This is a genomic window from Sphingobacterium corticibacterium, assembly GCF_004208525.1.
In the GTDB taxonomy this organism is placed as follows: Bacteria; Bacteroidota; Bacteroidia; order Sphingobacteriales; family Sphingobacteriaceae; genus Sphingobacterium; species Sphingobacterium corticibacterium.
Genome location: NZ_SGIT01000001.1, coordinates 576,713 through 692,055 on the forward strand (window position 1 = coordinate 576,713; position 115,343 = coordinate 692,055).

Here is a 115,343-nt window from a genome sequence, read left to right on the forward strand (position 1 = left end):
AGAAAGACGGGATGGTAGCTCGTCTATACAGGTAAACTATAGGCAGGAGATGGCAACTTTTACAGTACCTTTTGTAGATAAGGCTTCCATCGAAAATGTGCTAATTTGCTTAACCACGCTGTTGTTTTTAGGTTATTCTTTAGATGCGATTGTGCATAAGCTAGGCAGACTACGTCCGTTGGAGATGCGCTTGCAACTAAAAACGGGACGAAATAATTGCTCCATTATCGACGATACGTATTCAAATGATTTGGCGTCTTTACAAATCGCTTTAGATTTTTTGCACCAGCAGCAGCAACATAAGAAGAAGACACTTATTCTGTCTGATATGGAAGGGCTGAATGAAAAGCTACAAATGAAGCTTCTTTCTATCTTGCGGCAGCAAAATCTTACCCGAATAATTGTAGTGGGCAAAACCTTGAAATATTTACAAGATAAATTGCAGATACCACTTTTATTTTTTGCTTCCACGGAGGAGTTGGTTCGGAATCTGCATGAGATCTCGTTAGAGAATGAATCTATTCTCATTAAAGGAAGCAGACGGTATCATTTGGAGGACGTCAGCAAGCTGTTGGTTGCTAAATCGCATGAAACAGTCTTGGAGATCAATCTTAGCGCGTTGGAACACAATCTAAAGGTTTATCGGTCGATATTGCCATCGAATGTCAAGCTGATGGTTATGGTCAAGGCTTTTTCGTATGGGAGCGGAAGTTATGAGGTGGCAAACCTCTTACAATTCAATAAAGTAGATTACTTGACCGTTGCATTTGCAGATGAAGGCGTTGAACTACGACAACATGGCATAGACTTACCAATTATGGTATTGAGTCCGGATGAGCAAGTGTTTGAAAGTCTGCTAACTTCTAACCTAGAACCGGAGATATACAGCTTTCGGATTTTAAAAGCTTTAATCACATTTCTACGTATGCGCAAGAAGAAAGCTCTTCCTATCCATATCAAAATTGATACGGGCATGCATCGTTTGGGCTTTTTGCCTGATGAAATGGAAGAGTTGGTAACGTTGTTGGCTGCTGCGCCGGAAGTAAAAGTGAAAACCATATTTTCACATTTGGTCGCAGCGGGTAATGAACAACACGCTGATTTTACCAAACAGCAGATTGCTTTATTTTCAGCAAGTGTGGATAGATTGGAAGCGAGGTTGGGATATAAAGTCGTCCGCCATATTGCAAATACCGCTGGTATTGTTAATTGGCCTTCTGCTTATATGGACATGGTGCGTTTGGGAATAGGGCTCTACGGGGTCGATATGGATGAAAAAATGGTATTGGAAAAAGTCAGTGAATTGAAAACCACCATCACGCAAATTAAAGAATTGCCGGCGGGAGAGACCGTTGGATATGATAGAAAGGGAGTGCTGCACAAACCCAGCCGTATTGCCACAGTAAAAATAGGGTACGCCGATGGCTACAGTAGACGCTTCGGTGGCGGTGTGGGCGAGATGTCTATTAACGGACAAAAGGTACGGACAGTGGGTTCGATTTGTATGGATATGTGTATGCTTGATGTTACGGATATTGTGGCACATGAATTGGATGAAGTGGTTGTGTTTCCCGACTTGATGGAGGCGGCCAGACGTATTGATACGATACCTTATGAGTTGTTGGTAAATATTTCAGCTAGGGTAAAAAGGGTGTATTTTTACGGCTGATTAGGATTAATAAACAAAATAATGAAGAAAGTTTCTCAAAAAATATTATACTATTTAATCAAAGGCACATTGGTGGTTCTACCTGTTGCAGGCGCGATCTTTTTGATTGTGTGGGTGGTTGCATCGTTAGATAATGCTTTAAATCTGACAACTCATTTTTTGGAGGATGAGCAAGGATATCCGCTCTATATTCCCGGTATAGGAATTCTGACAGTGCTTATTATTCTTATCCTGGTGGGCGTGATCTTTACCACCTTTGTTACGGAACCAATACGTGCTTGGCTGAAACGTACTATCGATAAAATCCCGTTGTTTAATACACTTTATTCTTCTATAAAAGACTTTACGGAAGCTTTTGTAGGAGATGCCAAGAAGTTTAATGAGCCGGTATTGGTATTGGTCAACGAAACGGGACTGAAAAAAATCGGTTTTCTAACACAGCGTGATCTACAGAAAATTGGGCTACCCGATGAAGTAATCGTCTATTTTCCATATTCCTATTCGGTTGCTGGACAAGTTGTTTTTGTAAAAGCATCAAATGTACAGCGTTTAGAAATGAGTGCCACCGATGCCATGAAATTAGTAGTTTCTGGGGGTGTAAGTGGAATCGATTAGCAATTATTTTGTTTTTTTTCGTAAATACTTATAAAGTTCCACTTGCGAACGGTGCGGCGGTTTGTTATTCTGTACGTAGGTATTATCGAGTTTATTATTTAAGACCCGAGCCTTTACATTATCTTTTAACTGTATCTCCAGCATCTCTATAAGTTCCTGTTTAATTTTCTTATTGGTGATTTGTACTGCAGCTTCTACACGAAAGTCTAAGTTCCTTGGCATCCAGTCGGCAGAAGAAATATACACCTGTTCTTTGCCCGCTGCATAAAAATATATTACGCGGGCATGTTCCAGATATTCATCGACAATACTGATGGCATGGATGGGTGTCGTAAATTTCTTTTGATTAACGGCGCAATAAATCCCACGGACAATCATTTCAATTTTAACGCCTTCCGCAGCAGCCTCATATATTTTTTTAATAAGCTGCTTATCGCTTAAAGAATTTATTTTGATGATAATGCGGCTTTTATTTCCGGCACGGGCCTCTGCGATCTCTTTGTCGATAAGTGCAAGAAATGTGCTTCGCATATTAGTAGGACATACAAGTAGATTCTTACAAGATTTGAAACTTTGCGATAAATCTCCCTTATATTTCTTTAGTCCGGTAAAAACTCGGTTTATATCTGCCATGACTGTTCTATTGCTGGTCATCAAGCAGTAATCGCCATAGATCTTCGCTGTTTTTTCATTGAAATTCCCGGTACTTACAAAGCCATATTGGACAGTTTTGGTGTTTAGTCTTTTTTTGATAATACAAAGTTTAGCATGAACTTTTTTATCTGGAATTCCCAATAGTACTTTTATGCCTTCCATTTCAAATCGTTCTTTCCAAATAATATTGTGTTCCTCATCGAAACGTGCACGAAGCTCTAGCATTACGGTTACGTCCTTGCCATTTCTCGCTGCGTTGATAAGTGCATTGGCTACTTTGGAGTTTTCTGCCATACGATAGATAGTAATGTGTATAGAACGTACATCGGGATCCATAGCTGCTTCGCGTAGCAGATCAATGATGGGGTGAAAAGTGTGATAAGGAAAAGAGAGCAGCACATCCTTTTTGACAACGACATCACTGATGCGCTGCCTTCCGGCGAAGTCAGGATGGATGAACGAACTACGCTCTTTTGTAGGTTTTTCCGATTTAAAAATCTTCGGAAAATCCATGAAATGTTTGAAATTATGGATTTTCTGTCCGGGAATAATACTATCTTTTTTAGATAGATTCAGCTTTTTGATTAGAAAGGCTACAAGCGAAGAATCCATATCCTTGTCAAAGATAAAGCGGGTCGGTTTTCCTTTTCGACGGTTTTTAATACCCTTTTCAATTTTTTCTACCAGTGTCGTATTGATGTCGTTATCGAGATCAAATTCTGCATCTCTGGTAATTTTGAAAGCATGTGCCTTAAAGGAATCAAATCCGAAATAGGAAAAAATATAAGGTATATTATATTTGATGACATCTTCTAACAATATGACATGTTTCTCTCCTTTCGGTGAGGGCAATAGCAAGAAACGACCATTGCGCCGTGTTGGGTTTTCAATAATGGCATAACGCGTTTCATATTCCCAATCTTTTTTACACATGGCGATGCCCAAGTACAAGCTTTTGTCCCGTAAATAGGGCATAGCACGTGCCTCATCCAGCATCAAAGGAATAACGTTTGATTCTACTTCTTCTTCATAGTAAAACTTCACAAATTCTTGTTGTTCCTCGTTCAGCTCTTCGTTGGTTTTTATAAAAATTTTTTCCTTCGCCATTTCAGCTTGTACTTTAAGCCAAATGCGATCGAACTGCTGTTGCTGTTGGATGACGAGTTCATTTAATTGGTCTAAGATGATTTGCGGTTTTTCAAAGAAAATTTCTTTTGCGTCTTTCTCATTAAATGCCAACGCCCTTTTTAATCCCGCGACTCTTACTCTAAAAAACTCATCCAAATTGTTGGAGAAAATACCCAAAAACTTAATACGTTCGGAAAGACGTACGCTTTCATCAGCAGCTTCCTGCAATACCCGATCATTAAAACTCAACCAACTGATATCGCGGGGAATAAACCTATTTATCATTTTCTTTTTCTTAGCCACTATTTGAATGCTTTAAATATACCTCCCTAATGTGTCTTAAATATAACGAAAATATGAAGAAGATGTTAGCTGAAGATGTCGTCTAAACAGATCACGAAAGAAAAATACAAATTTTTATTAAAAATAAGCATTTGAATATCAGTCTGATAAATATGTGTATATAATACAATAAGCTGAAAATCAGTTTTTTAATTTGTTTTGCTTGCGTAGCTTTGCACCGTGAAATTTGTTACCAAACTGAACAACTACATACTATGGCATTTAAAACATTAGGTCAATTTATTATTGAAAAGCAAGCTGATTTTCCTTATGCAAAAGGTGAACTTTCCCGATTGTTGCGAGACATCGGTATCGCAGCGAAGATTATTAATAGGGAGGTTAACAAAGCTGGGCTAGTGGATATTTTAGGCGAAAATGGTCATCACAATGTGCAGGGCGAAGCACAGAAAAAATTGGATGTATATGCCGATGAACAGTTTATTGAGGCATTGACTCGCGGTGGAGAATGCTGTTATATCGCTTCCGAAGAACATGAAGAATGTATCGAGGTATCGTTAAAAAACTTGACAAATAAAGGTAAGTACATGGTGTGTATGGATCCATTAGATGGATCTGCAAACATTGATTTGAATGTCTCTGTTGGATCTATCTTTTCCATTTATCGAAGAAAGGTACTTGATGCACCGGTGTCTGAAGAGGAAATACTGCAATATGGTTATGATCAAGTTGCTGCGGGGTATGTGATTTACGGTTCTTCTACGATGTTGGTTTATACAACAGGAAAAGGGGTAAATGGCTTTACATTGGATCCATCTATTGGAGAGTTCTGTTTATCGCACCCGGACATGCAAGTTCCTGTAGATGGAAATTCTTATTCGGTGAATGAAGGGAATTACTTGAAATTTCCGCAATACATCAAAGATTATATCAAATATTGTCAGGCAGAGGATAGCGCAACTTCAAGACCTTACACTTCCCGTTATATAGGATCGATGGTCGCTGATATTCACCGTACGCTGATTATGGGAGGGGTGTTTTTATATCCCGAGACTTCCAGTTACCCCCATGGTAAATTACGGCTGCTTTACGAATGTAACCCCATGGCTTTTATTATAGAGCAAGCGGGAGGAAAAGCTGTCTCCGGTAAAGAAAGAGTTTTGGGTATTAAACCAACGCATTTGCATCAACGGACCCCGATTGTTATCGGAAGTAAAAATATGGTAGATAAGGTGCTCAGTTTTGTGGAGAAAACTCAGGATAGTGCGGAGGCCTGAGGCAAGGTAGTTACTTTTTGCGGATGACGATCTGCATATTGCAAGACAATATGTTGCATATAAAAATTGCTGACGCATTTGTCGGTGTAAGAAACGACGTCTTCCACTTGGGACCATTGTTGGATAAACTCTATAAATCCGAAAGCGTAGAGTTTATCCTCTTTAAAATAAACATAGCTGTTTTCCGTTTCGTTCCGCCCTTGATCGATAAGAAGAAAGGAACGTTTTCGGTTGTCCAGTTGTTGAAATACGCCAGCGATCGTTTGATTGTGCTCCTCTCGAGAAGGGAGTACCCCTGCTGGTATTTTTCGATCCTCGCGTGTCTCCGTAGAAGGAGAGTAAAATGTGCACAGTGTAGGGGCTAAGTTAAATTCTTCCAATAGATTGGCGAGAAACAAATTTGCTTCTTGTGCTGTTTCAAAATAACGGATACTGTTTGTATGGGTAGTTGCTTTGCTTACCGCTAGTCTGACGTAGCCTCTTATATCTTCATAATGGATAAGTGCAAATTTTGGTTCGTAGCGTTTCAATGCCTGGTTATGAATAGGCCAATGCTTTTTAATCAGTTGACATTCCATAAGCAGGGCCATTAGTTCGGTACCCGACTCTTCAAAATCTATCGTCGCAATATCGTTTATAAATTGCTGTCTTCGTAGACTCGTATTAACACCTCCGAAGTGGCTTAGCACACGTTTTCGTATGTTGATAGCTTTTCCTACATAAATGATCTTTCCTTTTTTATTCCGGAAAATATATATCCCCGTGGTTTCCGGTAATCTCTGGAATTGTGCGAAGGAAAGATGGGTTGGTAAGCGATGTTCGATGTTCTTTTGCAAGCTCTCCTGCAAATATTGATTTTCATCGTGTGCAAGTAATTGGGAAAAGAGCTCGACAGTAGCTTCAGCATCGCCCATGGCCCGATGTCGTGCAGCAATATGGATGCCGCGCACTTTGCAGATATCTCCTAAGCTGTAGGAACGGTGGCCAGGAAATATCTTTCTGGAAAGCCGTACGGTACAGAGTTTTGATGCTTGCCACTCATAGCCTGCTTGCCGCAATTCTTTCACAAGAAATGAGTAGTCGAAATTTACATTATGAGCAACAAAAACTTTACCTTGTAAAAGATGATATATATCTTCTGCAATTTCGTCGAAAATAGGTGCTTCTTCCACCATATCGGGTGTGATACCTGTCAGGGTCTGGATCGCAAACGGAATCGGAGATTGCGGATTTACAAGGCTTTGATACCGTTCGATAACTTTCTTCCCGTTGTGTATCAAAATGGCCACTTCCGTAATACGACTCCCTCCAGCGTGACTCCCCGTGGTTTCAATATCGACTATAGCAAAGTGTTTTTGTTTATTCACGTTGCAATATTACTAATTTAGTTAGTAATATTAAAGGCTTTGTTTATAGTTTTTAGATCGTTGCATCAGCCCCGCAGTTCCGTCCTCCTCCCTGGATGCCTGCTTCGCGGTCGGCAAGCCGCAGGATGACAGAAAGAGCGACATCAAGACTTTTAGATGCTTGCCATCAAATCACGAATAGCGACAGAAGCAATGGCACCTCCAAATGCAGCCGGTAAATAGGACATGGTTCCATAAGCGGATTTCTTGAAATTACTACCATCCGTATACAATAAGGATTTCTTATCGGGAAGCTCCGTAGAAAAGGCTACCTTAACACCATCACGAATACCATGTTTACGAAGTTTCTTTCGGATGTGTTGGGCAAGTTTACAGTTGTATGATTTGCTAATATCGGCGATACGGATTTTCGTAGGATCGACTTTTCCACCTGCACCCATCGAACTAACAAAAGGAATTTTTGCTTCCAACGCCTGTCTGATGAAAAAGAGTTTTGGCGTAATGCTATCAATTGCCTCCACGCAATAATCGGGATTCGATGCTAAAAGGGCAGGGATTTTTTCGGGTATGATAAAATCTTGAATAACGTGAAGATCCAACTCGGGATTAATAGCTAATAAACGATCTTTCATGATTTGTGCTTTGGCTTCGCCGTGATTGGTAGCAAGCGCTGGCAATTGTCTATTTCGGTTAGATGGATCTACGGTATCACCATCGATGATAGTCATTTTACCTACACCTGCGCGGCATATGAATTCCGCAGCAAACGAACCCACACCCCCTAAACCAAGAACCATTACATGTGAACTTGCTAGTTTTTCTAATGCCTCACGGCCTGTTAATGCTTCTGTTCTTGATAACCAAGATAAATCTTTCATTTAAATAAATTGTTTCCCTCACTACCTTATCGGATAGTTGAATATATGCGTAAAGTTTTGATACAGCTGTTCTTTCAAGACTTGCATCTCTATTTTTCGAACGCGGCAAAAATAAGCATAAATATCAATGATATTAACAGATTTATCATCCGTTTCCAATAAAATTTTGTCTAGTGGTACTTCTTGAATGAGGTTATCCTTGTTACCGGAGAGGAGGGCGGCTCCCAAGCTAAGGAAATAGCCGGAATGTAGAATTTGGGTAGCCAATTCCATTTTTTTTTCGAATCCGTGAAAGATAACCGGAACCTGTACATTTTCTTCTTGTAATATACGCAGACATTCCTGATATGCCCGAACACAGTGGATAATCAGGGGCTTTCGAATGCTATTGGCATAGCCGATTTGTTTTCGAAAAGTCACTTCTTGCAAAGCCCAGTCTGTATCGCAAAGTTTATCAAGTCCACACTCGCCTATGGCTAAAACTTGTTTCTTTTTTCCATATTGATGAAGCGCATCCAGTTGTGCTGTGATATTTTGTTCGATGTACCAAGGATGTATACCAAGCGAGCAGGGATGTGGAAAGAGGTAATTCTTGGATATGATGACGTTAGGAATAGGGAATATCTGTGCAGTGGGCGCAAGTGTACAGTGGGTATGTATGTTGATGTAAGGCGAAGACATGCCTAAAGATACAAATTTTACTCTACCAAATTCGCGTTCAAGGTTTTAAGAATAGCAGAAGCTTTCAAGAGGCATTCTTGGTATTCCTTTTCCGGATCCGCATCGATGGTTATCGCACCACCCGTGTGGAAAGATAGGTATTCCTTTGTACTATTGTAAAGCAAAGAACGTATCACGACGTTAAAATCAAAATTGCCCGCAGGGTCAAAATAACCTACCGAACCGGCATATATACCCCGTTTGCTGTTTTCGTAGCGATCGCATAATTTCATGGCGCTGATTTTTGGTGCACCGGTCATCGAACCAGCAGGGAAAGTGTTGCGGATAACTTCTATATCTGATATGTCAGTTCTCTTCTGACAAGTGATGGTGGAGACTAGCTGATGCACTTGTTTAAACGTTTGGACTTCCAGTTGTCTTTCTGCTTTTACCGTTCCTTCTTGTGCGCTACGTGTTAGATCGTTGCGAACCAAATCCACGATCATCACATTTTCCGCGATTTCCTTCGGACTATTTTTCAACGTGGCGATGATCTCGCGGTCGTCTTCTGTCGATTTTCCGCGTGGTGCAGTGCCTTTAATCGGTTGAGAAATCAAGGTATTTCCGCGTTTTGCCAAGAAACGTTCCGGTGATGCGGATAAGATATACTTATCCTTGATTTTGAAAAAACAAGAAAAGGGAGTAGGCGAAATTTGATTTAATTTTTGATATACCGTTAACGGAGACAACGTAACATGCGTTGTATAAAATTCCTGACAAAGGTTGACCTCATAAATATCCCCCTGACGGATATGTTTCAGCAACTGCCGGAATACCTCTAGGTAAGCTTTTTTCGACATCCGCTTTTGAAACTGGATAGGTTCAGTTTCGATTCTTTCTTCGTTAGCGATGTAATCGTAAGCTAAGATATCACGATATACTTTTTCCGGATAAAGAGCTTCAATTTTTACCTGCTTGTATTTAAAGTCTAAAATAATGCTCGGAATAAAAAAATAAGCTTCTGGAAATGCTAATTGGTTGGGAAAAGAGGTAGTTAAATCCTCAATTTCATTTTTAAGGTCGTAACTAAAAAAGCCAGGCATCCACGTATCGGAATGCTTGGCTCTAAATTTTTCCAACGTATGGAATATATCTGTTTGCGTGCTAACAAAACTGTCTACGGCTTTTACGGCAAGTAAATTGCCGATTTGCGCATATTCATCACTATAGCCATTGGATTGGAAGAAACAAACCTCATCAAATTGTTGCGCCCATTGAAGCGCCTTTCTTTCGAATTGCTGCGTGTCAACCTGAAATACGGCTGTAGCCATTGTATATTTATATTACAGTTCGATTGTCTGAACACGATCGGGGCCTACAGATAAATATTTAATAGGCACTTCCAATGCTTTTTCCAGATAAGCGATGTAATTTTTTAACGCCGTGGGAATTTCGTCTTTTGAACGAATACCCGTAATATCTTGATTCCAGCCTGCTATTTCTTCCAAGACGGGTTCTGCTTGGTTGGTGATAATTTCATAAGGCATGTAATCGATGGTTTCGCCGTTGTGTTTGTAATGTGTACAAACATTGATTTTTTCAAATGTGTCCAACACATCCGCTTTCATCATGATTAATTCGGTTACGCCATTTAACATAATGGCATATTTCAAGGCTGGAATATCAATCCAACCTGTCCGACGAGAGCGTCCGGTGGTCGCTCCAAATTCATGACCTATCTGGCGTAGTTTTTCTCCCGTTTCATCATCCAACTCCGTTGGAAATGGTCCGCCCCCCACACGAGTAGCATATGCTTTGAAGATACCATATACAGCGCCAATCTTATTTGGGGCAATACCGAGGCCAGTGCAAGCGCCAGCGGTGGTGGTATTGGATGACGTAACAAAAGGATAAGAACCAAAATCTACATCCAATAGTGTACCTTGCGCACCCTCTGCTAGTACTGTTTTTCCTTCTTTCAGGTAGTTATTGACTAGGTGTTCAGCATCGACATGTGGAATCGTTTTGATAAAATCAATGGCGCTCATAAAAGCCGCTTCTTTTTCAGAGAAATCAGGGATCTCTCCGTAGTGGGAAAGGATCTCCAAATGTTTTGCTTTTAATTTTTCATAACGCTCTTGAAAATCAGGAAGTGTGGTATCACCCACGCGCAAACCGTTTCTTCCGGTTTTGTCCATATACGTTGGACCAATTCCTTTAAGGGTAGAGCCAATTTTACCAGCACCCATTTTTGATTCAGAGGCGGCGTCCAGCAATTGGTGAGTAGGTAGAATTAAATGTGCTTTACGCGCTAGAACCAATGTGCCTTTACCCACAGGATCAAATCCCGAGGTGCGCAGATTGTCTAACTCGCGTTTTAAGATAATAGGGTCGATAACGACGCCACCACCAATAAGGTTGAGTGTACCTTCATTAAAAATACCAGATGGTATGGTATTCAAGACAAATTTCTTGTTATCAAACTCTAATGTATGTCCAGCATTAGGGCCACCTTGAAAGCGGGCGATTAAATCATATTTCGGACAGAATACGTCCACGATTTTTCCTTTTCCTTCATCGCCCCATTGTAGGCCCAAAAGCACATCAACTTGCATAATATTGAAATATGGATATTAAAATTTAAATGATACGTTTAGAAAAAACAGGACACACCTGTCTTTTCTGAACAAAGGTAATACAATAATTGGCGATTACCACATTAATTTGAAATTACCGGGCTTCTTCCTTTTTTCGGTGTAGTTTCGGCGTTTTCTGTATCTTTTTTCTGGCAGTCTTCACAAACGCCATATAGGTTAAGAGAGTGGTGCTTGATGTCAAACTTCAACAGATCGCCCATTAAACTTTGGATTTGATTAATACGGGGATCACAAAACTCTACCACTTTATTACATTCGATGCAGATAACATGATCGTGTTGTTTAAAACCGTAGGATTTTTCAAATTGAGCCATGTTGCGGCCAAACTGATGTTTGGTTACCAGATCACAGGATACTAACAGTTCTAATGTATTATATACAGTAGCACGGCTTACCCGGTATTTTTTGTTCTTCATGTGGATATAAAGTGATTCCACATCAAAATGGTCGTCACGCGAGTAAATCTCTTCCAAAATAGCATAGCGCTCAGGCGTTTTTCTCAGATTCTTATTTTCTAAGTAAGCTTCGAAGATTTTTTTTACCGTTTGATAGTTTTCGCCTTTATTCATGTTAAATAGTTATTTCTCCTGCAAATTTACCAATTTCATTTTTAAAAAACGATGGTTTAATGGGGAAGTGTACGCTTTGGATTAATTATCTGCTTCATAGCGTGTTATACCCGTTATCCCGCTGATTTGCTTCAGGGTTTTCATGAGGTCTTCCAATTGTTCAATATGATTTACAAATACCATAATGTTTCCCTCGAAAATTCCTTCGTTACTGGTAATGGACAGTGAACGTATGTTGACGTTATATTCCCGCGAGATTACATTGGTGATCTTGTTAATAAGCCCAACGTCATCAATCCCTACAATACGCAGCCCGGTAAGAAAAGCTACATTTGGTTGAGAAGAAGCCCACTTTGCTTTCAATATTCGATAGCCATAACTCGCCATCAGCTTGGAGGCATTGGGACAGCTGGTGCGGTGTATTTTTATACCGTCATTCACCGTTAAAAAACCGAATATATCATCACCTGGAATGGGATTGCAACATGGTGCTAACGTATAATCAACCTGCTGGTAATCGTCACCAATAAGAATGGTGTCAACCTCTTTTTTATTGATTTTCTCAACTAAGCCAGAAACATGTGAACTAAAATGGCTTTGACCGGGTGTATTTGTTTTCTCACTGTCTGCATAGTCACGTAGATTTTTTATATCAATAACACCTTTAGCGACGTTGTAAAAAAGCTCTTGGGAGCTGGGGTATTTAAAATAGTTGGCTATTTTATTAATATTGTCTGTATTGTACGTGATTTTTAGTGATTTCAACTTACGTTCTAAAATCTCCTTGCCATCTTCTGCTACACGTCTTTTTTCTTCTTTTAACGAAGAACGTATTTTTGATTTTGCTTTCGCTGTAACAACAAAATTAAGCCAATCCTCTTTCGGAGTTTGCTTACTGGAGGTAATAATTTCGACTTGATCGCCGTTCTGCAGTGGATGACTAAGCGGAACCAACTTGTGGTTGACCTTAGCGCCTATACAGGTTGCGCCAATATCTGAATGGATTTCAAATGCGAAATCTAATGCTGTGGCGCCATTAGGTAATTGGACTAATGTGCCTTTGGGCGTGAAAATGAATATCTCGTCTGAGAACAGATTCATTTTGAAGTCGTCCACGAAATCCATTGCATTTTGCTCTGGGCTGCTTAATAGGTTTCGAACCTTTTGTATCCACTGGTCTAATCCGCTGTCCGAGTTCGATTCCTTGTATTTCCAATGGGCGGCAAAACCTTTCTCGGCAATTTCGTTCATACGCTTTGTACGGATCTGTACTTCTACCCATTGACCCCGAGGCCCCATCACGGTAGTGTGTAGGGATTCATAACCATTTCCTTTGGGCGAAGAAACCCAATCCCGTAAGCGGTCGGGGTTAGGACGATATAAATCCGTGACGATAGAATATACTTTCCAACACTCTGTTTTTTCTCGTTCTGTAGGGGTGTCAATGATAATCCGGATGGCAAATAAATCATACACCTCTTCAAACGGAATAGATTTTTTACGCATCTTATTCCAAATGGAATAAATGGATTTCGGACGCCCGAATACTTGTGCCTTGATGCCCTGCTCTTCGAGTATTGTCTTCACCGGTTCAATAAAATCGGCAACAAACTTTTCACGTTCTGCTTTTTTCTCGTTCAGTTTTCGTGCGATGAATTTGTAAGTATCAGGGTCGGTATACTTCATGGAAAGGTCTTCCAGTTCTGATTTTATAGCATAGAGACCTAAACGGTGTGCCAAGGGCGCGTATAGATAACTCGTTTCAGAAGCAATTTTCAATTGCTTATGTCGCGCCATAAATTCCATCGTGCGCATATTGTGTAGACGATCCGCAAGTTTGATCAGGATAACACGCACATCATCAGCTAGGGTGAGCAACATTTTGCGGAAGTTTTCCGCTTGCATGGAACTGTTCGGATCGAAAATACCCGATATTTTAGTAAGCCCGTCGATAATGCGGGCTACCTTTTTGCCGAATTGTGCCTCGATCTCCTGTAAGGTGATAGCGGTATCTTCCACGACGTCGTGCAACAATGCACATACGATAGAAGTCGTTCCTAAACCAATTTCTTCTGCGGCTATCTGTGCAACCGCTATCGGGTGGTATATGTACGGCTCGCCTGATTTACGGCGCATATCTTTATGGCTTTCTAACGCAAGGTCAAATGCTCTTCGGATTTCTTGTTTATCCCCTCGTTGCAAAGTAGGTTTGCAGGCTCTAAGTAATGCGCGGTACCTTTTCCTAATCTCCTTGTTTTCTGCCTCTATATCAATCTCGAATTCTTCCATATATACTCACCGAAAAAAGTTGCTTTTATATTTTTTTGTTCGTAATTTTATTATGGTTTTTCCACTTGTGTGGAAACAGGGGAAAAACAATATATAAATATAGCAAATTTTTTACATAGTTGGAAATACATTAACATTTTTTAGGAGGTGATGAAGCGATCTTTTGTATGGGGTTTATTTTTGGTTTTCCTGATGCCATTTGGGGGCAAAGGGCAAGCTTTACAAGTCCCCCATTACGGAGAAGGAGAAGGGGAAATGTTGGAGCATTATACGACTACGCGTTTGGAAACAGGGGAGGTTGTGCCTTGGTTTCCGATTAAAGATGTTATCATTACGGCAAGGCGTACATTTAAGACTGAAGAAGATCGGTTGAACTACCTTCGTTTGGAACGCAATGTGTTGCGGGTATTGCCTTACGCAATTTATGCACAGAAGCGCTATGAGCAACTAGACCGTGATATTGCACTTGCATCTTCCAAGCGAGAAGAAAAGCGTTTGATAAAGGCCTGTGAAGATGAAATCAAAGAGAAATTCAGAACGGAAATAAAGAATCTAAGCATTTCGCAGGGGGCGATATTAATCAAATTAGTACAACGCCAAACCGGAAACAGTAGTTATGAACTTGTGCGAGAGATGAAAGGAGGGCTTTCCGCTTTCTTCTATCAATCGGTAGCCAAAGTATTCGGTCATAACCTCAAATCGGTGTATGATCCGGAAGAAGACTATGAAATAGAAAATATTATCCGAGGGTATGAGCGTGTGCGCCCGATAAAGAATTTGTATAATTACTAAACGTAAAGGAAAGGAGAGTGATGCAAACGGTTTATGATTTTCACGGTTTACAGTTTAACGGAGAAAAAAAATCGTTGCAAGATTATTCCGGCAAAGTGCTGTTGATTGTAAATACAGCTAGCAAGTGCTTCTTTACCAAACAATTTAAGTCGCTTGAAAAACTATATCAGCAATACAAAGACCGTGGTTTTGAAATTTTGGCTTTTCCATCCAATGATTTTCGTGGACAGGAGCCGATGACAGGTTTACAGCTGGAAACATTTTGTCGCATACAGCAACAGGTTACTTTTCCTGTGTTTAAACGTATACATGTGATTGGTGAATATTGTGATCCGTTATTTAAGTTTTTGTCTGACAAAAATCTAAATGGACGCATAAACGTGAAGCCTGTGTGGAATTTTCACAAATATCTGATCAACAAGGAAGGAGAAGTGGTAGACTACTTCTATAGTTTGACAAGCCCTCAGGCAAAGAGATTGGTCACGAAAATTGAAAAATTGATAACGGCATAAAGCTTTTTTGATCTCTACTGCTCATTTGCCAAATTTTCGTGAAATGCCTACTTTTGGAGCAAACAGAAACATACTATGAAGTTGGATTTAATGGTAATGACCGTTCATCCCGATGACGCTGAATTAGGTGCGGGCGGAACGATTGCAAAATACGTTGCTGCAGGTAAAAAAGTGGGTATTATAGATTTGACACAAGGCGAATTGGGAACGCGCGGTACCGCGGAAACCCGACAACAGGAAGCAACGAGAGCTGCGGATATTCTGGGCGTACAAGTTCGTGAAAACCTCGGCCTGCGTGATGGCTTCTTCACCAATGATGAAGAAAGTCAACTTGTTATTATCCGTGCAATCCGTAAATATCAACCCGAAATTGTCATAACAAATGCATTAGATGACCGTCATCCCGATCATGGAAGGGCAAGCAAACTGGTGAATGACGCACTTTTTTTAAGTGGACTCCGCCGAATCGAAACTGTTGATGAGGGGCAGATACAAGAGGCTTTTCGTCCACGACTTCAGTTGCAAGTGATTCAAGATAAATATATCCAACCCGATATTATACTAGATATTACAGACTTTTGGGAAAAGAAAGAGCAGTCTGTTTTAGCTTATGCCACACAATTTAATGTGTCGTCGGATGACGATGAACCAAAGACGTATATTTCGAATCCGGCTTTTATGGAGTCTACCCGCGGTAGAGCCGCAGAATTGGGACGGAACATTCAGGTTAAATATGCGGAAGGATTCACTGCTCGCAAACTCTTGGGCGTGCAGGATATCTTTCAACTTTTATAGGGCATGGCGGTTAAGTTAAATAAGGTACATCATATTGCCATTATCTGTAGCGATTATGCGCGTAGTCTGTCTTTTTATCGTGATATTTTAGGCTTGGAATTGCAACGAGAGATCTATCGTGCCGAACGTAATTCCTATAAAGCAGATTTAGCACTAAACAACCAGTATATCGTCGAACTATTTTCATTCTCCTCACCACCCGAACGCCCGTCGTATCCGGAAGCAGCCGGACTACGACATTTGGCCTTTGAAGTATTGGATATGGATGGAACTATTCGTGCGTTGGAGGAACACGAAATAGCGTATGAACCTATCCGCATAGATGAAACTACTGAAAAGAAATTTATTTTCATTGCCGATCCAGATGGATTACCGATTGAGTTCTACGAGAAGTAGAGGGTACACATAAAAAATGTACCTTTGCAGTATGTCAACAGGATTAGTTTCGCAAGATACGATTGTGGCTCTAGCGACTTCGCCGGGAGTAAATGGAGCTATTGCGGTTATTCGTTTGTCTGGTTCACAAGCGATCACGATTACCAACGCGGTGTTCAAAGGAAAAGATCTACTAAATCAACACACGCATACGATTCATTTCGGTACCATACGAGATGGGGAAGAGATAATTGATGAGGTATTGATCTCCCTTTTTAAAGGGCCGCATTCCTATACGAAAGAAGATGTCGTCGAAATTTCTACCCATAATTCAAAATATATTATTGAGCGACTAATTGCGCTGCTGATAAAAAAGGGCGCAAGGGCCGCACAAGCGGGAGAGTTTACACTGCGCGCATTTTTAAATGGTGGTATGGATCTCTCACAGGCAGAGGCCGTAGCAGACTTGATCGCTTCGGAAAATAAAGCCTCTCATGAAATCGCCATGAACCAAATGCGAGGCGGAATCAGTAATAAGCTGCAGGAAATGCGTGAGCAGTTAATTAATTTTACGGCACTCTTAGAGCTCGAACTGGATTTTGGCGAAGAGGATGTAGAATTTGCAGATCGGGCGCAATTTGAGGCACTGGTACAGGAGCTAAAGGTGCATATCGCAAAGCTTATTCAATCGTTTGCCTACGGAAATGCCATAAAACATGGTGTTCCCGTTGCTATCATCGGAAAACCCAACGCGGGGAAATCAACATTACTCAATACATTACTTGACGAGGAACGTGCTATTGTTAGCGATATAGCCGGGACTACCCGAGATACTATAGAAGAGTCTATTAACCTAGATGGGATTACTTTTCGTTTTATTGACACGGCAGGATTGCGGGAAACTACGGATACCATTGAGGCTATCGGCATAACGAAAGCGAAAGAAAAGGTTCGGCAGGCAAAGGTGTTATTGTATTTATATGATGATAAAGATAGCACGGCGGATGAGGTCATTGCACAGGTGAAGGAACTTTATTATGACGGTCTTATTGTGATTTTAGTTCGGAATAAAATTGATCTGCAAGGAGGGTATCATTCGAACGAAATGGATACAGCTATTACAGATGTGTTATTTACTAATTATAGCGATTCACTTGTAGCTATATCTGCTAAGGATAGCGAAAGTGTGGAAAGATTGAAAGAAGTGCTGTTGGACAAAATTAGGGGAATGGCAGTAGAAGACCAACAAATTATCACCAACACCCGCCATGTGGAAGCTTTAAAGCAGGCGTTGGAGGCACTTGGACAGGTGGAAGAGGGCTTAGGTATCTTGCTCCCGGGTGATTTGCTTGCCCACCACGTACGGACTGCCTTACGTCATATCTCCAGTATCACGGGAGATATTGATGTCGACCGTGATATTTTGGGGACAATTTTCGGGAAGTTCTGTATTGGGAAGTAGTTGCGTTTGTGTTGCTGCAGAATAACAAAAAATCCTGAAGCGGGGAGCTCCAGGATTTTAAACTAACCAATTATTAACCTAAATTATGAATACAGCATAATACACAATGTTTGTGCCAAAATTGATGGTATTATATGTTTTTTATATCGTTAATAACGATTAATTGTGAAAACACCTGTTTCTGATGGCATTTCCTCTTCGTCAAGGACGATCACACTACCTCCGTAGCTGAATACCATGCGCACCAATTCATTAATGACGTCTGTCTGTTGTCCATCTTTTTGTACGATTATACGTTCATCTACATCAATATGACCCTCGATGGATTTACCATTCTCGATGCAAAGTACCTCTACTTTGCCATCAATTACATCTCTGGTCACATCACCTATATCCAAACTACTTAAGTTTTCGGGTATAGCAAGTTGGTAACGCTCGAGAAGTTCTTTTTTTCGTTTTTCGAGTATTTTATTGAATACATCCTGTATTTTTTCTAAAAGAGCTGTTTTGCTTAAAGATTGCGGGTTAATTTGCAGGTGAATAGGCGAGAAATTATGGTGTTTACTGATCCGCATAAAATGGCTATGGTGCTCCGGCAAAGCAGCCAACACTAATGGTACATCTTGAGGGATAGGGTAATGTTCTAGAATAGCTTGATCAATTTTTCTGAAAAATCGATCCATATCGATATCTTCCTCCTGGCTTTTCTCCATATATCCATGTAATCCGGCTCCTTGTACAACAGATGCATGTAAATGATTATCCGTAAGTTCCTCACCCAGTGCCTCCTTCATGGTCGTAGGTACGTTATCTTCTATATCCAACTTTTGAAGTTGGTATTTGTCACCTCGATAAAGTTGTACATCATCCAAAGCTAATGCAAGGAGATAATAAGATTGGTTTTCATGATACAGCTTAAACAAAGGTTTTACACAAAATGAATCAGCCACACAGGTTATCTCCTGCACTTTTTCGGGTAAACGTAATATCTGTGTGTCTTCCAAAGATACAAAGATCGCAAGACCCTCATCATTGTGATCCCAAAACGTTTTATCGTTGATAAGCTTTTCTAACGGCTGAATAAGTTTTTCATGCTCGTGGAGACCATTGTTCTGGATATACTGTAAAGTCTTTTTATAAAGATTCTTAAAAGTTATAGGATCCGTCGCATTTGCGGGATGTACCCGGTGGGTGGGCATGTAAATGGAGATACAGGGTGTATCCTGGATCGCCGTCAACTCTTTCAGTAATTTCAAATCGATTGTCTGCATAATAGATGTTTTTAATGAATGCATTGATACTCGTTTTTATATTCGCATAGCCTATATATAGAACAGTCTAAGTAAAGAGATGTTTAGAAAAGTTTAGGATAAGCACAAAACAAAAGATACTGGAGCGGAGAGCCCCAGTATCTTTTAACTAACTAACCAATTATAAACCTAAATTATGAAGTACTTGTATAACGGTTTATTTTGTACATTATTATGTCATTGGTATAATTTTAACCAATTAATCATAGATAATCTGTTTGTATTATTTAAGTTTGCCTTTAGGAAAATTAGGATGTGCTTTAATTTCCTCTATTTGTAAAATATGTCTATCAGAATGTGTGGTGATAAACAGCAAATTTTGATATCCGTCCACCGGACCAGCCGGTCCTTGGCTGATATGATTGCGTAATGCATTAATATCTGCATTTTTGATATAATTGATAATCTCTTTTCTCCCATTTTCGAAGGCAACCAAAGCTTCGCTCATATTTTTGTATTTCCCGGTAGGTTTGAGTATTTCAGGAGCTTGATATTTTTCACTTCTGTTGGTGATACTGTTTACAATTTCTTCATCGGTATAGCTTGGTTTTTGTGATGTTTTGGACGAATCAGATTTTGAAGTTTCTTGTTTGAACATGCCAAAAATCATCGGTTCCGATAAAACGATATGTTCCACACATTGGTTAATGGACCATTGATCTTCTGTCGGGCTAAAATTTAGTTGTTCATCTGTAAGACCGGCTACGCTTTTTTTTAAATGAGCGGCTGTTTGTTCGTAATGTGCCAGCAGTTTTTGAATATTACCACTACTATCTTGTTCAGTGATGTGCTTAACAACAGGGATACGTTGTGTGGATATAACATTTAACTGTTTATCATGTGCGATTACTGTTGAACTTTCTATACATAGGGCTGTTAAAAGTGGAACCGCCCAAACAAAATGTATTATGTGTTTTTTCATACGAGATACCTTTTATGTTAACATTATTTTTTTGATGCTTCAGCTGTTTTTTGTTATGCAATATGATGACTTTTTCGACCAGGACACTTGACATAGGGCAAGATTTTTGGAAAAAGCGTAAAATACGTGTATTTAAGCTATCGGAAGTGTATAAATACCTAAATTAACATTAAAGGCAACTATCAGAGAATATATATTGTTCAACAAGTGGTTTAAAAGTATAATACCAGGTTTATAATTAAATTATACAGCTATGAAAAGAATCATTTTTTTTACATTTATGGTTGGATTGCTAGGCACGGGATGTGGTGGCAATCGAAATGAAAACACCGACTCGATGGACGATAGAGGCACTATGGAAGAACCAGGATATAGAGACGGAACATTACCTCGAGATACAACACTCAGAGATACTACGGATTCCGTATTGCATCCTACGCCTCCTCCGGTTACACCTTAATTTTGTGGTTAAGACAATATAGAAACTTAATTTATCGGGCCAGCTGCATTACTTCCATCCTCACATATCCAGGAAGTTTATAGGCCTCAAACTTTATGATGACGCTTATGTTGATTTAATAAAGGGATAGATATGGTAAAGCTGGAAGACTATAAAAAGAAAAGGAATTTTAGGCAAACACAGGAACCAAAAGGTAGTAATAAGCGAAATAGTGATCGTACAAGAAAGTTGCGGTTTGTCGTACAACGACATCACGCTTCTCGTTTACATTATGATTTTCGGTTGGAACTGGATGGTGTTTTGAAAAGTTGGGCGGTTCCTAAAGGACCTTCATTGTATCCTAAAGATAAGCGGTTAGCTATGCAAGTCGAAGATCATCCCATAGATTACGCCTCTTTCGAGGGTATTATTCCAAAAGGTAATTATGGCGCAGGCGTGGTCACTATTTTTGACTCAGGATACTATGAATTTACGGAAGCAAAGAATACAAAAGAGTTTTTGCAGGACTTGGAGAAAGGTTCTCTCAAATTTAAATTACATGGTCATATTCTCCGTGGTGAATTTGCGTTAGTGCGGATCAAAGGGCAGGAGGATAATGCTTGGCTGCTTATAAAACATAAAGATCGATATGCATGGGAAGAACCCTACAATAGCGAGGATAATGTGCAACAAGAGATTAAGCAAGCTGGTGTAGACTTTAAAAAGGATAAGAAGGGGCGTGCTCCAAAAAAGCTTCCCAAAGCTAGCCAAAAAGAAGAAACGGAAGAATTACCGAAACCGATGCTGGCAAAATTGACGGAACATCTCCCGGAAGGAGCGGAATGGAGGTACGAAAAAAAATATGATGGGTTTCGTATTTTGGCTATACGTGACAAAGAAGGCGTCCAACTTTATTCCCGTAACGGGAAAGATATGAATGCTTTGTTTCCTTCCTTGGTAGAGGAATTATCGTCTGTAGACAAATATGTTTGGCTCGACGGGGAGCTTGTCATCGAGGATAAACGAGGGAAAACACATTTCCAATTGATAGCTAGTGGCGAACCCATTCCGAGCAACCTTACATTACGTTATTATGTTTTTGATATACTTCGTTTAGAAAACGAGTATGTTACAGATTATGCGCTTAAAGAACGGGAAGAATTATTGGCTTTGTTGTTCCGTCGGATAAAGAAATCTAAAATTGTTCAGTTAACGCAGATTCTGCCAGGCACAGCTCAGCAAGTTAAAGTAAAAGCCGAAGAGCAACAATGGGAAGGAATTATTGCAAAAGATGTAAATAGCACCTACTTGCAAGGTAAACGAAGTGGTTTCTGGACAAAATTTAAGTTACGAAATACCCAGGAAGCCATTATATGCGGTTATACCTCTCCCCAAGGAAGCCGTTCATTTTTTGGAGCTTTGGTGTTAGGCTATTATCGGGATGGAGAGCTTGTATATATAGGTAACTGTGGTACGGGATTCAATACAAAGAGCCTGAAAGATATATATACTACTATGCATAAGCATGAGAACGGGTATAAACCTTTTAAGGAGGAAGTTACTATCGCGAAAGAGAAAGAAGTTACTTGGTTGCGGCCGCTGATGGTATGCGAGGTATACTATAGCGAGTGGACAACAGATGGTCGTTTGCGCCATCCCGTATTCAAAGGGTTGCGACAAGATAAAGATGCGGAAGAAATTGAAAAGGAGAGTCCTATGAAAAATGAAAAGAATGAAGATTTGATAACGATTGGTCGTAAAAAGGTTCAATTGACCAATTTAAACAAAGTGTATTGGCCAAAAGAGCGTTATATAAAAGGGCAGATGATAGCTTACTATGAACAAATGTCCGATTATATACTTCCGTTTATCAAGAATAAACCGATTTCTATGCACCGCTTTCCAAATGGGATCGCTGCGGAAGGTTTTTTTCAAAAAGATGTGGATACGGACAATATTCCTAGTTGGATAAAAACCGTTCCGATTCATTCAGAAAGCACGGGAAAAGAAACAGACTATATCGTCTGTAACGATAAAGCCACCCTTCTTTATATCGCAAATTTAGGTTCTATTGAGGTTAACCCTTGGCTCTCTACCTATCAAAAGCCGGAGTACCCAGACTTTGCTGTGCTGGATTTAGATCCCAACGGAGCCGATTTTCAAGAGCTTATACGGGTGGCGACGACGGCTTACGAAACTTTTGAGGAACTGAAAGTTCCGGCTTTTTTGAAAACTTCTGGAGCTACGGGATTCCATATTTACGTCTATTTAAAAAAGAAATACACGTACGACGTTGCGAGGGATTTTATTGAGTTAATAGCTCAAATGGTTCAAGAAAGACATCCTGATACGACAAGCCTAGTGCGAGATCCAAAAAAAAGAAAGGGGATGATTTATTTAGATTTTTTGCAGAACAGGCGCGGGCAGACCATTGCAGCACCTTATTCTTTACGTCCCAAAGAAGGAGCGACCGTCAGTGCACCTTTGCGATGGGACGAACTAACGCCTAAACTGCGTATTGCCGATTACAATATCAAGACGATGTTAAAACGAGTAAATGAGGTAGACGATCCTTGGGTATCTTTGTGGGATCGTGCGGTGAATATAAAACAGGTGCTCGCTAAACTTTAGGCTAAACTTGCCTTTAATTTATTCAATAAATCAGTTGATTTCGTATTCTCCACTTTCATCTTACGAATAGAAGTATGTTTCCCTTTAGCTTTTTGTTTGATAATTTTTAGCAATTCGCTTGTATACTGATTTTTATATTTTGATATATCAAAAGATTGGCTATGCTGTTTGATCAATTGAAGAGCCATATCCATTTCTTCTTTTTTTAATCGGGTATTCCCTGGCAAGCTTAATTCATCCGTCGATCGGATTTCTTCCTCAAACCTAATTTTATTAAGTAATAACATATTCTCATATGGTTTCACGATGGCAAGATGTTCTACATTGCGCATGACGAAAGAGCCTAATCCCGCTGTCTTACTTTTTTCAAGAGCTTTAAGGAGAAGCTGATAGGCTTTCGTTCCTCCTTTTTGAGGTTCTAGATAATAGGGTGTATCAAAATAAATACTATCTATTTCATCCATCTTGACAAAAGAATGCAGGTTGATCATTTTGTTCTTCTCAGGGCTGGCTTCTTCGAAGTCTGAATCTTCGAGAATAACGTATTTATCTTTGAGCAGATAGCCTTTAACGATATTATCCCACTTCACTTCTTTGCCGGTGCTCTCGTTGACGCGTTTGTATTTGATGTTTGATTTATCTTTTCTATCTAACATATCTAAATCTAACGAGCTGCTCTGCACAGCACTATATATTTTAACGGGGATATTAACCAACCCGAATCCTATTGCTCCAGTCCAAATAGCTCTCATAATATTTCGTTTTTATTTCTATTAGTAAGAACAATGCTTTATTAAAAAGGTTCGCTTTTAAGTTTGCACGCTTTTCTGTCGGTGGTAGGTAGCAGATTTGTCTTCGGTTACGTCCCGATGATATAACAAAGTTAAGTCGAGTCCATTGATAAAACAACGAATTTTGAAGAACAGGTCGGAGACAATAATAAAACTTGAAATTGAAATTTGTATTTTAGATGAATATAAATAACAGTGCCATGAAAATTTTTATACATCTCAAGATATTTACCGTGGTTTTCTTGACAATGATTTCGAACTATTCGATATATGGGCAAACAAACGATACCTGGACGGTTTTTTATAATCAAGATTCCACCTTAGTAGGTTACAAAGATAAATCTGGTGTCGTTAAGATAGAACCAAAATTTGCCGGTTTTGTCACAGCTATCAAATTTTGCGATATAATAGCTGGTTCAGAACGCGACAAAGAAAAATGGACAAGCTATTATTTAAATAAAAAAGGTGGAGAATTCGGTAGGGATAGTATTTACATTTTTGATAATGTAGCAGATTGTGAAAATGAAGGGTTTATACGGTTTAGGGATAGAAAATCGGATAAAGTGGGATTGTTTGATAAAAATGGAGAAATCGTGGTACCTGCTATATACAATGACTTAACAAAAGTTAGGAATGGAATGCTGGTCGGATTGAAAGGAGCGAAAAAGAAATATGTTCGTGAGAACGAGCCGCCAGCAGATAATTATTATACTTGGGTCGGAGGGGTAGAAGTGTTACTCGATACCTTAAATAAAGTATTAGCAGAAAATTTTCCGAACGACAATAAACTTGATTTTTATTCTGTTGAAAGGACATCAACACCATCGGAAGATAAATCGAAAAAGAGCTTTCCAGCCAGCGACGGGAAATATGTAACCTTTATTGATTTTAAGAAAGAGTTTAAAACATGGTTGATCGATGACTTGCTGTCCGACTTTACGAGAGGGCAGTTGTTACATGTCGTACACGATACAATCGTATGGGAGTCCAAAGAAGGATGGGCAAGAAGTGAAAAACAGGAATTTGTAGACAACAATTTCCAATTATTAAAACAGATACTTTCGGAAATTAACGAATCCAGTACCAACTATTCCATTTTCTTGAATGGGTTGAACCCATTTATATATGAAGGGGCAGAATTTGATAAATATTTCAACAATTGCCGTGAGGCAAAAGAATGGCAATATCCGGTATTGAGCGTGGTTATTTCATACGATTATGGAACGGCAGATATATCGCAAAACCATTTTGATTTTTTACGTACGGAGAATGGATATAAATTAATTTCCGTTACGATTAGAAATGCAGAAATCAAGGAATAATAATTATGTTTTAGGTGTTCGCAATGACCAGAACAAGCCCCAGATAAAAGCGCCTAAGCCGACCGCGAAACTTTGTAGTAAAGTGCCTCCATGTTCGATCCATAGCTTGGCGAGCCAAGGACCAATAAGTTGCGAACCGGCATAGATAGCAATTAGCGCCGCAGACAGTCTCGGGCCTTGATGCGGTTGGAAATATCTTGCCAGACGCTGTGTACACATTACAGATCCCAAAAATCCACTGCCTACTAAAATTGCACATGCTATGATACCTACACCTGATGGGGTTAACAATACCATAGCTACACCTAATGCTTGGAGGATGTACGTGTAGATAAGGCTGAGTCGATCTCCATATCGATGCCCCATCCAATTCCATATCGGGATAAATACCAGACACGATGTGGAGGTGATGATCCAAACATTTCTTATCCATATACTATCCGTGGGCATGGTGTCATGAGCCAAGGTTGGTAAAAAAGTCATGGGTAGGATATAACCCAAACCTGCACCGATATAAGAAAGAAACAGTGGGGTACTACGTCGATCGAAAAGTCTGTTGCTATAGGGTGTTTTACTATTTGTACTCCCGTATTCGGGGCGTTGTACGCTAATTTTTACAAACTGTATCGTACTGTAAAGAGCTAATATCACAGAGACCACAGCAACAGGAATCCAACGTTGAGCTGATTGTAAAAAAGAAGCGGTGGAATCTACCAGCAGTCCTCCAGCTAATAATCCGCCTGCTACACCAAAATATACTAAGCCGCTTAGTTGCGGTTTATTATTCATGATGAACCACTCTAATAGCAATGCGGGTGCTAAAACGAATGTAATTCCATTTGTTACGCCGTTTAAAAGTCGCCATAACAATAGTAGATCAAATTGTGGGGTAAAGCATTGTGCTATGGTAATAAGGACATTTCCAACAAGGCCAATGAGCAGATATCTCTTGATAAACTTGAGGCCAGAGTAGCGAACAGCTAATAAGGCTCCTATTAGATATCCCAAATAGTTGATTGTTGCCAAATCTGCACCTTGTGTGATCGTCAACATATTGTCGCTGATAAAATATGGCAATAAGGGGGTGAAAGAAAATCTACCCAATGCATGGACTACGGTAAGGGTCGCAATGCCTGCCAGCAAATAACGGAGAGCCTCCTTTTTAACTGAATTTTCTGTTGTAGAAACCACTGATGTATACTAATTAACGACATTTTTATTTTGCCGCCGCAAGATAATAAATAGATTGAAAAGCATATTACACAAAAATGTTTCCTATGTCGTGGAGGTGGATTTTCTTTGATTTGAAAAACAATTTTCGTAGAGATTTATTCTTTTATTATACAAAGAAGAGTAGATATATTATGGCGATCATCGGAGAAATTATCAAGCGCGTAATTGACGTGAATGGATTGATTAATAAGGATTCGACACCTTGGGAAGCCCAGAAGCAAGTTCTATTGGATTTGCTGGATGTCGCGAAAAATACAGCTTTTGGAAGAAATTATAATTTTAGCGAGATACTTGCCGATCCAGATGTCGTTAAACAATTCCAACGCACAGTTCCAATATTCGACTATGACAAGCTACAGGCGGCGTGGTGGCATTATCTACATGAAGGGCATCAGAATGTGACATGGCCGGGAGGACAACGCTATTTTGCCATGAGCAGTGGGACTACCAGCAATAGTAAGGCTATTCCCGTGACAGATGACATGTTGAATTCCATCAAAAAGGCAGGAATACAACAGATATTAAGCTTGAAGAATTTTGATCTTCCAAGCGATTTTTTTGAAAAAGATATCATGATGTTAGGCAGTAGCACGAAGCTTGTGGAGCACAATGGGTTTTTGGAAGGCGAAATCAGCGGTATATCGGCTGCTAATCTGCCTGTATGGTTTCGGAGATTCTACAAGCCTGGTAAAAAAATAGCGGATAGCAAAGATTGGGACGAGCGTCTGCATAAGATAGTGCGCGCGGCAAAGAAATGGGATATCGGAAGCATGACTGGTATCCCCTCGTGGTCGGAAATTTTGATTAAAGAAATCATCCATCAGAATAAGGCGGATACGATACATGACATTTGGCCTAACCTACAAGTATACAGCACCGGCGGGGTGGCTTTCGGTCCTTACCGTAAGAGCTTTGAAAAGCTATTTGCAAAGCCCATGATTTATATAGACACCTATTTGGCGTCAGAAGGTTATTTGGCAACCCAGAAGCGACCAGACACCGACTCCATGGCACTCATTACCAACAATGGTATTTTCTTTGAGTTTGTTCCTTTCACGTCTGATAATATGGATGAGGAAGGATGTGTAAAACAACATGCGCCCACGTTAACGATTCAAGACGTGGAAGAGGATGTCGAATATGTATTATTAATTTCTACTGTAGCAGGTGCTTGGCGTTATATGATAGGAGACACGGTTGTTGTCACAGATAAAGAGCGTGCAGAAATTATTATCAGCGGACGTACAAAACATTTTCTCAATGTGGTTGGTGAACAGCTGTCCGTGCATCAAATGAACCAGGCAATTCAAAAATTGCAAAAGCAGTTTGGCTTAGAAATCCGAGAGTTTACCGTTGCCTCTATTCGCAGGAGTGAACACTATATCAATAAATGGTATCTTGGAGCAGATCAAGCATATCCGGTCTCTATGGAAATTACGGAGGCATTCGATGCGGCATTGCAAGAAAACAATAAAAATTATACCGTCGCGAGGCGCCAGACACTAGACGGCATAGAAGTGGAAATTATACCAATAACGCACTTTCATCAGTGGAGTGAACGTTATAAAAAGTTAGGTGGGCAGACCAAAATACCACGTGTTATGAATGCGGAAGATTTTAAAGCATTCGAGGCTTTCATAAGGGAATTGTGATAATCTATAATCAGTTAATTATCTTTTCCTTGTGTGCTTTGAGCTAATGCAGTTTCATCGGCTAAAAGTTCCTCTTTTTCCGGTTGCGTTTTCTTTTCCATTTCGGATACCAATTCTACTATATCATCTGGCGAAAGATAGAGACGGGCAATCTTTTCTTTATAACGGGAGGATAATTCACTGTGACCAAGGATAAATTTCTTGGTAGACAAAATATAGGAAGCCATGCCCCGGTTGACGGCAAACGTATCTGCTACGCGTTCAGCTTTGCGTATATACCGTTTGGATAACCAATACAACAGCCCAAATCTCGCTACCCCCCACATTGTTCGCTGTTCGTAGTCCATGATATGACCTAGTTCATGTCCCAGCCATCCAATCAGTACGTCTTCCGGTAAATGGTGAATGGGCTCGATACTATGTGTAAGTTTAAATACAGGGTTAATTAAAATAGCATACGTACGTTTATTGCGGGATTGGAGTAATGTACCTACTACGGGGCGTGCCGCCATCACCGATTTTTTAAGTTTTTGGCTAAATATAAACCGGATGTGTGTATGCGCTAATTCTGGATAGTGTGATAGCGCCGCGAGCACCAATTGCTCAATAACTTTGGGGATTTCCTTGTTTTTAGAAAATGCCCGTAACTGTCCATTTATCTTTGTTTCGGTATCGGTATAAATGCCCATAAGCTTTTTATCATAGTAACAAAGAGCGGCCGAAATTGTTGTCGATAAAATGATGGTATAAAAAAAGGAGCTTAAAGCTCCTTTCTTAGTCTTGCCACCGGAATATTCATCGCTTCCCGGTATTTAGCCACGGTGCGTCTGGCAATTGTATACCCTTTTTCTTTTAAGATTTCTGTTAATTTTTCATCTGCCAATGGTTTGCGCTTATCCTCGTTGGCAATGCATTCCTCTAATATTTTCTTTACTTCTTTATTGGAAACCTCCTCGCCCGAATCGGTTTGGATCGCTTCCGAAAAGAAAGATTTCAGCAGAAAAGTGCCAAATTCAGTCTGTACATATTTGGAATTGGCAACCCGTGATACAGTTGAAATATCCATTTCAATCTTGTCTGCTATATCTTTTAATATCATAGGTTTAAGTAGTCGCTCGTCGCCTGTTAGAAAATAATCGTATTGATATTCCATAATAGCATTCATGGTCTTCAATAACGTCTGTTGTCGCTGCTTAATAGCGTCTATAAACCATTTGGCAGAATCCAGTTTTTGTTTGACAAATTGTACGGCCTCTTTCATTTTTTTATCCGTCTTTTCTGCTTTTTCATAGTGCTCAAACATCTCTTGGTAAGAACGGGATACACGTAACTCTGGGGCATTTCTTCCATTGAGTGTCAGATGGAGTATACCGTCGTTGTTCGTGATATGGAAATCCGGAATGATATGGAGTTGTTTACCTGCTGAAGCACCGGAATCTCCAGGTTTTGGGTTTAATTTGAGAATCTCGTTGATGATATCCTTAAGTTCTTCTGAATTTACCCCCAATTGCTTTTCTATCTTGTCGTAATGTTTTTTGGTGAATTCATCAAGATAATTTTCAACAACTTTAATGGCTTGATTAATAATCGGATTATTTTGATCTTTCTTACGTAATTGTATAAGTAAACATTCCTGTAAATCACGTGCTCCGATACCAGCCGGTTCAAAATCTTGAATCACTTTTAATATAGATTCTACTTCGGTTTCTTCGGCTATCACATTTTGCGAAAAAGCAAGATCATCAATCAGCGAAAGGATGGGGCGTCTTAAATAGCCATCATCGTCCAGACTACCAATAATTTGTTGTCCAACAAGATAATCTTTATCTGATAAAGCAAGTAGATCCAATTGGTTTTGTAATGATTCGAAAAACGAATCTTGGACAGCTATCGGAATCTCTTTTCTGTCTTCATCATCGTCACTTCCATAATTGGTCGAATAATCGTTGTAATCATCTTCTTGGATATATTCATCTACACTAAATTCTTCATCGAAATCGCTTTCTTTGTTTTCGAAATTCTCGTCCGGATCATGATCTGGGTATTCCTCAACGGGATCATTCATATTCGTTAAGCTTCCATCCTCCAACGCAGGGTTTTCCTCTAATTCCTCTTTGATACGAGCATCCAGAGAAACTGTGGGCACCTGTAGCAGTTTGATAAACTGAATTTGTTGCGGAGAGAGTTTCTGTAATAATTTTTGCTGTAATGTCTGTTTTAACATGCTCTATGCTTCTTTGCATGGTAAAAATACTTAAATAAATCAGAAAACTAAAGTATACAATAACGGGTTGATCTAAAATAGGTATAATTATTGATAGCGCGTTTGGTATCGATATGGGATTTACGTCTATACTTTAAATGTTAAAATACGTTAATTTCAAAAGCGAGAATCTGTTTTTTTATCTTGTGTAGCTGTTTTTAGAAAAACAATTTCCATATTTACCGTATGTTTAAAAGGGTTAAAAGCAAAGTCGTCCGCTATTTTTTGATAGTGGTTTATAGCCTTATTCTAGTGGTATGTGCTGTGCAGTTAAACTTCTTATGGCTGTTTGGGTATTCGCCAACCAAAAAAGACATTGTTCTGCCTACGCTCCATATTTCGTCAGAACTATACACCGCGGATTCCGTATTGATAGGACGGTATTTTGAGGAGGATAGAGATCCTGTGGACTATGATAGCATTTCAGAAAACATATTAAACGCTCTTGTTGCTACGGAAGACGTTCGTTTTTATAAGCATAATGGAGTAGATTTTATTGGTTTGTTTTCCAGTGCTGTATCCACCTTAAGAGGCGATAAGCGAGGTGGAAGTACCATTACACAACAGCTTGCCAAGAACCTATACCGAACACGATATAATCAATCTCAGGGTTTACTCGGCCACATTCCAGGCTTGCGTATGGGCGTGACGAAATTTAAAGAATGGATGACCGCTTATAAACTGGAAAGCAAATACGAAAAAAACGAGATTATTACCATGTATCTAAATACCGTATCGTTTAGTAATAATGCTTATGGTATTAAATCTGCTTCATTACGCTATTTCAATAAGCAGCCTAATGCACTATCTGCTGCCGAATCGGCTGTGTTGATCGGAATGTTAAAGGGAACAACACTCTATAACCCGATCCGTAATCCGGATAAATCAATAGAACGCAGAAATATTGTATTGAGACAGATGCAGAAAGAGGGGTATATCAGCAAAGAGCAATATCAATCATTTTCCAAAGAACCATTAGATCTGAACGTCAATAATCCTGAACGAGGAGGTACGAATGATTCTTATCTGCGGACAGCTGTCGAAAAATGGCTTGAAAAGTGGAGTGAGGAAAAGGGGATTGATATTTATACAGCTGGTTTAAAAATTTATACAACCATCGATTCTCGTATGCAGCAATTGGCCGAGGAAACAATCGTTAAGCAAATGAAGGGGTTGCAAGAGCGATTAGATAATACTTGGCGAAATGAGGAACCGTGGCGAGATAAGAGCGGGGCAATAATTCCTGGTTTTTTAGAAGACAAAGCGCGAAAGTTACCGATCTTTGCCGCATTGATGGAGCAACATAAGGGAGACGAAGAAAAGGTATTTCAACTTTTGCAAGAACCCAAAAAAATGAAAATTTTTACTTGGGAAGGAGATGAGGAAGTCGAAATGTCGACGATGGACTCTTTGAAACATTACGTGAGTATGTTGAATACCGGGATGATGGCCATGGATCCTTACAACGGCAAGATTAAGGTATGGATAGGGGGAATCAACCATCGTTATTATAAATTCGATCACGTAAATCAGGCAAAGCGACAAGCGGGATCTACTTTTAAGCCTTTTGTTTACTTAACAGCGTTGGAAAATGGTATGGAGCCGTGTGATAAATATGAAGATAAGCCTGTGCGATTAGATTTTGTAAATAAACAGGGTGAAAAAGAGGTTTGGGAACCTAAAAATGCGGATTGGAGTTTTTCTTATCGTAACATGTCGCTTCGTTGGGCAATGGCTCGTTCTTTAAATACGATAACGGCGCAGATAACACGGGATGTGGGCTGGGATAAAATTGTGGAAACCGCGCATCGCTGTGGAATTGAGAGCCATTTGGAATCCGTGCCTTCTGTAGGGTTAGGCTCGAACGATGTATCTGTGTTTGAAATGGTAAATGCTTATGCGACGTTTATGAATGAGGGTAAGCGGATAGAGCCCGTCTTGGTGTCTGAAATTTATGATAATAGCGGAAAGCAGATTGCATCTTTCCAAACAACGGAAAAGCAAGTTGTGGATCCAGAAAATGCTTGGTTAATGACGTATATGTTGCGGGGTACGATCGAAGAACCGGAAGGAACCTCGCAAGCATTATGGGAATGGGATCTATTTGGTCATGAGAATCAAATCGGAGGGAAAACAGGTACTTCATCTGATTACGTGGACGGATGGTATATGGGGGTTACAAAAGATTTAGTTGCAGGTGTTTGGGTGGGGTGTGATGAACAAAGTATTCGTTTTAAAAGTTCGCAGACAGGAGAGGGATCTAAAACGGCTTTGCCGATTTACGCTACTTTTATGGAAGAACTCTATAGACAACCGGAACTAGGAGTGACCAAAGGAAAATTTCCAGACCCGAAAGTGGAGATTAATAAAAAATATAATTGTCCTAGTCCACGGATTCGGATAGAGGTGCCAAGTGATAGTACAGCAGTAGAATTGGATATCGAAGATAATGGAACGGAAATCTCGTTAACATTGCCAGAAGTAGAGGATACGGAAAGAAAAGAAATAGAAAGATAATTTGTATTTTTGAGAAAAGACTAATCTTTAATTATGAAATACCCACGTTTAGAAAACACCAACGCCGATGAAAATAATCTGGGTATTCCATATGGCCATTGAAAGAAAAATTATTTACATATGAAATATTCATCTCCACATCGGACGATTAAAAAGCAGATTCAAAGTGAGGATATGTGTGTTAAGAAGTGTTTGACAAGAATTAAGCAGGCGATCGCAGTGATGGTGCTATTATTGCTGATGCCCCATATTGCTTCGGCGCAATATTTTGGCCAGAATAAAATGCGTTATAAAAAGCTGGATTTTAATGTGAAGGAAACACCGCATTTTGAAATGTATAGTTATCTTAAAAACGATAGCATGATGACGTGGTTGGCGAAAGAATCAGAAGTGTGGTACAATATGCATCAGCAAGTCTTTCAAGATACTTTTTTGCGTAAAAACCCGCTTATTATTTATAACAATCATCCGGAGTTCCAACAAACTACCGCCATATCGGGTGAAATATCTGTTGGTACAGGAGGTGTGACGGAAGCGTTTAAACAGCGCGTGGTGATGCCAATCATGCAGATTAATCACCAAACAAGACACGTATTGGGACACGAAATGGTGCACGCTTTCCAGTTCCGTATGTTGATGGAGGGAAGAGATACCACACGTTTGGAAAATGTTGGAAATATCCCGTTGTGGATGGTGGAGGGAATGGCGGAGTACCTGTCTATCGGGAAAAAAGACGCCTTTACAGCGATGTGGATGCGGGATGCGTATGCCCGCAATGATATTCCATCGTTAAGGCAGTTGACAGAACAGTCATATAATTATTTCCCTTACCGTTATGGTCAGGCTTTTTTAGCATACATTGGTGCTACGTATGGCGATACGGTCATTATGCCGATGTTTATGGAGACGGCGAAATATGGCTATGAGATGGGAATACGTCGTGTTTTTGGTTATGATGCGCAAACCATGTCGACCTTATGGCGAAACTCGATGGAATCTACTTTTAAAGCGTTAAATAAAGATACGACTTCGCGACCTATCGGGCAGGCCTTAATTACGCCGAAGAATGCAGGTCGTATGAACGTGGCGCCGGCAATTTCTCCGGATGGACGTTTAGTGGCGTTTATGTCGGAAAAGGATCTTTTCGGTATCGATCTGTTTTTGGCAGATGCACAAACAGGTAAGATATTGCGGAAGTTGGGAAGTCGAACAACGAATCAAGATATCGATGAGTTTAGCTATCTGGAATCTGCAGGAGATTTTTCAGCCGATAGCCGATATTTTGCTTTCAGTGTATTTAGTGAAGGGAAAAATAAATTGATGATCATCGATGTGCAGACGGGGAAAACCGTTGCGCTCGAATCTATGGGCGATATTGTGGAATTTACAAATATCAATTTTGCTCCTGACGGCGACCACGTAGCATTTTCGGGATTAAAAGAAGGACAAAGTGATATTTATAGCTATAACTTCAAGACAAAGGAATTGGAGCAATTGACGAATGATAAATATTCTGATTTCCAACCTAGTTTTTCGCCTGATGGAAAAACGATTGTTTTCAGTACAGATAGAATGTCATTGGAAAGTGCTTCGCGTTCTGTCGATATTCCGATGGGGATGGCAATGATTGATGTGGCTACAAAGAAAGTAACAGCTATCGATATTTTTCCGGGGGCAAACAATCTAAATCCACATTTTTCAGGGGATGGAAGGCACATTTATTTCTTATCCAATGGAGATGGTTACCGCAATATGTTCCGCTATTCGCGGGAAGAAGGAGTAGTGGAGCGGCTTACCGATTACTTTACGGGTATTAGTGGCATTACAGAATATTCACCCGCGATGAGTATATCGCGCAATGATGATATTGTGTACTCTTATTTTAAAGGTAATCAATACAGTATTTATAAAGCAAATGCGTCAGATTTTGAGCCTGAAGTGGTAGACGCCGGCGCTTCTGACTTTACGGCGGCAATGTTACCGCCAAATGTAGATCGTGGTGTCAATGTGGTCAATACAAATTTGCAAAACTTTAATGCCTATCGACGTATTAATGAATCCATGATACGACCGGTGCCTTATCGTTCGAAATTTAAACTTGACTATTTAGCGAATTCGGGTGTAGGAATGACTGTTGGCACGCGCTATGGAGCCGGAATGGCAGGTGGTATTTTTGGTATTTTCTCCGATATTCTCGGTTACAACCAGATTTACTCTACTTTGAATATCAACGGAGAGGTACAGGATTTCGGTGGACAAGTGGCCTATGTAAACCAACGAAGCCGCTGGAATTGGGGTGGGTCGTTTTCACATATTCCTTATCGTAGTGGGTTTCGGATGTATGAAATGGATGATTTAGGTAGGGGACCTGAACTGGTACTTAGTGACTACATCATCCGCCAATTTGAGACGCAATTCGATGCCTTCGTAGCTTATCCATTTAATAGGCATCATCGGTTCGAAATCGGCGGAGCGTTGGCTCGTTATGGCTATAGTGTGGAAAAATGGCAACAGAGTTACTTCAGTTTTGGTTTCGTAGATCGTAAACGATTGTCTAATGAGGAGGCAATGGATTTACTTGGGTTTAGCTTGGATCCCCTCGTTATGCAACAAATTAGTACGGCTTTTGTGGGCGATAATTCGATATTTGGTTTGACCGCTCCGTTGCAAGGGTTTCGCTACCGTTTGTCTGCTGGACAATATTTTGGTGATATTAACATGCGGGCTTATAATGTCGATTTACGACGTTATCTACGCTTTAAACCGGTGACAATAGCTGCACGGACTTACGCTTATATCCGTTCGGGAGACGATGAAAATCGCTTACGGGGTAATTATATAGGTTATCCTTTTTTCGTTCGAGGTTACGACAATCTAAGCCGCGACCGCGTTGGGAATATTTCCTTTGATGATTTAATGGGATCTCGCGTATTGGTGGGTAACTTTGAGGTTCGTTTACCGTTTACAGGACCGGAAAAACTTGCTGCCATAAAATCGGGTTTGTTGTTCTCTGACCTTAATCTCTTCTTTGATGCCGGATTGGCGTGGAATAATGGAAATAAAATTGTGAGCAATCTGGATAAAAAACCACGAGTTCAACAGCTTAATCCAGATGGGTCGCCAATGCTTGATCAAAATGGAATGCCTGTTTACGGCTATGATAGAAATTACCGTGTGCCGGTGTTTAGTGCAGGTATATCCATGCGGGTCAATTTATTTGGAGCTATGATTCTCGAACCCTATTATGCCATACCGTTCGTGTCGTCGAGAACGAAATTTGGTACATTTGGATTAAACTTCATGCCGGGCTGGTAGTCCAACAAGAAGATGTGCGGATAGATTAGTGTTTAAGAAAGGTTGTTAAAGGTCGTTGTTTATGATTTAAGCATAAACAACGACTTTTTTATGCTCTATTTTATCTCGATAAGCTGGAGAGATGTTAAGATTGAGCCAATTTGGGTTTTTTAGACGAATAAGTTTTTCCCGTTGCATCCGGGTAAAGTGGCGTAATGTGTTGTGATACGAAAGTGCCATTTCTCTGCTTTCGAATAATTCCATATAAACTACATTACTTAGTTTCGGTGAACTGCCAAATAAAACGGAAGATGTGTGATGTATCTCCTGTAAGCGAGTAGGCATATCGGTGCAGTATCCAACTTCGAGATATGCGCGGTTGCTATTCGTGATAATATATACGATATGTGTTTCCATGTTAATTAATCTTATGTACTAATAAATTTGGTTGTGTAAATATTAATTGCTAATTTTATTGGCACAATATTACTAATTATTTTAGTAAATTAAAATTTTTTAAGAAAAATATGTCAAATATCGCATCGAATCTTAAGTTTCTGAGAAAGAAAAAAGGCTTAACGCAACAGCAATTTGCTGATGCACTAGAAATAAAAAGGGCGTCTGTGGGCGCCTATGAAGAGGATCGGGCTGAACCGAAGTATGAGTTGCTAAGAAAAATAGCGCAGTTTTACGATCTTACGATGGACGAACTGGCGAATGACGTTATCGACGAAAAATGGCGACCTCAACCTAAAAGTAATGCCTCGAATTTGAGGGTGCTGAGTGTAACCGTAGACGGAAATGAGCGAGAGAATATTGAGTTGGTACCTGTTAAAGCCAGCGCAGGCTACCTAAATGGGTATGGAGATCCGGAATATGTAGCAGAGCTTCCTAAATTTTCACTGCCTATGTTCAATCAAGGAACATACCGCGCATTCGAAATCAAAGGTGATTCCATGTTGCCACTGCCATCGGGAAGTATCATTATCGGAGAGTATATCGAAAACTGGCACGATATCAAACCTAGCCAAACTTATGTGGTGGTTTCCAGAGAAGATGGCGTAGTATATAAGCGTGTAGCTTACAAATTTAAGGAAGATAAAGGTTTGAAACTTGTCTCAGATAATAAAACATATGAGCCCTATTGGGTAAGTACGGAAGATATTATAGAGGTCTGGAAAGCGAAAGCGTTTATTAGTACTGAGCTTCCAGAGCCAAGTCCGGAACCTACGATGGAAACATTGACGTCGATGATGGCACAAATGCAAAAAACGATTAAATCGGTAGTCAATAACAAATAAATTTCATTTGTCTATTTAAAATAATATATATACCTTTGTATAATCTGAATAAGAGGGGGCATGGTATGCCCCCTTTTTTAATTCATTTAATGAAAAGTTTTAATTCACGTATCGAAATAGTAGGGTATGCAAATAGAGGAAAGAGTACAGGAGCTGGTTGAAGAAAAGATAGCTGATCGGGCGGATTTGTTTATTGTGCGGATTAAAATGCATAATAATGGTCTTTTGGAGATATTGGTGGATGGCGACAATGGTATATCGATTGAGGATTGTGTCCAAATTAGCCGCCATGTAGGATTTCATTTGGAAGAAGAGGACGCGATAGACCGCGCCTACCGCTTGGAAGTCTCGTCTCCGGGTATTGATAGCCCTCTGTTATTGCTTCGGCAATATCAAAAAAATATCGGAAGAAATGTTCGGATAAAAAGCTTGGAAGGAGAGAAAAGGGAAGGGAAACTAATCGCAGTGAACGATAAAAATATCTTCATAGAAGAAACAAAAAAAGAAAAAGGGAAGAAAGCGACCATAGAGGAGGCTGAAATTCCATTAGATAATATAACAGAAACAAAGGTGTTAATTTCATTTAAATAAAAATGAGCAGCAATATCAATTTGATCGACTCTTTCCAAGAGTTTAAAGAATTTAAAAATATCGATCGTCCGACCGTTATCACCGTATTGGAGGAGGTGTTCCGCAGCATGATACGCAAGCGTTTTGGAACGGATGAGAACGTGGATGTGATCGTAAACCCAGATAATGGAGATTTGGAGATTTGGAGGACACGAGTGGTGATGGAAAATGGATTTTCCGAAGATGATGATTTAGAAATCGAATTGTCCGATGTACACCAATATGATCCAGATTTAGAAGTTGGCGACGAATATATTGAACAAATCACGTTGGAAAGCTTTGGTAGGAGAGCTATCTTGGCTGCGCGTCAAACCTTGGTTTCGAAAATATTGGAATTGGAAAAAGATGAGGTCTTCAAGAAATATAAAGACCGCGAAGGTGAATTGGTGATAGGCGAGGTTTATCAGATATGGAAGAAAGAAATCTTGGTATTGGACGAAGATGGAAACGAATTGATCCTTCCAAAAACCGAGCAGATTCCGGCAGATTATTTCAAAAAAGGAGATAGTATTCGTGCGGTGGTGTTCAAAGTGGATATGATGAATAGTAATCCCAAAATTATCATTTCGCGTACTGCTCCGGAATTTTTGCAACGTTTGTTTGAATTGGAAGTTCCTGAAATTTTTGATGGACTTATTACCATCAAGAAGATTGTTCGTGAACCGGGTGAAAGAGCAAAAGTTGCTGTAGAATCTTATGACGACCGTATAGATCCGGTAGGGGCCTGTGTGGGTATGAAGGGGTCACGTATACATGGTATCGTACGCGAATTACGCAATGAAAATATTGATGTTATCAACTACACATCAAATAATATTTTATATATCACACGTGCGTTAAGCCCTGCACGTATCTCTTCGATTAAAATTGATGATGAGAACAAGACGGCGGCTGTTTACTTGAAACCAGATCAAGTATCTTTGGCCATCGGTAGAGGCGGACATAATATCAAACTTGCTGGTAAATTAACCGGTTATGAAATTGATGTGTACAGAGAAAATGATGAAGTGGAGGAGGATGTGGACATCGAAGAATTTGCAGATGAAATCGATAGCTGGATTATCGATGAGTTGAAACGTGTTGGCTTGGATACTGCAAAATCGGTTTTATCATTGACAGAAGCAGAACTGGTGAGACGCACCGACTTAGAGGAGGATACTATACAAGAGATTCTTCGTATCCTCGAAGCTGAGTTCGAATAAGGGTTTCGCCGTATCTGTATGCTGAAAAAACAATTGAGCTGAAATTGTTTTTTCAGTGTAAAAAAACATATTTTTGTAGTATTAAAATTATAGAAGGTAAATAATAGATGACAGAAGGAAAAAGCGTAAACTTGCTAAAGGCAGCAAAAGAACTTAATATTGGGATAGGTACGGCTGTTGACTTCTTGGTAAAAAAAGGTTTTGATGTAGAATCAAAGCCTAGTACTAAGTTGTCGCCAGACATGTATACTGTCCTTCTAAAAGAATTTCAAGGAGACAAAATCGTAAAAGATGAAGCCAAACAAATTGTTATCGGTAAAATTCGTCGTGACGAGTCTGCTGCTGGACTAAGTGGAGCGAATCCTACGGAATCTAGAGATGATATTCAAGAAGAAAATAATACGACCTCTCCAGAAGTTCTGATTAAGGATACGGGCTCGAGTCCGGCATTGGAACCCACAAATGAACCCGTAAAGGAGGAACCTATCACAAAAGAAAAAGAAGAGAGTTCCAGTCCATTAAAAGTGGTTGGAAAAATTGATCTAGATAGCCTTAAACGCGGCAAACCTAAGAAAGAGTCCGAGAAAGAGGAAGTAGTACAAGAAACATCGCCTAAGACAGCGGAGCCAGAAACTGAACCTATTGAACAGGAGACGAAGAAAGAGGAGGTTAAGCCTGTAGTGGAGCAGCCGAAAGCTGAAATTCCTCAGCAGGAAGTGAAACCTAAAAAGGAGGATAAAGAGGATCTGCAGCCGAAGGAAGAGCAAAAACAAGAAATAAAAGCAGAGCCTGCGGCTGACATGAATAAACAAACTGAAGAAATTAAACCTCCGGTAAAAGAAGAACAGAAACCTGCCGTAGCCGAACAACCTCACCAAGGTGTGATACGTGCGCGTTCTGAAACATTAAGCGGACCTAAAGTTGTTGGTAAAATTCAACTTCCTGTGGAGCGTAAACCCGTAGCTTCATCGTCGGGACCTTCACATAGCAATGACAATAAACGCAAACGCAAACGTTCGAATAAAAACGCACCTGTTAATCCAAATGCGGTAACGGGTCAAAAGGGAACGAATGAAGGTAACGCGAATCGCGGTGGTGGCGGCGGCTTCAATAAAGCAGGCGGACAGCAAACGGGTGGTTATAAGCAAGGGCAAGGAAACCAGCAGCAACATGCCCATGGAAAAGGGCGCCATGATCATCGCGGAAAAGGACGTCATCAGGAGACACCGAAAGAGGAGCCATCCGAAAAAGAAATTCAAGACCAAATTAAGGCTACGCTGGCTCGTCTGAGCGGGGCTGGTAAATCCGGCAAATTTGCACAACGTGCTAAATTACGTAGACAGAAGCGTGATGATATAGCGCTTTCTGCAGAAGAAGCGGCAATGGAGGAAGCTGCACAATCCAAAATCTTACGCGTTACGGAGTTTGTGACCGCGAACGAGTTAGCAAATTTGATGGATGTGCAAGTAACACAAGTCATTTCGACTTGTATGAGTTTGGGGATGTTTGTATCCATCAACCAGCGTTTGGATGCAGAAACTTTGACAATTGTGGCGGAAGAGTTTGGTTACCAAGTGGAGTTTATTAAGCCAGAGGATGAGGAAGTTACGGAACTGGAAGAACCAGATGATGAAGCGAGCTTAATTCCTAGGGCACCTATTGTTACCGTCATGGGACATGTTGACCACGGTAAAACATCTCTATTAGATTATATCCGTAAGGCCAATGTAACAAAAGGCGAGGCCGGGGGGATTACGCAACATATCGGGGCCTATGCGGTGAAATTAGAAGATGATCGTAAAATTACGTTTTTGGATACACCAGGACACGAGGCTTTTACTGCGATGCGTGCACGGGGAGCAAAAGTTACCGATATTGTTATCATCGTCATTGCGGCGGATGACGCGGTCATGCCACAAACGAAAGAAGCTATTAATCATGCACAAGCAGCAGGAGTTCCTATCGTTTTTGCCTTCACTAAAGTAGATAAGCCAGGTGCTAATGCAGATCGGATACGGGAACAACTTTCGGGTATGAATATTCTGGTGGAAGATTGGGGTGGAAAATATCAAGCACAGGAAATCTCAGCAAAAACTGGAGAGAACGTCGACTTATTATTAGAGAAGGTCGTTTTGGAAGCAGAATTGTTGGAATTAACTGCGGATCCAAAAAAACGTGCTGTTGGTTCTGTGATTGAATCTGCGTTGGATAAAGGCCGGGGTATCGTTACAACAGTATTGATACAAGCTGGTACATTACGTGTTGGAGACCCTATTCTTGCGGGTTCGCACTCGGGTAAAGTAAAAGCCCTGACGAATGAACGTGGTGAACGTGTGAAAGAAGCAGGGCCATCTGTACCGGTGCAGATCTTAGGTATGTCTGGTGCGCCTACAGCAGGAGATAAGCTATATGTAATGGAAAGTGAATCAGAAGCGCGTCAAGTGGCAAATAAGCGCCTGCAATTGCAACGCGAGCAAGGTATGCGTGCCACGAAACACATTACATTGGATGAGATCGGCCGTCGTCTAGCTATCGGTAACTTTAAGGAACTGAATGTTATCGTTAAGGGTGATGTGGACGGCTCGATTGAGGCATTATCTGACTCTTTATTGAAATTGTCTACTGATGAAATTCAAGTCAATATAATTCACAAATCAGTGGGGGCAATTTCGGAGTCTGATGTACTATTAGCATCTGCTTCAGACGCCATTATCATTGGTTTCCAAGTACGTCCAACACAAGGAGCTAAGAAAATAGCGGAAAATGAGCAAATTGATATCCGTTTGTATTCTATTATCTATGATGCTATCGACGAATTGAAATCTGCGATGGAAGGTATGTTGGCACCGAAATTCGAAGAGAAAATTGTGGCAGAGGTTGAAATTCGTGAGACATTTAAAATATCTAAAGTGGGTACTATCGCCGGATGTATGGTGCGCGAAGGTAAAATCAACCGTAACAATGATATCCGCGTTATCCGTGATGGTGTTGTCATCCACACTGGTAAATTAGCTTCATTGAAACGCTTTAAGGACGATGTCAAGGAAGTAGCACAAGGTTATGAATGTGGATTGAATATCGACCGTTTCAATGATATACAGGTTGGTGATATTGTAGAGGCTTACGAGCAAGTAGAAGTTAAACGTAAGCTATAAAAGATTTACGTATTGATCATATAATCCCGGCAATTTTTTTGTCGGGATTTTTTTATATCTCATAGAAGCTATCTATTTGCCTAATTTCAAGAATTAGGCTACTTTTATGACATGTATAAATTTGAGATTTCGAACATTATATATCAACCCAACGATACGGTTACGCTAGTATTTAAAGACTTATCAGGAAACTATCCAAAACCCAAAGCAGGACAATTTTTGACAGTCTCTTTCATTTTTGGAGAAAGAGAGGTGAGGAGGTCCTATTCTTTCAGTAGTTCACCCGATGTGGAGGAGCCGCTTACCATCACGGTAAAAAGAGTAGATAATGGAGAGATTTCCCGCTTGTTACATCATCAAACTCGGGTAGGTGATATTATTGATGTATTAGAACCGCAGGGGTTGTTCTATTATGAACCCAAAAGAGATCGCGAACGTACATTGTTTCTTTTTGGTGCTGGCGTTGGCGTTACACCACTTTATTCTATTTTGAAAACAGCATTGGTTGCAGAAGATAAAACCAAAGTTGTCTTGGTATATAGCAATAAATCAATAGCAAGTACGGTATTTTATGAGGAACTACTGGAGTGGCAAAAGCAATATCCTGACCGATTGAAAATTGAATGGATATTCTCCAGTTCAAAGAATCTTTTGCATGCGCGACTAAATCGAGAATATCTTATCCATATCGTAAAGGGACAAATGCCCGCAAACGGCGATGTATTGTTCTTTACTTGTGGCCCTGTTTTCTATATGGATTTAGTACGGTTTACCTTGTTAGGCATGGGATTTCCTGACAATAGTATAAAAAAGGAAACATTCCATTTTCCCGAAGAAGAGGAAGATGATGATGAGAAGGAGGAGGAACCTGTGGATATGACTTCCTATGGTATCAAACTTCGTTTCCAAGGCACGGAATATAATTTAACGATTCCCTATAACAAGACAGTATTAGAAGTAGGGCTGGAGCACAAAATCAAGTTGCCTTACTCCTGCAAATCCGGGATGTGCAGCACGTGCATATCACAGTGTACAGCCGGTAGTGTGCGAATGGATTACAATGAAGTGTTAACAAATAGAGAAGTGGAAAATGGCCGTTGTCTGATTTGTGTATCGCATCCATTGGAAGAAGGGACAGTGATAACGGTCATGTGATATCTCAATAAAAGTAAACATAATAGAAAAAGGCGTCTTACGACACCTTTTGTACGCCAAACAGGATTCGAACCTGTGACCGACGGTTTAGAAAACCGTTGCTCTATCCAGCTGAGCTATTGGCGCCTCCTTTTGGAGTAGCAAAAGTAGGCAATTGCGGTTATTTTGCAAAATAAAATGACTATTTTTTGTTAAGGCTAGACTAACTTATTGCATGCCAAAGGTATATTTTCGTTTCAAGGGTGCTATAGGCTATTTAAAAGAGCATCTGCAGGTGTATTGGAAATTTGAAATAAAGTTTTGCATAAAAGAGAAAATTTGTACTTTTGTCGCGGAGAGTTGGCAGAGTGGTCGAATGCGGCGGTCTTGAAAACCGTTAACTGTTACAGGTTCGGGGGTTCGAATCCCTCACTCTCCGCATCCTAACAAGGAAAAAATATCAAAACCCTATAAATAGCAGTATTTATAGGGTTTTTGCTTTTATAAGCCTTCCTAAATATTTCAGATTTCCTATTTCGTGCGAGACCCAAGCGAGACCCTAAAAATTGGTCTTCTAGGGTCTCGCTAAAATGTACAGGTTTGCACCTATACACACCTTGCTATCAGATGAACATCTTGACAGCAAACCAAGTAAGAAATAAATTGAATAATGAAATAAAGCACCACCACCATGAAAGCAAATCTCACACTCCACATCTATGCTCGAGCAGCAAAAGCCAATGCTGCAGGCCTACACCCCTTGTATGTCCGGATAACAATCGATGGCAAGAGAACAGAATTCTCCAGCAAAAAGTTTATCAATCCTAAGCAATGGGACCCAAAAATGATGAAAATGAAAGGCAGCAGCGAAGAAGCCCGTACAATAAACAGCTACCTTGAAACCATAAAAAGCAAAGTCAACCAAACCCAGATTATACTCGAGTATCAGGAAGAACCAATCACACTAGAAAAATTCAAGAGTGCCTACCTCGGAAAGAAGTCAGAAAAAGAAAGAACATTGATTCCCATATTCCAAGACCACAACAAAAGAGTAAGATCCCTTATTGGTGTAGAGTATTCTGCAGGCACACACGAACGCTATGAAGTATCACTCAAGCATACCCAAGACTTTATACAGCACCAATATAGAGTCCAAGATATCGCACTCCATAAAATCAATCACACCTTTATTGCCGATTATGATTTCTATTTGCGTACCGAAAGAAATTGCAGCAACAATACCACCGTCAAGTACATCAAAAACTTCAAGAAAATAATCCGCATCTGTATTGCCAATGGCTGGATAGGCCAAGACCCATTTCTTCACTACAAAACCAAGTTGCAGGAAGTCGAACGCGAAGTGCTCACACAGGATGAATTACAAAAACTGATGGACAAAACATTTAGCATTGAACGATTAGAACTCGTCAGAGATATTTTCCTCTTCTCCTGTTATACCGGCCTAGCCTATATTGACGTCAAGCAATTGACAGATGCCAATCTGGTTAAAGGAATAGATGGCCAGTTATGGATCAGCACCCATCGGCAGAAAACCGATAGTCCTTCTAAAATACCCCTATTAGATACCGCTCAATATATTATTAACAAATATACAGATCACCCAGAAAGCGGTAATGAAAACACCCTAATTCCGATACTCAGCAATCAGAAAATGAATGCCTACCTCAAAGAGATAGCCGATCTCTGTGGAATTAAAAAAGAACTCACCTACCATTGTGCACGACATACATTTGCCACAACGGTCACCCTTTCCAATGGAGTACCCATTGAAACTGTATCTAAAATGCTTGGACACAAAAGTATCCGTACCACACAGCATTATGCAAAAATCACTGATCGAAAAGTAGCAAACGATATGCAAAATCTTAAGACAATACTACAAGGTGGGATTAAACAAACCCACTCGGACAAGAAAATTGGATAGCCATCAGAGCTCTTTTGATAACAGAACGAGCGAATATCTTTTATATCTTATTCAGATATAGATCACCATTAAAACCAAACTATGCATAAAACTCTACTAACGATCAACGAAGAAATCAAACATTACGTAGCAGACATCGAACAAGCGAATGCGCATGACTATTCCAAAATCACCGAACTGATGATTAGGTATATTTCTGATCGGCTACAGGTCGTGAAAGATAGATTCGAGCAGGACAAAAGCATTACTCCTGATGAAGAGATATTCTATTTCAAGAATATCAAATGCCATTTATTGGCATTGATCCAGTATTACACGCTGGTGCAGAAGATCGAACTGAAAAAACCTCCGTTGCGTAAGAAAAAGCTAAAGCAATATTATCTCAACACACTCTATAAAATCAAAAAGAAACTACGAAAACAGCAGTTTTTCTATAACTATTACAAAGCCAACCTAAGCCAGTTAGACAATCAGTTTTTTCGACGGATCGACCACGACCTATTCGTACCTGCCGGTTCTTTTATCCTGGACATCGATAAACGTAACAATACACCTACTGTGCATATATTCGCCAAAGTGGAAGCATTTGAAATGCTGCGGCACTATCTCAAGAAAAAGATTAAAGGCTATGGTGCGGGAAGCAAAAAAATACCACAAGCAGTTCTGCCAGCTCCCGTATTAAAATGGACCATATCCAAAACCGATTTGATCGAACTGATCTATGCGCTGCATGCATCAGGAACATTTAATAATGGCAAAGCGGATATCAAGGAGATTGCCGAGTACTTCCAGCAGGTTTTTAATGTGGAGCTTGGTCAATATAACCGCGTGTTCTATGATATCCGGGCGCGCAAGATCAACAAAACCAAACTCTTGGATAACCTGAAAGAGAATCTAATCAAACGAATTAAAGAAACTGACAATGAATTATTTATGTAATAATTTTTCACAACTTGTTAACAAGTTGTGAAAAATAGTCTTGTTTAATATGGAATTTTGCTGTTCACCAATCTATAAATATCATGGCAGTAGAAATTATTACCAAAGAAGATCTCATGAGGTTTAAGTATGAGTTGCTCAGCGAACTCCAAACACTCTTATCCAGCAAAATGCACCAACCAAAGAAATGGTTAAAGACCAGAGAAGTGGCAAAGATGCTGCAGATATCACCAGGTACCCTGCAGAACTACCGCATCAACGGAACTATTCCGTTCAAGAAGTTCGGGAACACCATTTACTATTCCCTTGCAGAAATTGAAAAACTGTTGGAGGAGGGTGGCAACAAACATAATTAATGTCCATCACATCAAATTTTATAAGCATGAACTACATCAAGCAACTGACACACTTTTTCAATAAGGCGCAGGCTGACGCGGATTTTTCCGCTACGCACCTCAGCCTTTTTATGGCTCTCTTTCAGCTATGGAACCAAGCACGCTTTGCCAAACAGATACAGATCATCCGGGACGACGCTATGCGTCTGGGAAAGATCAATTCCAAAGCGACTTATCACAAAGCAATGGCTTATCTGCATAAGCAGGGGTATATTGACTATCGCCCGTCTTACAATCCGTACAAAGGAAGTACGATTACTTTTTTTCCTCCACAATTGGCACACATTGAACCAAACGCTGAACCGGTTCAAATGCTGTCCACAAGACCAATAAACGAGCCATATAATAAACTATATAGTACTAGTATTATCCATGATAATACTAGTGATCTATCGATAGATAAAAAGAAAGAGAAAAATAAAAAAACAGCAAGTTCAAATCAAGGTGTGCTGCTGTTCCCGAAAAAAGAAAAAAGTTCCGCGCAAAAAGAAATAGCAATCCCACCACTTCCGGAACATGTCGAAGGATTTTTCTTAGCGAATCAATCCACTGTCCAGGAAGCCCACCGGTTCATGAATCACTACACGGCCAATGGCTGGCTCGTTGGTGGTAAGAGTCCGATGAAGGACTGGAAGGCGTCGGCCAAGAATTGGATCAGTAACAGCATCAATTTTACCAAATCTGCAAATTATGGAAAATCAAATCGCGCACAACAGCTGCACGCCAGCACCCGAAAGAATTATTTCGAGCCACTATGATTACAGCAAGGTTTTCCAGTTTATTGATAGAAAGGGTAAGGAACTTTATGGAAATCGGTTCGCCGTATCTGCTGATGATCAAAGCATATTGCTTCAACTGGCTGCTTACTTTCTCCGTGACGAAGAGGTATGTGACAGGCATCGAATTGATCTTGAAAAAGGCATTATGTTGACCGGTCCAATAGGATGCGGCAAAACCACACTGATGAACTTGATGCGATATCTGACCGGAAATGCAAACCGCTATATCATGAAAAGTACACGGGATGTTACGTTTGAATTTATACAGGATGGTTATGAAGTTATACACCGCTACAGCCGTGGTAAGCTGTACAACGCCGAATATAAAAACTTCTGCTTTGATGATCTTGGTACCGAAAACAACATCAAGTACTTTGGTAACGAATGTAACGTCATGGCCGAGGTGCTTTTGTCACGGTACGATCTGTTTGTTTCAAAAAAATTGGTTACCCATATCACGACCAATCTTTCCGCTACTGAGCTCGAGCAGACTTATGGCAATCGTCTGCGTTCACGTCTCCGGGAAATGGTGAATCTGATCGGTTTTGATAAGGAGGTGACGGATAAAAGGAAATGAATATTGGGCATGGAATAAATCTCTAATTACAAAATTATCCATGCCCAACAGCTTAACTTTCTAATTCTAATCGGCTAGTTCAATAACCTGCTCAGAAAACTTTGTTTTTAATGCTTCGTAATGTTCTTGAACCAGCCTATTTGCCTCTTTCTTGCAGATGATACATCTTTCTGATATCAGGCTTAGTTCACTCCAGTCTAGATCAATATTCGTCTTAACTCGCATATCTGTTAAAATACCCGTCAGCATCTTCCATCGTTTTTTTTCTTCAGAAGTGTTGTTTGGGAATATTTCACGGGGAAATTCCCATATCCCGGCAACGATGGGAAAAATACTCCTAAGCGCAAATTTTGGGGGTGTGTAATCGTAAAAATATTCTAGCAAACCTAGGAAGATCTGCTCTAATGCCAGATTATACATCAAGGTTTTGCTACATATATTCTCCACACACCCAATTGTATTGGCACTTTCAAGAAAACCATCTGCCCGCTCAAATCTTTCTTCCCAATTCCGCCATATTTTCTCAAGTTTCTTTTTGTTGCTGACACGTTCAATGTTATTTATGGTTGGCCATTTTATTCCACTCCCGTCTTTAAAGAGCAGTATTGCTTTTTGTAACGCATGCTGAAAGAACCATTTATTTTTCTTTAAATCCACCTCAATTTCCAGTTTACTATGGCCCAATAAATGCACAAAGTAATATGGCGATCCGTTCAGACTGTTTTGTAGTTGTGACATCTCTTCTCTGATATCCGTCTCGCTCACCAGTAATAATGTATAGTCTACGAATCTTTTGTTCGCACCAATAACCTCCATATTGTCCTGTCTGTACTGCTGTTCATAAAAAGAAATTAAATAGATTTCTTTAATGTCTGAAAAAGACAGGATTTTTTCGAGAATGTCTTTTAGATAAGGATATTCCGGAAATTCCATCAACTGAATACCTGCCTGTGATATAGTATCATTCTCTACCTTAATATTATAGATATATTCAGATTCGATGCTTGCTAAACATTCATGAAAAAGTTTTTCAGTACCCCCCAATAACGCATTCATTTTCATCTCCAGCGTATTGATATCTTCTTCCGATATTTCAAAGTCATCTTCATAACGGACTGCACAATAGGTCTCGTTCAGTAGGGATAGCAGACGGTCATCATTATCATTGACCTCAGAGAATACCGTATTTAACATACCCGTTGTCTTTCCTAGATATCGGTGATGGCTTCTGATATTATGGCTCGCCTTTTCTTTTCCCAAGGTTAGGATTTCCATGCACCTGTATCGGAGTTCAAACACTTGGTGTAACATGAAAGCCGCCATAGAAAGGTTCCCCTTTTCCCGGTAGAAATCAAATCCATCCCTAAACTCTGTAATCTTAAAGTTTTCTCTATCAAAGAAACGCCGCAACTCGACGGCATTCTTCTTAGCGGTAAATTCCTCCGGATAAAGCTGAAACGAACACGATGGATTCTTAAAAAGAGTTCTGTTAGGATGACATGCATGGAACAAGAATATATTTCCCTGTACCAATTTCTCCTTTACCGATGCGGAGACAAATGTTACGTGATGGAAGCTTTTGTATTTCCGCAGATCAACAGTGATCTGTGAATCAATTTCTCCTATCGATCGAGTTTCTTTGTTCGACAAAAGGATAACAATTTCATATAAACTCTCTTCTTTCTCTGAAGAAAGGGGCTCTAGAAGGAAAAGGTAGTCAACCTTATACTTCGAAGTCAGTGTCAAAATAATATCCCTTAAATCATTTTGATCGTTTTTATTAGTCAGTTCTATCATGATCGTATTCAGTTAAAATCAGGTTGGTATTCAAGTATAGTGGTAATTTCAATCAGCTTTACAATAAATTCATAGGTCTCCCTTGCTTCATTCAGAATTTTTGAATCAGTATGATTGCTTAAAACCGCTTGTTTCCAGTTCTCTAAAATTGAACGCCATTCACTTAACGGTTTTTCGCGAAACGCCTTTAGTACGTATTTGAATGGTCGTTTCTTCTGCTTTCCGGAAAGATTGTGAATCGTCTCTAGTCTGTCCGCAGGGATCTGCCACCGCATCTTTGCCAATTCAGACATTCCCGGTGTATCCGTTATATATTCATGAAAAGATTCTATAATAAATAGAAATTCATGGAAGTAATAAAGAACATTTCCCGGATTCCCGTGAGTTTGCCAGTAATTACTTTCGCCTATTAGGATTCTTGCTTGATCGGCTATACTAATTAGATCCTTTGCACTTTCGTTTTCAAAAATATCGTAAATAGTGTCTGAATAGCCGAAGGTACTTGAATCCGTATCTATTCCAAATCCCACGTATTGTTCTAAAATTGTCATGTCGCGTTCGGATATGTATCTTTCTGTATCACTTGAAGATAGGACAAACAGCGATCTAATTATTTTACTTATATCCTGATAGGTGTCATAGATAAACTCATGAAGTGATGAACAGTAGTCCACGCAATCGGGTTCCAGGCCTTCAAATAGCAAGTCATATAGATCGAGTTTTATACGGTAAAATCCATTCTGCGAATTGACTTTTGTGAGCAATTTAAAAGCTTCTTGCCGACTTTCAATTAAAGCTTCCGTAAATTCATCATCCGCTCGGATCGTCGGCTTAAGACCACTCGTTCCGAACTTAACTTTTTGGACATAATTGGGTCTGATTTGCATGATCAAATAATCGGCCTCTATCAGTCTTACAATTTGTTTAAAGCATTCGTATAAGTACAAAGGGCTTTCAAATTTCATCCAATATGCTGGTCTTATCGCCGATGAAAATAGAGTCCAGCAGACTTCCTGTACATCATCATCCGAAGCTTTGCAGTTGAAAATGTTGAGAATTAAAAACGGATTTAATATTTCTTCTTTAGTTAGATAGGAAATCCTGTTGTCACCGTATATGATATGGTTCATTGCTGGCATGTTTTAGGGTTACTAATATTTTTCAGCGTGCATTGTTCATCTACCTGCACTATTTTCATTCTAGGGTTTCCACGATAATCCATTTTACTACGCCCGAACAGTCCAAACTCTAGCTCCTCTTCAAACCATATAGACGCCTTAGCCTCGTCGTGGACATGCACATTACCTTCCGACACTTCCAGTTCCGATCCATCATAAACACTTCGCTGATGCGCCAAGACACGTGAGAAAATTGTTCTGCCGGACAGTTTTGCATAGGCATTTTTTATCATGGTACAGTCGAGAGAAAAAGCATCTACGGTTATATCAAGATGCCCTTCTCTTACGACTATACCCATATTTTGTAGGGTGAGTGTCTCTGTTGATTGCACAAAGCATTTATCCAGCATCTGCAATCCTGTCAAGATTTTATAGGTGATCGTTATCTGCGGATAATAATCGTGTAGCATCAGATAACCGTAATATTCTGGCTTGGTATAGACAACTAACTGGTTGTTGACAATAGATATATTTACCCAATTCGCCTTTTCTCCGCTTTCTTTGATGGAGAAAGATATTTGGTCGCCTTGTGCAAGTAGAACCTTACACCGGGTTTGTATAATTAAGGTATCAAAATCGTTCATGATTTTTTATTTAGTGTTCTTCCAGTATAGAAATATCCCCCTTATGTCTATTCTTTTCAAACCAACGTTTGAACCAATGCTGCATATACATATGATTATTTTTCCAAAAGAGCTTCATGTCCTCGTAATCCATACCCTCTATGGTTTCATATATTTTCCGCTCAGACTTTAGTTCATCAAACATCTGCTTGATCTGCTTTTTAGTATACAGAGGCTGGCCATATTTGCAGGCTAGAAAGAACTTCTTTGCTATTTTTCGTTGTTTAGGTGTAGCTGAGTTATGATGGGAATAACTTAACATCCACATAAAATCCTTTAGCAGTTTTTCTACCTTGACATCCAGTATGGCGCACAACATTCTGAAATTTGATGGAATATCCAATTTTACCTCTCTAACTTTACTGGAATACATTTCATCTATTTCAGCATACTTGTGGTACATGTCCACGGTTACAACCCTGGGGTTCTTTTTCTTCTTCATATCAAATTTATTTTGGTTTACACAAATGAACACAGCATCATCCACGTACCGAACCAAAACAGCTTGTATAAAACCAGCAATCCTTGTGTAATACAACGCTATCCTTGTTTTGCACCATCTGAAGATATTTCGTATCTTGAACACTGAATATTTGTTAACTTTGGACTTATGAGTACAACCAACACGACAAACCATATAGGAAGAAAAATCAGCCGTATCCGTGAACTGCGGGGAATGAAGCAGGAAGCTTTAGCTATTGAATTGGGCGTAAGTCAGCAGACGGTATCCAATATCGAAAAAAGTGCAGCTATTGAAGCGGATCTATTGGCACAGGTAGCCGAAATATTAGGGGTTACTCCAGAAGCTATTGAGAATTTTGATGAAGAAGCTGTGTTCAATATTATTAATAATACATATCACAATACTAGTAGCGATAATTCGACTTTAATTGCCAGTTCGGTAAACTACCAACCTACTTTTAATACTGCCGATAAAATTGTCGAATTGTACGAACGCCTTTTGGAAGCCGAAAAATCTAAGGTGGAGTACTTGGAGAAATTGTTGAAGGATAAATGATTTAGCTTCATTACTATATAAAAGACGTTCACTAAAAAGGTGTGTTCAGCAGGAATGAACACACCTTTTTAGTAAACGTTTTAAAACCATTTTCCCATCCTACAATGAATAGTTCGATATTACAGAACAAATTTTCAGTCTCCTACATCGCCAAGCTTTTAAAGGTAAATACTTCTACCGTAAAAACTTGGGCACAGACTTTCTCTGAATATCTGAGTGGTGATGCAAACCCAGTAAAGGGTAATCAACGTTACTTTAATTTAGATGATGTTAGAGTACTGGCATACATTTATTACTATTGGGAAGACCAACCTGATTTAGAACATATCAAAATAGGATTAAATTCTAATAGCCATTATGATGAGTTAATAGATGACCTAATCTTAAAATTAAGTCCATTTGCTTTCGATTATCACGATGAAATTGATGAATCATGGAAGCACGGCGTTCTATTCGGCGGATTGTCAGAATTCACGGATGTATTTTACCTCGCAAACTCTTACAAATTGGCCGGTGATCGATTAATTGATATTGCACTCAAGAATGAAGAATCAAGAAATTTGTTTTGCCCTGCTATTTACAATTACCGACATGCAACCGAGTTGTACTTAAAGGCCATATTTGGTTCATCTAAGCAAACTCATAATCTGAAAACTCTATTTGAAACGTTTAAGAAAAGCTTTAAAGAAAAATACGATCAAGATTGCCCTGATTGGTTTACAAATATAGTTTTAACTTTTGATACATTTGACCCTTATGGTACAGCCTTCCGGTATGGTGACGACACGAATTCAAGCGAAGTATTCATCGATTTTATCCAAATGAAGACCTTAATGGGATGGATGGCCGAATCATTTCAAAACATCCGGAGGCATCAAGGTCTTCCGGATGTTTGAGATTGATATTATTGTTCATGATAATCTAACGCCTGCTGGATGAGCATTATATATCTTCTGTTGAGTGCAACTCAAACTGGATGCCTTCATACTTGTAGTGCATTTTAAATGTTACTCGTCATCGCCAATATATTCCCCAAGTACATCAGATTGAATAATATCGACGTAAAATTTGATAATGTAATTCGTTTCATCTTCAAAAATTTTAATCAATTGCATCAAGTGTGAATGTTTTAGAATAATTTTTTTAATAGATAATGCATAAAGAAATTCCAAGAGAGCTTCTCCTTGTTCTTGATCTCTATATTTGAAAATGGTAAGGAGTATATCTTTAAGCTGTTTAGAAAACTCATCGTCAACTTGATAATTTAACTCTTCAGGTTGAGCAGCTCTTAGTATACTTGCTTGAATGATGCCATCATTAAACCGATTCAAATTATCTGGAGATATTACATTCCTAACGAAACCTGATTGTTTCAAGGTATGAAGATTATCATCCGAATTTCGCAACTTGTTAAGTACATATGCTATATTGAAATATACATCCGATTGACTCACATGGTCAGCGTAATCTTCTCGATTAAAAAACGCTGAATTTCGTCTAATTCGCAAATCTTTTTTGGGTTTTCCCTTTTCAATTCTCGGTAAAAAAAGATTGGAATGCATACCTCTCACTTCATTAGAATAACAATCCTCGATGGATCTTATCCTGTCTTTTAGAAATTTAATAATTCGCTGATCATCAGTTATACTTAGATGCTTTTTTAAGAATTCAACTTCTATTTGCCACGAGTTGTCTCCATTCAGATGGGGGCAAAAAATCTTTTCAACTTCTACGAAAGTACTATTCTCAGGGCCATACTTGCCGTATTTTAAATTAGTTTTCAGAAATTTGTATGATTTATCATTGTTCGGTCTGATAATACCGACAAAATACACTATTCTTAGTTTGTAATCACGTAAAGCTCTGCTTAGATATAGTAGGTTTTTGCCATTTGTGATACATGATCCAACAATTAGAATGCTACCGATTTTATCTTTGCTTATTTCTTGAAATTGATTTTGGCTTATTATCTCAGGAGTTTGTTCATGACAATAGTTTCCCTTTATTTTATTATGGATATACAGCGCCAATTTTTTAGATCCTGCATCATTCAGATATAATATGTATTTAAGATTGCTCGGAACATATTGGTGAATGTACGATTCTAGCTTTTCTTTATGCTTATTAAAACGCTTATCACTAGAAATATTGTCGATAATATAAGAATAGTCAATATAAACGTCATATTTTTTCGCACTACCATCTCCTGTTTCCTTGTAGTTAGTTTTTATAACTGAAGACTGTCTCTTTAATGACATAAACTGATTGATAAATGCTGATGAAGTTTGAACATCCATATCATTTGCATCAATCTTAATTCCGTTAATTTTAGGCTTTTCCAGCAAAAATACATCTCCCGATATTTCTATTGGATACGATCCTTTAGAGCATAATTCACATTTCTGGTGACTTTCATAAGTATCAAAACGCTCTATACCGATGGGATTTTTATCGTCTTTTGTCAAATTGCATATAACCTGTTCAAGAGCAATTTTTGACGGCTTAGTATTATCTAGATAAAAAAGTATAATTATATTTTCCTTTTTAAGCTCTGGATTCTTATGTATGATGTACTCTAAAATATTGCCCGAAGTGGATGCGGAAATCAAAATAAATGAAGTGCTCTTTATTTTGATTTTCCCGCTATACAGCCCTTCATAAGACCTAAAGCTATTAACTGGATAACTTTTTATGGAATCTGGAATAAACTTGTTAAGTAAATCATTTAGTGCGATTGCCACAGAGTTGATAGCTGACGTATCACAATATATTTCTTTGTGAAAATCTGTTCGAAAATGTTTTAAAATGCTGAATGCAATAAAATAAATCTCCGAACTGTACAAGAGTATGTTAGCTACTCGCAAAAATTTGTCGCTATGCTTTCTTCCGGATGGGAACATAAAATGATGATGGCTTCCGGTAGATTCTACCAAACCACCCCTCTCTACAAAGATTTTTGTTAATCCTTGATTTAAGAAATACGTTTTAAAAACTTCAATTCCCTTAAATTTTTTAAAATCCTCATGGGATTCTTCCTGAATATTACCTTCAATATCGAATGTCAATACATGTAGATTATCATAAAACGACGTTTCTTCAATCTTTGGGACATATTTGAAAATTTCCTTTTTTGTATTAGCTATTGTTTGCACAAAATCTTTAAGATACTTCCCCGCAATAATGACAGTCTTATCAGTTTGAAAATGGTTAGAATAAAAAGTTTTTAGTTCTTGTTGTAACTGAATGCTATCAATAGTATATCCAGGACAGAAAACCACTGTAGCAGATGTTTGTTTCTTTCCTTCCTTATAATAGACATCATATAAATAGTAGTTATTCATGAGTATATTCTGGGATTTGAGGTAATGGGTAAAGCAAGCTCACAACACTTCCAGAGCTGTATTTCTGTTCAGTAAAATTATTCTTAGAATTAGTCTTCCAGTCAAATAACTCCATCTGCTGAAAATTGCCTTTCTCAATCTCTTGATAGGGGTTCTTGGTGAGATTACGATAAAGGCAATATTTGTCAGTTTTGATCCTTAGAAAGCCTTTACCTGTATCCAAAATGCGTAATATTCTGTCCAACCCCTTTCCTTTTTCTTTTTTGAAAATCCCTATTGATGACGTTTGATTTTTGATTAAGCATTTCTTAATTACATCAATATCATGTAGGCTTTCACTGCGCTCTTCGACGAATCTTTTAACAAACCCCGCACCAGCGTCAAATACCGACATTTCAATAAAATACACTTCCCCTAATGTGTTATTTTTAATCGTTTGCTCATCCTTAAAAAAGTCGCTAATGGGTTTCTCATCTGCATACTCTTCCAAAAGTTTTGCTCGATTCCGTTTATAGAATTTAACAAAAACACCTCTAATATTTGGCGTTATAGGCGTTTTACTTTTATCTTCTTTTCCCCATTCTTGGGTGTTTTTTAAAAGTTCGTATATGATACCAATGATATCGTCATACACACTTGATAAATTTTTTTGGAAGTAACTTAATGTATAGTGAAGCACTTGATTCATGATAGGCGGTTTCAAACTATCATTTAAATCAGGTTCTTGAGCAATAAATTCATCTTTTGTTTCTAGATAAGGAAGCAATCCTGTCGCATTATCAAAATGATCGAGATTAGCTAATAGTAATTTTTCACCTTTTCTCATAGCCTCTACTTTCCTCATTCTACGAATAAATTCGTTCTGATAATATCTTAAATGAGCTCGTACATTTTTTCCGTTCACATCCTCAATCAATACATCATTCCATGAAAGAGCTACTAATGGAAATATGAACTCCTGTTCATACAATTTTGTGAGGGTTTCTTCATCTATGGACTCTATATTCAAAATGAGTCGCTTTGCAAAACCGCATTGTATCCAAGTTGCAACGAATTGAATTAGACTGGAAGTAATAGAAAAAAAATTCCTAGAAAGATTTTTAGGGATCTGGACACTGACATATTCCTTTTTATTTATGGACGAATACAAGTCATTATACAATTTTTCGAAATCCCCAAGCGTCGTATTCCCTCTTATTTTGATTATTTTTTCCATATTGTCACTTTTTACTTTTCGCTTTCTTTATTAACTTCCCAAATCCCTTAGGCTCAAAATTATTATCTCTTAACCATTTTAATCCAACCATTATCTGTTCATTGGTGTATTGCTGCTTTCGATCACTCCACATATAAAAGTCTTCGATCAGATCACTGTCTGATATTGATGTGTTTTCTATAATTCTGTTATTCCAGACAGCATAGATCGTCGCAATTATTTCAGCTTCAGCTTCGGTTGTTTGATATAAAAGACCAAATAACTTATCCAATCGATCCTGTGCCGGTGCAAAATAACCTTGATAATACCCCTCGATTTTTTCCTCTTTTGTTAAAGGAACGAAGCGTTGATTTTGCGATTCAAACCATTTTTGTGATTTGAAATGACCATATATCGATTTCATAAAAGAGTTATCATACGGGCCTGCTGCCTGGTAGTAATAATTTTGGTTTAAATCTGCCTCGATGATATGCTCAGCCAGAAACTGGACTTTTTGAAATTTGATATTAGAAAAATTTGGATCGTCTTTAAATACTGATACTACTTTTCCTGCTAAAACCTGTCTTGCAAATCCCTTTCTGCTGGAAGGGATGTCTAATGGTTCTATTCGACCATAACATGCGTCCGGTTCCGCAGCAATTAAAATGTTAGAATTATCTATATTGTAATTATCACTAACTTTTACCTGTCCATTCATTAACATAGGTAATAGCCAATCACGAAGTTGAACGAGTTCGCAATTTAGACGTTCATTGATAGATGTTTTTTCAATTATTGACTGGTAATACTCTGAGAATCTATCTTGTAAGCTTCGTGGAGGTACGACCAAATTTATATCAGATAATTGATTGCGATTTAACTCTACTTGTCCCGTTGAACCATTTGCAAAGCTCTCTATTTCTGCTTGTTTAGATAAAAGAGAATAGCCAAAAAATACTGTATTGATCTTTTCCGTTAATGCCCTTACTATCGTAACATGTGAATCGACAGTGACCTCTTCCTCATTAAGCCAACGAACTAATGCCACTCTTCCTAAAGTGCCAACACCTGTAGAATTAACTAAAACATCATACTTTTTTATAAATCTACTAGACGCGTTCTTTACTTCATTATCATGTCTTCGTTCAAATTCGAATAACACCCGATGTTCTCTAATACACTTTTGATTAAGAACTGGTATACCACTCTCTCCTTCGATATATTTCGGAGATATTCCTCTTGATAGAAATGATGTCAATGTATTTAACTTATTCACTTCCCATCCCTCCGGAATCTCCCTTTTCACCACCTCATTATACACCATCTTGCCACCGGAAGATTTGTAAGGTTTTCCTTCTTCATTGGGAAAATCAAACTGCACAAACCAGTAGTCATAAAGCGTCTTAGACATTTGCTCCAGTTCATCATTAATTTTATTATTCAGCTCAATCTTCTTATCTAATGAGGAAAGTACAGATGCTATTTTTTGTTGTTTGCTATCGATTCTAATTTCTAATTTTTCAATAGCTTCCTTTGTTAAGGCATTTCTAGTTCCACCTACACGACCAATTGTCAGGAGATAGTTTTTTCGATAGATCAAATAATATAACAAAAAATCTGGATCAACTTCTCCATTTGTTCTAAGAATTGAAACGTGTTGATTTACTCGAGCAGGTAAAACATCTTCTGGCACTTTACAAACTCTAGCAATCGAATCACCAGTTATATTCAGTAAAATATCATTCTTAAAAACTTCGACATTATTCAATTTTCTAGCTTGATCTTCATCAATGTATGCTAATCCATCTTTAGAGAATGTCATATCTAGCACATTTTGACTTCTGATTAAGGAGATTCCACTCTGTTTATATGATGATTGCCCCCCTCTAGGTGTAGATCCACTACCGATTTTTGAAGTCAATTTTTTTAAGGGTTTATAAAAATGATTATTCATACTTCAATCCTTTCAATTGTTTCTGAATTTCAGCATCTAGCTTATTTCCTTCCTTAAAAAGGGCATCTAATTTTACCTCAAAGCCCTCCATTTTATTTGCAAATTCTTCTGCAGTAATATCCACATATTCAATCTTTACCTCAAAATATTGACCTGCAGAGAAGCTATAGTTTTTCGATTTAATCTCATCAGCATTAACAACCACACTAAGATCTAATACAGCTTCTTTATTAGAAAAAGTATTAACAATCTTTTCCTCTTCACCTTTCGTAAGTACTGTACGCTGATTCTTACCTTCTTTGACCGTTTCACCCAATTTACTAGCATCCATCAACACGATCTTTTCTTGCCCAGCTTGCTTATCGATGAATATCACAGAAACATTGGTACCTGTACTAGCAAAAATATTACTTGGCATGCTCACCACACCGCGTAACCATCCATTGTCGATTAATCGCTCCCGTATTTTTTTCTCTATACCACTTTGGGCAGTAATAAATCCTGTTGGTACGACAATAGCTGCTTTACCTGTATCATTCAAACTGTGCATAATATGCTGAATAAATAGTAGGTAAATAGCCATGGATTCTTTTTTTGCTTTGGGGACATTGGGAATGCCCGCAAAAAAGCGCTCTTTGAACCGATCTGTATCCAGGTCTTCTCTAAAATCGGAGAAATCTAATTTAAAAGGCGGATTGGATACGATGTAATCAAATTTTTGCTTTTCTAAATAATAGGGTTGCGCAATGGTGTTCGTCTTGATCACATTGGGAATACTATGCGTCAAGTTATTCAAGATCAAATTCAAACGCAACATCGTACTCGACTTCTGCGAAATATCTTCGGAATAAATAGTACACCGATCTTCACCTATGTTATGTGCCAAGGACATCAAAAGGGAGCCCGATCCTACACTGGGATCGTAACAACGAACCTTCTTAACATCTCCTTGCACAAGGATATCTGCAATAATACGCGCTACAGCATTTGGGGTATAGTATTCTGCATATTTACCACCAGAGTCGGAGTTGTAATCCTTTACCAGATATTCAAATATATCTTTGAAGAAATCGTACTTCTCCGTAAAATAATCTTCAAAGCTTTCCTCAAAACTAAACTCAAATAATTTGTTAATTAAAGCTTTACAGAAATCATCTTTTTGCGAGGAGTCTGTGATGTAGTTGCTCAACTCATCAAAGAGCTTGTCTTTCGCGCCAGAGAAAGACTTAATGGAGAAAACACTGGCATTCTCCGTACTGATGTCACGAAGCGTGTCATCAAAGGTCTTTGCAAAATCTTCTGAGTTTTGATTGTTGTATAAGTGAGAAATTAACTGGTGCGGTTTTAATTGTGGTACATTCTCATCGAGCAAATCCATCAATAACTCATATTGCCCATCCTCTTTTTCGTATAGGTTCTTTAAATTTTGATAGAACTCTTTATTATCGGCTAATTCAGGCTTGAGTCTTTTGACTTCAAAACGAAATTTATCATTCAAAAATTTATATAAAAATACCTGAGTAATAATTTTAAACTCATTACCATCATTTCCCAAACCATAATTGGCACATACGCTTTTCAAGCTGTCAATTAGCTGTTTGGTCTTGGTAGTATATGTAATATCGTGTGTCATTTATTATTTACTATCTCGTAATTGGAAATACTCTTTGCCAATCAGATTACTTACATTTTGACGCATCACTGCATCCAATTCTATATTCTCTTTCACTACAAACTGTTGGGCGACCAATTTAACCAAATAACGGTCAAACCAAGCTTGATTTTCTAATATATCTTCTTGTCCTTCTAACTTGTCATCTACTTCTTGTTTTACTTGCATCAAAGCTCTATGCAGTTGGATTTCCTTTGCAGAGAGATTACCTTTTTCGGTTAATCGCTTATGGATACGCGCATATTTTTCATCGTGATCATACTTCGCTCGTAGCAAGGCATTTTTACGATTCAGTTCTTTAGCCTGATCGTATATTTTGCGGAGCAACTGCATATTTTCGACCATATCTTCTTGATTGGTTTCAGAAAGATTTTTTTTACGAAATATACGTTCCAATTCTTCTTTCAAACTGATAAACTCCGGATCTCCTGTATCGAAGTTTTGCTGCAAGGCTTCCCTAGTTTTACGCAGTTGATCTTTGTACTCATCTGCCAATCGCAATTCCTCTTCACCTACTTTAATAAATTGGAAAACAATATCTTCCAATGCTGCGTCCAAAAGGTTACGGGTTTCATCACTATTTTCTAGACTTTCTACGAAATTCAGGTTATCCAAGCGACTTTGAGCTTCCAACAATAAACGGTTGAGAACATGGAAGTCTACCAATTCTCCCAGACCTTCATAACCATTGATCGCAATAATGTTTTTCAGTTCTTTGGCCGTACGCAGTGCTTTGACTAATCGTAACAATTCATGCTTATCATGTATCGCAGCAATTTGTTGAGAGAAAATCTCTTGGTTCTCCGTGTCGTAATGAAATAGCGTTTCTTGGATTTCGTTGATCTCCGTTTTAATCTCCTCTTTCGATTTGAAGAGATACGAATACATTTCCATCTCATCGCCTAACTGTTCTTGCAACTCCTGAAAATAGAGTTGATTGGTTCGATCAAATGCTGTAGAGATATCTGCAAAATCCACGACATAACCATACTGATAGTTTTTGTAAGGGCGGTTTACACGAGTCAAGGTCTGTAGGAGGTTGTGATCCTGAATTACTCGTGCTAGATAAAGCTTTTTCAAGCGTTTAGCATCAAAGCCAGTCAATAGCATGTTATAGACAAATAGTATATCTATCTTACCACTTTTAAAGGCCTCAATCAAATCTTTGCGGATCTGCTTGTCATTCTCGTCGTGAAGTATCAAGGCTGCGGTCAGCTTTTCTTTACGACGATCCCCATAAGCAACAGATGGTTCTGCGGCGATGGCTAGATTTTGCACATTTATTTCTTGAATGCCGTATTGCTCTTCAAACAGCTGAAATAACATCTTAGCCTGCTTAGATGAATCACAAACGACCATTCCTCCCAATGATTCATCCCGCCAGTAATCCCTGAAGTCGACTAGATCTCTAGTGATATAGTCCAGTAAACCTTGTGCAAATCTTCGGTCAGCATAGACATCTGAGGTTTTGATATCTCCTCGAAGTACCTTAATCTGCTCTATCACTTCTTTCATCTCCATCTTGAAGCTTCCTTCAATTTCTTCACGAATAAGTCGTAAAGTATACCCATCAGCTATAGAGCGATTGTAGTAATATTTGTGAATGTAATTACCAAACAATAGTTTTGAATCGTATTCCTTTGCAACTTCTTTTAAAAGAGGAGTACCCGTCAAGGCGATCTTAATAGCATTTTTATCTGAATTTATCAGATTTGCCAAATAGTTACCTTTCGGATTATAGCTACGATGTGCTTCATCTAGGAAGAAAATTCGCTGTGTATTAATATCGTAACCGATATCATCGGAAACAGTAGATCCTTCACTAAATTTTTGAATATTAACAACCGTGATTTCTGCTTGTCCGCTATCGTTATGAATGGCGCCTACGACCTTTAAGTCAGCAACAAACTCCTGTCTTGAGTTAACCCGATTGACTTTTAATCCTCGCTTTGCAAATTCATTAGAGGATTGAATCAACAAATCCAATCGATCAACAATAAAATAAAACTTAGGGATAATTTGTTTTTTCTGATAGTATTCAGTCAAATACTTGACATTATAGTATGCCAAGGCTGTTTTTCCCGAACCTTGCGTATGCCAGATAATACCTTTTGTTCTGCCTTCATCTAGTTTCGCAGTTATGGCCATACTAGCAAATACCTGCGGATAACGCATGATATGCTTTTGTACAGTGCTTTCCTCTCGTACATAGGCGATAGCATACCGTAGAATAAAGCCTAAGCGTTCTCTACTAAACAACGACGTTAATATTCTATGAGTAGGTCCATAGGGCTCCTTGTTCGTTTTAAATTCTGGACTGTGTTTTATAACCAATAGGTTATTATCCTTTAGGACGAAGTTTTCCTGATCTTCAGATAGGTTGATCAACTCTTGTTTAACGGGATAGTCTACATCTTCTCTGAAATAATTAAAATGCAGATCAGCATAAGCAGAGGTAGCATAGAAAGCACCAAACACAGGTTCTACAATGCCATCTTCATATTCCATATTATTAGAAAAGACCATTAACTGAGTGATATTGGCAAATTTTCTAAAATGTTTCTGCTTAAACCGGTTATTGATCCGTCTGCGTTCTGCTAAAACCCCTTCTTTGTTATGAGGTTTCTTGACTTCGACAAAAGCTAAGGGCATTCCATTGATCAAAACCGTTATGTCAGGACGAAACTCTTCGTCACCACTTTTACAGATCAATTCCGTTGTGACATGAAAGCTATTGTTATTGAAATTCTTAAAGTCAATTAGCTTAATACCAGAAGTTGCAGTCAGGCGCTGATAAAACTTTTCACCGATATCTTCATAGTCTAATTCTAAGCTTATTTCATCCAACAAGCGTTTAAGATCTTCTAAGGCTACATCAGGGTTAATGCGTTGAAGACTTTCTAAAAATATGTCTTCAAATATATTACTATCTGATCGTCTAATTTGTTCTCGTAAAGGAATACATGTGTACCCCAAGCGCATTAAATGTAATAACGCAGGAATCTTTACACGTGAATTTTCGTTAAATGCCATTATATCGTTTCGAAGATCTGATCAAACAATAATTTCAAGTCCTTTTGTACCTCGTCAAAAGCAGGTAATTTCTTTGTAGAGATTTGATGTCCCAAGCTTGATTTCCAAGCTCTTTTCACTGTATTTTCACTCCGAGCGTTAAGTAATTGTTCTACTCCTGTAAATTCAAGTCCTTTAAATGCCATTTTCTCTAAGAAAGCCTGCTTAATCTCCGCCCAATCGAGATCATTGACATGCTTGGATAAATACCATATATCATAATAGTCGCGAGGTGCTGTATAGGAGCGTTGTATCAAAGCTCTTAACTTTTCAGACAACACTTCTCGTATATCATAGCAGGCAATTTCGTCTACTGCAGAACTCAGCTGATCGGAATAATTATGATAGACCGTTTTCAAAGTCGGTTCGAACACCATCTTCTCGTATAGAATAATTTCAATCTTAATAGACGTATTCCATCGGGCTGGATCTGGCGGAATTTGATCCTTGGAATGATCGGCTCCCCAAAACTTGACAACGGCAGCATATCCAGTAGGCATATCATTGTGCCGAAGATTGGTCAGCTTTTCCAGATGTAATTGCATTCCAGTACGTTCTTGTACAAATGACATGATTTGCCGCAGCAAATCTTCATCCAATTGAAAATCTGGATTGATGGATGTAAAATCTAAATCTTCTGAAAAACGATAATCTGGGATATAACATTTTCTTAAACATGTTCCTCCTTTGAAGATTAGTGCTTCTTTGCAAGAATCTATCGAAAATATAGCATCGACAAAATGTCCTAATACCCAATCCTTGTCAATGGTACTTCTGGACACTTCGTGTTCCAAAGCTTTTTTTTCTATTTCCTTTTTCAGTATCATTAGTATTGTTTATTGGATATGTCTAACAATTCTTCCCGGCTGATATTTAACCTTAATCGCCATTCCGCTACAAATTCACCTTCTTCCAATCCCTGGGGATCAAACAAGTTATATTTATTCTTTACCTGCATCTTGGCAAAATCTATAAAAGATTCCATGCTTGGAATTTGGAGAAGCTCAACCAAATAGCCAATTCGTTTGGTAACCGCTATATTATTCACAGCCTTGCAATACTCGACTAATTTAGTGGGTTGCATTTGCGCTTGACTAACTGCTCGAATCAATTCCGCATAGCCACCAGAATGTTGAGGTAGGTCAAAGCAATCGACTATTGTTTTCTCTACATCGGTTATCGGATACTGAAGGTTACCGTAACCATTGTGTATTATTCCTGTTTTTTTATTAGGTGCTATCCTAACGAATTTATAAGAAGTACCTAAGATTGACTTGTCGTTTTTTTGATTAGTCGTCTGAATAAAAACGGTATTAGAAAATTGTTCGGTCAATCCGTGCAAATTTAATGCAGACCAATACGCGACAGCACTATTTTCAGCGACGAAAGTACCGATGACATATTCGTCCCGAAAACCTTGTTTGCAAAATTTACCTTTTTCCATTCGCACAAGTAGTTCCTTGTCGACTAGATTCTCTAGGATTTCACTTAAGTTGTCAAACTTTTGTTCTAGCAACTGTTCAATTTCGGAGAATTTGAACAACTGTACTTCATAGTCGTCCAGCAACTTTAAGAACTCAAGTTGGGGCTTCGTAAGATGTTCTGATATATAAACGCTGTCTGCCATATTACCTTTTGCGTTACGATAAGACCTAAAAAATGGGTCTTATCGTAACACGATTGGTAAAGATAAGGAACAATTACCCAAAAAGCAACGCTTCCCACTAAATCTCAATCACCACTTTGAATAAACGAAAGTGTTCCAGATTATTAATATTTTTAAGATGTATATTCCAATTCATTATCTTAATACCAAAATAAAAACAAGTGGAATTCACTAACGAGGACATAATCTATCTTGTCAACCTTTTTAAAGGTCGCGAAGACGTATTTGCTTTACGCTGGGAGAAGGGAAATAAAAGCGGGTACATGCCGGCCTATAGCTATGATCCATACCATTATCGACTACATAAAGCTAATGGCGGGAGTTTTCAAAGCTATAGTCACAAAACTTACCTGCCATTGTCAGAAATAGAAATTACGAAACATCTTAACGGCCTTCAGCAGATCGGAATTTATCCACTGTTGCAAGATAACACTTCTTGGTTTTTAGTGGCTGATTTCGATAAATCCGATTGGCAACAACAGGCTTTGAAATTTCTCGAAGCATGTACAGGCAAAAATATCCCTGCTTATCTTGAACGGTCCCGTTCCGGCAATGGCGCACATGTCTGGATTTTCTTTGAAAGCCCTTATCCAGCAGCCAAAAGTCGTAAGTTATTTATGCATATCTTGGAAAGATGCGGTGCATTCTCGCCATTTGAGAAAAACTCCAGCTTCGACCGTTTATTTCCAAATCAAGATCGGCTGTCAGGGAAAGGGTTAGGAAATCTAATTGCGTTGCCCTTATCTTTACCTGCTGTACAGAATGGCAACAGTTCCTTTATTGATCCCAAAACGATGACCCAATTTCCTGATCAAATCGCATATTTAAAAGAAATTAAAAGAGTGAGTTTGGATTACCTAGAGGAGCTGTTCAATCAAACAGGAGGAAGTAAAGAAAGCTATGTACCCGTTGTTGATGGAAAACTTAAGATTACCTTGAGCAATTCGATCCGTATAAATAGTCACGCTATACCATTTGTACTCGTCAATTTTTTGAAGGAGCAACTTAATTTTGCTAATTCAGCCTTTATCATCAAGAAAAAGTCAGGGAGAAGCACTTTTGAAACACCTAGGTTTTTTAAATTGATCGATGAAACCGAAAATGAAATCCTTATCCCAAGAGGGTTTATTGGAAAATTGCTGAGGTTCTGCAGAGAATCACAGGTAACACATGACTTTGTTGATAATAGACGTGAGCTCCCAACAATCCAATTCTCTTTTAATGCCGCGTTGCGACAGCATCAAATCAATGCTGTCGCCGCAGTAGAAAAAAAGGATTTCGGAGTAATCGTCGCACCGCCAGGAACAGGAAAAACTGTTATCGGTCTGAAAATCATTGCAGACAAACAACAACCTGCACTTATTGTCGTACACCGTAAGCAATTATTGGATCAATGGGTGGAGCGTATAGAATCATTCCTAGGGATACCGAAGAAAGAAATTGGGATTATAGGCCAAGGAAAAGCAAGATTGGGTGTAAGTACAATAACCGTTGCAACGATACAAAGTCTTCCAAAACATATTGAAACAATTCAGGACAAATTTGGCACAATCCTGATCGACGAATGCCATCATATTCCAGCGGAATCTTACCGTACCACCGTCGGAAAACTAAACAGTGTTTATTGCTACGGTCTCACAGCGACTCCTTTTCGGAAATATAATGATGATAAATTGATCTTCACCTATCTCGGTGATATCATTACAGAAATCCGACCAGAGGAAATTGAAGATTACAAAAGGGCAAATATCATCGTCCGGAATACCACACTCCATGTTCCCTATAATTCTAAAACCGACAGTTTCGAAACACTTTCCCAAATTATAATTCATGATACAGCAAGAAACCGATTAATAGTAGACGATGTATCCGCCGAGCTAAACCAAGGAAAAAAGGCAGTTATAATTACCGAAAGAAAAGAACATATCGAGACGCTGAATCTATTGCTAAAATCAAATTATGAAACCATAACGCTCAGCGGAGATGATTCAGACAGCAGTAAGAAAGCGAAATGGAAAACATTGTCAGAAGGGAATTTTCAAGTACTGATTACGACAGGTCAATATTTTGGAGAGGGTTCGGATATTCAGCATATCAGCACACTACTTTTGGCCTATCCCTTTGCTTTCCATGGAAAATTGATTCAATACATCGGTCGGGTGCAGCGATCCGAGATCAATCCAACTATATATGACTATCGGGATGTACAGATCGATTATCTAGACAAGATGTTTCTAAAACGGAATATCTATTACCGTAAAATCACCAAACAAGCGACACTTTTTGACGAACCAACGATGGATTACCAGCCTCAAATAGGTCACTTATTTACCTTAGAAAAAAGTACCAAGATACCCATTGAGGATCTATCGTTTCATTATGGCCATGTGGTCTTCACTTATAAAGTAGAAGAGATGCATACGGTTTTGGAATTTCAAATCGAAAATTTGGAGATTAGGCCCGAGTTTGAGGTATTAAAACCTTACTTTATCAAGATACTGAAATCTAAAAACATCAACGTTCAGTTAAACGCTGAATTTGAATACGGAAAATTGGTAGCACAAATCGCTACTTCCGAAGATATAGAACGAATAAATAAAGAAATTGTGGAAGGTGTAAAATTCCAGTTTCTGAACAAGGGACTATTAAGTAAGCTACCTTTTCAAAAGCAAAATATATTGACCTCGGACCAGCTGCAAAATGGCGAGACTGTATACGCAAATGCCGAAGAATTAATATCTGAAATACTTAAACTACGAAAATATAAGCATTCTCGACAAGTTCAATTCTTAGCCGATCACCATCAGAGTAGCATCATGAAGGTTAGGTTCGTGCTTAGTCCCTTTGCATTTGTATTTCTTCTATCAGGAGACAGCCAATACCACATCATCCTTGAAACCTTAGATACGGAGGAGGCGACTTATATCTGGCACACAGATAAAAATAAAACCGTCTTGAAAGACGCTGTTGCGATGATAGATAAAGATCTGCAGATTATTCGTGAAAAAGGTAGACAGGCTTTCTTAGAAAACCATACTCCCGAAAGATTTAGCCGTATCCTTCATGACTACAGCGATCCGGATAGAGGTTTTATCCTTTGGAAAGCATTTTTGGAAGAAGTAACACTTTAAGAGTGAATTTTAATTCCTCTTCGGATAGGAAATAAGGCATTCGTCGTCCTCCTTCAGCAAGTATGTCGCCAATCCAAATAGACCCTATCCATGAGTGCTCAATTCCAAAAGCATTGGGATAGCGTCTATTTGCCCTTCGGGTGCTGCGCAGATTGTCACCATCCATGCAGTTCAGTTCGTCCTCCTCATAGGCGGCTACTTTGTCTGGCGTGGAGCTGTATTCCATTTCATTCCATGTAGCACCACGCCATCCACCGCCGCCTCGAGTTTGTCTCGCCTGCAGGTCGCTCGGGCTGCGGTGGCCATAGGCAGGCCAATGCACTGATCGCAACCTCCTTTAGCAAAAAAATAATGCCGATCCGACAGGCACTACACACACTTTCACAATTCCAATACAGTGTAGAGCCTATTCGCCCTCCGGGTGCTGCGCAGATTGTCATTATTTTTGCGTTGCCGCTCAGTTGCTCCGGCAAGTGACTTCGTCCTTCCATGGAGCTGTCCTGCGGGGCGCCTTCATTACGCTGAGCTTCATTATCGGCTACGTTGTACAGCACCATTCCAGTTCTACATCACTTGCTTTTCCCCATGCATGCCTAGTCCACCTTGTGTAGGCGAGCTTTCGGCTGTCACTATTTTTGAGAGTACCTTACGCACAAACCCAAATCATCAAAAATACCGCCAGCCAAGCTCACCTACATATGCCGTCCCCCGCTACTTCGTACCTCTTGGTCCGGCACCCTCGCTCCACTCGCAGGCGGCTCGCGAAGCTTGGTAGCTGGTCAGCAATCCGCTGCGCTCATTGCAGCCAGCTACCAGCCGTTAGGAGAAGAATTAAGCTTTCCAACAAAAAATGCATACAATAAATATAACAGCCCATAAAAAGCAAAAAAGCAAAGTAAGATAATGCGAGATGGCTAAACAGCAAGGTCAAGGACGAGCTTTTCGGAGAAATCTCCATCCTCCGCTGTCGGATCGTATTTCCCCGAAAAACCTTGCTTTATTAGCCAACCGTTCATTGAGAAACCACTTTCTTTTTTTCTCTTTTTTCTTTTGGAATGAAGCTATTCTTGGGATTCAAAATATGCTTGAATTTTCTCATGATCAAAATGATTTCGTAAAATCATCTTTTCAATAGGATCTTGTATAGTTTTAAAATATTCATAAGTCCTCCTAAATTCTCTTAGGTAACCGTCAAAATGCCTATTGATTTCTAAATCGACATCAGAGTCTTTTTGACCGTAAATATCCCGTAAAAACTGCTCAATAACGAACGTCATGTCCCATGCTTCATTATATGTTGGGAATAACTGACTGGTCAATTGCTCAACTTCTGCATCAGTATGGGCATAATGCTTGTCACGGAGAAACGTTAATTTATTAACTATTCCATTTTGGCATTTGTTATCAATTAGCTGTAATATCGGCCTAAAGCATTCCAGTCGTATGTCCGTATCAATATTTCTATTAAGAATCTTATTATAGAGCTTGCCGATTCCAAAAGACTCTCTATACGAAAGAATTTTAGTTATCTCTAGTACAAATAAGATCCAGCACTTATTTGAAAGCGTGCTATAAGTCGAGGTTCTTCGACCAACTAAATAATCTAAAATATCCAAATCACATTTAAAGGGCATAACTATTTCAAATTTTTCTAAATAGTCTTTCGGAGTTTGGATAAGATGTGCTTCTCCTAAAGAGATCTTAGCTTTATAATAAAGCAAGTAAATTTTCCCTAGTATAATATCAAACTCTTTTTCCATACACTCTAAAATAATAAAAGCCCGGCATTTGCCGAGCTTTCTAATGAATAAAGCCACCACAACTTTATCGTTTTCTTTTCACTAAATGCGCGAGTAGTAAAGATACAAAAAAACTGACTGCCGCGCCAACAATTGCCAGTATAACGGTGCGGAAAATATCGTCAATAAGCAATGATGGAAAAATTCCCATCAACAGACCACCGCAAGTTCCCATACCTACTGCTGATCTATTCATCGGGAGCCTCCTTTGAACCTTCGGGCTTATCTTTGTCATCTACCGTAATCTGGCTAATGGCAGATAAAACACCACCAGCCACAGTCAAATAACCACCAATGGTCACCACAGCAACCGGAAGTGCCACAGGAACTGTAACAATTGCTCCGCCAACCGCCGCTACGATCAAACCTATACTGCGCAGCACCTTGAAAAATTTGGGTGTAGGTGCCTGAGCTCTTTCTAAAACATTCATTCTGTCTCCTTTCTTTCAACAATCAAAACCACATCCTGTCCCTGATCCAAAGCAGCGTAAACAGCTTCTTTCAACTTCTCAAATGCCACTCTGGATCTTATTCCTTTGCCATCCCCAGTCAATTCGCTAACAGGAGCGATACATCCACGCAATTCTTTCTCTGCATTATTCGCGGAATGAAATAAAATTGCACTTCGCATCGGCACGTCTCTTACCAGAATGTGCCATCCAAATCTTTTGCTGTATCGCTTGGCCAATGGGTAAGTTCCTTCAGGAATACAGGAAATGTTACGGACGTTTTCGCGCCAGGGCAACTCAATGGCATAACATACCAAATCTCCGCCAATCCAAATCTCTCCATTAGTGCCCTGTTCACCGTACGTCCGCAACAATTTCACCACCAACATTATACACCAGTATCAACTAACACCAAACTCAAAGCATTGTATGCACCGTTGTTCAACGCGTAGAACGTTCCATTAACCTGTTGCAGAAACTCAATCCCGAATACCAGGAACAACGGTTTTGTAGATTCCTCCACACCGATATCGTTGCTTAAAACCACAGGTTCTCTTACTGAATTGTCAAATGAGATTTCCGCAGAGGAACTCTGTACCAAATTAAAGGTCTCATTTTCAAAATCAACCTCAACACCAGCTGATATAAAACGAAAATGGGTTGTACCTCTAGGAGCTACTATTTGACTATCAGGAAAAAAACTTGTCACGTTTATCTCCAATATACCTGTAGCACGATCTATTACTGAAGTATACGATGCGTAAACTGTAGCACTTAAGCGGGCGTTTCCGTTGAAATCAAATCCTTGTAAAAGAACTAACTCGCCATCCAACACATTGCGTAATCCTCGATCGCTGACTTGGTCAGCTTTGATTACCTGCATCATTGACTTGACCAAGCGGGAGATCATGCGCGAATCCTGCGTTTTGTTCAACACCGGTCGGATTGCTGTACACAATGCCTTGCTCGCTTTACCAGCTCGCGCAAATTCCGCTGCGTTCTCCCTCGTTCGCTTAAACTTCGGATCGTTATGAAAACGTTCCTTATCGACGCCTCCTTTTTGTCTGGCCAAATAGCCATCCTTACTTTTGTAAAAGGTAATATCCCCGATAGTACCCTTCAATTTAATAATACCTGATTGTCTTGCCATATCACACTCACTTTAAAACTCACCTTTGCTGCAGCTAATCAGTGATTACAGGTTAAAAATTGGGATAATAAAGCCAAACTAAAAGCGCAGGCGTACCAAATGGCGGTAATGGGTCAATATGGTCACATACTTCCTAAGTATATTTCGTAAATTGCAATATGATAGATACTTTTTGGAAAGAATTTCAAAACGAAATACGGGAATATAGTGGTGTAGAAACACCGCCAGCTTATTACTTCTGTGATAACGAAAAGGACGCAGACGAATGTGCCGAACTTGTACGAAAAGGTATCAAACAGGCTACTACACATTCTTTAACTGGATTGCAAATCAACGAAGAAAAACTACCTGTAATCGGAGATCTAGCTATCGTCACCGATTGGCATGGAATACCCAAAGCGATCACCAAAACCGTCAAAGTGCAGCTTGTAAAATTTAAAAATATCACAGCGGAATACGCGTTTATTGAAGGCGAAGGAGATAGAAGCTTAAGCTATTGGCAAAAAGTTCATTGGGATTATTACACACGAGAACTTAGTGATCGTGGCTTGCAACCGTCCGAAAATATGGAGCTTGTCTGCGAATATTTTGAGACAATTTAGCCGAAAATCTAAAAAGCATGGATATACGCCCACTCACGCTCCAAGATTTACCTTCAACGCGTTATCTCCAACCAGAAGGATGGGGTGACATTACTATTTCCTTAATGGAATACTGTCTTCAATCGTTTTGCATGCCTGTTAAAGTTATTTTTAAAAATAAAATCATCGGTGTTGGAGCTCTAATATTACACCAAAATTCAGCTTGGTTGGGGCACATAATCGTGGAGCAATCATATCGTGGTCAAGGAATCGGTTTCATGATTGTAAGCTACTTAATAGACTTAGCTACTAAAAATGGAGCAGTATCCATCAATTTGATCGCAACAGACCTAGGAGCTCCAGTTTATAGAAAAGCTGGTTTCAGAGTAATTGGTTCATACCAGTTTCTCAAGCGTGAGCGTCTATGGCCGCAGCAATCATTGCCAGATCAACTGAAACCATCCTCGTCTTCCTTTTATGAGCAAATTCATAAACTAGATCAAGAAATAAGTGGAGAAAACAGGCGTGAATTAATAGATAGTCATCTTAAACAAGCTGTAATCTTTGAACACGAAGGTATGGTCGAAGGTTATTATTTTCCAAAGCTCGGTCAAGGTCCAATATATGCTAAGACAGAGCGCGCAGGTTTAGGATTAATGAGTCTTAAGTATATTGGAACGGATGCCGCTGTTTTGCCATTAGACAATTTTGTGGGGCTTCAGTTTCTTGTCAATAACGGTTTCGAAGTTCAAGACACAACTGCAATAAGGATGACATACGGAGAAGATACAATATGGCATCCCGATAAAATATTTAGTCGAATTGGGGGTAATTATGGCTAATGATGATTTGAAATTCGATTATACCATTTCGCTTTCTCCTGTTGAGAAAGAAAGTGTTATGAAGCTTTGGAGTGATGAGTATCCGGCTAAATTAGCCTACGACAATCTAGAAGATTTTTACACCTATATCAATGGTTTAGAAAGTCCTACGCATATACTTGTTCGAATAGATAATGAAGTTGTTGGATGGGCAACAAAGTTTTATCGCAACCAGGAAAAATGGTTTGCAATAATCCTATCCAGTTCGATTCAAGGGCATCGTGTCGGTTCGAAATTAATGATGGATTTAAAAGAGAATGAAGAAATGCTTTGCGGTTGGGTTATCGACCATAATGACGATCGTAAAATTAACGGTGAACTTTACTTATCTCCGCTCAACTTTTATTTAAAACAAGGCTTCGACATCTTAAAGGAGCAACGTTTGGAACTTCCAACATTATCTGCAGTCAAAATAAGCTGGAAAAATATTTCCTAATTATATTCGTAAATTGCAACAAGATTTCACCTCAGCTTTATACCAACTTGTTAGTAAGTTGGGTATCTGAATGATGAACAGCTACGCCAGTCCATCTTCATATCAAATGAATAGATAAAGCGTACATAGAGTATAGAAATGAGAAGAATCTGTATTTATCCGAAGGACATATCTCGTATCACCGGCAAGAGCTACCGGCAGAGTTTACGTATATACAATACGGTTAAAAAAATACGAGGCAAGCAAGCTCACCAATTGCTTAGTATAGAGGAAGTCTGTGAATATTTAGGCTTGGACAAAGAGGAAATTAAAGCAGCTCTATAACAGATAATTAGCTGTACTTTTCTTTCAGTTCCAACTTCTTAATCCGTGATGTAATAGCACCTTCTTTACGTTGGAAGATATTGGCCAGTTCCTTGACAGTCTTTCCCTCACAAAACAAACCCTCCAGTTTTTCATCGTCTTCGGTCGACCATGGCCGATAAGCTTGTGGATGCTGTTCGCGGATATCGTCCAAAGTGTAACTCTCCTTGTCACTTTCCGGATCGGTCAGCTTTTCCAGTTTTTTGACAGCTCGATTAAAGAGTTTTTTGAAGTCTTTTATATCTTCTTCAAAGATCAATATCTTGTATTTTTCGAAGCCATCGTCGGTGCGCCTACTTTCCGAAACGGAGAGATATAGGCTACCATTTTCTGACTTTTTTACATCAAAGAAATACGTACGATTTCCTTTCGTGATTTTATCAGTAAATAGTTCGTTATTATCCATAATGAAGTTATTTATTCGTAATAAGCGATTGTTACATCGAATATACTAAAACCATCCTACATAACTAAAAAACAGCCACCTAACAATCTCAAATAATGCTACTTATGCGTGAAAAAGACAGGTTTATTCTGTATCTTTGTATAGCAAAACGAAATAGGGAATATAAGAAAAAAGTATTGCGAGACCCTAGCGAGACCTCGTAAAAACGAAACTTATAAAAGATATTAAATCAGAGAGTTACAAGGATAGTTCCAATCCCTCACTCTCCGCAGGGCTTCAATCATAAAGATTGGAGCTTTTTTATTTCTAAAGCTTTTCTATTTAACGCCAGTAGAGGGATGAGAACAGAAGGGTTGGACGGGGTTCGATTCTAGAAGGTTCAGGGACATGGTTGGGGAATGAGCGGCTGAACCAATCCCTCACTCTCCGCAGGGCTTCAATCATAAAGATTGGAGCTTTTTTATTTCTAAAGCTTTTCTATTTAACGCCAGTAGAGGGATGAGAACAGAAGGGTTGGACGGGGTTCGAAACGAAGGGTTCGGGCTTAATTTGGTTGACGTGAATTCGAACCAGAGCGAAGTTTTATTCTACTATCGTTCTGAACGTCAGATTTATTCGTGGTGTTCTCACTTTTTTAGTTGGAGGAAGTCTATGTAACCAATGGGTCTGTGTAGTGTCTTTCATGACCAACAGACTTCCGTGTTCCAACATTAATTCAACTTTCTCGTTGCTTGTTTTGTGTTTAAACGCAAATTTTCGTTCAGCACCGAAACTTAAGGAGCCAATTGCACCATTCTTTTTCAAATCAGTTTCGCCGTCACTATGCCACGCCATACCCTCATTGCCATCGTGATAGAGATTGAGTAAACAGGAATTAAACGTTTCATTGGTTTCTTTTTCTACTATATTTTTGAGCTCCAAAATTTCTGTCGTCCAGGGCAATGCTCTTTTGGTGGTTTTAGAATAAGTATATTCAAAAGGTCTTTCACCATACCATGCCACTTTTCGTTTCGTAATGATTTTCTTTCCAAAGATAATTGCCTCGTCATTCCGCCAATCAACCGCCATTAACAATTTTTCGAAGTAATAATTAGCATCTTGTTGATTAAACAACTTCCCGTAATAATTTACAATCCCATCTTGTGGTAACCAATTTTTTATGCTGTCAATGCGTTCGTCAAATAGTTTCATTCTTTCACCATATTTGTTTTTGCACTTTCCCAACCAATGATTGCGGTTTTTCTTGTACTCCCCCACATATAACCACCAATGTTACCGGATGATTGGATTACACGATGACAGGGGATAAGAAAGGCTATAGGGTTACTTCCAATAGCTGTACCTACTGCTCTGGACGCATTTGGCTTGCCGATTTGTGTAGCGACATCTCCATAGGTGAAAAGTTTCCCCATTGGGATTTTCAAAAGTGCTTCCCAAACTTTTAATTGAAAATCCGTTCCTTTTAAATGCAGTTTTATATCACAAAGTTTACTCGAATCGTTTTTGAAAATGAATAGAGCATGTTGTTGTATTGCATCTAATTGGCGTTGAAATGTGGCGTTCGGGAATTTTTGTTTTAGATCGATTATTGCACTTGTTTCATCAGTAAAGAAAGCCATATAACAAACGCCTTTGGACGTAGAAGCAACAATGAGGTTGCCGAATGGACTTTCAGCAAAGCTGTAATTAATAGAGAGTTGTTTTCCACCATTCTTATATTCGGCGGGTGTCATTCCTTCAATTTTGACAAACAAATCATGTAGGCGTCCCGTTCCTGAAAGTCCCGTTTCAAAAGCGGTAGCAGAAAGGGTTGCTTGTTTATCTTTTAATAATGTTTTTGCGTGTTCAATGCTGATATATTGAAGAAACCTTTTAGGTGTTGTTCCCGCCCATTCACTAAATAACCGTTGAAAATGAAAAGGACTTAAATGGACTTTTCTAGCAATTTCATCAAGCGTAGGCTGTCCTCTAAAATTGTTTCTGATGTATTTAATTGCTTCTGCGATTCTGTTGTAATTGAGTTCTTGTTGTTCGTTCATCAGTATGATTTTTAACAAATGTCAGCAGAAAATAGCTGCTATAAAACCCGAAACTTGCTGAATTTCGCCTGTTGATTTATATGCATCATTTGATAAGCGTCGCCGGTAACAGTTAAAAGTAACAAAATTTTAAATGAAAACGTTTTTATGACCCCACAAAAACTACGGATAATCCTTTTGTCGAATGAGTGCGTAATTTAAAAAATAGTACATCTATTTTAGATATATTTTTTTTGTTATATTCACATCAAAAAAAACACCTAATTATGATGTACAGATTCTTTACTCTTGTTTGGATTTTCCAAGTACTTTTAGCCAATACGCAAGCCCAAACTAATGAGCTGCCCTCGATTTCTTTTCGTGATTTTGAAATACCTAGTTCGCCAATAATTGATTCGACATCTCATGCTGTGGTGATGTTAGAAAAAGGAAGATCAGACATACAGGTGGACGAGGGCGAACGGGAGTTACGGGTCATACACCGTTATGGCGTTCGGATTAAGATCTTGGATAAAGAGGGATTTGATAAGGCCAATTACGTTATTCCGCTCTATAAAATTGGAAATAAATTTGAAACCGTAAGCCAGATTCGCGGATATACGCATTATGTAGACGGAAAGATACACACGGTGGAGATGGATAAAGGAGCCGTCTTTCACGAAAAAGTGAATGAATTTGTAAACTTGAGTAAATTCACGTTGCCGAACATAACGGAAAATTGTATTATCGATATTGAATATGAGATACAATCCCCTGATATTTTTAACTACAGAACTTGGGAATATCAAGATGATATCCCTAAACTTTACAGCGAATATACGGCAATAATTCCAGCTCTCTACAACTATAATGTAACCCTGACTGGTTCCTATAAATTAACCGACCAAAAATCAAAATTGTTGAAAGATCATTTTTTACTGAATGGGCGTCGGCAGGATTGTTCCCAGTTAACCTATATCATGAAAGACATTCCCGCCTTCCAAGAAGAAAGCTATATGTTGGCTCCGAAAAACTATAAATCGGCAATCAACTTCGAACTTATGCAATATTATTCGACAAATGGAGCACGCCAGAATCTTACCAAAGAATGGAAAGATGTAGACAGAGAGCTATTGAGTAACCGTTCATTTGGCGGACAGATTGACCGGGAGAATAATTTCAAGCGTATTTTGCCCGAAATATATACAGACGGTGATTCTGATGAAGATAAGGCTCGTAAGATATATAGTTATATCAAAAAACAAATTAAGTGGAATAAGATATACGGAAAATACAGTCAATATGGTGTAAAGGAAGCTTTAGAAAGAAGAAACGGAAATGTTGGAGATATTAATCTTTCGCTGATTTCTGCTTGTGGTGCCGCAGGGATTGAAGCGTATCCTGTCTTGGTATCAACGCGGGAAAATGGTCTTCCAAAAACTATACATCCGGTCATTTCTGATTTCAACTATCTTGTCGCGCAGGTTCGGGTGAACGGTAAAAACTATTTTCTAGATGCATCGGAAGAAAATCTTCCATTCGGTCTTTTACCTCTTCGGTGTATTAATGGCAGTGGTCGTATTATCTATTCAAAAAAATCTTCCGAATGGATAAAACTAGAGAATGAGATTAATGCCTCTACTCATTTTGAAATCACCGGAAACATAGATGAAGTAGGTCAATTCAAAGGAAATATCCGTATAACCTATCAAGGATTGGATGCATTGAACCATAGAAATTATATCCGGAGGTTTTCATCATTAGACATCTATATCGAAGAACGGATGAATAATTCTGCCAACATGAAAATTGAGGACGGAGATATCTATCAATTGGACAGTTTAGATAACAACCTTGTTGAAAGCTACAAGGTTAGCATGGATTTTTCCGATAACGTACGAGAGAAAAGCTTTGCCTTCAATCCTATATTGATAAATAGAATGACAAAAAATCCTTTTAATTTAGAGGAAAGAAGCTACCCTGTAGATCTTGGCTCTAAGCAGAAAGAATCATATACCATTTCCATTCAGTTACCAAAAGACTTTCATATAGAGCGTCAGCCTAAGAATACCGCTCTGGCCCTCCCAGAATCAGCAGCGAGATATACCTATCAGTCGCAATATGAAGAAGGTAGATTAATGCTTAAACAAGAACTGGCTTTGAATAAAGCAATTTACGAAGTAGACGAATATTTTCATCTAAAAGAATTTTATTCTAGAATAATACAACATCAGAAAGTAGATTTTGCATTCACTAAAAAATAAGCTATGACAAGAAAATTATGGTTAATCCTAGTATTGACTGGTGTTATGCACCTAGGCTTAAGAGGGCAAAATATGTATTCGGTGGATTTGATTAATACGCACTTAAAAGAACGGGCGGACGCTACCGTCAGAAACGAACGTGTAGAAATTGATATGAAAAGTGTTAACGATGTGACCGTCCGGATCACACGTGCCGTGACCGTCCATAATAGGAGCGGAGAGGAACACGGGAGTATTGAACTGTATTATAATAAATCGAGAAAGATAAAAAACGTAAAAGGGGAGATATTTAATGAATTTGGTGTTTCAATCGGAAAATTTTCACTGAAAGACTTTCGGGATAGGAGTGCATCTGGTCAAAGTAATCTATACGATGATACTCGGATGAAAGATTACAGCCCTGCGGTATACAACTACCCTTATACTATTGTTTACAGCGTAGAAATCAAAGAGAATCAAAACCTGTTGATTCCGTCTTGGGCGCCAGATTATGCTTACGATGTGGCTATTGAACGGAGCAGCTATGTCTTTACGTGTCGCCCAACAGAGAGAATTCGCATACATCAACAAAATTATGAAGCAGAAGCTGTTGTCCAAGAGGATGCAAAGACGAAAACATATACTTGGGAGCTGAAGGATATTCCTGCGCGTCAGTCTGAACCTTATAGCCCTCCACGCGATCTCCATGCTACGCGTGTTAGGATCGTTCCGGAAAACTTTCAATACTTCAAAAAAACAGGTCATTTTAAGGATTGGCAAGAATTTGGGAAATGGAACTATGATTATCTATTGGCAGATAAACGTGTACTTCCAGAAGCGACTGTCCGACGCGTGAAGGAATTGACGAAAGATATAGATTTGCCCAAAGAGAAAGCAAAAGCATTATATAAGTACATGCAAGATAAGACCCGTTACATTAGTATTCAAGTGGGAATAGGGGGCATTGAACCTTTTCCCGCTGAAACAGTCGATCAGTTGGGATATGGCGATTGTAAGGCCTTAGTCAATTATATGCAGAGCTTATTGGATGTCGTTAATATTCCTTCCTATTACTGTATTGTGGAGGCTGGATCATATAAAAGAGATATCACTGCTGATTTTGCAAATGTCTCTGATGGTAACCATATTATCTTATGTATACCCTTTGAAAACGATACAACTTGGCTGGAATGTACCAACCAGCAAATACCCTTTGGATTCTTAAGCGATTTTACGGATGATCGGCTCGTTATCGCCTGTTCCGCGGAGGGAGGGAAGATCATGCGTACGCCCAAATTTAGCCATGAGGCAAGCCTGCAGTATCGAGAAGGACATTTTAACATATTGGCGGATGGCTCGTTGGAAGGGCGTTTGAAAACTACATTTAGTGGCGGACAGTTTGATAATCATTATTATAATTCCTTTATGAGCGAGCAGGAGAAGACCAAAAACGCGAAAAAATGGTATGATATCGACCATATCAGTTTCCGTAAGATTGATTACGAAATGATTTCAGCGGATAAGGATTCAATCGCCATCTGCGAAACGCTTGATCTCGCGATAAAAAATTATGTGGTAAAATCGGGGACACACGCTATTTTACATCCGAATATATTTAATCAGGCACGACCAATACCTGCGACGCGAAACCGAACCAACGAATTGTATATCAACCGTGGATACACCGATATAGATATCATGCATTATACGTTGCCAGATGATATAGATACATTCACCATGCCGGTTAACAAACGACTAGAAACGGAGATGGGTATATACGAGTTACGCATTGCGATATCAAATGGTATATTGACAAGTTATCGTATGATTCAACTCCAAGAGGGGACTTACCCTCAAGAAAAATATGCAGAATTTTATCGATTTATGGCAGAGATATATAGTTCCGACAGGGGGAAATATAATTTATCTATTAAAAAAGATAGCCATTAATTTTTTATCGCTGGATGTTAAACCTTGCGCGTACGCCTGTTTTTACTATAATCGATCTATTGTTTGTAACTTTACCATATCGCAAAAAGTAATAGAAAGATTAGCATTAACCCATATACGACAATGAATGTTCATTTTGTACAGCACGAAGTTTTTGAAGCACCTGGAGCCTATTTAGACTGGGCAAAGCAAAGAAAGCATAATGTTACCTTTTCTAAAGTGTATGAAAACCAACCTTTACCAGATACAGTGGATCATATGGACTTGTTGATTGTTATGGGCGGTCCACAAAGTCCGAATACAACAAGAGACGAATGTCCTCATTTTGATGCAATCGGAGAAAAAGCACTCATACGCAAAGCAGTTCATGCAGGCAAGGCAGTGATTGGGGTCTGTCTCGGTTCGCAGCTTATCGGTGAAGCGTTGGGCGCTCGTTACGACCACAGCCCTGAAAAAGAAATTGGTGTGTTTTCCATACAGCTTACAACCGATGGTTTGAAAGATGAAAAGATAAATCATTTTGGTGCCAATTTACCTGTTGGACATTGGCACAATGATATGCCCGGCCTTACATCGCAAAGCAAAATATTAGCGACAACTGTAGGTTGTCCAAGACAAATCGTAGCATATCATAATCTCGTTTATGGTTTTCAATGTCATATGGAACTTACACCAGCTGTTATAGAGTTGCTTATTGCAGAAGAATTAGATTTTTTGACAAATAATACCGCTTATCGGTATGTGCAGAAGCCTGATGAAATTCGAAGTTACGATCTCCATGAAATGAATGAAATGCTATTCCGGTTTCTTGATAAACTTGAAACGGAATATTTATTTTACAAGCGCTGATAATTTGTCTATCCTCATTCTACATTCGTCAGCGGGATACTCTTCTCCAACTTCACCGATTCCATCGTCACAGAATCGCTCAGTACGCGGTTGAACCACTCCTCGGATCGCTTCGTACCCGACTGTTCCATTAAGAAACGTCCGAGCTCGATTACTTCAGCATTGGCCATGCGTACTGAACCATGCGACTCAGCTTCACCTAATGATTCCAGATCGGTAGTGCCGTGTATGGTATAGGGCATTTTATAAATGATGCGAGCTCGCCCCATGGGGTTTCCGGCCTGACCGGGTTGCTTGTAACTTTGATCCTGTGCCCACTCGCTGTCAGGCGGTGTCCAGTCGGGATTCCAATCGATCTGGTGGATTTCGAATTCGCCCTGTGGTGTAGGATGTCCCTGTTTACCTACGGATATCGCATACCGCTTTATTGTGTCGTCTCCTTCCATTACATATAGTTGCCGCTGTGAAATGCTAATCAGCAATCTGGTTTCTGGTATCTCAGATTCCGTGTCTTTTTTTGTTGTAGGAGTTCTATCCCGGCAAGAACTGTAAAAAAATACCGTTAAAAACAAAAACATGTAGCGTGTCGTATGCATAATTCTGATCTTTAATTTTTCTACTATGCTCTACTATGCAAAAAATAAACCAAATTTGAGAACCATTCACATATTGCATCCACCGAAAGTCAGCTTATTGTCCGAAGGATACCCTTTAGAATCCGAAAACATGCTACACGAGGTTCCCAAAAACTGATCCCAGATTTTATAGGAAAGTAGAATCAAGATTAATCAGAACCTTTTAGGTGTCCCAATTGTTGAAGATACGGATATACCAATATTATGGACACTATTTCAGTAATTATAGAAACGCCTGCGGGCAGTGATCAAAAATATACATACGATTCTGTAAGTGGACGGATGAAACTAAAAAAAATGTTACCGGCAGGTATGGTCTTTCCTTTTGATTTTGGTTTTTTGCCAGGGACGAAGGGAGAAGACGGCGATCCCCTAGATGTCATAGTCTTATCTGAATCTAGTGCTTTTCCGACATGTGCGGTTGAATGCCGGGTAATTGGTGCGTTCGTGATCCATCAAGCAGAATCCAATGACAGCGATAAAATGATTCGGAATGATCGTTTTATTGCTGTATCTGTAGCTTCTCTCATATACAAAAAAGTCAACACGCTTAGGGATCTCCCGAAAGAACTTCGGGCGCAGCTGGAAGCATTCTTTACAAATTACATCGACCAAGAAGGAAAACGGCTCAAGGTTGAAAAGCAGATCCCTGCTGAACGGGCTTGGAAGCTTATTCACCGGTTTCAGGATAGGTTGGATAAAAGGCTTCTTTTTGAAATTTTCCTACCGCTGAAAAACAATAAGAATAGTGCATTTCCACAACACTATTTTGATGATTTACGCCATTTGCTTGTCAGAAAATTTGGAGGTGTTACCGTATATCAGCGGTCGCCTGTTACCGGTATCTGGGATAACCCAGAAGAAGGGCATGAACGAGACGAGCTGATTATATATGAAGTGATGTCTCCAACCGGAGAAGAGGTCTTTTGGACGCAGCTTAAAGCAGATTTAGCAAATCAGTTTAAGCAGGATAAACTCCTCATCCGGAGTTCCCGCATGAATATAATATAACAATAAATATGTGTGTAATCAAACCCAAGAAACGCCATTGATTTTTAAAAATCCAGAATCCGATTTTCCACAAATAATTTCTAATACAAAAATAATCCTTAAAGAGAAAGTTACACCTTGGAAACAAATTTTCTTAATCAACGTTCTTTACTAAGACGTTTTATGAGGATAATCAGAACGGTTCCGTGTCAAGTTGGATATAACATTTACGAATGACTAAAGCAATAATCACTTTTTTATCTTTTTATATAGTCGGGCTAAGTCTTTATGGACAGACACCTCATTTTGAACGATCTATTCTGCGTTCCAAGCTGGCAGATCCTTGGTCCATCGTGTATGGAGCAGACGACCATTTATGGATTACGGAGAGTAAAACCTACCGTGTTTTACGGATTGACCCGGAGACGAAGGATATGAAAGTGGTTCTTGATCTTAGTATGGCTCGCGAATTTCCACGTTATGATACCTTAGATTTAGACGACAAACCATGGCCACAAGGTGGGTTGATGGGGATGGTGCTCCATCCTAAATTTACGGAGGGAAGCCCCTATGTGTACCTAGCTTATATCTATAAGCACCTGTCAGGGAACGATTTTATGTCCAAACTATCGCGTTTTCGATATGATGAACATACAAATCTACTGCGTGATGAAGAGGTGATTGATCAGGAGATACCAGGTAGTAACGACCACAACGGGGGAAGGTTGGAATGGACGCAGCAGAATGGTAAATATTTTCTCTTTTATGCATTGGGTGATATGGGAGCGGGGCAGTATAGTAATGTAGGACGGGAGAATCATGCGCAAGACCTCAATCGTAAAGAAGGTAAGATATTGCGTTATAGTCTAGATTTTGCAACAAATAGTCCGCTTCACGGTTCTCCGGTTTATTCCTTTGGTCACCGCAATCCGCAAGGGCTTTCTTGGGCCAAGTCGGCTAATTTTTCTTATCTGTATTCTTGCGAGCATGGACCGATGTCTGATGATGAAATTAACTTGATTGAACAAGGTAAAAATTATGGACATCCCCTGATAGTAGGCTATGCTGATGGTAATTACAATGGGCTTGCAGCAGCCGTTTCCGACGATAAGAAGATACAGGGAGAATGGAATACTATGCTTCCTCTCATTGAGGATGAAGCGGCGACGGCAACCCTATGGGGAACTGAATATCGCGATCCACTCTACAGTTTTATGCCAACCGGCAATGACTCGCTACGTGTAAAGATGGAAAAAATAAGATCAGGCGAAAACCAAGATTGGCAGTCCATCGCGCCCAGCAGCCTCATATATTATAATCACAGGGGAATCCCGGCGTGGCAGAACAGTCTGCTCGTTACCAGCTTAAAACAAGGCGCTGTGTATCGGATAACACTTACTGCGGATGGAAGAGGTGTCCAAGGCGATCCGGAAAGATTATTCGCAGCGGATGTCCGTTATCGGGATATCTGTCTCTCGCCAGATGGAAGGAGGATTTATCTTATCACGGACCGATCAGCAGTAACCTCTGGTCCTACCGAAGAAAATCCCGATCATGCTGATCTTAGAGGTTGCTTGATCGAATATAGACTTAAGCCAATGTAAACAACTTCAGTTACGAAATTTTTGTGTGATCATCAAACCGTATATACCACCATCGAGGACACCAATTCCTACACGGCCAAATGTCTTTCGAAGGATATTGGCACGATGCCCCGGAGAATTCATCAGTCCTTCATGAGCCAAGGGAAGGGTTTGCGCAAGTGCCAAATTCTCGCCTGCGATGAGAAAACTAATATGAGCGGCGCGTATACGATCAAAAGGTGTCTTTCCTTCTGGTGAGATGTGAGAAAAATAACTTCTTGCAAACATATCTTCTGCGTGCTGGCGGGCTATTGGTGTTAATTCTTCGTCGAGCGTGAGTACCGACAGGTTTGCTTTGGTCCGCTCTTCGTTAATAAGTTTGAGCATTTGGACTTCTAAGTCTGGCCTGGGGGTTGGATTTTCCACCACAAAAGGAAGACTGAAACTTTCAGAGGATTCAGGCGCAATGGTCATTTTATTGATGGAACGGTTTACCGCCTCAAGCGCTGGTGTGAAGGGTTGCTCGATCCATACCAATCCGTTTGTCAACCGCTCTGCGATTTTGCTTTCCCGAGTTTGTAACGTCAACGTTTCCGAAAGGGGCATTAAAAGTAAAAGGCTGGCCGTGATAGCGGCATAGAGCAGTCCAGCGACGACACCGGGTATGAATCCAAAAATATTGTTCAAGCGGTGTTTCTGTATTTTTAACGGGATAGCGCTTAACGCTTTAGTAGCGAACAGCGCCAGCACGGAACCAACGATAAGCAATGTGAACAGGAAGGACAACGGCATTACCCATACACCGGTTGTGATATTTGCCTCAAAAAAATGAGCGACATGTCTATATAATGCGAATGTAATTAGTAAACTTCCCAACCAAGATACCAATCCCGCCATCCCAGCAAAGAACCCCCTAGTTACCCCATTCCATATGGAAGCTAAGAAGATAAGCAAAAGTATTATATCGATCATGTTCATACAGTTTCAATAGGACAATTAATACGATTAAATGTTTTTATCATAGAATAAAACAAACTTTTTAAAAGGAATAAACTACCAACTTTTTAAGAGAAACTTGCAGAATGCCGCTACAGAATTAGAGAGTCTCACGTGCATCGCATGCTCTTCTTTTGTAACTTCGTAAAAATAGCGAAGTAAAAATAGGGGATAGTGTTAAGCAATAGACAACAGGATGTAAGTGAAAATATTATTATAATGGCGCACAAACATATATATGATGCACAGGGTAGACAACTTTGTTGCACACGAGAAGAAGAAAAAATATATACCAAAGCAGGTGCGAAAGAAATTATTCATAATGAAGGTTGTTGTAGTGGCGATGATCATGGACACGATCATTCGAACGTTAACGACAGCGTTTTTAAATTGTTTCTGCCTGCTATTATTTCCCTCTTATTATTGTTGGCAGGTATAGCTATGGACAATTGGTTCCTGCAGACCTGGTTTACGGATGGGGTAAGGATTATCTGGTATGTAGCCGCCTATGTTCCAGTAGGGCTACCCGTACTCAAAGAAGCCGTGGAAAGCATCGGCAAGGGGGAAGTTTTTTCGGAGTTCTTTTTGATGGGCCTTGCTACTATTGGGGCGTTTGCCATTGGAGAATATCCAGAAGGCGTTGCCGTAATGCTGTTCTACAGCGTCGGCGAAGTATTCCAGACTTTGGCGGTCTCAAGGGCAAAATCCAATATCAAATCGTTGCTTGACCAAAGGCCCGATGAAGTCACTGTTTTAAGAGATAATGAACCACAGATAGTCAAAGCAGAATCCGTAAATATCGGTGAAACCATACAGCTGAAACCTGGAGAAAAATTGGGTCTGGATGGAGAATTGTTATCGGATTCGGCGTCGTTCAATACCTCAGCGTTAACGGGAGAAAGCAAACCCGATACAAAAAATAAGAGTGAAACGGTGTTGGCAGGAATGATAAATTTAAATACCGTATCACACGTAAAAGTAACCACAGCCTATAGTGATAGCAAGTTAAGCAAGATTTTGGAACTGGTACAGAACGCCACTTCTCAAAAAGCGCCTACGGAATTGTTTATCCGTAAGTTCGCCAAAATCTATACGCCTATTGTTGTATTCCTCGCTATTGGAATTGCGCTCCTACCAGCTCTGTTTGTTTCGGATTATGTTTTTGCCGACTGGCTATACAGGGCACTGATATTTCTGGTAATTTCCTGTCCTTGTGCACTGGTGATCAGTATCCCTCTAGGCTATTTTGGTGGAATTGGTGCCGCGAGCCGAAACGGAATATTATTTAAAGGAAGTAACTTTTTAGATGTGCTTGCCAATATCCAAAATGTCGTGATGGACAAGACAGGGACAATGACCGAGGGCGTTTTCAAAGTACAGGAGGTGAATTTTAATACAGCATTTGACAAAGAGGAAATACTTCAGATGGTTAATACTTTAGAAAGTCACAGCACGCATCCTGTAGCAACTGCTATTCATGAATACGTTGGAAAACCGAGTAATGAAATTAGGTTGGAAAACACAGAAGAAATCGCCGGACACGGACTAAAATCGACTGTCAATGGAAACGATATATTGGTCGGAAATTTCAAACTGATGGATAAATTTGAAATTCAATATGATTTAGATCCTAATAGCATCGTTTATACGACTATTGCCGTTGCTTACGATAATAAATTTGTCGGTTATATCACCATTGCAGACACGATAAAAGAAGATGCGCGGGAGACTATCAATTTACTGCATAGACTCCATGTTAAAGCGACGATGCTTAGTGGAGATAAAAGTACCGTGGTAAAGCATGTAGCGGAGCAATTGGGTATAGATAATGCTTTTGGTGATTTATTACCGGAGGACAAGGTGAACAAAGTAAAAGAAATCAAAGCCAAGGGCGAAAGTGTTGCTTTTGTCGGAGATGGTGTGAATGATGCGCCTGTAGTGGCGCTAAGTGATGTTGGAATCGCGATGGGCGGGCTAGGAAGCGACGCGACGATCGAAACAGCTGATGTCGTGATACAGGACGATAGGCCCAGCAAAATTCCTATGGCAATCAACATTGGAAAACAGACAAAGAAAATCGTTTGGCAGAACATCGGATTGGCTTTTGGTGTGAAAGCGATTGTACTTATCCTGGGAGCAGGGGGACTAGCTACGATGTGGGAAGCGGTGTTTGCCGATGTTGGGGTAGCGTTATTAGCCATATTGAATGCCATACGGATACAACGGATGAAGTTTTGAGATCTACGAGAATTTAGGTGCTGCTTTTGCTCCTAAAACGGAAAAACCGCTTCTATTCGAAATAGAAGCGGTTTTTGAAGTACCTAGGGCGGGAATCGAACCCGCACTCCCTTAACGGGAACAGGATTTTAAGTCCTGCGTGTCTACCAGTTCCACCACCTAGGCAACTGAGCGAAAGACGAGATTCGAACTCGCGACCCCAACCTTGGCAAGGTTGTGCTCTACCAACTGAGCTACTTTCGCTTGCGACGATGCAAATATAGAGAGAAAATCTTATTCCAAAAATTATTTTTGTGCTTTTTAATACGATCCACGCTAACCATCTAAAAATGTGCGTAATATTTTTCTTACCAAAGACTATAAAATAGACGGTGATAGTTAAATGGTGCAATATTTGCTTATTTTTGTCGAAGATCAATATTTGTTATGAGGCAATTGTATTTGTTTGTTCTGGTATTAGTTGGTATAATAGGCACTGGGGAAAGAGGGTACGCCGATACTTATCCCGAAGTTGTCTTCGACAATAGTTTAGTAAAAGGCATTTATGCCAAAAGTAAAGTAGATTATCAAGGACGTTCTTGGGTGGAGAATCTGAATCATCATCTATTGGTGTCTGATACTTTGTTTTTCACACCAGGTAATGCACTTTCTCTGCAATATAAATCCGCTATTGATGGTGATTGGCAGGTCGATTTACAATATAGTCGACAAAAACTCCATTATCAGGTGGAACGTTCAGATTATCTCGTGCTCAAATTGTTTATTAAGTCCGAGAATACAAAAGCAGATAACTTACCTAAAATAAGCATTCGGCAGAAACAGTCGGAAACGGATCAGTTGGAATTGGCTTCGTATATAAAGAATCTCGACTACAATAAATGGATCGACGTTCGGATTCCGATAGCCGACTTTAAAAACTTATACGTCAAAGAATCTATTACGACACTGCGTTTTGCTCAGAACGGTACAGACGATGGGATGCATTATCTTTTTATTGATCAAGTCGAGTTTCTGGCAAAAGATGTCTCGCGGGTAAAACTTTCTTCGCCCGCTATACTTTCGTCAGCGACAGCGTATGATAAACAAGTCCATTTGCAATGGCAATTACCCTTAACTCCCTCTATCCGCTATATTAAAATATATCGATCTGAGGATAATCAGAATTTTCAAGCGGTTGGTATACGCCCAATATCAATGCAGGGATGTTTGGATTATGTGTCTGAAGTAAATAAAACTTATCAATATAAAATTACATGGGTAGACTATAATTACGAAGAATCACCTTTTTCCGAGGTAAGAGAGATAAAGACGAAACTGTTGCAGAAAACGGAGTTGTTGGATCTAGTACAGGGAGCACATGTTAATTATTTCGCGGAAAACTACGATATCAATAGTGGTATGTATCTACCATTTCGTATGAAAGAACGTGCGGTTGTATCGGTAAAGGAAAGTGGGAATGCTATATTAAGTCTCCTTGTGGGAGTGGAAAAGCAGCGAATTAACCGGTCGTTAGCGGTAGGACGCATTTCGCGTATGGTCTATTTTTTGGCCAAAGCTCAGAATCATCTCGGCGTCTTTCCTGCTTATTTTGATGGTCGCACAGGTTTGCCTGAACACCGAGATAATGAAGCTACTTACGATATTTTAGCTACGTCTTCGATGATAGAAGCGTTATTGGTCGCACGTCAATATTTTTCAAAAAATGATGATGTAGAAGTGGATCTGCGAAAAAGAATAACGGCACTTTGGGAAAATATTAAATGGAATCAGCTGCTGGCAGAAGGTTATAGCGATGTATTGGTGGAAAAAATATCTGTAGTGGACACGTCGTATCATTATCCAACACTTGGCGGGATCAACGAATCCATGAATGCCTATTTATTGGCAATGAGTTCTCCAAAGTATGCGATTCCACTTTCGGCTTACGAAAATGGTATTAAAAATATAGATTTGACCTATTCATCAGATTATAATAAGATGGACAGTTTGGCCAAAGATACCGTTATGGCTCTTATGCGGAGCTTCCGATTAGCTATTAATCCTCTTCAAAACAGACCGGAGAATATGGCAAACAGAGTTTCTGTATTCCAAGATACAATGATGTATGGCGAACATCTCTTATTTGGATTTTCGGGATCGACTTTACTAGACCTATACAAGCCATTTTTTACGATTGATCCGAAGTTACTTCGAGACAGCGCGATCAATTATGAAGAAGCGATACGTAATTATATTAAAGTACGGAAACGCCGCGATAATGAAATAGGAGTAGGATCCACCAATTCTGATGTGTGGGGCTTCTATCAGCGTATGGATAGTATTGGAAGCTATCGTATTAATCCTGCGATTGCTCCCTCTTCCATGTTTATATTAAATGAAGAAGGGGAGAAAGCGGTGCTGGCATTGTACCATAACTATGGTGAAAACTTTTTTACAGAATATGGATTCCGTGCGTGGCTTGATTTACGAAACAACGACGTGTCGGACGAATATTTCGCCACAAACCAAGCCGCAATCACGGTTTGTCTAGAAAATGCGCGCTCAGGATTGATATGGAATTTATACAAAGAGATACCGGAGATCAAAGTATTGTTAACAAAACTATTTGGGGAGGACAAATGAAGATGAAAATTCTTATATTTACAGCATAACTTAAAGCAAATTTCATGAAATATCTAGGTACTGTGGCATTTTCCGTTATCGTTGCTCTTGGTGTAACATCTTGTAAGCAACAAGCTATTATGGTCAATCCTGGCGCGGTTGTTTCCAAGGATGGAACGGACGACGGTTTAAAAAATGTAAAAGGTGAGTTTAAAGATGCTACTCGTACAGACGAAGGAATTAAATTTACGCTTTCTTCGGATGTCCTGTTTCCGACCAACTCTTCTTTTCTAACCGATAAGGCAAAGATAGAATTGAGTAAGCTATCGAAATTGTTGATCAACGATACAACGAAAAAGGTTCGTGTAGACGGGCATACTGATGCTACTGGCGAAGCAGGCTACAACCAATGGTTATCTGAAAAAAGAGCAGCTTCGGTTAAAAAGTTTTTAGAGGATGCAGGAGTTTCGTCGTCGCGCATCAGTACGCAAGGTCTTGGGCAAACGATGCCAGTCGCCGATAATAAAACACCAGAAGGTCGTCAACAGAACAGACGGGTTGAAGTGGTGATTTTGAACTAACTATCTAATAAGAAATAAGAAAACTGTTATTTGACAGGATCAGAAATAGTCTAGGCTAGTTAGATAGCAGTTTTTTAGTTGTAAACATCCAGCCTGATATGAAGAATGTGTTTCTCTACCTTTATTCCTGTTCAAACATTTTCGTATTGGCGGAAATATAATAATTTTTGTATCGGATGATGTCACGGGAGTTGGTAATATATTTTACAGCGACATTTTTAAACAAGTAAGCGGTCGCCCGCTCTTCCATCGTGCGAAGAAAAAACTCAAAATCTTTATACAGCTCTTTTCGTATTTCCTTTGTGAATTTGCTGTTTTTGACAATAGCCATAAACTGCTCGTTATCGATTTTAAATGTAATGCTATCTATGCCGTCTCGATAGAAATACAATAAGGGGGTCGTTAATTCATTTAAAAAAATAGCAAAGCCGACCTCGTCTTCCTTTATTTTGATAACGAAGGCATGGAAATGTACCGTTCCAATTTTTTGATCGTCTATGGCGATTAGTTTAGTGAACATAAAACATTTTTAGGTATTATCTGTTAAATATACAATTTAAATACCTAAAAAATAGGGGCGATTATTATCTCAAAAGTGGAAATACATTATAGTAGACGAATTAAATATATTTGTTACATGCAGCAATGCAGTTAGATTGAATTATAATCAATTTATCTACACTTAAATGATAAAAGCGTATTAACACAGAAAAGCGCCTCCTAGTATAAAACTTAATTTGATAAAATGGAAATAAGTGTGATAGGCGGAGGAAGTTGGGCTACCGCTTTGGTTAAAATATTGACGGAGAATAAAGTAAATGTATCATGGTACTTGCGTAGAAAAGAACAGGTAAATATGATTAATGCCGATGGCGTAAATCCCGATTACCTCACTTTTGTTAGACTGAATACAGCTTATTTAAAGGCATCTACAGACTTGGCTGAGGTTATCCAGCAAACCAATAAAATTTTGTTTGTTGTACCCAGTGCCCATTTTCCATCGGTATGTAGTCAGATTGATAGCGATCTCATTCAAGATAAATCCGTTATCACTTCTATTAAAGGTACCGTCGGACCGGATAATGACTTACCTTCAGCTTATATTGCGAATCGCTTTAAGATATCGGAAAACAAACAGGCAATTCTGGCAGGCCCTTGTCACGCAGAAGAGATTGCAATGGGAAAGAAGACTTATATGACCATCGGTTCACCAAATGAAGTATTACTAAGAAACTTAAAGCCATATTTTGAAAGATTTTATCTTCAAGTCAATGTTAGCGATGATAGCGTAGGAATGGAGTATGCCGCTATATTCAAAAATGTTATTGGGCTGGTATGTGGTATCGCGAAAGGATTAAACTACGGTGATAATTTTATAGCGGTATTGGTATCTAATGCTATTTATGAGCTAGAACAATTATTAAAGAGTGTACATGTAAATGCGAAGCGTATTGCGTGTTCTGGATATTTAGGTGATTTATTAGTAACAGGTTATTCTAGCCACAGCCGCAACCGTACATTTGGCGAACTAATTGGACGTGGTTATAGTGTTGAGCAAACACAGCGCTTGATGTCGATGGTTGCGGAAGGATATGGCGCAACCAAAGGTATTTATCAAACAGCGAAAGAATTAGGCCTCAATTTACCGATAGTGAATACAGCTTATCGGATTTTATACAGACACATGTCGGCAGCAGCCGAATTTAAATTATTAGAAAGGAATATGATATGATGCTATTGGCAACAGATTTAGATGGAACATTTTTAGGGGGAAGTATGGAAAACAGACTGCGTCTGTACCGTTTAATAAAACAGCTGACGGATATACAGTTGGTTTTTGTAACTGGACGTGGCATTGAATCCGTAATCCCTTTACTTAACGACCCGCTCATTCCTCGCCCCAATTATATTATTGCCGATGTCGGTGCGACCGTTGTCAATGGATTGACATTGGACGCTGTTGAAGGTATTCAGGGAGAGATTGAGCAGAAATGGCCGTCTCCGTATGACATTCGGACGAAAGTATTGGAAAACACATCTGTTGTTTACCAGGAAGTGCCACAGCAAAGGCGTTGTTCTTTTTATTATGATACAGAAACAGATTTGGATAATATTCAAGAAATAGCAAAGAGTTTCGATTGTGATGTGATTACATCAGTAGATAAATATTTAGACATTTTGCCGAAAGGTGTCAATAAAGGTAGTACGCTGAAAGCGCTAGTGGAGTATCTGCATATTAATGAAGAAGAAGTTTTGGTGGCGGGAGATACCTTGAACGACTTGTCATTATATGATACAGGATATAAAGGTGTTGTTGTCGGAAAAGCTGAGCCAGCTTTGAGTACATATACCGCAGCTTACGAAAATGTCTATCATGCTTCCTCGCCAGGTGCAGGCGGTATTATCGAAGCGTTGTCAAATTTAGAACGTTTTCAAAAATACGCTAAATCTGTTGAAGAACGTGAGATGAAGCAATCTAAAAAAGCATCAAACCAACTGGTTGTTGTCTATCATAGACTGCCGTTTGAACAAGAGACTGTCAATGGAAAAACCATTAGGGTTGCCCCTAAAAGTCCCAATGGCATCATTCCTTCGCTATTGGGTCTATTTGAAAAAGGTCGTTCTGGTATTTGGATTGGAGAAGAAGTAAAGCAGAAAGATAATACAGACGTGCCAAATCAATTGATTGACGAGGATAATTATCCTAACTTGATTGCCGCTACAATCAGTCTATCCAAACGGGATATTGATCAATTTTATCGTGTTTTTTCTAAAGAAGCCTTTTGGCCTACTATTTTCTCTTTTGTAGATAAAGCTAAATTCAATCACGACGATTGGGATCATTATCTAAAAATCAATCGAATCTTTGCAGAGCGTATAGCGAAAGAAGCTGATCAAGATGCATTAGTCTGGATTCACGAATATAACCTATGGATGGTTCCTGCCTATTTGAAACCGCTACGCCCAGATTTAAAAATTGGATTTTTCCACCATACATCGTTTCCGGCGGCCGATATTTTTAATATTATACCATGGCGTAAGGAAATTATAGGTAGTCTGCTGTTATGTGATTTTATTAGTTTCCATATTCCGCGCTACGTTGAAAATTTTGTAGACGTATTGCGATCGCATACACCGTTTAAAGTTCTCAAGAAAATCAACGCCGCAAAACAGTTTTTAACGTATAGTTGTGCGTTAGGCGTTAATGAAATGACTAAAACACTAGATATTGATGGCCGCAAAATTCGTTTGGGAGCCCAGCCAGTAGGCGTCAATATGGAAAAAATTTGTTCTATAATAGAAGAACAGGATGTAAAAAAATATATAGCCAATACACGCGCACAAAAATCAACGACAACTTTAAGTACAATTCTTTCCGTAGAGCGTCTTGACTATGTAAAAGGGCCGCTGGAAAAAATTCATGCATTTGGCGAATTTCTTGAAGAATATCCCGAGTATCGAGGAAAGGTAGAACTTATTAATATTTGTACCCCGCCTTCACAAGGTATGAAAATTTATGACGATATACGTGATGAGGTTAATCGAGCTGTAGGCGAGATCAACGGCCGTTTTGCTACGATGGAGTGGGTTCCTATTCAATATTTTTACAGATCGTTGCCTTTTAGAGAAGTGGTGAAGCTCTATGCCATCAGTGATATTGCTTGGATCACGCCATTAAGAGATGGCTTAAATCTTGTTGCAAAAGAATATGTGGCTGTTCAAGGACGTATAAGTGGGTCGGGGGCACTAGTCCTTTCAGAATTTGCCGGCGCATCTGTTGAACTTCCTTATGCGATCCTAACCAACCCTTATGATATGAAGAGTATGAAAGAAAGTTTATTAAAGGCGTTATTAATGCCGAAAGACGAGCGTACTGCGCGTATGAATAGGTTGTATGACCAGGTAAATTACTACGACATACACTATTGGGGAAAAGATTTCGTAAAGGAGCTGGAAAAGAGTGTGAAATAGCTTTCAAAGAAGTGCCTTACAAAATTTTGTAAGGCACTTCTTTGAAAGCTAGTATTTATTTAGAATTTTTCCGTTTCTCAATCTGTTTCTCTACATCATCTAAAACAAGCCCCACAAAGTCTACGTCGTTAAGTTTAGATGCTAGATTGAGTGCGCCGGGACTAAAAACGTTTATTTCCATTATTTTATCGCCAACAATATCAAGCCCCACGAAATACATGCCGTCTTCTTTAAGTTTTCCCGTGACTTTTGAGACCGTAGCTAAAATTGTATCGTCAATATTTGCCTGTTGGGCGCTTCCCCCTTGATGAATATTGCTCCGGATATCTCCTTTTTGCTGTACACGGTTGACAGCGGCATATTTTCCATCGACTTGTATCGGGTCACCATTTAATAGAAAAAAGCGAATATCGCCATTTGCTGCATCCGGCAAATACTCCTGTGCTAGTAGATAGCCATCACGTGTGATGACTTCGACCGTTTGTTTTAAGTTATGCCGTTCATCTTCTTTGACCAAGAAAACATTTTTACCTCCAGACCCCGTTAACGGCTTAAGGATAATCTTATTGTTTTGTTGATCTAAAAAAGAAACTACATCCTGATAGGAGCGGGTAATTATGGTTTTTGGGCGAATTTCTTTTGGAAAATACTCCAAATAGAATTTGTTTGTCGCTTCCACTAATTTATCGGGGTCGTTAATAACCCATGTTCCTCTCCGTTTGATAAGTTGCGCAAATTGGAGTGCTGTCGGAGATGCCCATGGACGATTGATCATATCGACAACGGGGTCGTAACGAAGCCAAAGTACATCCATATCATAAGCATCGACGTACTCTTTTTCCCGGTCGCGGAGCATCTCCAGTAATTCTTCTGGGTCTTCTACTTCTTCCGTTGGTTTTAACACACGGCAATATGCTCCTACGTTATCTTCATTGTGATAAGTGAAGTCAGCTAAACCGATATAAAGCACGGTATGTCCGCGCTTATGCGCTTTAAAAGCTAACAAAGTGGTTGTAAATACGGTTTCCTCTTTGTGAGTTTGGTTGATTACGAATGCGATGTTCATATATCTTCTTTAATATTAGTAATTAATCATTTTAAAAATGCTGGCAAATTGATTTAAATCTTTTAGTTTTTCCGTATAGGGCTCATGTAAGTAGCGCGGCTTAATGCGTGGAGGCCGCAATACACCACGTTGAATCAAATCGTGTACGATAGGCAAGTAATCCTCTCTTATCTTTCCGATTGTCAACAAATTCAGATCTTTCCCTTCTTGTATATATTGAATGAGCTCTTTAAATCCCTGTAAGTAAGCGGTGTCTTTTGTGAGTCCTCCTGAGCGATATACGCGCATGGTCATGGTAAAAGAAGTGTTGGTACTAAAACCATACTCTTCGTGCAACATATCAAATGTTTCCACAAATGAATGCCCCAGTAACATATGTTGTACAGCGATAACACGTCCTGCCAATATGCGTAACCGTTCATTCGTAAGGCCTCCAACTAAATATTCCGCAAGAACCGCAAGCCCTTCTTGCAACTGTTCATATCCCGGAACCCCTAAACGAAAGAAACTAAAAGGTTGTTCTTTTCCGTTGAAATACGTGATAATATGGGTGCCCACTTCATGCTGGATGAGTGCAAGCGCCCGCCGCTTACTTATTTTATATTGCTTACTGATATTGAGAACCCCATGGTTCACCATAACACCAGCGATGTCATCACGTACACGTACACTGGTTTTGAAGGTAGGGGATTGTTGTTGAAGAAAAGATATTTCCTCCTCTGCTAACTGAGCAAATGCTTTGGCATCTAGATATTCTTCTTCTGGTTTTTGTCGATCCGGTTGTGCAATACTATCGATGGCTGTGAGCACGGCTTTTGCCAAATCGTATAATTGTTCGTCTACATTACCAAAAACCATCAAGCTTCCATATTTGAAATCCGATGTACCTCGCGAAGCTAGCATGGTCATCATATCGTCGAGTTCCCGCCGCTTATCTCTGAAAAGATAAGCTATTGTAGGGTCGTAGATATCTTCAATACGTAGGTTATACAAGTTTCGCTTCACGATATCGGGATCGATCGGAATAGGACGATAATGAAAAATAGGCGCTTTTCGGTATTTATCTTTCTTGAACTGTAACCATGCCTCATGTGAATTAGTCGGCGTAACTAACAACAGAAAATCAAATTTTTGGCTTTCCTTTGCGAGTGCCCGGTCGATATCGTATATTTCGGAATAGAGTTTTTCTTGGCCTTTCATTTTAAACTCTGTCGCCTTGGCCGTGGTATACAGTCGTACAAATTCAAAGAATGAGCGCGAAAGACCTTTTGCTAAAGATTCCCGAAAAATTCGCGCCAATAATGGTAAGTGTACGCCATCGATGTCTTCATACGTTTTGCGAACGGAGATACCAAGAGAAAGGACTATGTTACTTTTTGTATCGTCAGTGTTGACCAAAAGCGGAAGCCGGGGCGGTCTTGGCAGTTTCGTTTCTTTCTTGAGTTCAACGGAGATCTCCGGTGCCTCCGTTTCTATATTTTTCTTTAAATACTCCGCTAATACCAATGCGTTTTTTTGTGAAAGATGAATTGCGATATCCGTATCTTGATCTATTGGAGCATTCCAAACTTCAATGAGTAAGCAGGTACCAAACTCATTCGCGAGTGCTGTTGCCAACTTTGGAATCCAGAGGCTTAATTGATCGTCATCGTTATTTGGCAAAAAGATAACACTGGCCAATTCCGATTTTGTCAATTCCGACAACATGCGGTCTTTACCCGAATCGGGTACGCGATAAATAAATAAATAGGGGACTATTTTATTAAAGATAATTTTTCCCTTATTGGGGATTTGTTTATGTATGGGCGTTCGGTTTTTAATTGCCCGTAGTAGTTGAGGCAATATTTTGTCTTTAAACTCCATATATATCTATTTTTTGCAAATCTTTTAATGTGTGAAGCAACAACTGTTTGTATTCAAGAATAACAGGTTGGTAAGGAAGGCCCGTCCATTCATTCATGAAATCTTTTCGATATTCTATCGATAATACACAACCCCGGTCACCAAATTTCTGAAGAATATGTTGTGCTAAATATCCACCTTTAAATTTTACATTCTCCCGAATATCGATAGCTTCTCCTAAAAGTTGCTGATCCTGTACGCTTTTTATGAAACCATCAATTACATATCTCCATTTTTCATTATTATAATATGTTCCTAGGTTTATCTGTGGATTGACTTTTTTGTCTATTGGTTGTTCTTCGCTGATTCGTCGTGCATTATAGGAATGAATGTCCAAAGCTACAAAAAAGCCGTGCTTATCAATGGTGTGTTGGATATAATTGTCCAGTTGTTGATAGAATTTCTTGTGCTCCTCATAGAGCTTTTGTAAAATGGTGGAGGGTAATGTATCTTTCCAAACATTCAATCCCCAAGCTTGTTCAGGACGGAGGTATACCGAATCTTCTTCCTTACGGTTAACATCCAATTGAAAGCGCGAGGTAGCTACAAAAAGTTGGTTGATAGGCAATTCTGCCATCGAGGCAGTATAAGGGTCTTCTTCTCTTAAACGTTGGGTTTCATCTAACAGGATAAATTGCTCGACAGCTGGATCAACCTGATGTCCATCATGGATAGCAAATGTCCAGAATGGGCTGTCGACAAGCTTTACACTGTATTGAAATAATGGCGTCATAACTACTTTGTCTTTTTTTAAATAATAACATGTTAATCGACAAATAGTTTTATGCGTTGCGTATAGGGAAACGGAGAGAAATGGATTAGATAAAATTAAAAATTATGCTGCTGAAAAAGAAAGAGCGGAAACAAAAGCGAAATAAAGTAGTTTTATAAAGTAATTCCTAAAACATACTTTTGTGAAGGAGAGATACTTTAATTTAATAAAAAGATCAGCATGACATTTCAAGAGATCATAAATCAAGATAAACCTGTACTAGTCGATTTCTTTGCCGAATGGTGCGGTCCTTGCAAGACGCAAGCGCCAATATTGAAGGAATTGAAGGAACGAGTAGGTGAGAGCGCCTCCATTATAAAGATAGACGTAGACAAAAATCCCCAAGTAGCATCCATGTTGGAAGTACGAGGGGTGCCCACGTTGGTGCTCTTCCGAAAAGGAGAAATACGTTGGAGGCAATCAGGCGTATATCCCGTAAATGAGCTCGAGCGTTTAATTAATGAAAACCTTTAGTATGCTGTTCCACAAATTTTGTATAAGAATCCAATACTTGTCTTAAAAAATTAGCCGTATCTTCATTAGTCAGACGACCGTTGTCATCGAACAATTTTTGTACGTTCGCAAGATAGACCTCGGGTTGTTGCAATGTCGGCATATCCAGAAAAACAAGCGATTGCCGTAAATGGTGATTCGCACCGAAACCACTTAGATTACTAATAGACGAAGAAATGACTAAAGTTGGTTTCCCTTCCCATGCATTTTGACCATAAGGTCGGGAACCAACATCTATTGCATTTTTTAATACGCCCGGTACAGAACGATTATACTCCGGTGTAATGAAAATAACCCCATTTAAAGATTTGATTTTTTCGCGGAAAGGCCCATAAGACGCCGGGCTTTCACCTTCGTCGTAATCTTGATTATACAAAGGGAGATCACCAATTTCGACACGTTCCAATGCGTAGCCTTCTGGCGCATTTTCAATAAGAAAATTTGCAATCTTTTTACTGAAGGAACCTTTTCTTAAAGATCCTACCACTATACCTATTGTTTTTGCTGCCATAATATTTTGAATTATGTGTTATATACCCATAACAAATACGCAAAGCAGTTGGTTTTGAAAACTTGCTTTTACTTAACCTCGATAATGGTGCCTTCTCCCTGTAATGGTTCTTCAGTTGGTGGTTGGTTCGAAGGAGGAACGTCGTCATCTTTTTGTTTTTCCACCGTGATCTTACATTCGGTAAGAAGCGCTGCTAGAGCACCTATAGCAGCGAATATCGGGGCAAATACGACGCCCACTACACCAATTGTAACAGGAAAGCTCATGATTTCCTTTCCAGATTTATCAGAGATACTAATTTTCGTTACGTTGCCCTCGGCAATAATCTCCTTGATTTTCTTTAACAGGTTTTCACCGTTGACGATAAATGTTTCTTTGAATGACATAATGTGTTTTTTTTTAGATGTTTATATAATGAATAACAGTTTTTGGTGTCGCTTTGTTTACGGTATGCGAAGCTTCTCTAACATCTGCACCCGAATATCTGTTTGATGTCGAAGTAACTTGTCGTAGTCCGAATCAGTGTCGGTTAATTTCATGACCAGTACGAACAATTCAATGGCAAGAAAAAAGAATAAGAAAAGCAAATAAACAAATAACCCGATCGAGGAAGAAGTTACTACATTGTGTAGTAGTGTCAGTTCATCCAAAAAACCAGTCGAGGCGTTTAACTCCTGTTCCTTTCGTTCTTTAATAGACATGATGGAAGCTGCAAGTGCAAACTTTTTGTTTTGTAGCGTTTCGATCTGTTTGTGCAACTGTTCCATCTCTAGTTTTTTAGGATTCTCCATAACGGATTTATTCGTCGATTGCGTACTGTTCACTTCCTTACCTTCACGATCCCTGGTAACACTGCGATTCGTATAAGACGTTATAATAACCGGATTCTTCTTAAGATCTTCGCTTACAGTTTCGTATCTTGAATTGGCGGTCGCAATCATCGTATCCAAGTCTTGAATTTGTTTCTGTATATCATCTTCTGATTGTTTGACTGCAATTTTTACTCGCTCATCCATTACCTGTGCTTTACGCAAATCGATATCGTCTTTGAAAGTGATCTGATCCATGATGAAGGCACCCAATATGGACATCACCAAGGCAAGCAGTATACGGAATAGGCTAGACCACGTACTTACGCGTGTAGACAGAATAATAATGCGTTCGATCTGAATAACGACGAAACTCATTAATACGCCCCCGAAAACACCGCCCCAACCTGATAAATGCAGGTAGCGTGTAGCGAAGCTATAGCCGATAAAGAACCAGACCAAAATGATAAGTAACATGGCAGACGTGTATTTTTTTACATTTTTCCGCGATTGCTCACTAGAGTTTTTGACGAGATTATAATTGAAACCTGTTAGGAAACAACCGAATTTTAACCACCACTCCTTCATACGCTTAAAATTTCTTCGTTAATAAATAAGCTTGGGTAATAGAAGCCATCCCTTTCATAAAGCCTCGTTTGTAGGAAAGGATAGCACGTTCGCATAAACCTGTACCTGTCTGCAATGCTTGTTCGAATGTCTTGACTTTTTCGATGTGATCCCCTAAATCCGTTTGTTTGATTCTCAGTTCATCCACCAGATCCACTAATCCAGCCCGTTCGCGGGAGTGAATGTGAAATTCAATATCTTTCATGAGCGAATCATGGTAGGTTTTAACCTGATGGACCAGAATCTCGAGGTCATATTTTATCAGTTTAATATTGTCATTTCGATAACCCTCGTCGGGGCTAGTCAGTGCATCGTTATATCCCCGTGTTTCAAAATCCTGCTGCAGATAATTATAAATGAGAAAAATACCTTGCCCATCGTGTACGGATGCGCCATTAAGTTGAGATTTGCTGTCCACAGATGCTGGCGACGCGTTAACGGGAACGGATGGCGTTTCCGTTACATGCTGCGTATCTTTGTTCTTTTTAAAAATTGTAAACCATCCCATTTGTTTTGTGTTATGTTACAACAAAATAAGGAGGAAAGGGAAAAAGATGGGAAGAGATTTAGGTAAGTAAGTCGAAAAAATAGGTGAAAGCTATCAATTAGTCGGTAAAAGGGTGGGGCACTATCTGCCCCATTCATATTTTATACCCAAACTATACCATCGTCCAGGCATCGGAATAGCACTTGTTTCGATATAGGTAACATCAAAGATGTTTTGTGCATCTGCATACACCGAAAGAAACGGAAAGCTGTATCCAATTCGTAAATCCGTTAAGAAATAGGATTTATCTGATATGCGCTGATGGAAGCGATTAGCTATAGAAGCATTCCAAATCCTATTGTTTGCCATGAGGAGTAGTTTTCCCTGGTGTTTCAGATTTTCCAGACTGTATTTAGAAGTAACCCCCTCTGTTTGCTCTAGGGAGGAATCGAGGTAATTGTATCCTAGATTCACCCTATAACGGATATTGTTTACTTGAAAAGTATATAGAAAATTAGTATTTATCCCGTGTACTTTGTTTTTGCCGATATTAAATGGTTGGTAAGGATCGTTTACATCCGTTTTTATCCAATCGATAAAATCTCGGATGTTCCGATAAAAATATCCTCCATGTGCAATAAAATTTGTGCTTTGGAATTTAATCGCGCCTTCGGTTTGCCAGGCATCTTCCGAAAATAAGTCCGGATTGCCGATGTTTCCCGGACGTTGGTTTAAATAAAGGTCTGTAAACGAGGGGATACGCTGACTTGATCCGGTGTTGAATACGACTTTCCAACTCCGTGTAATGTTATAACCTAGATCTATACCCGGATAAACCTGCCAACCATACTGTGTATTATAGTTTATATATGCACCTGCATTGACCGTCAGGTTTTTTAGCTGTTCGGTTCTAAATTCTGCGTAAGCACCATGGTTGTTTCGGTTGTGAACACCCATATTAGAACTTGCGATACGGTCGAGACGGGATTCCAAACCCAAACCAAAATCTCCGAATGTGGTGTGATATCGACTGTTCAGCTCCATGGAGAACGCATTGGTATAATGCCGTGAACGTGCGGAGGAAAGGTTATGCTTAAAATAACGGTAATCATCTTCGTTATAACGGTTGGTTATGCGCGGGCTAAGATAGAAACGTTCGGAAAGCTGATGTTTGGAGCTTATAGAAGCAAATATCGTTTCTACAATTTCTTCGGATTCTCGATCACCTGGAGCCGCATAAAAGCCATTAGCCCCGAAACGGTTATACATATAGCTGCCTAGCCATTCTACCTCGTTATTACCATCTAACGCTAGATTTCCTTGATAGAAAATTTTATCGTTTTGGGATGCCGTATTGTAGCGTTGTCCGTTGGATTTTTCTTTGTTATAGTAAACCTGATGTTGGTGTTTGTCATTAAACCAACTTGCACCGATTTGCGTACCGGCATGATAATAAATGCCGTCTTTGGCCTCTTCGTCTCTGTTTTTAAACGAACTTCCCGTATATACGTTGGCTTGGATCGAACTTTTGTCTACTGTCTTGGTAATGATGTTGATTGCTCCAGTTAAAGCATTGACACCATAAATGCGTGCCGCTGCACCCCGAAGTACCTCTATTCTTTCGATAGCATCTAAAGGAATAGGCAGATTCAGACTATGATGGGCAGTTTGCGAATCGGAAACCTTTGCTCCATTGACCAATATCAGCGTTTGCTCAAAGCTCCCTCCATCAATACTTACATCTGCCTGTGTACCAAACGGCCCACGTTGTCGTAGGTCCACCCCGTTTAAGAGACCGAGCACCTCGTTCAAATTTTTGACGGGTAGTTGTTTAATTTGCGCTGCATTCAAAATCTCCACATTCCTGTTGTCTTTACTAAATGGAATCTGTAATCGGTTTGCATGAACGGTCACTTCCTGAATGCTGTCTTGTTTTGCTTCTTGCGCATGTCCCCACAACGGCAAAAATGCTACGGCTAATAATATCTGGTGATTATTTATGAATTTCATACGGCAAAAGTATTATCTTTCCGGATTGTTATATGGTTCCAATTTTAATAAGATGAGTAGTCCGGTTTTAGATTTGTTCTCCAGTTTTGTGTTTATTGACCGAACATCGGCACAACCTATATATTTACAGGTTTCCCAACAGATGATTAATGCTATTCAGCGTGGATATTTATTGGTAGGTACAAAATTGCCGGGAACGAGGGCGCTAAGTGAAGTGCTAGGGGTACATCGCAAGACGGTGATTGCAATATACGATGAATTGGAGGCGCAGGGATGGGTGGAGGTGCGACCGAACAAGGGCACGTTTGTCATCAATCAATCTCATCAGGTTAAGATAGACAAACCATACGAAAAATTGGTTTCACTGGCTAAATACCCTGTCTGCACCGGGTTTACATTTCGGCAATCTACCATTCTGGATAATCCCTTTGAATTCTCCAACAACCATTTGGCTTTTAATGACGGACAGCCAGACATACGGCTCACACAAATGCAGAACCTTTCCCGCTGGTATAGTGCGTCAATGAAACGTAAGCACAACTTGAAACGCCTTACGGGCTATAATATGGAAGGAAGTGAATATTTTAGAGAGCAACTGAGCAACTATTTGAATTTTTCGCGAGGCTTGCACATTTCCAAAAATAACTTGCTTATCACCCGGAGTGTAGAAATGAGTTTATATATAATTTCGCAAATCTTGCTTTCGAAAGGTGATCAGGTTTTAGTCGGTGATTTGAGTATGTTTTCGGCCAACATGGTTTTTCAAAAAATGGGAGCGAAAGTGAGTACAATTCCAGTAGATGAAAGCGGTATCGATGTAGATTATATCCGCGCACGTTTTAAGCCGGGCGAGGTACGTTTGGTACATGTCACACCCCATCATCATTATCCGACCACCGTTACGCTGTCTGCCCAAAAAAGAATCGCTTTGTTGCAGTTAGCTCAGGAATACGGTTTCATTATTGTAGAAGACGATTATGATTATGATTTTCAATATGACCAGACCGCAGTGATGCCCTTAGCAAGTGGCGATATCGATGGAATGGTCGTCTATGTAGGATCGTTTGGAAAATCGCTTGCGCCTGCTTTTCGGAAAGGTTTTGTTGTAGCACCTGATAACCTTATTGTTGAAATGCGTAAATATTTAGGTATCATCGACAGACAAGGCGATGTGATTATGGAACAAGCTTTGGGGGAAATGATAGAGGAGGGGGAGATACATCGACATCTCAAAAAATCGATGAAGATATATCGTGAACGTCGGGATCTGTTCTGTGAAATTTTAGAAAAACGCTTTAATGATATAGTCAAGTTCCAAAAGCCGTCCGGCGGTTTAGCATTATGGACAACGTGGGATAAGCGGTTATCCCTATTTAAGTTAGCGAATTTATGTAAAAAAGAGAATCTATTTATTCCAAAGAATTTATTATACCAAAACAATACGATATCCGGTATGCGGATAGGTTTTGGCCATTTAAGTCAACCCGAGATGGAGGAAGCGCTGGAGATACTGCGGAGAGGGATGGTAAAAATAACCTAATGCCATTCCTCCCGTCCGATAATTTCTCCTTGTTGTATGTCCGATGTTCCTTCATTTTGATCGGCTTTGAATTTACCTTTTAAAGAAGGTTGCCCGGCATCTACCCAAGCAGAAAACCAAAAAGATCCCGTACGCTGAATAGATTTTCGCATGCGGTCTTCAACCATACCCTGCATGCGCTGATGGTATGCATTGGCATACGCGTCGGAATAGGTGGAAATAAGTATATTGTTCCGGGTAATATAACTTCGTTGTAGATGTTTGGGAAATGTGTTGGAAAGCTCTTTCTCGAATAATAGTACCGAATCAACTAACGCATTGCTTTCCCGTATAATGGCCCACGCCGAATCGAGTGGACTATCGAGATAGCGAGCTTTTCCGACGAACAGGTTATAATCATCGGCAAACATTTCCGGTAATCTGCTCTCCCAAAATGCATGAATGCCGATTTGTCCGGTTAGCTGCCCATTATAGTTACGTGTTGTATGTAGCGGTACATGTGCATCTGAAACATAGTGACCGAGATCGGCCGAATGACGAATAATGGCGTCTGTGTTTTTTTCCCGAAAAGCTTTCACCAATTTTTGGTAAGTGAAATAGATCTGCCACGGCACGATACCGTTGGCATGTAACTTACGCTCCTGAAATTTTTCCACCGCTTGGCTCCAATGTATGGGGATAGCATCTACATAACCGTCTTCATATTCCTCTACGTCAATAAAATGTCTTGGCGATTCCAAAGAATCTACATAACATCGTTTATCGGCGTCCACCGCCTTTTCTGTAATCACATCAATGTGCTTTTTGTAGAACGCTGCAAGTTGTGTGGGTAGTGTAAATACGGCTGCATGATTAATTTTTTTGTGCGCATAAAATCCCCATGAACAGCATATGACGATAAGGAGCATGCAGAGCAGATAATTAAATTTATTATACATAATTCACTCGTATAGATGGTTTACTTGAAAGGTAATAAATTTATATTAAATATATGTTATTCGTTTACTAATTAGCGGAAATTTAGTACTTTGGGGCTTGTTAAAAGGCTAGAAAGTTATCGTTCTAACTTTAAATATAAATACATGAAGATTCTATACGGAGTGCAAGGAACAGGTAACGGTCATTTATGTAGAGCGTTAGATATTATTCCAATACTGCAGACCTTAGGAGAAGTGGACGTGCTGGTGAGCGGTATCCAAGCGGATATAGAACTTCCATTTCCAGTAAAATATCGTCTACACGGTTTGAGCTTTATTTTCGGAAAATCGGGAGGTGTCGATTTGTGGCGGACTTTCATGAGTTCTACTGTCCGACTATTTATTAAAGAGATTAATACGCTGCCGGTAGAGAATTACGATTTGATCATCAATGATTTTGAACCGATTTCGGCATGGGCTTGTCAAACACGCGATATACCTTGTGTCGGATTGAGCCATCAAATTGCAGCATTGCATCCCGCTAGTCCCAAACCCGAAGAAGCGGATATGCTAGGCAAATTTATCATGAAGAATTATGCGCCCGCCAGTACATCTTACGGATTCCATTTTAAATCCTATAACGATCACATCTATACACCTGTAATCCGGGAATCTGTTCGTCAGCTCGATCCGAAGGATCATGGGCATTATACCGTCTATTTGCCCTCGTATGATGATGCCCATTTGTTGAAAAATCTTTCCAAATTTCCCGATATTCAATGGGATGTGTATTCCAAACATAATAAAAGTAAGTTTACGGTCAAGAATGTGACGATTAATCCCATACAGAGTGATACCTTTGTGAAAAGTATGGCTAATGCGGCCGGGGTGTTGTGCGGAGCAGGATTTGAAACCCCTGCAGAGGCGTTGTTTCTGGAAAAAAAATTGTTGGTGATTCCTATGAAGAATCAATACGAGCAACACTTAAATGCTGCGGCTTTGGAACAAATGGGCGTTCCGGTAATTGGTAGCTTGAAGAAGAAGTTTGATTATGCTATGGAAGCATGGCTGAATAGTAAGAATAAAGTAAAGGTTGATTATCCCAATATGACAAGGGAAATTGTGATGAATATAGTAGAAAAACATAAACAATGAATATAAACAAGATTGGATTTGCCATGATGGCAGTTACATTTACAGGAATATCCGCAACGCAGGCGCAGGTTTTAAAATCAAATACCGATTCCGTATCCTATGCATTGGGTACGGATGTAGGTTCTTCACTTACAAGCAGCGGTGTTAAGATTAATGCTGAAAGTTTCTTACAAGGTGTAAATGACGCTATACAGGGAAAAGAGGAATTGATAGGCGAAGAAGAGGGTATACGTATTATTAAAGCGGCTTTTGCAAAAGCAGCGGAAGAAAAAATCAATGTATTTAAGGAAGAAGAGATCACATTTTTTAATACCCTTAAGGAAAAGCCAGGTGTCCAACATCTTCAAGATGGACTTTATTATGAAGTGATTCAAGAAGGAAGTGGATTGAAGCCGACGGGTGAGGATGAAGTAACTGTACATTATAAAGGTACATTGGCGGATGGAAAAGTTTTTGATAATTCATATGAACGTGGAGAACCGTTGGATATTGATTTAGCCAATGTTATTAAAGGATGGCAGTTGGGCATTCCATTAATGGCAAGTGGGGCGAAATATAGATTATATATCCCCTCTAGCTTAGGTTATGGTGAACGTGGTGCGGGAAGAGATATACCGCCTTATAGCCCATTGATTTTTGACATCGAATTAATTGCTATAAAAGGCCAAGAAGCACCAGCCACGTTGTAGAGGAGTAAAGACGTCGTCAACAATAATGAAAGATGATAGCATTAAAGAAACTAGGACAGTCCGTATTACAAGTTGCACCTATTGGTTTGGGGACGATGTCGCTGAAAGGTGGTGCTACAAAACAAAATACGGAAGTTTTGCGACGTGCTGTCGAATTGGGTGTTAATTATTTTGATACGGCCGATTTGTACGAGCGCGGCATGAACGAGGACATGATCGGCCAAGCACTAACATCGGTACGTGACAAAGTCATTTTGGCAACCAAAGTCGGTAATCAATGGCGTTCTGATGGTAGTACATGGGATTGGAAAGCTACCAAATCTTACATTATCAAGGCGGTAGAGGCTTCGTTAGCACGATTAAACACCGACTATATTGATTTATACCAATTGCACGGTGGCACAATAGAGGATCCGATAGATGAAATCATAGAAGCATTCGAGCAGTTGGTAAAAGAAGGTAAGATTCGTTATTATGGTCTCTCTTCTATACGGCCGAACGTGATTAGAGAATATACCGAAAAGTCAAATATCGTAAGCGTCATGATGCAGTATAATCTACTAGATCGCAGACCAGAAGTTATTTATCCCCTCTTGGAGGAGAAGAATATTTCTGTTATTAGTCGTGGGGTATTGACACAGGGATTGTTAATCGATAAACCAATAAAAGATTATTTGCAATTGACTTCCGGAGAAGTGGGACGTGCAAAACGGAACGTGGAGAAGCTGGCCACTTCGTTAGGTATCAGTAGAACCAAGCTTTTGCTGACGTGGGTTTTGAGCCATTCGGTCGTAGATGTTGCGGTGATAGGCGTGCGTACGTTGGCACAATTGAATGATCTAAAAGACGTTATCGATCAACCACTTGTGTTATCTGAAAACGATCGTGCGGAGTTAGAGCAGGGTATACGTAAACTAGTATATAAAGAGCATTTATAAAAATATAGAGACGCAACATCTTGCGTCTCTATATTTCTCTCTTATTTTAAGAAAGGATAAATTGTACGTCCGCATAAAATTTAACGTCCTCACTGACCATCACACCTCCTGTTTCCAAAGCGGCGTTCCAAGTCAATCCAAACTCTTGACGGTTAATCTTGCCATTTACCGTGTATCCGACTTTTTGGTTGCCCCAAGGGTCTTTTGCTAAACCACCAAATTCGGCAACAAAGCTTGCTGGCTTAGTAACGTCTTTAATGGTTAGATCACCCGTTAATTCAAACTCGTCATCATCTATCTTTTTGATTTCATTTGTTTTAAAGCGAATAGTAGGATAAGCGTCAGCGTTGAAGAAATCAGCACCTCTTAAATGTTCGTCGCGTGACTCACTTTTGGTATTGATAGAAGCAGTTTTAATCGAAATATCTACGTTGGCTTGTGTTAGATCTTCTGCATTTCCATCTACTGTAACATCAAAATCGTGAAAATACCCTTTGACGTTAGAAATCATCATATGTTTTACTTTAAATTCTATTTCGCTATGCGCTTTGTCTAAGCTCCATGTTGCCATAATGTTATTTTATTTTTTAATTTAAACTTTAATTCTCTTGAACATTACAAATGTAGACCAAAAATCAGCACGGTGCATTGATGTATGTTAAGAAAAAGCATGGGTTAGAACAGTGATGTTTGCCCAGAGTCGTCGAGATTAATATCATCAGGATTTGTAATTTCAAAGCTGACGTTATCACGGTCGTTATCTTGTGATATAATCATTTCTTCATTTTTTCCTTCTTCTATTGTCCCCATGTCCGTAAGATCCTGTTTTACATTTTCTTCGGAAGTTTCCTTTTCTGGTTGATCAACGGAAGGAAGCAGGGCGTCTTCTGTTTGCTGCTCTATTTTTTCCGTAAGGTCAATGTCCTCCGTGATCAATTTTACGTTCTTTACCGTATGGAACGAAAGCCTGTTACCTTGTGCCCGCATACCTTTGATATCGATAACCTCGTTTAAGGGTTGTTCTAAGACCTCTGGTGTTTGTGCTTTCCCTTTCAATAGGTTTACACGAACCACTGGTTCTGTGCCGTTTGTCAGGACAATAAGCTTAGAACCGGGGGCTTCGTTAATGAAGGAGAGACGTTTGCCGATGGGTTGATCGTCGAACTTGAAGCGTTTTACATAATATGTTCCCGATTTACCATCTTGATGAACAGCGGTATAGACATGTTCCGATACAAATTTCTCCATCCGCAAAACATGGCCGTCAAAGTGGTTGCTGAGATCAAAGCTGGAGAACTCATAGGAGCCGTCTTTGTATACCAATAGGATCTTGTCGTCACCATCAAATTCACCTAAATAACGACCACGTTCGTCTGCATTCAGACGACGAAGAACATCGTCAAACCAGATTTTACGTCCGGCAAGTGTTGAAATACCAGCATTTTTGAAAGAAACCTTCTTAACTGGATATTTGGAAACGATATTACCTTGGGAAGCTCGACCTTTAATAGCGATTTCAGCAAAATCAATGTCAAAGCTGAGTTTCCGTAATTTTGAATGCGGTTTGAGCTGTATATTCACGATTTCGGCCTCTCCATTTGGATTGGCTGTGAAGTAAAGTACTTTAGAGCCTTTTGTTCCCTTGGAAATATCGTATTCTTTATCCCGTGTGACACCGGTGACGGCAAACCGTTTGACATAACTTGTACCCGAAGTGCCATCTTTATAAATCGCATTGTAAATCGTACGGTCATCACCTTTTTTAAAAACGGCGACGTGAATGATGTCTTTTCCGACAAAAACTTTGTCTTGTACTTTGGTGACGGAATATTTGCCATCAGCGCGAAATACGATGATATCGTCTATGTCGGAACATTCCGATACAAATTCATCTTTACGCATGCCGGTTCCAATAAAACCCTCTACACGGTTTACATACAACTTGGCATTAGCTAACGCCACTTGCGAAGCTTCTACCTTGTCGAAGATCCGGATTTCTGTTTTGCGTTCCCGTCCCTTACTATATTTGCTGCGTAAATGTTCGAACCAGTCGATTGTGAATTCCGTCAGGTTACGTAAATTTCTTTTAACCACCTTGATGTCATCTTCCAATGCCTTCATCTGCTCGTCGGCTTTCTTTACATCGAAGCGCGTGATGCTACTCATCGGTTTATCGATCAGGCGTTTATAATCTTCCGGGGTGATCGCACGATAAAATTGATCGAAAAATGGTTCAAAAAGTTTATCTAACACCTGCACGACGGTATCAAAATCACCTGAATTTTCATAGGCAGGATGTTTATACATGCCTTCTTGTATGAAAATTTTCAGCAACGAACTGAAGAATATTTTTTCCAGCAATTCGTGAAGCTTAATCTCGAGTTCTCTTTTTAAGAGTGCTTTCGTTTGCTTGGTATTTTCAATCAAGATATCGTTCACACTCATAAAGTGCGGTTTGTTATCGATGATAACACAGGTATTGGGAGAAATTGACGTTTCGCAGGCGGTAAAAGCATATAGTGCATCGATGGTCACATCCGGAGAAATACCAGCGGCCAAATGCACGATAATTTCTACATTTTTAGCGGTATTATCTTCAATGCGTTTAATTTTTATTTTGCCTTTTTCGTTGGCCGTAACTACACTATCAATCAAACCGCCTGTCGTTGTCCCGTAAGGAATTTCGGTGATGGCAAGCGTCTTTTTATCCCGTTCTTCAATTTTAGCACGTACGCGGATTTTTCCGCCTCGACGCCCTTCATTATAATTGGAGACGTCAGCAAGTCCTCCTGTCGGAAAATCTGGAAAGAGATGGGGACGCTCGCCTTTTAGTACCTGTATAGCACCATCGATCAACTCGATAAAGTTATGCGGCATTATTTTAGTCGCCAATCCGACGGCAATCCCTTCTGCACCTTGTGCTAAGAGGAGCGGAAATTTTACCGGTAAGGTAACGGGTTCTTTATTTCGTCCGTCGTAACTTAGTTGCCATTCGGTCGTATCGGGGTTGAAGATTACTTCATTAGCGAATTTAGACAACCGACCCTCAATATAACGGGGAGCAGCTGCGGAATCACCTGTTATGGGATCGCCCCAGTTTCCCTGACAGTCGATTAATAGATCTTTTTGACCGAGTTGCACCATGGCATCACCAATAGAAGCATCCCCATGCGGATGGTATTTCATCGTATTACCAATCACATTGGCTGCTTTATTGTAACGTCCATCATCCATTTCCTTTAAGGAATGCAGGATACGCCGTTGTACAGGTTTAAAACCATCGTTGATATGCGGCACAGCACGATCCAGGATAACGTATGAAGCATAATCCAGAAACCAGTTTTCATACAGACCCGATAGGGGTATCGTGGTCGAATTTAACTCGTGTTCGGGATGGTCTGTGTTCTGATCTGGATTTCCGTTCGGAAAATTTGTCTCTTCGCTCATTTAAAATAAAATGCCTTTTATTTTGATACAGTTTGTTTCATTTTGAAAGTAAGTAAAAGTACGAAAAAACGAAGAATCCTAAAAGAAATTCGTGTGATGATTTGATTTAGTCATCATGATAAAGAAAATCTTCCACACATAAATTTGTTTCATCAAGCAGCTGTGCAAAAAAGTCTGCCGACAACGTCAGTTTTTCCCTTGCTATTTTTGTTTCCTTCAGCAGATATACGGCATTGTCAAAGGAGATTATAAATTCTTCCTGCGTTTATTTTGTTTTAGCGTTCATGTATGCAAAATTATCGTCCGGCAACGCCGGTTTTCAGCCTGTTATTTTTGTGACATGGAGCGGGTACGCGGGATTGTCGGACGACAAAACAAAATCTTCTTTCCATGATTTTGTTTCGTTAGACGAATATCTAGAAATGTCGTCCGACAATCCGAAATTTCCGTTCACTTTTTTTGTTTTGTCAGATGACTTTTTGTTTTTGTTAGACGGTTTTTTTGAAAACTTGTCCGTTTTTTATTTTCTGAGCGGTGTTCTTGCAAAACGGTAAAAAGTGTATTTAAATGCTTTTCAAGGTTGTTTTTTAATGGGGAAGCATGTTTTAGATAGCCCTTTCATGGGGCAAAATCCTGCCAAAAAGATTTTTGGGGTAACCCTCATTTTGGCAGGATTTTATCCTATGCATATCAGAAAAAATGTGCATGGACCTTGACGTAATGTTAACGCAACGAAAAACCCGCTTCTTTCACATCGCTGGAACTCGTTCCGATAAATAGCTTGAAATCGCCCGGTTCGGCCACAAACTCTAGCTCGTTGTTGTAAAACTTCAGATCATCGACCGTAATCTCAAAGCGGATATCACGACTTTCCCCTTTTTTCAGAAAAACCTTCTGAAAGCCTTTAAGCTCCTTCACCGGACGCGTAACTGAACCCACCAGGTCGCGGATATACAGCTGAACAACTTCTTCGCCATCATAATTACCCGTATTGCTCAGGGTAATCGTAGCGGTGAGTTTGTCATCGGCACCCATCGTGTTTTTATCCAATTGGATATCGCTGTAGTTGAATGTGGTGTAACTTAAACCATAACCAAAAGGATAGAGGGATTCGTTCGTGACATCGAGATAGTTCGAACGAAATTTTTCAAACCATGCGCCATCAGCCAAGGGGCGTCCGGTGTTTTTAGCACTGTAATACAAAGGGATTTGTCCTACGTTCTGTGGAAAAGTAGCCGGAAGTTTCCCGGAAGGATTCACATCGCCAAAGAGCACATCGGCTACTGCTTTGCCCGTTTCTGTGCCACCAAACCAAACATTTAATATGGCAGGAACATGTTCGTTCTCCCAGGTTAACGTCAACGGTCTGCCTGTAAATAATACTAATACAACAGGTTTGCCGGTTTTCAGTAATGCCTCCAATAGTCTTTTCTGTGTGTCTGGAATACCCAGTTCCGTACGACTGGAGCTTTCCCCACTCATTTCAGAGGACTCTCCTAAAGCCGCTACAATAACATCGGCCGATGCTGCTACCTGCAACGCTTCTGCGATGATTTCATCTTCTGGTCGTCCATCCCGTGGTATCGTGCGACCAAACATCGTCGCCCGTTCTTGATACGCCGCATCCGATAGGAGATTGGCTCCCAAATGTTGTACGATGTTAACCTTGTCGCCCAAAGCGGCTTGCATTCCCTCCAATAGACTAGGAGTGTTTTCGAGATCCGCACTTACACTCCACGTACCGGGCATATTCGCTCGGGTGTTTGATAATGGGCCGATAAGTGCAACCGTACCCTCTTTTTTCAAGGGTAGGGTATTGTTTTCGTTCTTAAGAAGCACAAAAGATTTACCGGCGATTTCACGCGCTTTCGCTAAATGGGCTGTCGTAAGGATATTGTTCTTTGCCCGTTCCTCATCGCAGTAGCGGAAAGGATCTTCAAAAAGCCCCAATTTATATTTCGCTTCTAATATGAGTCTACAGGCTTCATCAATTTCAGCTTGTGCCACTTTGCCTTCATCCAACGATTTTTTTAGGGTTGTCAGATAACCTTCGCCGACCATATCCATGTGTACGCCCGCCTTCAACGCTAGTGCGGATACCGCTTGTAGATCACCTAAGCCGTGATCAATGAGTTCGTTAATTGCGGTATAGTCGGTAACGA

97 protein-coding genes and 4 tRNA genes (2 of these 101 running past the window's edge) are annotated in these 115,343 nt (G+C 39.5%); 48 read left to right on the forward strand and 53 right to left on the reverse strand.

The window, feature by feature from the left end; all coding sequences use genetic code 11:
• Together EWE74_RS02325 and EWE74_RS02330 are read left to right on the forward strand one after the other, a co-directional pair.
• A protein-coding gene (locus EWE74_RS02325) for a bifunctional UDP-N-acetylmuramoyl-tripeptide:D-alanyl-D-alanine ligase/alanine racemase (RefSeq protein ID WP_130139926.1) crosses the window boundary here: on the forward strand, positions 1-1,669 show its 3' portion. 761 nt of this gene lie to the left of the window's left edge; only the last 1,669 of its 2,430 coding nucleotides appear in the window; the start codon falls outside the window, past its left edge; the stop codon is at positions 1,667-1,669.
• A gap of 21 nt (positions 1,670-1,690) precedes the next feature.
• Positions 1,691-2,284, forward strand: coding sequence for a DUF502 domain-containing protein (locus EWE74_RS02330; RefSeq protein WP_130139927.1), 594 nt, complete (start codon positions 1,691-1,693; stop codon positions 2,282-2,284).
• A gap of 3 nt (positions 2,285-2,287) precedes the next feature.
• Here EWE74_RS02330 and ppk1 read toward each other — a convergent pair whose 3' ends face one another.
• Positions 2,288-4,351 carry a polyphosphate kinase 1 gene (gene ppk1 / locus EWE74_RS02335; protein WP_130139928.1) on the reverse strand — a complete coding sequence of 688 codons (2,064 nt, stop codon included), beginning with the start codon at positions 4,349-4,351 and terminating at the stop codon, positions 2,288-2,290.
• A gap of 272 nt (positions 4,352-4,623) precedes the next feature.
• Between ppk1 and fbp the strand changes: the two genes are divergently transcribed.
• Positions 4,624-5,643 (forward strand): class 1 fructose-bisphosphatase, encoded by a 1,020-nt coding sequence (fbp, locus tag EWE74_RS02340; RefSeq protein ID WP_130139929.1) that lies wholly within the window; start codon positions 4,624-4,626, stop codon positions 5,641-5,643.
• Here fbp and EWE74_RS02345 read toward each other — a convergent pair.
• From EWE74_RS02345 to EWE74_RS02375, 7 genes are all read right to left on the reverse strand, one after another.
• Positions 5,622-7,010 carry an exonuclease domain-containing protein gene (locus tag EWE74_RS02345; RefSeq protein ID WP_130139930.1) on the reverse strand — a complete coding sequence of 463 codons (1,389 nt, stop codon included), beginning with the start codon at positions 7,008-7,010 and terminating at the stop codon, positions 5,622-5,624. The two genes, fbp and EWE74_RS02345, sit on opposite strands and share 22 nt — an antisense overlap.
• A 152-nt stretch (positions 7,011-7,162) precedes the next feature.
• Entirely contained in the window at positions 7,163-7,888 is a 726-nt protein-coding gene (locus EWE74_RS02350) for a tRNA threonylcarbamoyladenosine dehydratase (RefSeq protein WP_130139931.1), read from the reverse strand.
• 21 nt (positions 7,889-7,909) lie between these two features.
• Positions 7,910-8,569 (reverse strand): TatD family hydrolase, encoded by a 660-nt coding sequence (locus EWE74_RS02355; protein WP_130139932.1) that lies wholly within the window; start codon positions 8,567-8,569, stop codon positions 7,910-7,912.
• A gap of 17 nt (positions 8,570-8,586) precedes the next feature.
• A complete protein-coding gene (locus EWE74_RS02360; RefSeq protein ID WP_130139933.1) occupies positions 8,587-9,879 on the reverse strand; it encodes an anthranilate synthase component I family protein in 1,293 nt (430 codons plus the stop codon).
• Between the two features lie 12 nt (positions 9,880-9,891).
• A complete protein-coding gene (locus EWE74_RS02365) occupies positions 9,892-11,163 on the reverse strand; it encodes an adenylosuccinate synthase (protein WP_130139934.1) in 1,272 nt (423 codons plus the stop codon).
• A 104-nt stretch (positions 11,164-11,267) separates the two neighbouring features.
• Entirely contained in the window at positions 11,268-11,774 is a 507-nt protein-coding gene (locus EWE74_RS02370; protein ID WP_130139935.1) for a Fur family transcriptional regulator, read from the reverse strand.
• Between the two features lie 81 nt (positions 11,775-11,855).
• Positions 11,856-14,063: a RelA/SpoT family protein gene (locus EWE74_RS02375; protein WP_130139936.1), complete on the reverse strand. Its 2,208-nt coding sequence runs from the start codon at positions 14,061-14,063 to the stop codon at positions 11,856-11,858.
• A 150-nt stretch (positions 14,064-14,213) separates the two neighbouring features.
• Here EWE74_RS02375 and EWE74_RS02380 point away from each other — a divergent pair, with 150 nt between their 5' ends.
• The 5 genes from EWE74_RS02380 to mnmE all read left to right on the forward strand — a co-directional run bounded on the left by EWE74_RS02380 (position 14,214) and on the right by mnmE (position 17,999).
• On the forward strand, positions 14,214-14,855 hold the full coding sequence (locus EWE74_RS02380) for a DUF4294 domain-containing protein (RefSeq protein ID WP_130139937.1): 642 nt from the start codon (positions 14,214-14,216) through the stop codon (positions 14,853-14,855).
• A gap of 20 nt (positions 14,856-14,875) precedes the next feature.
• Positions 14,876-15,367, forward strand: a complete 492-nt coding sequence (locus tag EWE74_RS02385) for a glutathione peroxidase (RefSeq protein ID WP_130139938.1) — start codon at positions 14,876-14,878, stop codon at positions 15,365-15,367.
• Positions 15,368-15,442: 75 nt separating this feature from the next.
• Positions 15,443-16,162 carry a bacillithiol biosynthesis deacetylase BshB1 gene (bshB1, locus tag EWE74_RS02390; protein WP_130139939.1) on the forward strand — a complete coding sequence of 240 codons (720 nt, stop codon included), beginning with the start codon at positions 15,443-15,445 and terminating at the stop codon, positions 16,160-16,162.
• Positions 16,163-16,165: 3 nt separating this feature from the next.
• Complete coding sequence (gloA2, locus tag EWE74_RS02395) at positions 16,166-16,558, forward strand: SMU1112c/YaeR family gloxylase I-like metalloprotein (RefSeq protein ID WP_130139940.1); 393 nt, start codon at positions 16,166-16,168, stop codon at positions 16,556-16,558.
• A gap of 31 nt (positions 16,559-16,589) precedes the next feature.
• Positions 16,590-17,999 carry a tRNA uridine-5-carboxymethylaminomethyl(34) synthesis GTPase MnmE gene (gene mnmE, locus EWE74_RS02400; RefSeq protein ID WP_130139941.1) on the forward strand — a complete coding sequence of 470 codons (1,410 nt, stop codon included), beginning with the start codon at positions 16,590-16,592 and terminating at the stop codon, positions 17,997-17,999.
• Between the two features lie 149 nt (positions 18,000-18,148).
• Here mnmE and EWE74_RS02405 read toward each other — a convergent pair whose 3' ends face one another.
• Complete coding sequence (locus EWE74_RS02405) at positions 18,149-19,294, reverse strand: baeRF3 domain-containing protein (RefSeq protein WP_130139942.1); 1,146 nt, start codon at positions 19,292-19,294, stop codon at positions 18,149-18,151.
• A 238-nt stretch (positions 19,295-19,532) separates the two neighbouring features.
• On the reverse strand, positions 19,533-20,231 hold the full coding sequence (locus EWE74_RS02410; protein WP_130139943.1) for a DinB family protein: 699 nt from the start codon (positions 20,229-20,231) through the stop codon (positions 19,533-19,535).
• A gap of 253 nt (positions 20,232-20,484) precedes the next feature.
• Between EWE74_RS02410 and EWE74_RS02415 the strand changes: the two genes are divergently transcribed.
• Positions 20,485-20,691, forward strand: a complete 207-nt coding sequence (locus EWE74_RS02415) for a hypothetical protein (protein ID WP_130139944.1) — start codon at positions 20,485-20,487, stop codon at positions 20,689-20,691.
• Positions 20,692-20,823: 132 nt separating this feature from the next.
• Positions 20,824-23,301 carry a DNA ligase D gene (ligD, locus tag EWE74_RS02420; protein WP_130139945.1) on the forward strand — a complete coding sequence of 826 codons (2,478 nt, stop codon included), beginning with the start codon at positions 20,824-20,826 and terminating at the stop codon, positions 23,299-23,301.
• On the opposite strand, the gene ku is transcribed toward ligD, so the two are convergent.
• Positions 23,298-24,053, reverse strand: coding sequence for a non-homologous end joining protein Ku (gene ku / locus EWE74_RS02425; RefSeq protein ID WP_130139946.1), 756 nt, complete (start codon positions 24,051-24,053; stop codon positions 23,298-23,300). The two genes, ligD and ku, sit on opposite strands and share 4 nt — an antisense overlap.
• Before the next feature lie 239 nt (positions 24,054-24,292).
• Here ku and EWE74_RS02430 point away from each other — a divergent pair, with 239 nt between their 5' ends.
• Positions 24,293-25,414, forward strand: a complete 1,122-nt coding sequence (locus tag EWE74_RS02430) for a WG repeat-containing protein (protein ID WP_206365119.1) — start codon at positions 24,293-24,295, stop codon at positions 25,412-25,414.
• A gap of 3 nt (positions 25,415-25,417) precedes the next feature.
• Here the strand turns inward: EWE74_RS02430 and EWE74_RS02435 are convergent, their stop codons facing one another.
• Positions 25,418-26,605 (reverse strand): YbfB/YjiJ family MFS transporter, encoded by a 1,188-nt coding sequence (locus EWE74_RS02435; RefSeq protein ID WP_130139947.1) that lies wholly within the window; start codon positions 26,603-26,605, stop codon positions 25,418-25,420.
• Positions 26,606-26,778: 173 nt separating this feature from the next.
• Here EWE74_RS02435 and EWE74_RS02440 point away from each other — a divergent pair, with 173 nt between their 5' ends.
• On the forward strand, positions 26,779-28,299 hold the full coding sequence (locus EWE74_RS02440) for a GH3 family domain-containing protein (protein ID WP_130139948.1): 1,521 nt from the start codon (positions 26,779-26,781) through the stop codon (positions 28,297-28,299).
• A 14-nt stretch (positions 28,300-28,313) separates the two neighbouring features.
• On the opposite strand, the gene EWE74_RS02445 is transcribed toward EWE74_RS02440, so the two are convergent.
• Together EWE74_RS02445 and rpoN are read right to left on the reverse strand one after the other, a co-directional pair.
• Positions 28,314-28,988, reverse strand: a complete 675-nt coding sequence (locus EWE74_RS02445) for a hypothetical protein (RefSeq protein ID WP_130139949.1) — start codon at positions 28,986-28,988, stop codon at positions 28,314-28,316.
• A gap of 71 nt (positions 28,989-29,059) precedes the next feature.
• A complete protein-coding gene (rpoN, locus tag EWE74_RS02450) occupies positions 29,060-30,523 on the reverse strand; it encodes an RNA polymerase factor sigma-54 (RefSeq protein ID WP_130139950.1) in 1,464 nt (487 codons plus the stop codon).
• Between the two features lie 225 nt (positions 30,524-30,748).
• On the opposite strand from rpoN, the gene EWE74_RS02455 reads away from it, so the two are divergent.
• Together EWE74_RS02455 and EWE74_RS02460 are read left to right on the forward strand one after the other, a co-directional pair.
• Positions 30,749-33,079: a penicillin-binding protein 1A gene (locus tag EWE74_RS02455; protein WP_130139951.1), complete on the forward strand. Its 2,331-nt coding sequence runs from the start codon at positions 30,749-30,751 to the stop codon at positions 33,077-33,079.
• Positions 33,080-33,199: 120 nt separating this feature from the next.
• The gene (locus EWE74_RS02460; RefSeq protein ID WP_239018527.1) at positions 33,200-36,394 is read left to right on the forward strand and encodes a DPP IV N-terminal domain-containing protein; all 3,195 of its coding nucleotides are present in this window, start codon (positions 33,200-33,202) and stop codon (positions 36,392-36,394) included.
• Between the two features lie 66 nt (positions 36,395-36,460).
• On the opposite strand, the gene EWE74_RS02465 is transcribed toward EWE74_RS02460, so the two are convergent.
• The gene (locus tag EWE74_RS02465) at positions 36,461-36,790 is read right to left on the reverse strand and encodes a GIY-YIG nuclease family protein (RefSeq protein ID WP_130139952.1); all 330 of its coding nucleotides are present in this window, start codon (positions 36,788-36,790) and stop codon (positions 36,461-36,463) included.
• A 110-nt stretch (positions 36,791-36,900) separates the two neighbouring features.
• Between EWE74_RS02465 and EWE74_RS02470 the strand changes: the two genes are divergently transcribed.
• The 5 genes from EWE74_RS02470 to EWE74_RS02490 all read left to right on the forward strand — a co-directional run bounded on the left by EWE74_RS02470 (position 36,901) and on the right by EWE74_RS02490 (position 43,816).
• Positions 36,901-37,674, forward strand: coding sequence for an XRE family transcriptional regulator (locus EWE74_RS02470; protein ID WP_130139953.1), 774 nt, complete (start codon positions 36,901-36,903; stop codon positions 37,672-37,674).
• A gap of 126 nt (positions 37,675-37,800) precedes the next feature.
• A complete protein-coding gene (gene rimP, locus EWE74_RS02475) occupies positions 37,801-38,265 on the forward strand; it encodes a ribosome assembly cofactor RimP (RefSeq protein ID WP_130139954.1) in 465 nt (154 codons plus the stop codon).
• Positions 38,266-38,267: 2 nt separating this feature from the next.
• Positions 38,268-39,506 (forward strand): transcription termination factor NusA, encoded by a 1,239-nt coding sequence (gene nusA / locus EWE74_RS02480; protein WP_130139955.1) that lies wholly within the window; start codon positions 38,268-38,270, stop codon positions 39,504-39,506.
• Positions 39,507-39,613: 107 nt separating this feature from the next.
• Entirely contained in the window at positions 39,614-42,661 is a 3,048-nt protein-coding gene (infB, locus tag EWE74_RS02485) for a translation initiation factor IF-2 (protein ID WP_130139956.1), read from the forward strand.
• Positions 42,662-42,772: 111 nt separating this feature from the next.
• Positions 42,773-43,816, forward strand: a complete 1,044-nt coding sequence (locus tag EWE74_RS02490; protein WP_130139957.1) for a ferredoxin--NADP reductase — start codon at positions 42,773-42,775, stop codon at positions 43,814-43,816.
• 52 nt (positions 43,817-43,868) lie between these two features.
• On the opposite strand, the gene EWE74_RS02495 is transcribed toward EWE74_RS02490, so the two are convergent.
• A tRNA-Arg gene (locus EWE74_RS02495) sits at positions 43,869-43,942 on the reverse strand.
• Positions 43,943-44,149: 207 nt separating this feature from the next.
• On the opposite strand from EWE74_RS02495, the gene EWE74_RS02500 reads away from it, so the two are divergent.
• The 6 genes from EWE74_RS02500 to EWE74_RS02525 all read left to right on the forward strand — a co-directional run bounded on the left by EWE74_RS02500 (position 44,150) and on the right by EWE74_RS02525 (position 48,430).
• A tRNA-Ser gene (locus tag EWE74_RS02500) sits at positions 44,150-44,234 on the forward strand.
• Between the two features lie 252 nt (positions 44,235-44,486).
• Positions 44,487-45,740 (forward strand): site-specific integrase, encoded by a 1,254-nt coding sequence (locus EWE74_RS02505; protein ID WP_130139958.1) that lies wholly within the window; start codon positions 44,487-44,489, stop codon positions 45,738-45,740.
• 81 nt (positions 45,741-45,821) lie between these two features.
• Positions 45,822-46,679 (forward strand): RteC domain-containing protein, encoded by an 858-nt coding sequence (locus tag EWE74_RS02510; RefSeq protein ID WP_130139959.1) that lies wholly within the window; start codon positions 45,822-45,824, stop codon positions 46,677-46,679.
• 83 nt (positions 46,680-46,762) lie between these two features.
• Positions 46,763-47,035 (forward strand): helix-turn-helix domain-containing protein, encoded by a 273-nt coding sequence (locus EWE74_RS02515; RefSeq protein ID WP_130139960.1) that lies wholly within the window; start codon positions 46,763-46,765, stop codon positions 47,033-47,035.
• A gap of 26 nt (positions 47,036-47,061) precedes the next feature.
• Entirely contained in the window at positions 47,062-47,832 is a 771-nt protein-coding gene (locus EWE74_RS02520; RefSeq protein WP_130139961.1) for a transcriptional regulator, read from the forward strand.
• Positions 47,765-48,430 (forward strand): AAA family ATPase, encoded by a 666-nt coding sequence (locus EWE74_RS02525; RefSeq protein WP_130139962.1) that lies wholly within the window; start codon positions 47,765-47,767, stop codon positions 48,428-48,430. Before EWE74_RS02520 ends, EWE74_RS02525 begins: the two co-directional genes overlap by 68 nt.
• A 66-nt stretch (positions 48,431-48,496) precedes the next feature.
• On the opposite strand, the gene EWE74_RS02530 is transcribed toward EWE74_RS02525, so the two are convergent.
• Genes EWE74_RS02530 through EWE74_RS02545 form a run of 4 tightly spaced genes read right to left on the reverse strand, consistent with a single transcriptional unit; the run spans position 48,497 to position 52,470 of the window.
• Positions 48,497-50,227 (reverse strand): HEPN domain-containing protein, encoded by a 1,731-nt coding sequence (locus EWE74_RS02530; protein ID WP_130139963.1) that lies wholly within the window; start codon positions 50,225-50,227, stop codon positions 48,497-48,499.
• Positions 50,228-50,235: 8 nt separating this feature from the next.
• Positions 50,236-51,357, reverse strand: coding sequence for a hypothetical protein (locus EWE74_RS02535; RefSeq protein WP_130139964.1), 1,122 nt, complete (start codon positions 51,355-51,357; stop codon positions 50,236-50,238).
• A complete protein-coding gene (locus tag EWE74_RS02540; RefSeq protein ID WP_130139965.1) occupies positions 51,354-51,989 on the reverse strand; it encodes a GIN domain-containing protein in 636 nt (211 codons plus the stop codon). The genes EWE74_RS02535 and EWE74_RS02540 overlap by 4 nt, the downstream gene beginning before the upstream one ends.
• A 10-nt stretch (positions 51,990-51,999) precedes the next feature.
• Positions 52,000-52,470, reverse strand: coding sequence for a hypothetical protein (locus EWE74_RS02545; protein ID WP_130139966.1), 471 nt, complete (start codon positions 52,468-52,470; stop codon positions 52,000-52,002).
• A 168-nt stretch (positions 52,471-52,638) separates the two neighbouring features.
• Between EWE74_RS02545 and EWE74_RS02550 the strand changes: the two genes are divergently transcribed.
• Positions 52,639-53,046, forward strand: coding sequence for a helix-turn-helix transcriptional regulator (locus EWE74_RS02550; protein ID WP_130139967.1), 408 nt, complete (start codon positions 52,639-52,641; stop codon positions 53,044-53,046).
• Positions 53,047-53,150: 104 nt separating this feature from the next.
• Positions 53,151-53,942 carry a MerR family transcriptional regulator gene (locus EWE74_RS02555; protein WP_130139968.1) on the forward strand — a complete coding sequence of 264 codons (792 nt, stop codon included), beginning with the start codon at positions 53,151-53,153 and terminating at the stop codon, positions 53,940-53,942.
• Between the two features lie 111 nt (positions 53,943-54,053).
• Here the strand turns inward: EWE74_RS02555 and EWE74_RS02560 are convergent, their stop codons facing one another.
• The 7 genes from EWE74_RS02560 to EWE74_RS02590 are packed head-to-tail and all read right to left on the reverse strand — an operon-like array spanning position 54,054 to position 65,907.
• On the reverse strand, positions 54,054-56,387 hold the full coding sequence (locus EWE74_RS02560) for a hypothetical protein (protein ID WP_130139969.1): 2,334 nt from the start codon (positions 56,385-56,387) through the stop codon (positions 54,054-54,056).
• On the reverse strand, positions 56,380-57,603 hold the full coding sequence (locus tag EWE74_RS02565) for a hypothetical protein (RefSeq protein WP_130139970.1): 1,224 nt from the start codon (positions 57,601-57,603) through the stop codon (positions 56,380-56,382). Before EWE74_RS02565 ends, EWE74_RS02560 begins: the two co-directional genes overlap by 8 nt.
• Before the next feature lie 4 nt (positions 57,604-57,607).
• On the reverse strand, positions 57,608-59,536 hold the full coding sequence (locus EWE74_RS02570; protein WP_130139971.1) for a restriction endonuclease subunit S: 1,929 nt from the start codon (positions 59,534-59,536) through the stop codon (positions 57,608-57,610).
• A complete protein-coding gene (locus EWE74_RS02575; RefSeq protein ID WP_130139972.1) occupies positions 59,529-61,169 on the reverse strand; it encodes an HsdM family class I SAM-dependent methyltransferase in 1,641 nt (546 codons plus the stop codon). The genes EWE74_RS02570 and EWE74_RS02575 overlap by 8 nt, the downstream gene beginning before the upstream one ends.
• 3 nt (positions 61,170-61,172) lie before the next feature.
• The gene (locus tag EWE74_RS02580; RefSeq protein ID WP_130139973.1) at positions 61,173-64,241 is read right to left on the reverse strand and encodes a type I restriction endonuclease subunit R; all 3,069 of its coding nucleotides are present in this window, start codon (positions 64,239-64,241) and stop codon (positions 61,173-61,175) included.
• Positions 64,241-65,107 carry a nucleotidyl transferase AbiEii/AbiGii toxin family protein gene (locus tag EWE74_RS02585; protein ID WP_130139974.1) on the reverse strand — a complete coding sequence of 289 codons (867 nt, stop codon included), beginning with the start codon at positions 65,105-65,107 and terminating at the stop codon, positions 64,241-64,243. The genes EWE74_RS02580 and EWE74_RS02585 overlap by 1 nt, the downstream gene beginning before the upstream one ends.
• Complete coding sequence (locus tag EWE74_RS02590) at positions 65,107-65,907, reverse strand: type IV toxin-antitoxin system AbiEi family antitoxin domain-containing protein (RefSeq protein WP_130139975.1); 801 nt, start codon at positions 65,905-65,907, stop codon at positions 65,107-65,109. Before EWE74_RS02590 ends, EWE74_RS02585 begins: the two co-directional genes overlap by 1 nt.
• Before the next feature lie 200 nt (positions 65,908-66,107).
• Between EWE74_RS02590 and EWE74_RS02595 the strand changes: the two genes are divergently transcribed.
• Entirely contained in the window at positions 66,108-69,077 is a 2,970-nt protein-coding gene (locus tag EWE74_RS02595) for a DEAD/DEAH box helicase (protein WP_239018528.1), read from the forward strand.
• Here EWE74_RS02595 and EWE74_RS02600 read toward each other — a convergent pair.
• The 6 genes from EWE74_RS02600 to EWE74_RS02620 all read right to left on the reverse strand — a co-directional run bounded on the left by EWE74_RS02600 (position 69,037) and on the right by EWE74_RS02620 (position 72,475).
• Complete coding sequence (locus EWE74_RS02600) at positions 69,037-69,399, reverse strand: hypothetical protein (RefSeq protein ID WP_130139976.1); 363 nt, start codon at positions 69,397-69,399, stop codon at positions 69,037-69,039. The genes EWE74_RS02595 and EWE74_RS02600 overlap by 41 nt on opposite strands.
• A 739-nt stretch (positions 69,400-70,138) precedes the next feature.
• Positions 70,139-70,837, reverse strand: a complete 699-nt coding sequence (locus tag EWE74_RS02605) for a hypothetical protein (protein ID WP_130139977.1) — start codon at positions 70,835-70,837, stop codon at positions 70,139-70,141.
• Positions 70,838-70,901: 64 nt separating this feature from the next.
• Positions 70,902-71,072 carry a hypothetical protein gene (locus tag EWE74_RS21060; protein ID WP_165384630.1) on the reverse strand — a complete coding sequence of 57 codons (171 nt, stop codon included), beginning with the start codon at positions 71,070-71,072 and terminating at the stop codon, positions 70,902-70,904.
• On the reverse strand, positions 71,065-71,259 hold the full coding sequence (locus tag EWE74_RS02610) for a hypothetical protein (protein WP_239018529.1): 195 nt from the start codon (positions 71,257-71,259) through the stop codon (positions 71,065-71,067). The genes EWE74_RS21060 and EWE74_RS02610 overlap by 8 nt, the downstream gene beginning before the upstream one ends.
• Before the next feature lie 44 nt (positions 71,260-71,303).
• Positions 71,304-71,714: a DUF5675 family protein gene (locus EWE74_RS02615; protein ID WP_239018530.1), complete on the reverse strand. Its 411-nt coding sequence runs from the start codon at positions 71,712-71,714 to the stop codon at positions 71,304-71,306.
• Positions 71,714-72,475 carry a hypothetical protein gene (locus EWE74_RS02620; RefSeq protein ID WP_130139979.1) on the reverse strand — a complete coding sequence of 254 codons (762 nt, stop codon included), beginning with the start codon at positions 72,473-72,475 and terminating at the stop codon, positions 71,714-71,716. The genes EWE74_RS02615 and EWE74_RS02620 overlap by 1 nt, the downstream gene beginning before the upstream one ends.
• A 158-nt stretch (positions 72,476-72,633) precedes the next feature.
• Between EWE74_RS02620 and EWE74_RS02625 the strand changes: the two genes are divergently transcribed.
• From EWE74_RS02625 to EWE74_RS02640, 4 genes are all read left to right on the forward strand, one after another.
• Positions 72,634-73,077, forward strand: coding sequence for an ASCH domain-containing protein (locus tag EWE74_RS02625; RefSeq protein ID WP_130139980.1), 444 nt, complete (start codon positions 72,634-72,636; stop codon positions 73,075-73,077).
• Between the two features lie 17 nt (positions 73,078-73,094).
• Positions 73,095-73,898, forward strand: coding sequence for a GNAT family N-acetyltransferase (locus EWE74_RS02630; RefSeq protein WP_130139981.1), 804 nt, complete (start codon positions 73,095-73,097; stop codon positions 73,896-73,898).
• Entirely contained in the window at positions 73,891-74,373 is a 483-nt protein-coding gene (locus EWE74_RS02635) for a GNAT family N-acetyltransferase (protein ID WP_130139982.1), read from the forward strand. The genes EWE74_RS02630 and EWE74_RS02635 overlap by 8 nt, the downstream gene beginning before the upstream one ends.
• Positions 74,374-74,511: 138 nt before the next feature.
• Positions 74,512-74,697 (forward strand): hypothetical protein, encoded by a 186-nt coding sequence (locus EWE74_RS02640; RefSeq protein WP_130139983.1) that lies wholly within the window; start codon positions 74,512-74,514, stop codon positions 74,695-74,697.
• A 7-nt stretch (positions 74,698-74,704) separates the two neighbouring features.
• Here EWE74_RS02640 and EWE74_RS02645 read toward each other — a convergent pair whose 3' ends face one another.
• The 3 genes from EWE74_RS02645 to EWE74_RS02655 form a co-directional block, all read right to left on the reverse strand.
• The gene (locus EWE74_RS02645) at positions 74,705-75,142 is read right to left on the reverse strand and encodes a DUF3276 family protein (protein WP_130139984.1); all 438 of its coding nucleotides are present in this window, start codon (positions 75,140-75,142) and stop codon (positions 74,705-74,707) included.
• A 582-nt stretch (positions 75,143-75,724) separates the two neighbouring features.
• Positions 75,725-76,333, reverse strand: a complete 609-nt coding sequence (locus tag EWE74_RS02650; protein WP_130139985.1) for an alpha-ketoglutarate-dependent dioxygenase AlkB family protein — start codon at positions 76,331-76,333, stop codon at positions 75,725-75,727.
• A complete protein-coding gene (locus EWE74_RS02655) occupies positions 76,330-77,181 on the reverse strand; it encodes a bifunctional helix-turn-helix domain-containing protein/methylated-DNA--[protein]-cysteine S-methyltransferase (protein WP_130139986.1) in 852 nt (283 codons plus the stop codon). Before EWE74_RS02655 ends, EWE74_RS02650 begins: the two co-directional genes overlap by 4 nt.
• A gap of 266 nt (positions 77,182-77,447) precedes the next feature.
• Between EWE74_RS02655 and EWE74_RS02660 the strand changes: the two genes are divergently transcribed.
• The 3 genes from EWE74_RS02660 to EWE74_RS02670 all read left to right on the forward strand — a co-directional run bounded on the left by EWE74_RS02660 (position 77,448) and on the right by EWE74_RS02670 (position 82,202).
• Positions 77,448-79,424, forward strand: coding sequence for a DUF3857 domain-containing protein (locus EWE74_RS02660; RefSeq protein WP_130139987.1), 1,977 nt, complete (start codon positions 77,448-77,450; stop codon positions 79,422-79,424).
• 3 nt (positions 79,425-79,427) lie between these two features.
• Positions 79,428-81,353 carry a DUF3857 domain-containing protein gene (locus tag EWE74_RS02665; RefSeq protein WP_239018531.1) on the forward strand — a complete coding sequence of 642 codons (1,926 nt, stop codon included), beginning with the start codon at positions 79,428-79,430 and terminating at the stop codon, positions 81,351-81,353.
• 123 nt (positions 81,354-81,476) lie between these two features.
• Positions 81,477-82,202 carry a glutamine amidotransferase-related protein gene (locus EWE74_RS02670; RefSeq protein ID WP_130139988.1) on the forward strand — a complete coding sequence of 242 codons (726 nt, stop codon included), beginning with the start codon at positions 81,477-81,479 and terminating at the stop codon, positions 82,200-82,202.
• Positions 82,203-82,216: 14 nt separating this feature from the next.
• Here EWE74_RS02670 and EWE74_RS02675 read toward each other — a convergent pair whose 3' ends face one another.
• Entirely contained in the window at positions 82,217-82,798 is a 582-nt protein-coding gene (locus EWE74_RS02675; protein ID WP_130139989.1) for a L,D-transpeptidase, read from the reverse strand.
• 243 nt (positions 82,799-83,041) lie between these two features.
• On the opposite strand from EWE74_RS02675, the gene EWE74_RS02680 reads away from it, so the two are divergent.
• Both EWE74_RS02680 and EWE74_RS02685 read left to right on the forward strand, forming a co-directional pair.
• Entirely contained in the window at positions 83,042-83,848 is an 807-nt protein-coding gene (locus tag EWE74_RS02680; protein ID WP_130139990.1) for an inorganic diphosphatase, read from the forward strand.
• A gap of 212 nt (positions 83,849-84,060) precedes the next feature.
• Positions 84,061-85,431 (forward strand): PQQ-dependent sugar dehydrogenase, encoded by a 1,371-nt coding sequence (locus EWE74_RS02685; RefSeq protein WP_130139991.1) that lies wholly within the window; start codon positions 84,061-84,063, stop codon positions 85,429-85,431.
• A gap of 6 nt (positions 85,432-85,437) precedes the next feature.
• Here EWE74_RS02685 and EWE74_RS02690 read toward each other — a convergent pair whose 3' ends face one another.
• Positions 85,438-86,382 carry a CvpA family protein gene (locus tag EWE74_RS02690; protein ID WP_206365121.1) on the reverse strand — a complete coding sequence of 315 codons (945 nt, stop codon included), beginning with the start codon at positions 86,380-86,382 and terminating at the stop codon, positions 85,438-85,440.
• Positions 86,383-86,625: 243 nt separating this feature from the next.
• On the opposite strand from EWE74_RS02690, the gene EWE74_RS02695 reads away from it, so the two are divergent.
• A complete protein-coding gene (locus EWE74_RS02695) occupies positions 86,626-88,644 on the forward strand; it encodes a heavy metal translocating P-type ATPase (protein WP_130139993.1) in 2,019 nt (672 codons plus the stop codon).
• 80 nt (positions 88,645-88,724) lie between these two features.
• Here the strand turns inward: EWE74_RS02695 and EWE74_RS02700 are convergent.
• Both EWE74_RS02700 and EWE74_RS02705 read right to left on the reverse strand, forming a co-directional pair.
• Positions 88,725-88,809: transfer RNA gene (locus EWE74_RS02700), tRNA-Leu, on the reverse strand.
• A 5-nt stretch (positions 88,810-88,814) separates the two neighbouring features.
• A tRNA-Gly gene (locus EWE74_RS02705) sits at positions 88,815-88,887 on the reverse strand.
• A 183-nt stretch (positions 88,888-89,070) separates the two neighbouring features.
• On the opposite strand from EWE74_RS02705, the gene EWE74_RS02710 reads away from it, so the two are divergent.
• Together EWE74_RS02710 and EWE74_RS02715 are read left to right on the forward strand one after the other, a co-directional pair.
• Positions 89,071-91,266 (forward strand): glucoamylase family protein, encoded by a 2,196-nt coding sequence (locus EWE74_RS02710; RefSeq protein WP_130139994.1) that lies wholly within the window; start codon positions 89,071-89,073, stop codon positions 91,264-91,266.
• A gap of 44 nt (positions 91,267-91,310) precedes the next feature.
• The gene (locus EWE74_RS02715; RefSeq protein ID WP_130139995.1) at positions 91,311-91,826 is read left to right on the forward strand and encodes an OmpA family protein; all 516 of its coding nucleotides are present in this window, start codon (positions 91,311-91,313) and stop codon (positions 91,824-91,826) included.
• A gap of 121 nt (positions 91,827-91,947) precedes the next feature.
• Here the strand turns inward: EWE74_RS02715 and EWE74_RS02720 are convergent, their stop codons facing one another.
• Positions 91,948-92,346: a hypothetical protein gene (locus tag EWE74_RS02720; RefSeq protein ID WP_130139996.1), complete on the reverse strand. Its 399-nt coding sequence runs from the start codon at positions 92,344-92,346 to the stop codon at positions 91,948-91,950.
• 225 nt (positions 92,347-92,571) lie between these two features.
• On the opposite strand from EWE74_RS02720, the gene EWE74_RS02725 reads away from it, so the two are divergent.
• Entirely contained in the window at positions 92,572-93,558 is a 987-nt protein-coding gene (locus tag EWE74_RS02725; RefSeq protein ID WP_130139997.1) for an NAD(P)H-dependent glycerol-3-phosphate dehydrogenase, read from the forward strand.
• Positions 93,555-95,798 (forward strand): glucosylglycerol-phosphate synthase, encoded by a 2,244-nt coding sequence (ggpS, locus tag EWE74_RS02730; protein WP_239018532.1) that lies wholly within the window; start codon positions 93,555-93,557, stop codon positions 95,796-95,798. Before EWE74_RS02725 ends, ggpS begins: the two co-directional genes overlap by 4 nt.
• Before the next feature lie 55 nt (positions 95,799-95,853).
• Here ggpS and EWE74_RS02735 read toward each other — a convergent pair whose 3' ends face one another.
• Genes EWE74_RS02735 through EWE74_RS02745 form a run of 3 tightly spaced genes read right to left on the reverse strand, consistent with a single transcriptional unit; the run spans position 95,854 to position 99,499 of the window.
• A complete protein-coding gene (locus EWE74_RS02735; RefSeq protein WP_130139998.1) occupies positions 95,854-96,864 on the reverse strand; it encodes an ATP-grasp domain-containing protein in 1,011 nt (336 codons plus the stop codon).
• Between the two features lie 15 nt (positions 96,865-96,879).
• Positions 96,880-98,727, reverse strand: coding sequence for a flavohemoglobin expression-modulating QEGLA motif protein (locus EWE74_RS02740; RefSeq protein ID WP_130139999.1), 1,848 nt, complete (start codon positions 98,725-98,727; stop codon positions 96,880-96,882).
• Entirely contained in the window at positions 98,717-99,499 is a 783-nt protein-coding gene (locus tag EWE74_RS02745; protein WP_130140000.1) for an N-formylglutamate amidohydrolase, read from the reverse strand. Before EWE74_RS02745 ends, EWE74_RS02740 begins: the two co-directional genes overlap by 11 nt.
• 219 nt (positions 99,500-99,718) lie before the next feature.
• Here EWE74_RS02745 and trxA point away from each other — a divergent pair, with 219 nt between their 5' ends.
• Positions 99,719-100,012 carry a thioredoxin gene (trxA, locus tag EWE74_RS02750; protein WP_130140001.1) on the forward strand — a complete coding sequence of 98 codons (294 nt, stop codon included), beginning with the start codon at positions 99,719-99,721 and terminating at the stop codon, positions 100,010-100,012.
• On the opposite strand, the gene EWE74_RS02755 is transcribed toward trxA, so the two are convergent.
• From EWE74_RS02755 to EWE74_RS02775, 5 genes are all read right to left on the reverse strand, one after another.
• Entirely contained in the window at positions 99,996-100,562 is a 567-nt protein-coding gene (locus EWE74_RS02755; RefSeq protein WP_130140002.1) for an NADPH-dependent FMN reductase, read from the reverse strand. The genes trxA and EWE74_RS02755 overlap by 17 nt on opposite strands.
• Before the next feature lie 68 nt (positions 100,563-100,630).
• Positions 100,631-100,948, reverse strand: a complete 318-nt coding sequence (locus tag EWE74_RS02760; RefSeq protein ID WP_130140003.1) for a DUF4342 domain-containing protein — start codon at positions 100,946-100,948, stop codon at positions 100,631-100,633.
• Between the two features lie 57 nt (positions 100,949-101,005).
• Entirely contained in the window at positions 101,006-101,959 is a 954-nt protein-coding gene (locus EWE74_RS02765; protein ID WP_130140004.1) for a DUF4407 domain-containing protein, read from the reverse strand.
• A gap of 4 nt (positions 101,960-101,963) precedes the next feature.
• On the reverse strand, positions 101,964-102,506 hold the full coding sequence (locus tag EWE74_RS02770; protein ID WP_130140005.1) for a hypothetical protein: 543 nt from the start codon (positions 102,504-102,506) through the stop codon (positions 101,964-101,966).
• 120 nt (positions 102,507-102,626) lie between these two features.
• Positions 102,627-104,495 (reverse strand): TonB-dependent receptor plug domain-containing protein, encoded by a 1,869-nt coding sequence (locus EWE74_RS02775; RefSeq protein ID WP_130140006.1) that lies wholly within the window; start codon positions 104,493-104,495, stop codon positions 102,627-102,629.
• Here EWE74_RS02775 and EWE74_RS02780 point away from each other — a divergent pair.
• Positions 104,485-106,035, forward strand: coding sequence for an aminotransferase-like domain-containing protein (locus EWE74_RS02780; protein ID WP_239018533.1), 1,551 nt, complete (start codon positions 104,485-104,487; stop codon positions 106,033-106,035). The genes EWE74_RS02775 and EWE74_RS02780 overlap by 11 nt on opposite strands.
• On the opposite strand, the gene EWE74_RS02785 is transcribed toward EWE74_RS02780, so the two are convergent.
• On the reverse strand, positions 106,032-106,973 hold the full coding sequence (locus tag EWE74_RS02785) for a zinc dependent phospholipase C family protein (protein WP_206365122.1): 942 nt from the start codon (positions 106,971-106,973) through the stop codon (positions 106,032-106,034). The genes EWE74_RS02780 and EWE74_RS02785 overlap by 4 nt on opposite strands.
• Positions 106,974-107,117: 144 nt before the next feature.
• Here EWE74_RS02785 and EWE74_RS02790 point away from each other — a divergent pair, with 144 nt between their 5' ends.
• From EWE74_RS02790 to EWE74_RS02800, 3 genes are read left to right on the forward strand one after another with little or no spacing between them, the layout of a single operon-like run.
• Positions 107,118-108,107, forward strand: coding sequence for a glycosyltransferase family protein (locus tag EWE74_RS02790; RefSeq protein WP_130140007.1), 990 nt, complete (start codon positions 107,118-107,120; stop codon positions 108,105-108,107).
• On the forward strand, positions 108,104-108,796 hold the full coding sequence (locus EWE74_RS02795) for an FKBP-type peptidyl-prolyl cis-trans isomerase (RefSeq protein WP_130140008.1): 693 nt from the start codon (positions 108,104-108,106) through the stop codon (positions 108,794-108,796). Before EWE74_RS02790 ends, EWE74_RS02795 begins: the two co-directional genes overlap by 4 nt.
• Positions 108,797-108,828: 32 nt before the next feature.
• Positions 108,829-109,734, forward strand: a complete 906-nt coding sequence (locus EWE74_RS02800) for an aldo/keto reductase (RefSeq protein ID WP_239018534.1) — start codon at positions 108,829-108,831, stop codon at positions 109,732-109,734.
• Between the two features lie 46 nt (positions 109,735-109,780).
• On the opposite strand, the gene EWE74_RS02805 is transcribed toward EWE74_RS02800, so the two are convergent.
• Both EWE74_RS02805 and EWE74_RS02810 read right to left on the reverse strand, forming a co-directional pair.
• Positions 109,781-110,305: a YceI family protein gene (locus EWE74_RS02805; RefSeq protein WP_130140009.1), complete on the reverse strand. Its 525-nt coding sequence runs from the start codon at positions 110,303-110,305 to the stop codon at positions 109,781-109,783.
• A gap of 104 nt (positions 110,306-110,409) precedes the next feature.
• The gene (locus EWE74_RS02810) at positions 110,410-113,181 is read right to left on the reverse strand and encodes a DNA gyrase/topoisomerase IV subunit A (protein WP_130140010.1); all 2,772 of its coding nucleotides are present in this window, start codon (positions 113,179-113,181) and stop codon (positions 110,410-110,412) included.
• A 284-nt stretch (positions 113,182-113,465) separates the two neighbouring features.
• Here EWE74_RS02810 and EWE74_RS02815 point away from each other — a divergent pair, with 284 nt between their 5' ends.
• Positions 113,466-113,735 carry a hypothetical protein gene (locus EWE74_RS02815; RefSeq protein ID WP_130140011.1) on the forward strand — a complete coding sequence of 90 codons (270 nt, stop codon included), beginning with the start codon at positions 113,466-113,468 and terminating at the stop codon, positions 113,733-113,735.
• A 169-nt stretch (positions 113,736-113,904) separates the two neighbouring features.
• On the opposite strand, the gene bglX is transcribed toward EWE74_RS02815, so the two are convergent.
• On the reverse strand, positions 113,905-115,343 hold the 3' portion of the coding sequence (bglX, locus tag EWE74_RS02820) for a beta-glucosidase BglX (protein WP_130140012.1). The gene runs 841 nt beyond the window's last position; only the last 1,439 of its 2,280 coding nucleotides appear in the window; its start codon lies beyond the right edge, outside the window — the gene reads right to left on this strand; the stop codon is at positions 113,905-113,907.

Coding starts and splice junctions, on each gene's coding strand:
- EWE74_RS02330 (WP_130139927.1), top strand. CDS start 1,691: ATGAAGAAAGTTTCTCAAAAAATATTATACTATTTAATCAAAGGCACA.
- ppk1 (WP_130139928.1), bottom strand. CDS start 4,351: ATGATAAATAGGTTTATTCCCCGCGATATCAGTTGGTTGAGTTTTAAT.
- fbp (WP_130139929.1), top strand. CDS start 4,624: ATGGCATTTAAAACATTAGGTCAATTTATTATTGAAAAGCAAGCTGAT.
- EWE74_RS02350 (WP_130139931.1), bottom strand. CDS start 7,888: ATGAAAGATTTATCTTGGTTATCAAGAACAGAAGCATTAACAGGCCGT.
- EWE74_RS02355 (WP_130139932.1), bottom strand. CDS start 8,569: ATGTCTTCGCCTTACATCAACATACATACCCACTGTACACTTGCGCCC.
- EWE74_RS02360 (WP_130139933.1), bottom strand. CDS start 9,879: ATGGCTACAGCCGTATTTCAGGTTGACACGCAGCAATTCGAAAGAAAG.
- EWE74_RS02365 (WP_130139934.1), bottom strand. CDS start 11,163: ATGCAAGTTGATGTGCTTTTGGGCCTACAATGGGGCGATGAAGGAAAA.
- EWE74_RS02370 (WP_130139935.1), bottom strand. CDS start 11,774: ATGAATAAAGGCGAAAACTATCAAACGGTAAAAAAAATCTTCGAAGCT.
- EWE74_RS02375 (WP_130139936.1), bottom strand. CDS start 14,063: ATGGAAGAATTCGAGATTGATATAGAGGCAGAAAACAAGGAGATTAGG.
- EWE74_RS02380 (WP_130139937.1), top strand. CDS start 14,214: ATGAAGCGATCTTTTGTATGGGGTTTATTTTTGGTTTTCCTGATGCCA.
- EWE74_RS02385 (WP_130139938.1), top strand. CDS start 14,876: ATGCAAACGGTTTATGATTTTCACGGTTTACAGTTTAACGGAGAAAAA.
- bshB1 (WP_130139939.1), top strand. CDS start 15,443: ATGAAGTTGGATTTAATGGTAATGACCGTTCATCCCGATGACGCTGAA.
- gloA2 (WP_130139940.1), top strand. CDS start 16,166: ATGGCGGTTAAGTTAAATAAGGTACATCATATTGCCATTATCTGTAGC.
- mnmE (WP_130139941.1), top strand. CDS start 16,590: ATGTCAACAGGATTAGTTTCGCAAGATACGATTGTGGCTCTAGCGACT.
- EWE74_RS02405 (WP_130139942.1), bottom strand. CDS start 19,294: ATGCATTCATTAAAAACATCTATTATGCAGACAATCGATTTGAAATTA.
- EWE74_RS02410 (WP_130139943.1), bottom strand. CDS start 20,231: ATGAAAAAACACATAATACATTTTGTTTGGGCGGTTCCACTTTTAACA.
- EWE74_RS02415 (WP_130139944.1), top strand. CDS start 20,485: ATGAAAAGAATCATTTTTTTTACATTTATGGTTGGATTGCTAGGCACG.
- ligD (WP_130139945.1), top strand. CDS start 20,824: ATGGTAAAGCTGGAAGACTATAAAAAGAAAAGGAATTTTAGGCAAACA.
- ku (WP_130139946.1), bottom strand. CDS start 24,053: ATGAGAGCTATTTGGACTGGAGCAATAGGATTCGGGTTGGTTAATATC.
- EWE74_RS02430 (WP_206365119.1), top strand. CDS start 24,293: ATGAAAATTTTTATACATCTCAAGATATTTACCGTGGTTTTCTTGACA.
- EWE74_RS02440 (WP_130139948.1), top strand. CDS start 26,779: ATGGCGATCATCGGAGAAATTATCAAGCGCGTAATTGACGTGAATGGA.
- EWE74_RS02445 (WP_130139949.1), bottom strand. CDS start 28,988: ATGGGCATTTATACCGATACCGAAACAAAGATAAATGGACAGTTACGG.
- rpoN (WP_130139950.1), bottom strand. CDS start 30,523: ATGTTAAAACAGACATTACAGCAAAAATTATTACAGAAACTCTCTCCG.
- EWE74_RS02455 (WP_130139951.1), top strand. CDS start 30,749: ATGTTTAAAAGGGTTAAAAGCAAAGTCGTCCGCTATTTTTTGATAGTG.
- EWE74_RS02460 (WP_239018527.1), top strand. CDS start 33,200: ATGAAATATTCATCTCCACATCGGACGATTAAAAAGCAGATTCAAAGT.
- EWE74_RS02465 (WP_130139952.1), bottom strand. CDS start 36,790: ATGGAAACACATATCGTATATATTATCACGAATAGCAACCGCGCATAT.
- EWE74_RS02470 (WP_130139953.1), top strand. CDS start 36,901: ATGTCAAATATCGCATCGAATCTTAAGTTTCTGAGAAAGAAAAAAGGC.
- rimP (WP_130139954.1), top strand. CDS start 37,801: ATGCAAATAGAGGAAAGAGTACAGGAGCTGGTTGAAGAAAAGATAGCT.
- nusA (WP_130139955.1), top strand. CDS start 38,268: ATGAGCAGCAATATCAATTTGATCGACTCTTTCCAAGAGTTTAAAGAA.
- infB (WP_130139956.1), top strand. CDS start 39,614: ATGACAGAAGGAAAAAGCGTAAACTTGCTAAAGGCAGCAAAAGAACTT.
- EWE74_RS02490 (WP_130139957.1), top strand. CDS start 42,773: ATGTATAAATTTGAGATTTCGAACATTATATATCAACCCAACGATACG.
- EWE74_RS02505 (WP_130139958.1), top strand. CDS start 44,487: ATGAAAGCAAATCTCACACTCCACATCTATGCTCGAGCAGCAAAAGCC.
- EWE74_RS02510 (WP_130139959.1), top strand. CDS start 45,822: ATGCATAAAACTCTACTAACGATCAACGAAGAAATCAAACATTACGTA.
- EWE74_RS02515 (WP_130139960.1), top strand. CDS start 46,763: ATGGCAGTAGAAATTATTACCAAAGAAGATCTCATGAGGTTTAAGTAT.
- EWE74_RS02520 (WP_130139961.1), top strand. CDS start 47,062: ATGAACTACATCAAGCAACTGACACACTTTTTCAATAAGGCGCAGGCT.
- EWE74_RS02525 (WP_130139962.1), top strand. CDS start 47,765: ATGGAAAATCAAATCGCGCACAACAGCTGCACGCCAGCACCCGAAAGA.
- EWE74_RS02530 (WP_130139963.1), bottom strand. CDS start 50,227: ATGATAGAACTGACTAATAAAAACGATCAAAATGATTTAAGGGATATT.
- EWE74_RS02535 (WP_130139964.1), bottom strand. CDS start 51,357: ATGAACCATATCATATACGGTGACAACAGGATTTCCTATCTAACTAAA.
- EWE74_RS02540 (WP_130139965.1), bottom strand. CDS start 51,989: ATGAACGATTTTGATACCTTAATTATACAAACCCGGTGTAAGGTTCTA.
- EWE74_RS02545 (WP_130139966.1), bottom strand. CDS start 52,470: ATGAAGAAGAAAAAGAACCCCAGGGTTGTAACCGTGGACATGTACCAC.
- EWE74_RS02550 (WP_130139967.1), top strand. CDS start 52,639: ATGAGTACAACCAACACGACAAACCATATAGGAAGAAAAATCAGCCGT.
- EWE74_RS02555 (WP_130139968.1), top strand. CDS start 53,151: ATGAATAGTTCGATATTACAGAACAAATTTTCAGTCTCCTACATCGCC.
- EWE74_RS02560 (WP_130139969.1), bottom strand. CDS start 56,387: ATGAATAACTACTATTTATATGATGTCTATTATAAGGAAGGAAAGAAA.
- EWE74_RS02565 (WP_130139970.1), bottom strand. CDS start 57,603: ATGGAAAAAATAATCAAAATAAGAGGGAATACGACGCTTGGGGATTTC.
- EWE74_RS02570 (WP_130139971.1), bottom strand. CDS start 59,536: ATGAATAATCATTTTTATAAACCCTTAAAAAAATTGACTTCAAAAATC.
- EWE74_RS02575 (WP_130139972.1), bottom strand. CDS start 61,169: ATGACACACGATATTACATATACTACCAAGACCAAACAGCTAATTGAC.
- EWE74_RS02580 (WP_130139973.1), bottom strand. CDS start 64,241: ATGGCATTTAACGAAAATTCACGTGTAAAGATTCCTGCGTTATTACAT.
- EWE74_RS02585 (WP_130139974.1), bottom strand. CDS start 65,107: ATGATACTGAAAAAGGAAATAGAAAAAAAAGCTTTGGAACACGAAGTG.
- EWE74_RS02590 (WP_130139975.1), bottom strand. CDS start 65,907: ATGGCAGACAGCGTTTATATATCAGAACATCTTACGAAGCCCCAACTT.
- EWE74_RS02605 (WP_130139977.1), bottom strand. CDS start 70,837: ATGGAAAAAGAGTTTGATATTATACTAGGGAAAATTTACTTGCTTTAT.
- EWE74_RS21060 (WP_165384630.1), bottom strand. CDS start 71,072: ATGAATAGATCAGCAGTAGGTATGGGAACTTGCGGTGGTCTGTTGATG.
- EWE74_RS02615 (WP_239018530.1), bottom strand. CDS start 71,714: ATGTTGGTGGTGAAATTGTTGCGGACGTACGGTGAACAGGGCACTAAT.
- EWE74_RS02620 (WP_130139979.1), bottom strand. CDS start 72,475: ATGGCAAGACAATCAGGTATTATTAAATTGAAGGGTACTATCGGGGAT.
- EWE74_RS02625 (WP_130139980.1), top strand. CDS start 72,634: ATGATAGATACTTTTTGGAAAGAATTTCAAAACGAAATACGGGAATAT.
- EWE74_RS02630 (WP_130139981.1), top strand. CDS start 73,095: ATGGATATACGCCCACTCACGCTCCAAGATTTACCTTCAACGCGTTAT.
- EWE74_RS02635 (WP_130139982.1), top strand. CDS start 73,891: ATGGCTAATGATGATTTGAAATTCGATTATACCATTTCGCTTTCTCCT.
- EWE74_RS02640 (WP_130139983.1), top strand. CDS start 74,512: ATGAGAAGAATCTGTATTTATCCGAAGGACATATCTCGTATCACCGGC.
- EWE74_RS02645 (WP_130139984.1), bottom strand. CDS start 75,142: ATGGATAATAACGAACTATTTACTGATAAAATCACGAAAGGAAATCGT.
- EWE74_RS02650 (WP_130139985.1), bottom strand. CDS start 76,333: ATGAAACTATTTGACGAACGCATTGACAGCATAAAAAATTGGTTACCA.
- EWE74_RS02655 (WP_130139986.1), bottom strand. CDS start 77,181: ATGAACGAACAACAAGAACTCAATTACAACAGAATCGCAGAAGCAATT.
- EWE74_RS02660 (WP_130139987.1), top strand. CDS start 77,448: ATGATGTACAGATTCTTTACTCTTGTTTGGATTTTCCAAGTACTTTTA.
- EWE74_RS02665 (WP_239018531.1), top strand. CDS start 79,428: ATGACAAGAAAATTATGGTTAATCCTAGTATTGACTGGTGTTATGCAC.
- EWE74_RS02670 (WP_130139988.1), top strand. CDS start 81,477: ATGAATGTTCATTTTGTACAGCACGAAGTTTTTGAAGCACCTGGAGCC.
- EWE74_RS02675 (WP_130139989.1), bottom strand. CDS start 82,798: ATGCATACGACACGCTACATGTTTTTGTTTTTAACGGTATTTTTTTAC.
- EWE74_RS02680 (WP_130139990.1), top strand. CDS start 83,042: ATGGACACTATTTCAGTAATTATAGAAACGCCTGCGGGCAGTGATCAA.
- EWE74_RS02685 (WP_130139991.1), top strand. CDS start 84,061: ATGACTAAAGCAATAATCACTTTTTTATCTTTTTATATAGTCGGGCTA.
- EWE74_RS02690 (WP_206365121.1), bottom strand. CDS start 86,382: ATGATCGATATAATACTTTTGCTTATCTTCTTAGCTTCCATATGGAAT.
- EWE74_RS02695 (WP_130139993.1), top strand. CDS start 86,626: ATGGCGCACAAACATATATATGATGCACAGGGTAGACAACTTTGTTGC.
- EWE74_RS02710 (WP_130139994.1), top strand. CDS start 89,071: ATGAGGCAATTGTATTTGTTTGTTCTGGTATTAGTTGGTATAATAGGC.
- EWE74_RS02715 (WP_130139995.1), top strand. CDS start 91,311: ATGAAATATCTAGGTACTGTGGCATTTTCCGTTATCGTTGCTCTTGGT.
- EWE74_RS02720 (WP_130139996.1), bottom strand. CDS start 92,346: ATGTTCACTAAACTAATCGCCATAGACGATCAAAAAATTGGAACGGTA.
- EWE74_RS02725 (WP_130139997.1), top strand. CDS start 92,572: ATGGAAATAAGTGTGATAGGCGGAGGAAGTTGGGCTACCGCTTTGGTT.
- ggpS (WP_239018532.1), top strand. CDS start 93,555: ATGATGCTATTGGCAACAGATTTAGATGGAACATTTTTAGGGGGAAGT.
- EWE74_RS02735 (WP_130139998.1), bottom strand. CDS start 96,864: ATGAACATCGCATTCGTAATCAACCAAACTCACAAAGAGGAAACCGTA.
- EWE74_RS02740 (WP_130139999.1), bottom strand. CDS start 98,727: ATGGAGTTTAAAGACAAAATATTGCCTCAACTACTACGGGCAATTAAA.
- EWE74_RS02745 (WP_130140000.1), bottom strand. CDS start 99,499: ATGACGCCATTATTTCAATACAGTGTAAAGCTTGTCGACAGCCCATTC.
- trxA (WP_130140001.1), top strand. CDS start 99,719: ATGACATTTCAAGAGATCATAAATCAAGATAAACCTGTACTAGTCGAT.
- EWE74_RS02755 (WP_130140002.1), bottom strand. CDS start 100,562: ATGGCAGCAAAAACAATAGGTATAGTGGTAGGATCTTTAAGAAAAGGT.
- EWE74_RS02760 (WP_130140003.1), bottom strand. CDS start 100,948: ATGTCATTCAAAGAAACATTTATCGTCAACGGTGAAAACCTGTTAAAG.
- EWE74_RS02765 (WP_130140004.1), bottom strand. CDS start 101,959: ATGAAGGAGTGGTGGTTAAAATTCGGTTGTTTCCTAACAGGTTTCAAT.
- EWE74_RS02770 (WP_130140005.1), bottom strand. CDS start 102,506: ATGGGATGGTTTACAATTTTTAAAAAGAACAAAGATACGCAGCATGTA.
- EWE74_RS02780 (WP_239018533.1), top strand. CDS start 104,485: ATGAATTTCATACGGCAAAAGTATTATCTTTCCGGATTGTTATATGGT.
- EWE74_RS02775 (WP_130140006.1), bottom strand. CDS start 104,495: ATGAAATTCATAAATAATCACCAGATATTATTAGCCGTAGCATTTTTG.
- EWE74_RS02785 (WP_206365122.1), bottom strand. CDS start 106,973: ATGTATAATAAATTTAATTATCTGCTCTGCATGCTCCTTATCGTCATA.
- EWE74_RS02790 (WP_130140007.1), top strand. CDS start 107,118: ATGAAGATTCTATACGGAGTGCAAGGAACAGGTAACGGTCATTTATGT.
- EWE74_RS02795 (WP_130140008.1), top strand. CDS start 108,104: ATGAATATAAACAAGATTGGATTTGCCATGATGGCAGTTACATTTACA.
- EWE74_RS02800 (WP_239018534.1), top strand. CDS start 108,829: ATGATAGCATTAAAGAAACTAGGACAGTCCGTATTACAAGTTGCACCT.
- EWE74_RS02805 (WP_130140009.1), bottom strand. CDS start 110,305: ATGGCAACATGGAGCTTAGACAAAGCGCATAGCGAAATAGAATTTAAA.
- EWE74_RS02810 (WP_130140010.1), bottom strand. CDS start 113,181: ATGAGCGAAGAGACAAATTTTCCGAACGGAAATCCAGATCAGAACACA.
- EWE74_RS02815 (WP_130140011.1), top strand. CDS start 113,466: ATGTATGCAAAATTATCGTCCGGCAACGCCGGTTTTCAGCCTGTTATT.